Origin of the sequence: Variovorax sp. PBS-H4 (genome assembly GCF_901827205.1) — a bacterium.
Classification (GTDB): domain Bacteria; phylum Pseudomonadota; class Gammaproteobacteria; order Burkholderiales; family Burkholderiaceae_C; genus Variovorax.
In genome coordinates, this window is the sequence record NZ_LR594675.1 from 4,981,058 (window position 1) to 5,092,429 (window position 111,372).

At 65.7% G+C, this 111,372-nt stretch carries 108 protein-coding genes (2 of these 108 only partly in view); 53 read left to right on the top strand and 55 right to left on the bottom strand.

Annotated features, from left to right (window positions below; genetic code table 11):
• The 4 genes in view from E5CHR_RS23775 to E5CHR_RS23790 are tightly spaced (at most 17 nt apart) and all read left to right on the top strand, a layout consistent with a single transcriptional unit that may run on beyond the window.
• Positions 1-858, top strand: partial view of a M48 family metallopeptidase gene (locus tag E5CHR_RS23775; RefSeq protein WP_232062174.1) — the 3' portion only. 411 nt of this gene lie to the left of the window's left edge; only the last 858 of its 1,269 coding nucleotides appear in the window; its start codon lies beyond the left edge, outside the window; its stop codon occupies positions 856-858.
• A gap of 17 nt (positions 859-875) precedes the next feature.
• A complete protein-coding gene (locus tag E5CHR_RS23780) occupies positions 876-1,214 on the top strand; it encodes a 4a-hydroxytetrahydrobiopterin dehydratase (protein ID WP_162582126.1) in 339 nt (112 codons plus the stop codon).
• A 17-nt stretch (positions 1,215-1,231) separates the two neighbouring features.
• Positions 1,232-2,191 (top strand): ribosome small subunit-dependent GTPase A, encoded by a 960-nt coding sequence (gene rsgA, locus E5CHR_RS23785; protein WP_162582127.1) that lies wholly within the window; start codon positions 1,232-1,234, stop codon positions 2,189-2,191.
• Complete coding sequence (locus E5CHR_RS23790) at positions 2,188-3,309, top strand: glycosyltransferase family 4 protein (RefSeq protein WP_162582128.1); 1,122 nt, start codon at positions 2,188-2,190, stop codon at positions 3,307-3,309. Before rsgA ends, E5CHR_RS23790 begins: the two co-directional genes overlap by 4 nt.
• Before the next feature lie 15 nt (positions 3,310-3,324).
• Here the strand turns inward: E5CHR_RS23790 and hisC are convergent, their stop codons facing one another.
• The 7 genes from hisC to rpsP all read right to left on the bottom strand — a co-directional run bounded on the left by hisC (position 3,325) and on the right by rpsP (position 8,459).
• A complete protein-coding gene (hisC, locus tag E5CHR_RS23795) occupies positions 3,325-4,404 on the bottom strand; it encodes a histidinol-phosphate transaminase (RefSeq protein WP_443083091.1) in 1,080 nt (359 codons plus the stop codon).
• A gap of 19 nt (positions 4,405-4,423) precedes the next feature.
• Complete coding sequence (locus E5CHR_RS23800) at positions 4,424-5,425, bottom strand: CobD/CbiB family protein (RefSeq protein WP_162582129.1); 1,002 nt, start codon at positions 5,423-5,425, stop codon at positions 4,424-4,426.
• 55 nt (positions 5,426-5,480) lie between these two features.
• On the bottom strand, positions 5,481-6,200 hold the full coding sequence (locus E5CHR_RS23805) for a CoA pyrophosphatase (protein WP_162582130.1): 720 nt from the start codon (positions 6,198-6,200) through the stop codon (positions 5,481-5,483).
• Positions 6,201-6,365: 165 nt separating this feature from the next.
• Complete coding sequence (rplS, locus tag E5CHR_RS23810; RefSeq protein ID WP_162582131.1) at positions 6,366-6,749, bottom strand: 50S ribosomal protein L19; 384 nt, start codon at positions 6,747-6,749, stop codon at positions 6,366-6,368.
• Between the two features lie 99 nt (positions 6,750-6,848).
• On the bottom strand, positions 6,849-7,595 hold the full coding sequence (gene trmD, locus E5CHR_RS23815; RefSeq protein WP_162582132.1) for a tRNA (guanosine(37)-N1)-methyltransferase TrmD: 747 nt from the start codon (positions 7,593-7,595) through the stop codon (positions 6,849-6,851).
• Positions 7,596-7,625: 30 nt separating this feature from the next.
• Positions 7,626-8,180, bottom strand: a complete 555-nt coding sequence (gene rimM / locus E5CHR_RS23820) for a ribosome maturation factor RimM (protein ID WP_162582133.1) — start codon at positions 8,178-8,180, stop codon at positions 7,626-7,628.
• Between the two features lie 15 nt (positions 8,181-8,195).
• Positions 8,196-8,459, bottom strand: a complete 264-nt coding sequence (rpsP, locus tag E5CHR_RS23825) for a 30S ribosomal protein S16 (RefSeq protein ID WP_068676152.1) — start codon at positions 8,457-8,459, stop codon at positions 8,196-8,198.
• Between the two features lie 163 nt (positions 8,460-8,622).
• On the opposite strand from rpsP, the gene E5CHR_RS23830 reads away from it, so the two are divergent.
• The gene (locus E5CHR_RS23830; protein ID WP_162582134.1) at positions 8,623-9,144 is read left to right on the top strand and encodes a GNAT family N-acetyltransferase; all 522 of its coding nucleotides are present in this window, start codon (positions 8,623-8,625) and stop codon (positions 9,142-9,144) included.
• The gene (locus E5CHR_RS23835; protein ID WP_162582135.1) at positions 9,141-9,587 is read left to right on the top strand and encodes a hypothetical protein; all 447 of its coding nucleotides are present in this window, start codon (positions 9,141-9,143) and stop codon (positions 9,585-9,587) included. The genes E5CHR_RS23830 and E5CHR_RS23835 overlap by 4 nt, the downstream gene beginning before the upstream one ends.
• Positions 9,588-9,611: 24 nt before the next feature.
• On the opposite strand, the gene E5CHR_RS23840 is transcribed toward E5CHR_RS23835, so the two are convergent.
• The 5 genes from E5CHR_RS23840 to hda form a co-directional block, all read right to left on the bottom strand.
• Complete coding sequence (locus tag E5CHR_RS23840) at positions 9,612-10,622, bottom strand: inorganic phosphate transporter (RefSeq protein ID WP_162582136.1); 1,011 nt, start codon at positions 10,620-10,622, stop codon at positions 9,612-9,614.
• Between the two features lie 12 nt (positions 10,623-10,634).
• A complete protein-coding gene (locus E5CHR_RS23845; RefSeq protein ID WP_162576181.1) occupies positions 10,635-11,279 on the bottom strand; it encodes a DUF47 domain-containing protein in 645 nt (214 codons plus the stop codon).
• Between the two features lie 93 nt (positions 11,280-11,372).
• Positions 11,373-11,834 carry a 2-amino-4-hydroxy-6-hydroxymethyldihydropteridine diphosphokinase gene (gene folK / locus E5CHR_RS23850; RefSeq protein WP_269474065.1) on the bottom strand — a complete coding sequence of 154 codons (462 nt, stop codon included), beginning with the start codon at positions 11,832-11,834 and terminating at the stop codon, positions 11,373-11,375.
• 1 nt (position 11,835) lies between these two features.
• Positions 11,836-13,410 carry a polynucleotide adenylyltransferase PcnB gene (pcnB, locus tag E5CHR_RS23855; RefSeq protein WP_162582138.1) on the bottom strand — a complete coding sequence of 525 codons (1,575 nt, stop codon included), beginning with the start codon at positions 13,408-13,410 and terminating at the stop codon, positions 11,836-11,838.
• Between the two features lie 27 nt (positions 13,411-13,437).
• Positions 13,438-14,124 (bottom strand): DnaA regulatory inactivator Hda, encoded by a 687-nt coding sequence (gene hda, locus E5CHR_RS23860; RefSeq protein WP_162583868.1) that lies wholly within the window; start codon positions 14,122-14,124, stop codon positions 13,438-13,440.
• Between the two features lie 205 nt (positions 14,125-14,329).
• Between hda and purM the strand changes: the two genes are divergently transcribed.
• The 4 genes from purM to E5CHR_RS23880 all read left to right on the top strand — a co-directional run bounded on the left by purM (position 14,330) and on the right by E5CHR_RS23880 (position 19,786).
• A complete protein-coding gene (purM, locus tag E5CHR_RS23865; protein WP_162582139.1) occupies positions 14,330-15,370 on the top strand; it encodes a phosphoribosylformylglycinamidine cyclo-ligase in 1,041 nt (346 codons plus the stop codon).
• Between the two features lie 14 nt (positions 15,371-15,384).
• On the top strand, positions 15,385-16,443 hold the full coding sequence (locus E5CHR_RS23870) for an AI-2E family transporter (RefSeq protein WP_232062175.1): 1,059 nt from the start codon (positions 15,385-15,387) through the stop codon (positions 16,441-16,443).
• A gap of 113 nt (positions 16,444-16,556) precedes the next feature.
• Entirely contained in the window at positions 16,557-17,621 is a 1,065-nt protein-coding gene (locus E5CHR_RS23875) for a glycosyltransferase family 4 protein (protein WP_162582140.1), read from the top strand.
• A gap of 14 nt (positions 17,622-17,635) precedes the next feature.
• Positions 17,636-19,786 (top strand): amylo-alpha-1,6-glucosidase, encoded by a 2,151-nt coding sequence (locus E5CHR_RS23880; RefSeq protein WP_162582141.1) that lies wholly within the window; start codon positions 17,636-17,638, stop codon positions 19,784-19,786.
• Positions 19,787-19,823: 37 nt separating this feature from the next.
• Here E5CHR_RS23880 and E5CHR_RS23885 read toward each other — a convergent pair whose 3' ends face one another.
• From E5CHR_RS23885 to murJ, 3 genes are read right to left on the bottom strand one after another with little or no spacing between them, the layout of a single operon-like run.
• Positions 19,824-20,246, bottom strand: coding sequence for a bleomycin resistance protein (locus E5CHR_RS23885; protein WP_162582142.1), 423 nt, complete (start codon positions 20,244-20,246; stop codon positions 19,824-19,826).
• The gene (locus tag E5CHR_RS23890) at positions 20,246-21,097 is read right to left on the bottom strand and encodes a SirB1 family protein (RefSeq protein ID WP_162582143.1); all 852 of its coding nucleotides are present in this window, start codon (positions 21,095-21,097) and stop codon (positions 20,246-20,248) included. The genes E5CHR_RS23885 and E5CHR_RS23890 overlap by 1 nt, the downstream gene beginning before the upstream one ends.
• 55 nt (positions 21,098-21,152) lie before the next feature.
• Positions 21,153-22,718, bottom strand: a complete 1,566-nt coding sequence (murJ, locus tag E5CHR_RS23895; protein WP_162582144.1) for a murein biosynthesis integral membrane protein MurJ — start codon at positions 22,716-22,718, stop codon at positions 21,153-21,155.
• 118 nt (positions 22,719-22,836) lie between these two features.
• Between murJ and rpsT the strand changes: the two genes are divergently transcribed.
• A complete protein-coding gene (rpsT, locus tag E5CHR_RS23900) occupies positions 22,837-23,148 on the top strand; it encodes a 30S ribosomal protein S20 (protein WP_162582145.1) in 312 nt (103 codons plus the stop codon).
• A 116-nt stretch (positions 23,149-23,264) separates the two neighbouring features.
• On the opposite strand, the gene E5CHR_RS23905 is transcribed toward rpsT, so the two are convergent.
• Positions 23,265-23,597 (bottom strand): DUF3579 domain-containing protein, encoded by a 333-nt coding sequence (locus tag E5CHR_RS23905; RefSeq protein WP_162582146.1) that lies wholly within the window; start codon positions 23,595-23,597, stop codon positions 23,265-23,267.
• Positions 23,598-23,758: 161 nt separating this feature from the next.
• Here E5CHR_RS23905 and E5CHR_RS23910 point away from each other — a divergent pair, with 161 nt between their 5' ends.
• Positions 23,759-24,964, top strand: a complete 1,206-nt coding sequence (locus tag E5CHR_RS23910) for an aspartate aminotransferase family protein (protein ID WP_162582147.1) — start codon at positions 23,759-23,761, stop codon at positions 24,962-24,964.
• Positions 24,961-25,953 carry an ornithine carbamoyltransferase gene (gene argF, locus E5CHR_RS23915; RefSeq protein WP_443083092.1) on the top strand — a complete coding sequence of 331 codons (993 nt, stop codon included), beginning with the start codon at positions 24,961-24,963 and terminating at the stop codon, positions 25,951-25,953. Before E5CHR_RS23910 ends, argF begins: the two co-directional genes overlap by 4 nt.
• Before the next feature lie 43 nt (positions 25,954-25,996).
• Here argF and putA read toward each other — a convergent pair whose 3' ends face one another.
• Positions 25,997-29,773 (bottom strand): trifunctional transcriptional regulator/proline dehydrogenase/L-glutamate gamma-semialdehyde dehydrogenase, encoded by a 3,777-nt coding sequence (putA, locus tag E5CHR_RS23920; RefSeq protein ID WP_197893872.1) that lies wholly within the window; start codon positions 29,771-29,773, stop codon positions 25,997-25,999.
• Positions 29,774-30,057: 284 nt separating this feature from the next.
• On the opposite strand from putA, the gene kynB reads away from it, so the two are divergent.
• From kynB to kynA, 3 genes are read left to right on the top strand one after another with little or no spacing between them, the layout of a single operon-like run.
• Positions 30,058-30,696, top strand: coding sequence for an arylformamidase (gene kynB / locus E5CHR_RS23925; RefSeq protein ID WP_162582149.1), 639 nt, complete (start codon positions 30,058-30,060; stop codon positions 30,694-30,696).
• On the top strand, positions 30,693-31,979 hold the full coding sequence (kynU, locus tag E5CHR_RS23930) for a kynureninase (RefSeq protein WP_162582150.1): 1,287 nt from the start codon (positions 30,693-30,695) through the stop codon (positions 31,977-31,979). The genes kynB and kynU overlap by 4 nt, the downstream gene beginning before the upstream one ends.
• A 47-nt stretch (positions 31,980-32,026) precedes the next feature.
• Positions 32,027-32,863 carry a tryptophan 2,3-dioxygenase gene (kynA, locus tag E5CHR_RS23935; protein ID WP_162582151.1) on the top strand — a complete coding sequence of 279 codons (837 nt, stop codon included), beginning with the start codon at positions 32,027-32,029 and terminating at the stop codon, positions 32,861-32,863.
• On the opposite strand, the gene E5CHR_RS23940 is transcribed toward kynA, so the two are convergent.
• Entirely contained in the window at positions 32,860-33,072 is a 213-nt protein-coding gene (locus E5CHR_RS23940; RefSeq protein WP_162582152.1) for a hypothetical protein, read from the bottom strand. The two genes, kynA and E5CHR_RS23940, sit on opposite strands and share 4 nt — an antisense overlap.
• Positions 33,073-33,084: 12 nt before the next feature.
• On the opposite strand from E5CHR_RS23940, the gene E5CHR_RS23945 reads away from it, so the two are divergent.
• Positions 33,085-34,332 (top strand): SMI1/KNR4 family protein, encoded by a 1,248-nt coding sequence (locus E5CHR_RS23945; RefSeq protein WP_162582153.1) that lies wholly within the window; start codon positions 33,085-33,087, stop codon positions 34,330-34,332.
• A gap of 8 nt (positions 34,333-34,340) precedes the next feature.
• Here the strand turns inward: E5CHR_RS23945 and E5CHR_RS23950 are convergent, their stop codons facing one another.
• The 5 genes from E5CHR_RS23950 to E5CHR_RS23970 form a co-directional block, all read right to left on the bottom strand.
• Entirely contained in the window at positions 34,341-35,522 is a 1,182-nt protein-coding gene (locus tag E5CHR_RS23950; RefSeq protein ID WP_162582154.1) for an FAD-dependent monooxygenase, read from the bottom strand.
• A gap of 6 nt (positions 35,523-35,528) precedes the next feature.
• Complete coding sequence (locus E5CHR_RS23955; protein ID WP_162582155.1) at positions 35,529-35,798, bottom strand: DUF6587 family protein; 270 nt, start codon at positions 35,796-35,798, stop codon at positions 35,529-35,531.
• 1 nt (position 35,799) lies between these two features.
• On the bottom strand, positions 35,800-37,698 hold the full coding sequence (gene feoB, locus E5CHR_RS23960) for a ferrous iron transporter B (protein WP_162582156.1): 1,899 nt from the start codon (positions 37,696-37,698) through the stop codon (positions 35,800-35,802).
• Positions 37,691-37,972, bottom strand: a complete 282-nt coding sequence (locus E5CHR_RS23965; protein WP_162583871.1) for a FeoA family protein — start codon at positions 37,970-37,972, stop codon at positions 37,691-37,693. The genes feoB and E5CHR_RS23965 overlap by 8 nt, the downstream gene beginning before the upstream one ends.
• A gap of 118 nt (positions 37,973-38,090) precedes the next feature.
• The gene (locus E5CHR_RS23970) at positions 38,091-40,958 is read right to left on the bottom strand and encodes an aconitate hydratase (RefSeq protein ID WP_162582157.1); all 2,868 of its coding nucleotides are present in this window, start codon (positions 40,956-40,958) and stop codon (positions 38,091-38,093) included.
• Positions 40,959-41,084: 126 nt separating this feature from the next.
• Here E5CHR_RS23970 and E5CHR_RS23975 point away from each other — a divergent pair, with 126 nt between their 5' ends.
• Positions 41,085-41,912, top strand: a complete 828-nt coding sequence (locus E5CHR_RS23975) for a helix-turn-helix transcriptional regulator (protein ID WP_162582158.1) — start codon at positions 41,085-41,087, stop codon at positions 41,910-41,912.
• A gap of 102 nt (positions 41,913-42,014) precedes the next feature.
• Positions 42,015-42,515 carry a pyridoxamine 5'-phosphate oxidase family protein gene (locus tag E5CHR_RS23980; protein ID WP_174255739.1) on the top strand — a complete coding sequence of 167 codons (501 nt, stop codon included), beginning with the start codon at positions 42,015-42,017 and terminating at the stop codon, positions 42,513-42,515.
• 66 nt (positions 42,516-42,581) lie between these two features.
• On the opposite strand, the gene E5CHR_RS23985 is transcribed toward E5CHR_RS23980, so the two are convergent.
• The 5 genes from E5CHR_RS23985 to E5CHR_RS24005 all read right to left on the bottom strand — a co-directional run bounded on the left by E5CHR_RS23985 (position 42,582) and on the right by E5CHR_RS24005 (position 48,686).
• A complete protein-coding gene (locus E5CHR_RS23985; protein WP_162582160.1) occupies positions 42,582-45,173 on the bottom strand; it encodes a bifunctional aconitate hydratase 2/2-methylisocitrate dehydratase in 2,592 nt (863 codons plus the stop codon).
• A gap of 80 nt (positions 45,174-45,253) precedes the next feature.
• A complete protein-coding gene (locus tag E5CHR_RS23990; RefSeq protein WP_162582161.1) occupies positions 45,254-45,814 on the bottom strand; it encodes a hypothetical protein in 561 nt (186 codons plus the stop codon).
• Positions 45,815-45,845: 31 nt separating this feature from the next.
• Positions 45,846-46,844 carry an HpcH/HpaI aldolase/citrate lyase family protein gene (locus E5CHR_RS23995; RefSeq protein WP_162582162.1) on the bottom strand — a complete coding sequence of 333 codons (999 nt, stop codon included), beginning with the start codon at positions 46,842-46,844 and terminating at the stop codon, positions 45,846-45,848.
• 56 nt (positions 46,845-46,900) lie between these two features.
• On the bottom strand, positions 46,901-47,677 hold the full coding sequence (gene tam / locus E5CHR_RS24000; protein ID WP_162583872.1) for a trans-aconitate 2-methyltransferase: 777 nt from the start codon (positions 47,675-47,677) through the stop codon (positions 46,901-46,903).
• 22 nt (positions 47,678-47,699) lie between these two features.
• On the bottom strand, positions 47,700-48,686 hold the full coding sequence (locus tag E5CHR_RS24005) for a malate dehydrogenase (RefSeq protein WP_162582163.1): 987 nt from the start codon (positions 48,684-48,686) through the stop codon (positions 47,700-47,702).
• Positions 48,687-48,876: 190 nt separating this feature from the next.
• Between E5CHR_RS24005 and E5CHR_RS24010 the strand changes: the two genes are divergently transcribed.
• The 19 genes from E5CHR_RS24010 (at position 48,877) to accD (ending at position 68,226) form a co-directional block, all read left to right on the top strand.
• The gene (locus E5CHR_RS24010) at positions 48,877-49,638 is read left to right on the top strand and encodes a GntR family transcriptional regulator (RefSeq protein ID WP_162582164.1); all 762 of its coding nucleotides are present in this window, start codon (positions 48,877-48,879) and stop codon (positions 49,636-49,638) included.
• A 169-nt stretch (positions 49,639-49,807) separates the two neighbouring features.
• A complete protein-coding gene (gene sdhC / locus E5CHR_RS24015; protein ID WP_162583873.1) occupies positions 49,808-50,254 on the top strand; it encodes a succinate dehydrogenase, cytochrome b556 subunit in 447 nt (148 codons plus the stop codon).
• 52 nt (positions 50,255-50,306) lie between these two features.
• Positions 50,307-50,672: a succinate dehydrogenase, hydrophobic membrane anchor protein gene (gene sdhD / locus E5CHR_RS24020; protein WP_162582165.1), complete on the top strand. Its 366-nt coding sequence runs from the start codon at positions 50,307-50,309 to the stop codon at positions 50,670-50,672.
• Between the two features lie 5 nt (positions 50,673-50,677).
• On the top strand, positions 50,678-52,489 hold the full coding sequence (gene sdhA, locus E5CHR_RS24025; RefSeq protein ID WP_162582166.1) for a succinate dehydrogenase flavoprotein subunit: 1,812 nt from the start codon (positions 50,678-50,680) through the stop codon (positions 52,487-52,489).
• 23 nt (positions 52,490-52,512) lie between these two features.
• Positions 52,513-53,214: a succinate dehydrogenase iron-sulfur subunit gene (locus E5CHR_RS24030; RefSeq protein WP_106555149.1), complete on the top strand. Its 702-nt coding sequence runs from the start codon at positions 52,513-52,515 to the stop codon at positions 53,212-53,214.
• Positions 53,215-53,228: 14 nt separating this feature from the next.
• On the top strand, positions 53,229-53,531 hold the full coding sequence (locus E5CHR_RS24035) for an FAD assembly factor SdhE (RefSeq protein ID WP_162582167.1): 303 nt from the start codon (positions 53,229-53,231) through the stop codon (positions 53,529-53,531).
• 23 nt (positions 53,532-53,554) lie between these two features.
• Positions 53,555-54,865, top strand: coding sequence for a citrate synthase (gltA, locus tag E5CHR_RS24040; protein ID WP_162582168.1), 1,311 nt, complete (start codon positions 53,555-53,557; stop codon positions 54,863-54,865).
• A gap of 118 nt (positions 54,866-54,983) precedes the next feature.
• Positions 54,984-55,124 carry an entericidin A/B family lipoprotein gene (locus tag E5CHR_RS24045; protein ID WP_162582169.1) on the top strand — a complete coding sequence of 47 codons (141 nt, stop codon included), beginning with the start codon at positions 54,984-54,986 and terminating at the stop codon, positions 55,122-55,124.
• A gap of 117 nt (positions 55,125-55,241) precedes the next feature.
• Positions 55,242-56,186: a LysR substrate-binding domain-containing protein gene (locus E5CHR_RS24050; protein WP_162582170.1), complete on the top strand. Its 945-nt coding sequence runs from the start codon at positions 55,242-55,244 to the stop codon at positions 56,184-56,186.
• 47 nt (positions 56,187-56,233) lie between these two features.
• Positions 56,234-57,655: a 3-isopropylmalate dehydratase large subunit gene (gene leuC / locus E5CHR_RS24055; protein ID WP_162582171.1), complete on the top strand. Its 1,422-nt coding sequence runs from the start codon at positions 56,234-56,236 to the stop codon at positions 57,653-57,655.
• Between the two features lie 12 nt (positions 57,656-57,667).
• Positions 57,668-58,318: a 3-isopropylmalate dehydratase small subunit gene (gene leuD / locus E5CHR_RS24060; RefSeq protein ID WP_162582172.1), complete on the top strand. Its 651-nt coding sequence runs from the start codon at positions 57,668-57,670 to the stop codon at positions 58,316-58,318.
• A gap of 29 nt (positions 58,319-58,347) precedes the next feature.
• Positions 58,348-59,436 (top strand): 3-isopropylmalate dehydrogenase, encoded by a 1,089-nt coding sequence (leuB, locus tag E5CHR_RS24065; protein ID WP_162583874.1) that lies wholly within the window; start codon positions 58,348-58,350, stop codon positions 59,434-59,436.
• Positions 59,437-59,525: 89 nt separating this feature from the next.
• Positions 59,526-60,668, top strand: a complete 1,143-nt coding sequence (asd, locus tag E5CHR_RS24070) for an aspartate-semialdehyde dehydrogenase (RefSeq protein WP_162582173.1) — start codon at positions 59,526-59,528, stop codon at positions 60,666-60,668.
• Positions 60,669-60,947: 279 nt separating this feature from the next.
• Complete coding sequence (locus E5CHR_RS24075) at positions 60,948-63,503, top strand: FimV/HubP family polar landmark protein (RefSeq protein ID WP_332061325.1); 2,556 nt, start codon at positions 60,948-60,950, stop codon at positions 63,501-63,503.
• A gap of 25 nt (positions 63,504-63,528) precedes the next feature.
• Positions 63,529-64,341 (top strand): tRNA pseudouridine(38-40) synthase TruA, encoded by an 813-nt coding sequence (truA, locus tag E5CHR_RS24080; RefSeq protein WP_162582175.1) that lies wholly within the window; start codon positions 63,529-63,531, stop codon positions 64,339-64,341.
• A gap of 59 nt (positions 64,342-64,400) precedes the next feature.
• Positions 64,401-65,078 carry a phosphoribosylanthranilate isomerase gene (locus E5CHR_RS24085; protein ID WP_162582176.1) on the top strand — a complete coding sequence of 226 codons (678 nt, stop codon included), beginning with the start codon at positions 64,401-64,403 and terminating at the stop codon, positions 65,076-65,078.
• A gap of 47 nt (positions 65,079-65,125) precedes the next feature.
• Complete coding sequence (gene trpB / locus E5CHR_RS24090) at positions 65,126-66,403, top strand: tryptophan synthase subunit beta (RefSeq protein ID WP_162582177.1); 1,278 nt, start codon at positions 65,126-65,128, stop codon at positions 66,401-66,403.
• Positions 66,400-67,245: a tryptophan synthase subunit alpha gene (trpA, locus tag E5CHR_RS24095; protein WP_162582178.1), complete on the top strand. Its 846-nt coding sequence runs from the start codon at positions 66,400-66,402 to the stop codon at positions 67,243-67,245. Before trpB ends, trpA begins: the two co-directional genes overlap by 4 nt.
• Positions 67,246-67,353: 108 nt before the next feature.
• Positions 67,354-68,226: an acetyl-CoA carboxylase, carboxyltransferase subunit beta gene (gene accD, locus E5CHR_RS24100; RefSeq protein ID WP_162582179.1), complete on the top strand. Its 873-nt coding sequence runs from the start codon at positions 67,354-67,356 to the stop codon at positions 68,224-68,226.
• 27 nt (positions 68,227-68,253) lie between these two features.
• Here accD and E5CHR_RS24105 read toward each other — a convergent pair whose 3' ends face one another.
• Complete coding sequence (locus E5CHR_RS24105) at positions 68,254-68,814, bottom strand: YggT family protein (protein WP_162583875.1); 561 nt, start codon at positions 68,812-68,814, stop codon at positions 68,254-68,256.
• A 49-nt stretch (positions 68,815-68,863) separates the two neighbouring features.
• Between E5CHR_RS24105 and E5CHR_RS24110 the strand changes: the two genes are divergently transcribed.
• The 4 genes from E5CHR_RS24110 (at position 68,864) to E5CHR_RS24125 (ending at position 72,890) form a co-directional block, all read left to right on the top strand.
• Positions 68,864-69,511 (top strand): LON peptidase substrate-binding domain-containing protein, encoded by a 648-nt coding sequence (locus tag E5CHR_RS24110; protein ID WP_232062176.1) that lies wholly within the window; start codon positions 68,864-68,866, stop codon positions 69,509-69,511.
• A gap of 75 nt (positions 69,512-69,586) precedes the next feature.
• Complete coding sequence (lysS, locus tag E5CHR_RS24115; RefSeq protein WP_162582181.1) at positions 69,587-71,113, top strand: lysine--tRNA ligase; 1,527 nt, start codon at positions 69,587-69,589, stop codon at positions 71,111-71,113.
• Entirely contained in the window at positions 71,107-72,384 is a 1,278-nt protein-coding gene (locus E5CHR_RS24120) for an Hsp70 family protein (protein ID WP_162583876.1), read from the top strand. Before lysS ends, E5CHR_RS24120 begins: the two co-directional genes overlap by 7 nt.
• On the top strand, positions 72,381-72,890 hold the full coding sequence (locus tag E5CHR_RS24125; RefSeq protein WP_162582182.1) for a YgjP-like metallopeptidase domain-containing protein: 510 nt from the start codon (positions 72,381-72,383) through the stop codon (positions 72,888-72,890). The genes E5CHR_RS24120 and E5CHR_RS24125 overlap by 4 nt, the downstream gene beginning before the upstream one ends.
• A gap of 6 nt (positions 72,891-72,896) precedes the next feature.
• Here E5CHR_RS24125 and nagZ read toward each other — a convergent pair whose 3' ends face one another.
• The 21 genes from nagZ to E5CHR_RS24230 all read right to left on the bottom strand — a co-directional run bounded on the left by nagZ (position 72,897) and on the right by E5CHR_RS24230 (position 92,282).
• Positions 72,897-73,973: a beta-N-acetylhexosaminidase gene (gene nagZ, locus E5CHR_RS24130; RefSeq protein WP_162582183.1), complete on the bottom strand. Its 1,077-nt coding sequence runs from the start codon at positions 73,971-73,973 to the stop codon at positions 72,897-72,899.
• The gene (gene acpS, locus E5CHR_RS24135) at positions 73,970-74,365 is read right to left on the bottom strand and encodes a holo-ACP synthase (protein WP_162582184.1); all 396 of its coding nucleotides are present in this window, start codon (positions 74,363-74,365) and stop codon (positions 73,970-73,972) included. The genes nagZ and acpS overlap by 4 nt, the downstream gene beginning before the upstream one ends.
• On the bottom strand, positions 74,362-75,105 hold the full coding sequence (locus E5CHR_RS24140; RefSeq protein WP_162582185.1) for a pyridoxine 5'-phosphate synthase: 744 nt from the start codon (positions 75,103-75,105) through the stop codon (positions 74,362-74,364). The genes acpS and E5CHR_RS24140 overlap by 4 nt, the downstream gene beginning before the upstream one ends.
• Entirely contained in the window at positions 75,102-75,872 is a 771-nt protein-coding gene (gene recO / locus E5CHR_RS24145) for a DNA repair protein RecO (protein ID WP_162582186.1), read from the bottom strand. Before recO ends, E5CHR_RS24140 begins: the two co-directional genes overlap by 4 nt.
• 15 nt (positions 75,873-75,887) lie before the next feature.
• Entirely contained in the window at positions 75,888-76,853 is a 966-nt protein-coding gene (era, locus tag E5CHR_RS24150; protein WP_162582187.1) for a GTPase Era, read from the bottom strand.
• Positions 76,850-77,572, bottom strand: a complete 723-nt coding sequence (rnc, locus tag E5CHR_RS24155; RefSeq protein WP_162582188.1) for a ribonuclease III — start codon at positions 77,570-77,572, stop codon at positions 76,850-76,852. The genes era and rnc overlap by 4 nt, the downstream gene beginning before the upstream one ends.
• A gap of 71 nt (positions 77,573-77,643) precedes the next feature.
• Positions 77,644-78,000, bottom strand: coding sequence for a DUF4845 domain-containing protein (locus tag E5CHR_RS24160; RefSeq protein ID WP_162582189.1), 357 nt, complete (start codon positions 77,998-78,000; stop codon positions 77,644-77,646).
• A 25-nt stretch (positions 78,001-78,025) separates the two neighbouring features.
• A complete protein-coding gene (lepB, locus tag E5CHR_RS24165; RefSeq protein ID WP_162582190.1) occupies positions 78,026-78,997 on the bottom strand; it encodes a signal peptidase I in 972 nt (323 codons plus the stop codon).
• 12 nt (positions 78,998-79,009) lie between these two features.
• Positions 79,010-80,821: a translation elongation factor 4 gene (gene lepA / locus E5CHR_RS24170; protein ID WP_162582191.1), complete on the bottom strand. Its 1,812-nt coding sequence runs from the start codon at positions 80,819-80,821 to the stop codon at positions 79,010-79,012.
• Between the two features lie 520 nt (positions 80,822-81,341).
• Entirely contained in the window at positions 81,342-82,829 is a 1,488-nt protein-coding gene (locus E5CHR_RS24175; protein WP_162582192.1) for a DegQ family serine endoprotease, read from the bottom strand.
• Positions 82,830-82,873: 44 nt separating this feature from the next.
• Positions 82,874-83,941 (bottom strand): MucB/RseB C-terminal domain-containing protein, encoded by a 1,068-nt coding sequence (locus E5CHR_RS24180; RefSeq protein ID WP_162583877.1) that lies wholly within the window; start codon positions 83,939-83,941, stop codon positions 82,874-82,876.
• Positions 83,942-83,966: 25 nt separating this feature from the next.
• Positions 83,967-84,623: a sigma-E factor negative regulatory protein gene (locus tag E5CHR_RS24185; RefSeq protein ID WP_162582193.1), complete on the bottom strand. Its 657-nt coding sequence runs from the start codon at positions 84,621-84,623 to the stop codon at positions 83,967-83,969.
• A 13-nt stretch (positions 84,624-84,636) separates the two neighbouring features.
• Positions 84,637-85,311 (bottom strand): RNA polymerase sigma factor RpoE, encoded by a 675-nt coding sequence (gene rpoE, locus E5CHR_RS24190; protein ID WP_162582194.1) that lies wholly within the window; start codon positions 85,309-85,311, stop codon positions 84,637-84,639.
• 495 nt (positions 85,312-85,806) lie between these two features.
• Positions 85,807-87,051, bottom strand: a complete 1,245-nt coding sequence (fabF, locus tag E5CHR_RS24195; protein WP_162582195.1) for a beta-ketoacyl-ACP synthase II — start codon at positions 87,049-87,051, stop codon at positions 85,807-85,809.
• Between the two features lie 93 nt (positions 87,052-87,144).
• Complete coding sequence (gene acpP / locus E5CHR_RS24200) at positions 87,145-87,384, bottom strand: acyl carrier protein (RefSeq protein WP_007830471.1); 240 nt, start codon at positions 87,382-87,384, stop codon at positions 87,145-87,147.
• Positions 87,385-87,483: 99 nt separating this feature from the next.
• Positions 87,484-88,227 carry a 3-oxoacyl-ACP reductase FabG gene (fabG, locus tag E5CHR_RS24205; RefSeq protein ID WP_162582196.1) on the bottom strand — a complete coding sequence of 248 codons (744 nt, stop codon included), beginning with the start codon at positions 88,225-88,227 and terminating at the stop codon, positions 87,484-87,486.
• Positions 88,228-88,254: 27 nt separating this feature from the next.
• Positions 88,255-89,208 (bottom strand): ACP S-malonyltransferase, encoded by a 954-nt coding sequence (fabD, locus tag E5CHR_RS24210; RefSeq protein ID WP_162582197.1) that lies wholly within the window; start codon positions 89,206-89,208, stop codon positions 88,255-88,257.
• Positions 89,209-89,259: 51 nt separating this feature from the next.
• On the bottom strand, positions 89,260-90,237 hold the full coding sequence (locus E5CHR_RS24215; RefSeq protein WP_162582198.1) for a beta-ketoacyl-ACP synthase III: 978 nt from the start codon (positions 90,235-90,237) through the stop codon (positions 89,260-89,262).
• Entirely contained in the window at positions 90,237-91,328 is a 1,092-nt protein-coding gene (gene plsX, locus E5CHR_RS24220; RefSeq protein WP_162582199.1) for a phosphate acyltransferase PlsX, read from the bottom strand. The genes E5CHR_RS24215 and plsX overlap by 1 nt, the downstream gene beginning before the upstream one ends.
• Before the next feature lie 62 nt (positions 91,329-91,390).
• On the bottom strand, positions 91,391-91,573 hold the full coding sequence (rpmF, locus tag E5CHR_RS24225; protein WP_068678319.1) for a 50S ribosomal protein L32: 183 nt from the start codon (positions 91,571-91,573) through the stop codon (positions 91,391-91,393).
• 160 nt (positions 91,574-91,733) lie between these two features.
• Positions 91,734-92,282, bottom strand: a complete 549-nt coding sequence (locus E5CHR_RS24230) for a YceD family protein (protein ID WP_162582200.1) — start codon at positions 92,280-92,282, stop codon at positions 91,734-91,736.
• Between the two features lie 38 nt (positions 92,283-92,320).
• Between E5CHR_RS24230 and E5CHR_RS24235 the strand changes: the two genes are divergently transcribed.
• From E5CHR_RS24235 to E5CHR_RS24245, 3 genes are read left to right on the top strand one after another with little or no spacing between them, the layout of a single operon-like run.
• Positions 92,321-92,902 (top strand): Maf family protein, encoded by a 582-nt coding sequence (locus E5CHR_RS24235; RefSeq protein ID WP_162582201.1) that lies wholly within the window; start codon positions 92,321-92,323, stop codon positions 92,900-92,902.
• Positions 92,899-93,660 (top strand): SAM-dependent methyltransferase, encoded by a 762-nt coding sequence (locus E5CHR_RS24240; RefSeq protein ID WP_162582202.1) that lies wholly within the window; start codon positions 92,899-92,901, stop codon positions 93,658-93,660. Before E5CHR_RS24235 ends, E5CHR_RS24240 begins: the two co-directional genes overlap by 4 nt.
• Positions 93,661-93,677: 17 nt before the next feature.
• Positions 93,678-94,814, top strand: coding sequence for an MFS transporter (locus E5CHR_RS24245; protein WP_162582203.1), 1,137 nt, complete (start codon positions 93,678-93,680; stop codon positions 94,812-94,814).
• On the opposite strand, the gene E5CHR_RS24250 is transcribed toward E5CHR_RS24245, so the two are convergent.
• The 4 genes from E5CHR_RS24250 to E5CHR_RS24265 are packed head-to-tail and all read right to left on the bottom strand — an operon-like array spanning position 94,815 to position 97,931.
• Entirely contained in the window at positions 94,815-95,837 is a 1,023-nt protein-coding gene (locus E5CHR_RS24250; protein WP_162582204.1) for a S49 family peptidase, read from the bottom strand.
• A gap of 1 nt (position 95,838) precedes the next feature.
• Positions 95,839-96,204 carry a Rieske (2Fe-2S) protein gene (locus tag E5CHR_RS24255; RefSeq protein WP_068678315.1) on the bottom strand — a complete coding sequence of 122 codons (366 nt, stop codon included), beginning with the start codon at positions 96,202-96,204 and terminating at the stop codon, positions 95,839-95,841.
• Between the two features lie 10 nt (positions 96,205-96,214).
• On the bottom strand, positions 96,215-96,883 hold the full coding sequence (locus E5CHR_RS24260; RefSeq protein ID WP_162582205.1) for an HAD-IIIA family hydrolase: 669 nt from the start codon (positions 96,881-96,883) through the stop codon (positions 96,215-96,217).
• The gene (locus E5CHR_RS24265) at positions 96,876-97,931 is read right to left on the bottom strand and encodes an RluA family pseudouridine synthase (RefSeq protein WP_162582206.1); all 1,056 of its coding nucleotides are present in this window, start codon (positions 97,929-97,931) and stop codon (positions 96,876-96,878) included. The genes E5CHR_RS24260 and E5CHR_RS24265 overlap by 8 nt, the downstream gene beginning before the upstream one ends.
• Positions 97,932-98,469: 538 nt before the next feature.
• Here E5CHR_RS24265 and E5CHR_RS24270 point away from each other — a divergent pair.
• The 8 genes from E5CHR_RS24270 (at position 98,470) to E5CHR_RS24305 (ending at position 109,964) form a co-directional block, all read left to right on the top strand.
• On the top strand, positions 98,470-101,436 hold the full coding sequence (locus tag E5CHR_RS24270; RefSeq protein WP_162582207.1) for an Rne/Rng family ribonuclease: 2,967 nt from the start codon (positions 98,470-98,472) through the stop codon (positions 101,434-101,436).
• A 510-nt stretch (positions 101,437-101,946) separates the two neighbouring features.
• A complete protein-coding gene (locus E5CHR_RS24275; RefSeq protein WP_162582208.1) occupies positions 101,947-102,669 on the top strand; it encodes a sugar transferase in 723 nt (240 codons plus the stop codon).
• Positions 102,670-102,671: 2 nt separating this feature from the next.
• Complete coding sequence (locus E5CHR_RS24280) at positions 102,672-104,105, top strand: mannose-1-phosphate guanylyltransferase/mannose-6-phosphate isomerase (protein WP_162583878.1); 1,434 nt, start codon at positions 102,672-102,674, stop codon at positions 104,103-104,105.
• A 59-nt stretch (positions 104,106-104,164) separates the two neighbouring features.
• Positions 104,165-105,133: a GDP-L-fucose synthase gene (fcl, locus tag E5CHR_RS24285; protein WP_162582209.1), complete on the top strand. Its 969-nt coding sequence runs from the start codon at positions 104,165-104,167 to the stop codon at positions 105,131-105,133.
• 21 nt (positions 105,134-105,154) lie between these two features.
• The gene (locus E5CHR_RS24290) at positions 105,155-106,126 is read left to right on the top strand and encodes a hypothetical protein (RefSeq protein ID WP_162582210.1); all 972 of its coding nucleotides are present in this window, start codon (positions 105,155-105,157) and stop codon (positions 106,124-106,126) included.
• Positions 106,127-106,178: 52 nt separating this feature from the next.
• On the top strand, positions 106,179-107,537 hold the full coding sequence (locus tag E5CHR_RS24295) for a hypothetical protein (RefSeq protein WP_162582211.1): 1,359 nt from the start codon (positions 106,179-106,181) through the stop codon (positions 107,535-107,537).
• Complete coding sequence (locus E5CHR_RS24300) at positions 107,534-108,697, top strand: glycosyltransferase (RefSeq protein ID WP_162582212.1); 1,164 nt, start codon at positions 107,534-107,536, stop codon at positions 108,695-108,697. The genes E5CHR_RS24295 and E5CHR_RS24300 overlap by 4 nt, the downstream gene beginning before the upstream one ends.
• Before the next feature lie 40 nt (positions 108,698-108,737).
• Complete coding sequence (locus tag E5CHR_RS24305) at positions 108,738-109,964, top strand: glycosyltransferase WbuB (RefSeq protein ID WP_162582213.1); 1,227 nt, start codon at positions 108,738-108,740, stop codon at positions 109,962-109,964.
• Between the two features lie 46 nt (positions 109,965-110,010).
• Here the strand turns inward: E5CHR_RS24305 and E5CHR_RS24310 are convergent, their stop codons facing one another.
• A protein-coding gene (locus E5CHR_RS24310; RefSeq protein ID WP_162582214.1) for a polysaccharide biosynthesis tyrosine autokinase crosses the window boundary here: on the bottom strand, positions 110,011-111,372 show its 3' portion. Its footprint extends 888 nt past the window's final position; only the last 1,362 of its 2,250 coding nucleotides appear in the window; its start codon lies off the right edge, out of view; the stop codon is at positions 110,011-110,013.

Sequence of the window (111,372 nt, forward strand, 5' to 3'; positions counted from 1 at the left end):
CGCTTCGGTTTCAACAAGATGACTTGGCGACTCTGGCTGGCCGATGGGATCAAGGCACTGCTGCTTGGCGCGCTGATCGGCCTGCCGATTGCGGCATTGATCCTCTGGTTGATGGGGGCGGCCGGCCGCCTGTGGTGGCTGTGGGCGTGGGGCGCGTGGATGGGGTTCAACCTGCTGCTGATGCTGATTTACCCGACCTTCGTCGCACCGGTCTTCAACAAGTTCCAGCCGCTGAACGATGCCACTCTGAAAGCTCGCGTCACTGCGCTGATGCAGCGCTGCGGCTTCGCGGCCAAAGGCCTTTTTGTGATGGACGGCAGCACACGCAGCGCGCACGCCAACGCGTACTTCACCGGCTTCGGCGCCAGCAAGCGCGTGGTCTTCTACGACACGCTGCTGCGCCAACTCGACGCGGGCGAGGTCGAAGCCGTGCTCGCGCACGAACTGGGGCACTTCAAGCACCGGCATGTGCTCAAGCGCATGGCAGCGATGTTCGCGCTGAGCCTGGCCGGTTTCGCGTTGCTGGGCTGGCTGTCGGGCCATGCCTGGTTCTACTCCGGGCTGGGCGTGCAGCCCAACATGGCCGCACCCAACGATGCGCTCGCAATCCTGCTGTTCATGCTGGCTGCGCCGGTGTTCGGCTTCTTCATCGCGCCGCTGCCGGCTCTGATCTCGCGCCGGCACGAGTTCGAGGCAGATGCCTATGCGATGGCGCAGGCCAACCGGGCCGACCTGTCGCGGGCGCTGCTCAAGCTCTACCAGGACAACGCGTCGACGCTCACGCCCGACCCGGTGTTCGTCAAGTTCTACTACTCGCACCCGCCTGCATCCGAGCGCCTCGCGCGGATGGCGACCTGACTTCTGGAAAGACGATCATGAGCAGCATGTTGAAGCCCATCGACTGGAAGACGAAGGCGCGGCGCGCACTGAGTGCTACGGAGATCGTGTCCCACCTGGCGCGGGTAGACGCATGGAAGCTCACCGGCGACGGCGCCGATGTCGCGATCGAAAAGACTTTCAACTTCGCGAACTACTTCGAGACCATCGCCTTCGTGAACGCACTGGCGCTAGTGGCGCACAAACAGGACCATCATCCCGACCTCTCGGTGCACTACAACCGCTGCGTGGTGCGCTTCAACACGCACGATGTGGGCGGCCTGTCGGCCACGGACTTCGACTGCGCGGCGCAGGTGGATGCCCTGCTGGCCGCCTGAGCCGATGGACGGTGCCGTTGCCTAAGCCCGCGCGCCATCGGCCGCGCGGCGACGCCGACGGGCACGCGGCACGGCGCGATGGGCTTGTCGTCGCGGGCCACGGGCGCCATTGTGTGGTCGAGACGCCGGAGGGCGAGCGCGTCATCTGCCATCCGCGCGGAAAAAAGAGCCAGGCGGTGGTCGGCGACCGGGTGCGGTGGCTGGCCAGCGAGGACGAGGGCACCATCGAGGAGGTGCAGCCGCGGAGAAACCTCTTTTACCGGCAGGACGAGATCCGCACCAAGTCCTTCGCGGCCAACCTCGACCAGGTGCTGATCCTCATCGCAGCCGAGCCCGAGTTTTCCGAGACGCAGTTGGCGCGCTCGCTGATTGCCGCGGCGGCCGAACGCATCACCTCCATCATCGCGCTCAACAAAAGCGACGTGGTGGCGCCTTTCGAGCGGGCGTGGGAGCGGCTCGCGCCCTACCGCCGCATGCACCACGGCGTGTTGCCGCTGTCGCTCAAGGCCTCGCCCGACGTCGATCGCGCGACGCTGTTGAAGCTGCTGGCGGGCAAGACCACCCTGGTGCTCGGCCCTTCCGGCGTAGGCAAGAGCACCCTGACCAACCTGCTGGTGCCCAGCGCACGCGCTACGACAGCCGAAATTTCACAGGCGCTGAACTCCGGCAAGCACACGACCACCAGCACAAGCTGGTACTGGGTGGACGAGGCGCGCAGCACCGCGTTGATCGATTCGCCGGGCTTCCAGGAATTCGGGCTCAACCACATCGAGCCGATGCAGCTCGCGTCACTGATGCCCGACATCGCCGAGCACGCCGGCGAGTGCAAGTTCTACAACTGCACGCACCTGCACGAGCCGGGGTGCGGCGTGATCGCGCAAGTGACCTCGCCGGGCCATCCGGGCTCGATCAGCCCCTCCCGCTACCGCATCTATGGCGAGCTGTTCGCCGAACTGAGCCAGCCTCGCCACCGATGAAAGTACTGCTGTACTCCCACGTCTTCCATCCCTCGGTCGGCGGCGTCGAGACCGTGTCGCGTGCCTTGGTCGAAGGCTTTGTGGCCCGCGGCGTCGACTGCAAAGTGGTCACCCAAACGGCGAGCGGGGAAGCGGAGGCCTTCCCCTTCGACGTGATTCGCCAGCCCTCGAACCGGCGCGTGCGGGAGTTGCTGCGCTGGGCCGACGTGGTGCTGTTCAACGGAGCCACCATGGCGCTGCAGCCCTGGGTGCTGCTCTACCGCAAGCCCTTCGTCTGGGTGCACGTGGGCTATCAGGCCAGCTGCATCGATGGTGCGGGCTGGGTCGACGGCAAGCCGGCGCCGCTCTCGCCTTTCGCTTCCCTTGTTTTTCATGCACGGCGCAGCGGCTACGTACGGGCCGCAAAGGAGGGCCTGAAGTTGCTGCTGCGCCGTGCCGTCGCCAAGTTCGGCGTGACACGCAACGTCGCCATCACCGAATGGATGAACCAGGCGCTGCCGCTGCCGCGGCAGGTGCAGATCTACAACCCCTTTCCAATCGAGCGCTTCCGTGCAGCCGACCGGGACGGGGCCGAGTATGAGTTCTTCTACATGGGCAGGCTGGTGCAGGAAAAAGGCGTGGACGTCCTGGTCCGAGCCTTCGCAAAGCTGCACCAGCGCCACGCCGCGCGGCCGCGCCTGCTGCTGATCGGCGACGGCAGCGCGCGAGCACAGGTCGAGCGTCTGGTCGCAGAGCTGGGCATCGCATCCTCGGTGCGCTTCGTCGGCGCGCAATCCGGGGAGGGCCTGGTCGAGTGGGTCGCGAAAGGCATGATCGGCGTGATCCCATCGGTGTGGTACGAGCCCATGGGCGGCGTTGCCGTGGAACTGTTGGCGGCGGGCAAGAGCCTCATCGTGTCGGCCCAGGGCGGACTCGCCGAATGCGTGGGCGATGCCGGGCTGACCTTCCCTAACGGTGACGACGAAGCCCTGGCCGATCAGATGCAGCGCGTGCTGGACGATCCGGCCCTGCGCGCCACACAGGCAGCGAAGGCGCGCGAGCGCGCGAGGAGCTTCGTGCCCGGGCGTTTCGTCGGCCAGTACATCGAGATGCTTGAGGGAATTGCTCGCAAGGCCTGAACGCCGTGCCGGGCTTCAGCCCAGTATGTCCGAGAGCGCATCGACCAGCAGGCCGCACTGCTCGCGCGTGCCGATGCTGATGCGCAGGTATTGCGTGATGCGAGGCTCGTCAAAATGCCGCACAAGCACTGCACGCGCGCGCAGCGCCGACGCCAGTGCCATTGCATCGTGCGCCGGGTGACGCACAAACAGGAAATTGGACTGCGAGGGGAGGATCTCGAAGCCGAGGTCTTCCAATTGCAGGGCCAAGCCCTCGCGGATATCCATGACCTCGTGCCGCGTGTGGGCGAACCAGGCCTCGTCCGCCAGCGCTGCGATCGCCCCGGCACTGGCAAGGCGATCGATGGGATAGGAGTTGAAACTGTTCTTGACCCGCTGCAGCGCATCGATGAGGTGCGGCTGTGCGCAGGCAAAACCCACGCGCAACCCGGCCAGCGACCGTGACTTGGACAAGGTCTGCACTACCAGGAGGTTCGGATGCCGTTCGATCAGCGGCAGCGCGCTCTCGCCGCCGAAATCCACATAGGCCTCATCCACCAGCACCACGCGCCGTGTGCACGCTTCGAGCAATCGCTGGATGTCGCGCAGCGGCAGGCCCGTGCCCGTTGGCGCGTTGGGGTTCGCGATGACGATGCCGCCGCAATCGGTTGCCGCGCGGACAGCCATCGTGGGGACATCGATGCGCAGCCCGGCGTCGACGGGCTGCAGTTCGCAGGCAATGCCGTACAGCTGCGCATAGACGCGATAGAAACTGTAGGTGACGTCCGGGATGAGCAGCGGCTCGGCCTGCTGGAAGAAGGCGAAGAAGGCATGGGCCAGCACCTCGTCGGACCCGTTGCCCACGAACACCTGCGAGCTATCCAGCCCATAACGGGCGGCAATGGCTTCGCGCAGCGCCATCGAGTCCGGATCGGGGTATCGCTCGAGCCCGTCGGAAGCCGCCGCCATGATGGCTTCGAGCACGTGCGGCGCGGGCCCGAAGGGGTTCTCGTTGGTGTTGAGCTTGACGAGCTTCGCGATGCGAGGCTGCTCGCCCGGCACATACGGTTCAAGCACCGCGACGCGCGGGCTCCAGAAGCTATTCACGTTGCTCAAGGGGACCGGTCCGATCAGGTCAACCCAACAGTCGCGCCAGCGTAAGCAGCGCCAGCAGCACCATCCACATCACGACAGATCGCCAGACCAGGCCAACGACGCTGCGCAGATGCGCCGGCTCGGGCTCGCGCCCCGGGGTACTGCCGTTGTCGAGACCGAGGTTTCCAGCCAGCGGGTCGCCCGCCTGCGCTTGCGAAAGCGGGTCCGTCAACGGCACCGGGCTGAGCGCGCCTCCGCCGAGCCGCACATTGACTGCACCCGAGGTCGCTGCCAGGATGACGCCGTCGTTCTCGCTGGGAAAGCGCCGGGCGTCATTGCGCCAACAGTCAATCGCCTCCTCGAAGCTGCCGACCACGGCGAAACCGATGGCCGTGATGCGTGCAGGCAGCCAATCGATCAGCGCCCAAGCCTGATCGGCCGCCTTCTGGACCCAGATGCTGGAGGGCTGAACCGAGGCGTTGTTCTTGTGTGCCCAGTAGCGTGCGACGAACTCGCTCATGCGGTAGAACACCGCTCCGGCAGGCCCCAGCCCGAAGGCGGCAAGGATCGAGAACCAGGCCAGCACGCCGAACACATGGCGGTGCGCGGCAATCACAGAATGCTCGATCACGTGGCGCACGATCTCGCTGCGTGGCAGGTCCGCCGCGTCCACGCGCTGCCAATGAGCCAGCAGCGAGCGCGCCAGTGCCTCGTCACCTACGTCGAGGGCGTCACGAATGCCCGTGAAATGGTGGCTGAACTGCCTGAAGCCGAGTGTGACGTAGAGCACTGCCACGCTCCACAGCACCGCGAAAGGCAGGCCCAGCGCAAGCGCCAGGAACCAGTGCACTCCCAACGCGAGCACCGTCGGCACGAGGACGGCGAGCCCCCAGGCGACCCAGCCGTGGTGTGGTTTGCCGGCATCGAAGTTGCGGCTGGTCCAGCGCGTCCATGCCAGGACAACACCGTACACCGGGTTGTGGTAAGCGAGCGGCCGCACCTGCTCGATCAGCAAGGCGCACAGGATCGCGAAGAAGCTCATCCGTTGATGATAGCGAGTGCCCCCCGACGTCCCGCCGACGCTTCGCGCCGCGAAGTCAGGCCGCGAGGAACCGGTAGAGGTTGCGCAGCATGCCGGCTGTTGCACCCCAGACATAGCGCTCGTGCGCGCCGTCCTGGTAGGGCATCGACAACCATTCGCGCGATTGGAGCGCGTCGTCGACCAGGGCATGGCGGCGGTGGTTCGCCGGGTTCATCAGGTAGGCCAGCGGGACCTCGAACGCCTGCGCAACCTCGTAGGGGTTCAGCGTCAGTTCCAAATCCGGGTGCACCAGACCGACTACGGGCGTCACGATGAAGGAAGTGACCGTTGTGTAGGTCGGCAGTTGCCCCAATACCTCGATGTACTCGGCCGAGAGGCCAACCTCTTCCCATGCTTCGCGCAGCGCCGCGGCCGCGACGTTGGCGTCTTCCGGGTCGACCCTGCCGCCGGGGAACGCGACCTGGCCCGAGTGGGTCGACAGGTTGGCGGTCCGCTCGGTCAGCAGCACGGTGGGTTCCTCGCGCATCACGATCGGGACCAGCACCGCGGCTGCAGCCGGCACGCGGCTCGTCAGGCGCGGCTCATGCCGCAGTTCGGGCGTCCAGGTGGGCGGGGCGGCGAATCGTGCGCGCAGGGCCTGCGCATTGAGACGGGACGGCGGAACGGCAGGCAGCGCGGTGTCGACGCCGACCACCGGCACCTCGCGCGGATCGAAGGTCCGCAGCGCTGACGGCAAGACGGCATTGACGGTCTCTTCGGCGGGGGCGGAGCGCATGGCGGGTGGTGGAGCGGTCAAGTCGGGATCTGGAGAGTAAAACGCAAAATGGCACCGATGACGACGAGCGGCACAACGACAAAAGTCACGATCGCTTCGTTTCATCAAGGCACCAACGCAAAAAGCCGCCTTGATTGGCGGCTTTTGCAAGGCAGGAGACACTCTTTACTGAGCTGCTGCTGCGGTCGAAGACTTGCCGGGCAGCTTTTCCTTGATGCGCGCCGAACGGCCGCTGCGCTCGCGCAGGTAATACAACTTGGCACGGCGCACATCGCCACGACGCTTGACTTCGATGCCGGCAATCAGCGGACTGTACGTCTGGAAGGTACGCTCGACGCCTTCGCCGCTGGAGATCTTGCGCACCGTGAAGCCGCTGTTGAGGCCGCGATTGCGCTTGGCGATCACCACGCCTTCGTAGGCCTGCACGCGCTTGCGGCTGCCTTCGACGACGTTCACGCTGACGATGACCGTGTCACCCGGCATGAAATCGGGAATCTTCTTGCCGAGCCGGGCGATTTCTTCCTGCTCGAGGGTCTGGATGAGGTTCATGGCTTTCCTGAATTCGATCGTGCACGCGCTACACAAGGGGCGTCTTGCAGCCTGGACGGCTGCGCCGACGCGGCCGGCAGAGGATCGGGGAGCCAAAGATTATAGCTTTTTCGCAAGCGCTTTCTCGTCCGTTGCGCTCAGAAGGCCCGCCGCGCGCGCCGCATCGATCAACTCGGGCCGCTTCTGCAGCGTGATGGCGAGCCGCTGGTCGCGCCGCCAGCGCTCGATCTGCTCATGGTGACCTGAAAGCAGGACTGGCGGCACGCCCTGTCCCTTCCATTGCTCGGGGCGGGTGTAATGGGGACAGTCGAGCAGCCCATCCAGCGCCGGGTTGAAACTGTCCTGGATGTGGCTCGCCTCGTCGCCCAACACGCCGGGCTGCAGCCGGGCCACCGCGTCCAGGAGGGCCATCGCGGGAATCTCGCCGCCCGAGAGCACGAAGTCGCCCAGGCTGAGCTGGTGCGTCACGCGGGCGTCGATGAACCGCTGGTCGATGCCCTCATAGCGCCCGCATACCAGGACTGCGCCCTCGCCCGAAGCCCAGTGCTCGACCGCACCATGCCGCAGGGCCTCGCCCAGCGGCGAAAACATCACGACAGGCGCTGCGGCCCCGCGTGCAGCAAGCGCAGCATCCAGGCAAGCCGACAGCGGCTCGGCCATCATGACCATCCCTGGCCCGCCGCCGAATGGGCGGTCGTCGACTCGGCGGTAGTTGCCCTCGGAAAAATCGCGCGGGTTCCACAAATTGACCTGTACCTGCCCGGTCTCGAAGGCGCGTCGCGTCACACCGGTCACGAGGAAGGGCGTGAACAGTTCAGGGAACAGAGTAATGACGTCGAAGCGCATTGGGCGCCGGGGCCGGTGCGGCACCGCTGCTCAGTAGTCAGGCTGCCAGTCGACTGTGATCAGCCGGCCCGCCAGGTCCACCTTGTCGACGAACGCGGAGACGAAGGGGATCATCCGCTCGACCGGCTTGCCATCCTCCAGAGCCTCGAGCACCAACGTGGTCTGCGGGCCATTCGCAAGCATTTCGCGAACCGTGCCGAGTGCCACGCCTTCCCGATTTACGACCGGAAGCCCGATCAGGTCGACCCAGTAGTACTCGTCCGTTGCGGCCGTTGGAAAGCTCGAGCGCGGCACGAATACGCGCGCACCGCGCAGCGCCTCGGCGGCGTTGCGGTCCGGCACGTCCTCGGAGCAGGCGACGACGCAGTCGGAATGCTCCTTGGCCTCGCGGATGGCCAAACGGAACACGCCGGTGGCGTTGCCGCCGGGCGCCTGCAGGAACCAACGCTTGGAGGAGAAAAGCGCCTCGGGCTTGGCGCTGTGGGGCAGGACCTTGAACCAGCCCTTGATGCCCCATGCGTCGGCAATGCGCGCCACTTCGATCGCGTCCGCCGGCAGTTCGGCGGCTTCGAGCGTGGGCAGCATTGCCGAGCGGGCGGCTTAGGCGGCCGCCTTGGGGGCCGCGGCAGCGGCTTGCTTGATCAGGCGGGTGACCGTGGGCGAGGCCTGAGCGCCAACACCCTGCCAGTAGGCCAGGCGATCCTGCGCGATGCGGATGCCTTCCTCGTTGTCCTTGGCCGTCGGGTTGTAAAAGCCCAGGCGCTCGATGAATCGGCCATCGCGGCGTACGCGCTTGTCCGACACGACGATGTTGAAGAACGGACGACCTTTCGAGCCGCCGCGGGAGAGTCGGATCACGACCATGATTTATCCTTGGTGGTGCAGCGAACACTGAAATCGGTTCGCCCACGGAGTTCTTCCAGCGTCGAGACACGCGACATAGCCACCCGGCCAGCGCACGCTGAAAAGCCCGCGATTATAGCCCGAGCGATATTCCCACCATCCCGGCTTGCGCCGGGCCTTCCGAATGATCACCATACGCCCCAGCCGCGACGAAGACATTGCCGCGATCACAGCCATCTACGCCCACCACGTGCTGCACGGCACCGGCACGTTCGAGACCGAGCCGCCCACCGCCGCGGACATGGCGGCGCGGCGAGCCGATGTGCTGGCCAGGAAGCTTCCTTACCTGGTAGCCGAGCGCGACGGTGAACTGCTGGGCTTTGCGTACTGCAACTGGTTCAAGCCGCGCCCGGCCTATCGCTTCTCGGCCGAGGATTCCATCTACCTGGCTGAGGCCGCGCGCGGCCGGGGGCTCGGTGCCAAGCTACTCGCTGCATTGGTGGAGGCCGCCGAATCCGCAGGCGTGCGCAAGCTGATCGCCGTCATCGGCGATTCCGCCAACGCCGGTTCGATCGGCGTGCACCGCGCGCAGGGTTTCGAGCATGTGGGCGTGCTGAAGAACTGCGGCTGGAAGTTCGGCCAGTGGCGCGACGTGGTCCTGATGGACATGGTGCTGGGCCAAGGCAGCGCGACGAGTCCCGAATGAAGAACAAGACCGTAGCGGCCTGGCTCGCCTTCCTCGGCGGACCGCTGGGCCTGCACTGCTTCTACCTGCGCGGCTTCGGCAGCACGCTCGGCTGGCTGCTTCCCATCCCGACTGCCCTCGGCCTCTATGGCATCGAGCGCGTGCGCCTCTATGGGGTGGACGATGCGTGGAGCTGGCTGCTGCTCCCGCTGCTGGGCTTCACGATTGCGGGCTGCGCGCTGACCGCCATCGTTTACGGCTTGATGACGCCGGAGAAATGGAATGCGCGCCACAACGTCGGCGCCGCGTCCGACGCTCCGCCCGGACGCAGCAACTGGCTCACCATCGGCGCGGTCGTGCTGGCCTTGTTCTTCGGCAGCACCATCCTGATGGCCAGCATCGCCTTCAGCTTTCAGCGCTTCTTCGAGCACCAGATCGAAGAGGGGCGCCGGATCTCACAATAGCCCCGATAGCCCCGATAGCCCCGATCAGAAAATCTGCAGGCCGATCCAGTAGGCGACGGCCGCCACGAAGGCAGATGCCGGGATGGTGAAGACCCAGGCCCAGACGATGTTGCCGGCCACGCCCCAGCGCACCGCGCTGGCGCGCTGCGTCGAACCAACGCCGACGATCGCACCGGTGATGGTGTGCGTGGTCGACACCGGGATGCCCAGCGCAGTGGCGAGGAAGAGCGTCAGCGCCCCGCCCGTCTCTGCGCAGAAGCCGCCGACCGGCTTCAGCTTCGTGATTTTCTGGCCCATGGTCTTGACGATGCGCCAGCCGCCGAACATGGTGCCCAGCGCGATCGCGGCATAACAGGTCGCGATGGTCCACGCCGGCGGCGCGTCTGCGTCGGCAGCTGCATGGCCGGTTGCGATCAGCAGCATCCAGATGATGCCGATCGTCTTTTGCGCATCGTTGCCGCCGTGGCCCAGGCTGTACGCGCCGGCCGAGACCAGCTGCAGGGTGCGGAACCACCGGTCCACGCGCGAGGGCGTCGAACGGCGGAAGAGCCAGGCGACGAGCACCATCATCATCGAGCCGAGCAGGAATCCGAGCAACGGCGACACGAAGATGAAAGCCACCGTTTTCCAGATGCCCGCGGCGACGAGCGACCCCGCACCCGCCTTGGCCATCACCGCGCCGACGATGCCGCCGATCAGCGCATGCGAGGAACTGCTGGGAATGCCGTAGTACCAAGTCAGAAAGTTCCAGCTGATGGCGCCCACCAGCGCCCCGAAGACCACGTGCACGTCGACGACCCCGGGATGCACGATGCCCTTGCCGACCGTGGCCGCCACGCTGAGGTGGAACACGAAGACCGCAACCAGGTTGAAGAAGGCGGCGAACACGACCGCGTGCCCGGGCTTGAGCACGCCCGTGGACACGACCGTGGCAATGGAATTCGCCGCGTCGTGGAAGCCGTTCATGAAGTCGAATGCGATGGCCAGCGCGACCAGCACTACCACCACCCAGAGGGCGACCTGGACCGATTCCATTCGGCGCCGCGCTCAGGAATTCTCGAGGACGATGCCCTCGATCACATTGGCCACGTCCTCGCACTTGTCGGTGATCCGCTCGAGGAGCTCGTAGATCGCCTTCAGCTTGATGACCTCGCGCACGTCCGGCTCCTCGCGGAAGAGCTTGCTCATGGCGCTGCGCAAGACGCGGTCAGCGTCGGATTCGAGGCGGTCGATCTCCTCGCAAGTCTTGAGCGCGGCCTCGGCGGTCGCCGGCTCGCTCACCCTGCCGAGGAGCTTGACAGCGTCCTTCACGCGTTCGCAACATTTGGTGCTCAGGGCGGTGAGGCGAGTGATCTCATCCGTCATGTGGCGCACGTCGTACAGCGCCATGGTTTCGGCCGAGTCCTGGATCAGGTCAGCCACGTCGTCCATCGTGTTGATCAGCTTGTGGATCTGCTCGCGGTCGATGGGGGTGATGAAGGTCTTGTGAATGAGCCGATTGACGTCATGCGTCACTCGGTCGGCCGCGCGCTCGGCGTTGTCGACATCGCGGTTGTACTGCTCGCGCAAGTGCAAATCGTTGTAGTTGCCCACCAGCTGCTCGAAAGCACGCGCGGCTTCGACGATGCGATCGGCATGCTGATTGAACATCTCGAAGAAATTCCCCTCACGGGGAAGCAGCTTGCCAAACATTGGCGATCTCCTGGGTTCACGGCTATCACCCGCCCGTGACGCCATCATGAAAAAACCTGGCAAGTGTAATGGGCAAGCACCGCCGAGGCGGGCTCAGAGCCGCTCGATGCGCTGGCCGGCCACCCCCTCCAGCTGGGCCGCCGAGACCAGGGCCGGTGCGATCTCGGCGAGCGGCAGCAGCACGAAGGCGCGCTCGCCAAGGCGCGGATGCGGCAGGGTCAGAACGGCGCTTTGCATCGTGGTGTCGCCGTGATGCAGCAGATCGAGGTCGAGGGTACGCGGTGCGTTGCGGTAGGGCCGCACGCGCCCGGCCTCAGCCTCGAGCCGCTGCAGTTCGGCGAGCAGGGCCAACGGCGCCAGGCCGGTGCGCAGCTCCACGACGGCATTGATGAAATCGGGCCCCTGCGCTTCGATGGGTGCGCTGCGATACAGCGAGGAGCGCGCGACGAGCTGCGTGCCAGGCAAGGTTGCGAGGTCGTCCATTGCCCGCCTCACCATCGCCTGCGCGTCGCCGAGATTGGCGCCGATGGCGACGTAGGCCGGCGTTGCGGTCACGTCATTCGGCCGCCATGCTGCTGCCGGCCTCGCCGCCGGTGCGCGGCTTTCGCCGGCGGCGGCGCTTACGCGGCGCAGAGGCGGCCAGCTCGCCCTCGGGCGGCTGCGCCTGCTCGGCATCGCCATCGGCTGGCGCAGCTGCAGGTGCCGCGCTGCGGGCCGGGCCGCGCTGGCGGGTTCTCTTGTGCTGCTCGTCGCGCACCTGGTCCAGCAGGTCCTGGCGTCGCAGGTCGTCGGAAGTGCTGCTGAACTCTTGCCACCATTCGGCAATCGCCTCGCTCACCTCGCCGACGTCGGCGCGCAAGCGCATGAAGTCGAAGGCCGCACGAAAGCGCGCCTGCTCGACCAGGCTGTACGGCGTGGCGCCGCTGCGCTTGTCGAAGCGCGGCTGCATCATCCAGATCTCGCGCATGTCGGCTGCGAGCTTGCCTCGCCCCGAGACGTCACCGATGCGAGCATTGAACACGTCGTCGATGGCATCCTGCAGGGCCGGGAAGGACGCCTGGGGGCGCTGGCCGTGATGTCCTTCGACCCGCTGCGCCCAGCCGTCGCGCACATCGGCCCACAACACGCAAGCCAGCAGGAAGCTCGGCGCCACCGGCTTGCCCTCGCCGACACGGCGGTCGGTGTCCTGCAGCGCGGCCTTGACGAAGGGCTGCTCGGCACGCTCGACGATCACGTCGAGCAGCGGGTAGATTCCGGTCGCCAGCCCCAGCTTGCGCAGCTGCGCCACCGTCGCCATCGCGTGGCCGGTCTGCAGCAGCTTGAGCATCTCGTCGAACAGGCGGCTCTGGGGAACGTCGGCCAGCAGCTTGCTGCATTCGACCAGCGGCGTCCCGGTCTTGGGTTCCAGCGAAAAACCCAGCGCCGCCAACTTGGCCGAGAAGCGGATCGCACGGATGATGCGCACCGGGTCCTCGCGGTAACGCGTGGCCGGGTCTCCGATCATGCGCAGCGTGAGCTTCTTGGCGTCCTTGATGCCGTTGTGATAGTCGACCACGATCTGGCTGGCCGGGTCGTAGTACATCGCGTTGATGGTGAAGTCGCGCCGTGCGGCGTCTTCCTCCTGCGGGCCCCAGACGTTGTCGCGCAGCACGCGGCCGCTGGCGTCCACCGCATGCTTCATGCCGGCGAGTTCGCCCTTGCTGGTGCGCTCGTTGCCGGCCACCTGCTCGGCGCCCGCGCTGTCCATGTAGGCGCGAAAGGTCGAGACTTCGATCACCTCGTGCTCGCGCCCGCGGCCATACACCACGTGAACGATGCGAAAGCGCCGGCCGATGATGAAGGCGCGCCGGAACAGGCTCTTGACCTGCTCGGGCGTGGCGTTGGTGGCCACGTCGAAGTCCTTCGGGCGCAGGCCGAGCAGCAGGTCGCGCACGGCGCCCCCGACGACGTAGGCCTCGAAGCCGGCGTCCTGCAGCGTGGTGACGACGTTCCTGGCGCGCTCGTCCACCAGCTGCGGGTCGATGCCGTGCACGGAGGCTGGCACCTCCTGGCGCTTGCCAAAGCGGTTCTTGCCGCTGGAGCCGCCGGCGCCGGACTTGCCCAGGAGTTTGTCGATGAATTTCTTGATCATTGGAAAGCTTCGGCGCGGGACGCGCCCTCATTCATTTTCTAGCATCGCCCGAATCAGCGGGATCGTGATCGCGCGCTGGGTCTGCAAGGCATAGCCGTCGAGCTGCACCAGCAACTCCATCAGGTTGCCCAGATCTCGGCTGAAGCGGTGCAACATGTAGTCGAGCACTTCGTCCGTCAGCATCACGCCGCGGCTGTCGGCGGCCTGACGCAGCACAGCGCGCCGCTCCGGTTCGTTCAGCACCTGCAAGTGGAACACATGACCCCATCCCAGGCGGGTGCGCAGGTCCTCCCGCAACGGCAGGTCGGCGGGCGGTACCGCGCCTGCCGCCACCACGCCGCGCTGCAGGCTCTGCGCGTTGACGAACCAGTTGAAGGCGGCGTGCTGCTGCACCGCGGTGTAGAGATGCACGTCGTCGAGCAGCACCGCACTCCATTGCTCGTCAAAGTCGGGCGGTTCGGAAAGTCCCGGATGCAGCCACCCCACGCTCGCGCCCTGCTCGCGCAAGGCGCTTCGCACCGCTTCGAGCAGATGTGTCTTGCCGCTGCCGCTCTCGCCCCACAGGTAGGTCGGCACGGGCGAATGCAGCGTGCTTGTACGCGCATCGCCGATCCACAGCCGCAAGTGCCGCACCGCGGGTTCGTTCGGGCCGGCAAAGAAGCCTGCCAGCGTCGGGCCGGCAGCGAGGCCGATATCGAGCGCGAGCTGCTTCATGCCAAGGCCACGGCGGGCAGCTGGGATGACGCGGATGACGCAGTACGTGGATTCATGAGACAGGCAGAAGCGCTGCGCGACGGGCCGGGGGCGCGGGGCAAGGGGCCCTAAAATCGTGGGGAATTCTATCGGCCCGACCGCCCCGGTTGCCGGCGTCATTCTCCTCCTCCCTTCGACCGTCCCATCTTTTTCGTCCGGCCCGCCCATGAACTCCACCCCGCCCACCCCGCTCAGCTACAAGGATGCCGGCGTCGACATCGATGCAGGCGACGCGCTGGTCGACCGCATCAAGCCCTTGGCCCGAAAGACGATGCGCGAGGGCGTGCTGGCCGGAATTGGCGGCTTCGGCGCCCTGTTCGAGGTGCCCAAGCGCTACAAGGAACCGGTGCTGGTGAGCGGCACCGACGGCGTGGGCACGAAGCTCAAGCTGGCTTTCGAATGGAACATGCACGACACCGTGGGCATCGACCTGGTGGCCATGAGCGTCAACGATGTCCTGGTGCAAGGTGCCGAGCCGCTGTTCTTTCTGGACTACTTCGCCTGCGGCAAGCTGGATGTAGACACGGCCGCGGCGGTGGTCGGCGGCATCGCCCGCGGCTGTGAGCTGAGCGGCTGCGCGCTGATCGGCGGCGAGACCGCCGAGATGCCCGGCATGTACCCGGCCGGCGAATACGATCTGGCCGGCTTCGCGGTGGGCGCGGTCGAGAAGGCGAAGATCCTCACGGGCCGCGACGTCAAGGCAGGCGACGTGGTGCTGGGCCTGGCCTCGTCCGGCGTGCATTCCAACGGCTTCAGCCTGGTACGCAAGGTCATCGAGCGGGCGGGCTCCGACCTGCCCGCCATGCTGGACGGCCAGGCCTTCCGCCATGCCGTAATGGCGCCGACCCGGCTCTATGTCAAGCCAGTCCTCACGGCGTTGGCGAGGCACCCGATCAAGGCGTTGGCCCACATCACGGGCGGCGGGCTGCTGGAGAACATCCCGCGTGTGCTGCCCGAGGGTACGGCGGCGCACTTGAAGAAGGGCAGTTGGCCGCAAAGCGAGCTCTTCGCCTGGCTGCAGAAGGTGGCCGGCATCGACGACCTCGAAATGAACCGCACCTTCAACAACGGCATCGGCATGGTGGTGGTGATCGATGCGGCCGAGGCTGCAGCCTGCGCCGCCACGCTGCGTGCCGAGGGCGAGACGGTGCACGAGATCGGCGTCATCGCACCGCTCGGCGCCGGCGCGGCCGTGGTCGTGGCCTGAGAAGGCCTCGCCGCGTGAGCATCGTCGTTCCCCCTCCGTCGCGCAAGCTGGTCACGGCGAGCTACCTGCTCATCGCCGGCGCCTTGCTGCTGATCATGTGGCAGGGCCTGCTCCCAGGGCTGCTGTGCGTCTGCGTCGGTTTTCTCGGCACGCGCCGTCTCGCACACTTGCTCGACGCTGGACTGCGCCGGCTGCTGCCCCCGAAGTCGCCCGAGCAGGCGCCGGACTCGCCGGCGTCCTGGGCGCGCATCGTCGCCGCCACCCTGGTGTCGCTGGCGCCGATCGGACTCGGAATACTGGCGTTCTCGGAAGCTCGCGAGTTCGTGCTCAACGCGCCGGAGCAATACCAGGAATTGCTCGACTACATCGCCCGCACGGTGCTGGAGCTGCGGCTCAAGCTGCCGCCCGACATCGGCGCCTACCTGCCCGAAGGCACGGCTGAAGTGCAGCGGGTCATCGCCGGCTACCTGCGCGCCCAGGCAGGCGTGCTCGCGGTGACAGGTCGCGCCTGGTTGGGAGGCTTGCTGTTCGCCTACGTCGGCCTGATCGTCGGCGCATTGGCAGCCATCGCCCAGCACCCTTCTACCGGCCGCCCGCTCGCCGAACTGCTCAGGCAGCGCATCCTTCTGTTCGGCGAGGCCTTCGGCCAGATCGTGGCTGCGCAATTCTGGATTGCAGCCTTCAACACGCTGCTGACTGCGGTCTTCCTGCTGTTCCTGCTGCCTCGCTGGGACCTGCACTTGCCCTACGCAACGGCGCTGATCACCTTGACCTTCGTCGCCGGGCTGGTGCCGATCGTCGGCAACCTCCTGTGCAACACGGTGATCACGCTGGTCGGCCTTTCGGTGTCGCCGGTCGCCGCCCTGGCCTGCCTGGCCTTTCTGATCCTCATTCACAAGGCCGAGTACTTCATCAACGCCAAGGTTGTCGGCACCCGTACTCAGATGGGGGTCTGGGAGCTGCTGTCGGTGATGTTCGTGGCCGAGGCCGTGTTCGGACCGGCCGGGCTCGTCGCGGCCCCGTTGTTCTACGCCTACCTCAAGAAGGAACTGCAGGTGGCACAGCTGGTTTGAAGGCTGGGGTCCCGCGGCTTGTGCGACTGGTCCTATCCAAGAATCGCCTTCGTCTGGCCTTGCGCACCCGGCATCGGTGCTCTTCTACCGCTTTTGCCGACGGTGCCTTCGCCATGAAAATTGCCCAGATCTCACCCATGTACGAATCGGTGCCGCCCCGCTTGTATGGCGGGACCGAACGCGTCGTCGCCCATCTCTGCAATGCCCTGGTGAGCCAGGGGCATGACGTTACTTTGTTCGCTTCGGCGGATACCCGCACCCGGGCCCGGCTGGTGCCGATGCGAGAGCAGGCGTTGCGGCTCGATCCGGCGCCGCTGAAATCCGACCTCGCCAGCCATATGGTGCTGTTGCAGGAGGTGCGACGCCAGGCGGCCGACTTCGACGTGCTGCACTTCCATATCGACCTGCTGCATTTCCCCTTCTTTGCGGACATGGCCGATCGCACGCTCACGACCTTGCATGGCCGCCTGGACCTGAAGGACCTGCCCGAGGCCTACGCGGCGTGGAAGGATTTCCCTCTTGCATCCATTTCCAGGCACCAACGCACGCCGCTGCCTTCCGCTCGATGGCATGGCACTGTCCACCACGGCCTGGACCCGACGCTCTACCCTTTCCAGCCCCAGGCAACCGGCGGCTATCTCGCCTTCCTTGGCCGCATCTCGCCCGAGAAAAGACCCGACCGCGCCATCGCCATCGCGACTCGGGCAGGGCTGCCGCTGAAAATCGCCGCCAAGGTCGACGCGGCGGACAAGGAATACTTCCGCGAGCGGATCCGGCCGCTGCTCGACCATCCGTTGGTGGAATACATCGGGGAAATCGGCGATGCCGAAAAGCCCGCCTTCCTTGGTGGGGCACTCGCCCTGCTCTTCCCCATCGATTGGCCGGAGCCATTCGGGCTGGTGCTGATCGAAGCCATGGCCTGCGGGACGCCCGTGATCGCCTGGCGCTGCGGCTCTGTGCCCGAGGTGGTGGACCACGGCGTCAGTGGCCTGATCGTCGCCGACGAGAACGAAGCGATTGCAGCCGTTCATCAGGTCGGAGCACTCGACCGCAGCGAGGTTCGCGCCACCTTCGACCGGCGTTTTTCCGCCACGACCATGGCCAAGGCCTATGTGGAGCTGTATCGTCGGCTTCCGGCGCACGACAAAGACGGCACTTTCTACCCTCAGGCAGCTTGAGCATGAGCCAAGGCATGACAACCGAACCGCCCCTCGCGGCGCTTGATGTCGAGGCGGTCCTCGAGCGCAACCCGCAGCGGCTGTTCGTCCTGAAAGAAGGCGACACTTTCCTGGTGGCCGATGTCTACGGCGACATCACCGGAGAAGCCGACGGGCTGTTCCACAACGACACGCGCATGCTGTCCACTTTCCTCTTGCGGATGGCTGGCAGCAGGCCGTCGCTGCTCTCCGGCGCCGTGAGCCAGGACAACCTGTTCTTTACGGCCAACTTGACCAATCACCCCCTGCCGCTGCTTGGCAATCCGGCCACGCCGGAAGGGGTGATTCACCTGGAGCGCAAACGCTTTCTCTGGGACAACAGAATTTTCGAGCGCATCAGCGTGCTGAACTATGGAGATCAACGGGTGCAGGCACCGCTGACGCTGCACTTCGCCGCTGATTTCCACGACATGTTCGAGGTGCGCGGCCAGCATCGGCAGCAGCGTGGCGTCCGCGAGCCGTCGCTCCTGAAGGACCGCGGCGTCGAACTGCGCTACCAGGGCCTCGACGGATTGCGCCGCAGCATGTGCATCGAGTTTTCCGAACCCCCCCAGAGCCTGGACGAGCGGCACGCAGCATTCATCGTGCAACTCGAGCCGCATCAGCGCTGGACCCTCCACGCCGAGATCGGGCCCTGCCCCGCCGACGCCGGCTGTTCGCGCTATCGGGCGGCGGCTGCCGCTGCTCGCCGCAGCATGCGCACGCGCCAGCGGCGAGGCGCACGCGTGCTGGCCTCAGGCCGGCTGTTCCAGTCGTGGCTCGACAAGTCGCGTGCCGATCTGGCCCTGCTGACCACCGACCTGCCCACCGGTCCTTACCCCTATGCGGGCATCCCCTGGTTCTCGACGCCGTTCGGACGGGATGCGATCGTCACCGCATTGCAGACCTTGTGGCTCGATCCCGGCCTGGCACACGGCGTGCTGTCTTTTCTCGCGCACAACCAGGCACAGCAGACTTCGACCTTCCGCGACTCCGAGCCGGGCAAGATCATGCATGAGACTCGCAAGGGGGAAATGGCGGCGGTCAACGAGCTTCCCTTTGCCAAGTACTACGGCGGTGTCGACACCACACCGCTGTTCGTCATGCTCGCGGGCGCTTACGCCGAGCGGATGGGCAATGTCCGTGCGCTGGATGCCTTCTGGCCTGCGCTCGAGGCCGCGGCGCGCTGGATCGAGCGAAATGCGGCCGGGCATCCCACCGGCTTCCTGAGCTACGCGCGCGGCGAGTTGACGGGGCTGGCCAATCAGGGATGGAAGGACAGCAACGACTCGGTGTTCCACGCCGACGGAAGTACGCCGGAGGGGCCGATCGCCTTGATCGAAGTCCAGGGCTACGCTTACCGGGCCTACGCCGTCATGGCCGAACTGTCGCGACTGCGCGGCGACGCGGACGCAGCACGCCACTGGGAGCAGTGCGCCGTGGCGCTGCAAGCCGCGGTCGAACGGCACTTCTGGCAGGAAGACATGCAGTTCTACGCGCTGGCATTGGACGGCCGCGGCCAGCCCTGCCGCGTTCGGGCATCGAACGTCGGGCACCTGCTGTACACCGGCCTTCCGCGGGCCGAGCGGGGCCGCGCCGTCGCCACACAGCTGCTGTCGCGCGCGTTCAACTCCGGTTGGGGCATTCGCACGCTGCCCCCCGAGACGCTGCGCTTCAATCCAATGTCCTACCACAACGGGTCCGTCTGGCCCCATGACGTCGTCCTGTGCGGCGCTGGACTGGCGCGCTATGGCGAACGCGACGGACTGGTGAGGCTTCTCAATGGCTTGTTCGAAGCCGCTACCCATTTCGGCATGCGGCTGCCTGAGCTGTTTTGCGGGTTCGAGCGTGCGCCGGGCGAAGCGCCTATCGCGTATCCGGTCGCCTGCCTGCCGCAGGCGTGGGCGGCGGGCTCGGTCTTCATGCTGCTGCAGGCTTCCCTCGGCCTGCAGCTCGATGCGCACCGCAGCCTCATTCGTGTCGAGCAACCCCGACTGCCGGATGGCATCGACCATCTGCAGGTCCGGCATTTGCAGCTTGGCACCCAGAACCTGGACCTGAGCTTTCAGCGCCTGGGCGAGCGCGTGGTCGCATTCATCGACCGGCAGGAGGGGCCGTCGCCGGTCACGCTGTCGCTGAAACTGTGATGCCTGTAGGGCCTGAACGCAGGATGGCGAGAAGCCCTCAGAGATAGCCGCAGAAGCGCAGCACATGGCCGTCGGGCTCGCGAATCGCGAACTCGCGCAGGCCCCATGGCTGCGACATCGGCGGTTCGACTACCTGAACGCCGCGCTTGACATACGCGGCATGCAGGCCGTCGACGTCCTGGCCGACATGAATCACGATCTCGCCGCGCCAGGCCTGGGCATCGCTTCGGCGGCATTGCCACAGGCGGATGTAGACCGGATCGCCATAACTGCGGTCGCCCTTCTTCACCCGGGCGTAGCTGGGCGGCTCGCCGGCGATGAAGTCGAGTTCGAAGCCGAGTACATCGCAGAAGTAGCGCGCGGCGCGGGCCGCATCGGCAACCGGAAGCACCGGCTGCACGCCGTGGAATTCATGCAGCGTGCCGAGGTCGGCGGCCGCGGCCCTGCTGTCCTGCACCATCAATTCTCCGCCCGGCGCAGGGCGGCGACGCGCTCGGCGATGGCATCGATGTCGAGTGCATCCTCGGCATGCATCAGGTAGGTCTCGAGGTCACGCACCGCGCGCGCGGTGTTTCCCTGCTCTGCATGAGCCAGCCCGCGGTCGCGATGCTCGCCCCAGGCCTCGGGGAACAGCGTGACCAGGCGGTCCTGCACCGCGATCGCGCGCTGCCAGTCTTCCTGCGCCCGGTGGATTTCCTTCAGGTTGCGCAGCATGCGCCCGATGATCTCCCGCGGCGAAGCCGGCTGCAGGTACAAGCCCAGCGGCACGTCGAAGTCGCCGACCAGACCGCTGCTGCGCTTGTAGGGCTCGAGGCGTTCGCTGAGCTCCTCGCGCGAGAGCGATTTTCCGGTGAACGGGTCGATTACCACCTGGCCCTTGGGCAGCGTGATCTTGAGCATGAAGTGCCCCGGAAAACCCACGCCGCGCGCCTGCAGGCCCAGCCCCTGCGCCAGCTCCATCCACAGCACGGCCAGGGAAATCGGGATGCCGCGGCGCGTGCGCAGCACCGCGTTGAGATAGCTGTTGTCGGGGTCGTAGTAGTCGTTGACGTTGCCGCCAAAACTCAGGTCGTGGAAGAAAAACTGGTTGAGGGCGCGCAGCCGTTGCAGCGGCGCGGCATCGGCGGGCAACCTGCGCTTGAGGCGAGCGAGCAGCTGGTCGACATCGCCCAGCACCTGCTGGACATCGAGCTCGGGGTATTCGTCCTGGGCCAGGCTGGCAGCGGCTTCGAGCAGCGGGAAATGATCATCGCTCTTGACGAGCGACTCGAAATACTCGAGTGCGGTGGGCGCCTGGAAGCTGAACGTCATGTGTCTTTGTAGAGGAGCACGCGCCGAGCGTCAAGGCGGGGCTTGCGCCGGGGGATCAGCGGCGCACCAGGCTGCGCAGCTTGACGCCCGCAAGCGCCAGCACGCCAAAGTACAGCACGGCGCCGCCGATCACCAGGGCTGCCAGCAGGCCGATGCGTTGCAGGCGCTGCGCCTGCAGCCCGATCCAGTCGAAGTGCTGGTTGCCCCAGACCAGCAGGGCGGTGAGTGCGGCAGTGCCCGCCAGCACCTGCAGCAGGAAGCGGCCCCAGCCCGGCTCGGGACGGTAGCTGCCACGGCGAACCAGCCCGAGGAGCAGCCAGAGCGCATTGATCATCGCGCCGATGGCAATGGTGAGCGTCAGCGCCGCATGCTGGAGCAGCGGCACCAGGGCCACGTTGAGCAGTTGCGTCAGCACCAGCACCGCCACCGCGATCAACATCGGCGTGCGTGTGTCGTGCTTGGCGTAGTAGCCCGGCGCCAGCACTTTGACAGCCACCAGGCCGACCAGTCCGACGCCGTAGCCCATCAAGGCGAGGCTGGTGCGCTGCACATGGAATTCGTTGAAGGCGCCGTTGTGGAACAGCACGGCCACCAGCGGTCGGGAAAAGACCAGCAGAGCCAGGGCGCAGGGCACCGACAGCAGCACCACCAGGCGAAGGCCCCAGTCGAGCATCGCGGAATAGCGCGCGTCGTCCTGGGCCGCGCGCGCACCGGCGAGCTGGGGCATCAGCACCACGCCGAGCGCCACGCCCAGCAGCGCCGTCGGGAACTCCATTAGCCGGTCGGCATTGGTGATCCAGCTCACGCTGCCGGTCGCCAGGTGGGAGGCGATCTGCGTGTTGATCAGCAGCGAGATCTGCGCCACGCTGACCCCGATCAGCGCGGGCAGCATCAGGCGCGCGACGCGACGCGTGCCCGGGTCGGCCCAGGCAGTCCGAAGCGCGCCCACGCCAAGGCCGATGCGCGGCATCATCCCGAGCCTGCGCAGCGCCGGAATCTGCAGCGCCAGCTGGAGCAGCCCGCCGACCATAACGCCCGCACATTGCGCGTAGATCGGCTCGATGCCAAGGCGCCGAAACCAAGGCGCACCGACCACGATGGAAAGGATCAAGGCCAGGTTGAGCAGCACTGGCGCAGCTGCCGGCACGGCAAACTTGCGCCAGGTGTTGAGGATGCCGCCGGCCAGTGCCACCAGCGACATGAAGCCGATGTAGGGGAACATCCAGCGTGTCATGACCACCGCCGCCTCGAAGCTCTCCGGGTCCTTCTGAAGGCCGCTGGCCATGGCCCAGACCATCAGTGGCGCTCCGATCACGCCCGCAACGCACAACAGCACGAGCGTCCAGGTCAACAGCGTCCCCACGTGGTCCACCAGGGCCTTGGCGCCTGTGTCGCCCTGCTCGGTCCTGTTGGCCGCCAGCACCGGCACGAAGGCCTGGCTGAAGGCGCCCTCGCCGAATACGCGCCGGAACAGGTTGGGGATGCGGAAGGCGACGTAGAACGCGTCGGTCATCGCGCTGACGCCGAACACCGAAGTCATGAGCACGTCGCGGATGAGCCCCGTGATGCGGGAAGCGAGCGTCAACAGGGAGACGGTGGAGGCGGATTTGAAGAGCGACACGGCCGGAAGTGTATGTGGCTGCGCGTGTCTTCCCAGGCGCCCGCGACGGACGATTGCCCCTGCCCTATAATGGAGGGCTTTGCCGCATCATCCGCAGACACCGTAAGGAACATCCACCATGGCATCCACCAAGCCGAAGAAAAAGAACCCGCGCCTCGCGTCGGGCCGCAAGCGCGTCCGCCAGGACACCAAGCTCAACGCCGCAAACACCTCGCTGCGCTCCAAGTACCGCACCGCTGTGAAGAATGTCGAGAAGGCCGTCGTCGCTGGCGACAAGACCAAGGCGACAGAACTCTTCGCGAAGGCCCAGAGCATCGTCGACACCATCGCCGACAAGGGCATCTTCCACAAGAACAAGGCTGCTCGCGACAAGAGCCGCCTGGCGGCCAAGGTCAAGACCCTGGCCCTCGCCGAAAAGGCCGCCGCCTGACGTCTTCAGGCAAGCCCGGACAGGCCTCCCGCCAGTCCGCCGTTTGATCTGGGTGCGCTGCAGCAAAGTGAAAAACCGCCTTCGGGCGGTTTTTTCATGGGCTGGTTGTTCTTCCCCTACTTGCGATTGCCTGCCGGCCCCGGCGGGTCGGGCACCAGGCACGCCTCGGCCACCTGCAGGTTGTTGTCCTTGGCGAAGTTCATCACGAAGTCCCAGGCCATGACCTCGGCCTCGCGCAATTCGGCGCTCACCACCACGCACTTGACGCCGTTCACCACCGTCGGCACGCACCAGGGCGAATAGCTCAGGTGGCTGTCCGGCTGCGGGCCGCCCGGCCGGAACGAGCACATCACGCCCGCCAGCCGCTCGGCCCAATCGCTCGGGCGAAACGTCCGGCCATCATGGGTGATGCCCTGAATGAAAACTTGTTTGGGAATGGGGGGAGCCATGGGTTGCGCGAAGGACGCAGACAGGTGCTGCGCTGCACAATGGATTCTATCCGGGCGGGTCTCGCAAGCGACACCGGAGCACGGCATTGCTGTGATGCGCAATCCTCAACGACGCTGCCGAGACGCAACCCTAGAATCGCTTTTCCTTTTTCGGAGATCGTATGAGCGCCACTGCCGCCCCCTCCTCGCCCCATGTCATGAACACCTACGGCCGCCTGCCGATCGCACTGTCGCATGGCCAGGGCTGCCGAGTGTGGGACACCGAGGGCCGAGCCTATCTTGACGGCCTGGGCGGGATTGCAGTCAACACCCTGGGCCACAACCATCCCGAGCTGGTGCCCGCTCTCCAGGAGCAGCTCGCCAAGCTGATCCACAGCTCCAACTACTACCACGTGCCGGGCCAGGAGCAACTGGCCGCCAAGCTCACGGAGCTCTCGGGCCTGACCAACGTTTTCTTCTGCTGCACCGGCCTGGAAGCCAATGAGGCCGCGCTGAAACTCGCGCGCAAGTTCGGCCACGACAAGGGCATCGAGCGCCCCGAGATCGTGGTCTACGAGGCCGCGTTCCATGGCCGCAGCATCGCCACCCTGTCAGCCACCGGCAACCCCAAGGTGCAGCAGGGCTTCGGCCCGCTGGTCGAGGGCTTCATCCGGGTCCCGCTCAACGACATCGAGGCGCTGAAGAAGGCCACCGAAGGCAACCCGAACGTGGTGGCCGTGTTCTTCGAGACCATTCAGGGCGAAGGCGGCATCCATCCCATGCGCTGGGACTACCTGCGCGCGGTACGCCAGCTGTGCGACCAGCGCGACTGGCTGATGATGATCGACGAGGTGCAGTGCGGCATGGGCCGCACCGGCAAGTGGTTTGCGCACCAGTGGGCCGGCATCAAGCCGGACGTGATGCCGCTGGCCAAGGGCCTGGGCTCGGGCGTGCCGGTCGGCGCGGTCGTGGCCGGCCCGCGTGCTGCCAACATCTTCGCTCCCGGCAACCACGGCACCACCTTCGGCGGCAATCCGCTCGCGATGCGCGCCGGCATCGAGACCATCCGCATCATGGAAGAGCACAAGCTGCTCGACAACGCCGCCAACGTCGGCGCGCACCTGAAGGGCGCGCTGGAGCGCGAGCTCGGCGGCCTCGCCGGCGTCAAGGAAATCCGCGGCCAGGGCCTGATGCTGGGCATCGAGCTCGACCGTCCCTGCGGCGTGATCCTCAACCGCGCCTGCGAGGCCGGGCTGCTGCTGAGCGTGACTGCCGACAGCGTGATCCGCCTGGTGCCGCCGTTGATCCTCAGCGTGGCCGAAGCGGACGAGATCGTCGCCATCCTTGCGCCGATCGTGAAGACCTTCCTCGCGGAGGCCACGCCATGAGCGCCGCCCGGCCGCCCGAAGGCGCTCGCCCCGCAGCTGCAGGCGAAGGCTTTCCGAAGACAGCGGGCCCGGCCCTGCGCCACTACCTTCAGTTCTCGGACTTCACCGCCGAAGACTATGCCTATGTCTTCGCGCGTGCCGCGCTGATCAAGAAGAAGTTCAAGGCCTACGAGAAGCACCAGCCGCTCACCGACCGCACCCTGGCCATGATCTTCGAGAAGGCCTCGACGCGCACCCGCGTGAGCTTCGAGGCCGGCATGTACCAGCTCGGTGGCAGCGTGGTGCACCTGACCACCGGCGACAGCCAGCTCGGGCGCGCCGAGCCCATCGAGGACAGCGCCAAGGTCATCAGCCGCATGGTCGACCTGGTGATGATCCGTACCTTCGAGCAGACCAAGATCGAGGCCTTTGCCGCGCACTCGCGCGTGCCGGTGATCAACGGCCTCACCAACGAGTTCCACCCCTGCCAGATCCTGGCGGACATCTTCACCTACATCGAGCACCGCGGCTCCATCGCGGGCAAGACGGTGGCTTGGGTCGGAGACGGCAACAACATGGCCAACACCTGGCTGCAGGCCAGCGAGATCCTGGGCTTCAAGGTGCACGTGAGCACGCCGAGCGGCTACGAGGTCGACCAGTCGATCGCCGGCATCCGCTCGGCCGACAGCTACCAGGTCTTCAAGGACCCGATGGAAGCCTGCAGCGGCGCCGACCTGGTGACCACCGACGTGTGGACCAGCATGGGCTACGAGGCCGAGAACGAGGCTCGCCGCGCCGCTTTCGCCGAATGGTGCGTGGACGAGGACATGATGCGGGCGGCCCGGCCCGACGCCCTCTTCATGCACTGCCTGCCCGCGCATCGGGGCGAGGAGGTGCAGGCCGAGGTCATCGACGGCCCGCAATCCGTCGTCTGGGACGAGGCCGAGAACCGCCTGCACGCGCAGAAGGCGCTGATGGAATTTCTGCTGCTGGGTCCTCAATCCGCATGATCGGCCGACCCACGCACCTGCGTGCGGCCAATTGGACTTCGGCTCAACCGATCGTCATGAGTGTTGCATTGCCGCCCGCCGCCGCCGTGTTGACGCTTAGCGACCGCTCGATCACCAGGCTCTCCAGCGGCACGTCGGTGGCGCGCGGCGGCAGCGCGCGGATGCCGACGATGGGACCCGCGCGCAAGGCGAGGGCCTCCGTCACGCCTCGCAGCGCCGTAACGTCGCCCTGGTAGAGCGCGGCATCGAAATTCACCGTGGCCGCTCGCCAGTCCTGAGCAATGGCAATGCGTTGCCGAACATCGGGCGGCAGCGATGCGAACAATGCTTCGTTCGCCGGCACGGCCGGCCAGACGGCCCTGCTGCCCACCGCCAAAACGGCCGCCAGTTGCGTGAGTCGGTCAGTGACATCGTCGGCCAGGCACAACACGGCCTCGCGCGGCAGCAGCGTATAGACGTTGCGCTCGCCGGTCGGCCCGACCAGCGTGCGAGCATGGCCGCTGCGAGACAGGCTCGCGAAGCGATCGCACAGGTCCGCCAAGCCCGGGTTGCCGTTGGCAGTGGCCCAGTCGCGCAATGCTGCCAACGCGCCGGCGGGCCGAACGGAATCCACGTCTTTCGTCGCGTTATACGGATCGGCCGCCATCAACGCCCGCGCCATCACGTCATCGGGTCGTGTCGCAAGCATGCGGTACATGTAGAGCGGTCCACCGGCCTTGGGCCCGGTCCCCGACAGGCCTTCTCCTCCGAAGGGCTGCACCCCGACTACCGCGCCAACCATGTTGCGATTGACGTACACGTTGCCGGCGCGCGCGTGCTCGACCACCTGCGCGATCGTCTCGTCGATACGGGTGTGCACGCCCAGCGTGAGGCCGTAGCCGGTGCTGTTGATCTGGCCGATCAAGGCGTCGAGTTCCCGGCGCCGATAGCGCACCAGGTGCAGCACCGGCCCGAACACTTCGCGCTGCAGTTCCGACAAGCTGTCGAGTTCGATCAGGGTCGGCACGACGAAGGTGCCTGCCAAGGTCGCGCCGCCGACCTCTCGCGCCTGGCGGTAGACTTTGCGGCCACGCTGCCGCATGCCCGCGATGTGCGTCTCGATGCCGTCGCGCGCCTCGGCATCGATCACCGGCCCAACGTCGATGGCCAGGCTCGCCGGATTGCCAATGCGGCTTTCGGCCATGGCACCCTTGAGCATCTCTATCACGCGGTCGGCCACGTCGTCCTGCACGCACAGCACGCGCAGGGCCGAGCAGCGCTGGCCAGCGCTGTCGAAGGCCGATGCGACCACGTCCGTCACGACCTGCTCCACCAGCGCCGACGAGTCGACGATCATCGCGTTCTGGCCGCCGGTCTCTGCGACCAGCGGCACCGGACGGCCGTCGGCCCCGAGGCGTGAGGCCAAGGTCTTCTGCAGGATGTGCGCCACTTCGGTCGATCCGGTGAACATCACGCCCTGCACGCGTGCATCGCCGACGAGCGCGGCACCAACCGTCTCGCCGCGGCCGGGCAGCAACTGCACCGCCGCATGCGGTACGCCGGAGCGCCAGAGCAGACGCACGGCTTCGGCAGCGACCAGCGGCGTCTGCTCGGCGGGCTTGGCCAGCACGGGATTGCCTGCGGCCAATGCGGCGGCGACCTGGCCGACGAAGATCGCCAGCGGAAAGTTCCAAGGGCTGATGCACACCATCGGTCCCAGCGGACGATGGGCCTCGCCCGAAAACTCGCGGCGTGCCTGCGCGGCATAGAAGCGCAGGAAGTCGACCGCCTCGCGTACCTCCGCGATGCCATTGGCAAAGGTCTTGCCCGCTTCGCGCGCCAGCAGCCCCAGCAATCGCGGCATGCCTTCTTCGAGCAGGCTGGCCGTCTGCTCGAGCCGATCGGCGCGCTCTGCTGCCGGCGTGGCCGCCCAGGTCGGGGCGACCTGCAGCGCCGACGCGATTGCGACGTCGACGTCGCCAAGCGTCGCTTCGCAGACTTGACCGACCACATCGTTCAGGTCCGCGGGATTGCGCAGCAGCTCGGTGTGGGCGCCCGCCGCACGCCGTGCTTCGGCAAGCATCGGGCCTGCCGTCCACGCTTCGTCTGCGCTCTCGCGCAGCGCGGACTGCAATGCGCGCAGGCTGTCGTCACTGGCGAGATCGAGGCCCTTGGAGTTAGTTCGTGCTCGGCCGTAAATGTCGCCCGGCAGCGGGATCGACGGATGGGGCAGTCCGACGGCGCCCTCGCCGGCAGCCATCTGCTGGACCGTCGCTACCGGATCTTCCACCAGCTTCTCGATCGCGATCGTCGGATCCGCAATGCGGTTGACGAACGACGTGTTGGCGCCGTTCTCGAGCAGGCGGCGCACCAGATAGGCGAGCAGCGTTTCGTGCGTGCCGACCGGCGCATAGATCCTGCAAGGACGCCCGAGCTTGCCGGCCGCGGTCGTCCCGACAACCTGCTCGTACAGCGGCTCGCCCATTCCATGGAGGCACTGGAATTCGTACTGACCCGGCGCATAGGCGGCGGGCTCTGCCATCTCGTAGATGGCCGCCAGTGTGTGTGCATTGTGGGTTGCGAATTGCGGATAGATCGCCTCGGGCGCCGAGAGCAGCTTGCGAGCACATGCGAGGTACGACACATCGGTGTAGGCCTTGCGCGTGTACACCGGGTAGCCTTCGAGGCCGTCGACTTGCGCGCGCTTGATTTCGCTATCCCAATAGGCACCTTTGACCAGGCGAACCATGAGGCGATGGCCGCTGCGCAGTGCGAGGTCGACGACGAAGTCGATGACGAAGGGGCAGCGCTTCTGATAGGCCTGGATCACGAAGCCAATGCCGTTCCAGCCCGCGAGTGCCGGCTCGAAACAGAGCCGCTCGAGCAGGTCGAGCGAGAGCTCGAGTCGGTCGGCCTCCTCGGCGTCGATGTTGAGTCCGATGTCGTAGCGCCTGGCAAGCAAAGTGAGTTCGCGCAGCACAGGGTACAACTCGTCCATCACGCGGCCGCGCTGGGCACGCACGTAGCGCGGATGCAAGGCAGACAGCTTGATAGAGATGCCCGGCCCCTCGTAGACGCCCCGGCTGGCAGAGGCTTTCCCGATGGCATGAATCGCCTGCTCGTAGGCCGCGCGATACCGCTGCGCATCGTGTGCCGTCAGAGCGGCCTCCCCGAGCATGTCGTAGGAGTAACGGAAACCCTCGGCCTCGAGCTTTCGTGCGTGCTCCAGCGCCTGCTGGATCGTCTCACCGGTCACAAACTGCTCGCCCATCATCCGCATCGCCATGTCGACGCCCTTGCGGATCAGCGGCTCGCCGCCTTTCCCGATCAGGCGCGTGAGCGTGACGGAGAGGCCGGCCTCACTGTGCGTTGCGACCAGCTTGCCGGTGAGCAACAGCCCCCAGGTCGCTGCGTTGACGAACACGGAAGGACTGCGTCCTGCATGCGCCTGCCACTGGCCATCGGCGATCTTGTCGCGGATCAGAGCATCGCGTGTGCCCTTGTCCGGGATGCGCAGCAGCGCTTCGGCGAGGCACATCAGGGCGACGCCTTCCTGCGAGGAGAGCGCGTATTCCTGCAACAGGCCCTGGACCAGCCCCGCGCGACCGCCGGCGTTCTTGCGGCTACGCAGCTGGGAGGCGATGCGATGCGCCAATTCGTGCGCGGCGCCGGCCGCCGCCGGGGCAAGCCGGGCACCTTCCAGCAATGGCGGCAACGCCTCAGGTTCCGATCGCCGGCAGGCGGCAGTGATGCTCGAGCGGAGGTCGCCTTTGGCCTCCAGCCCATCGGCAAAAGCCGAGAAGGGAAGAGAAGACGCGGCGGGGGCAGGACTGTGTGTCATGACGGTACCGGTTGGTGGATACATCGATCATGCAGCCGCACCACCCGAATATCTGGTCAAAAATTCGGTTGCATGCAGAACAAATCACTATCGCAAATGGAGCGATTTCCTGTCCTCTCATGACTGCTGCGCGTGATCGAAGTATTGGCAGACAACCGCAAGCTCGATTCGGGCTCTCGCAATGAAGCAACAGATGGGCACCGGCCTGCGGGGCATGAGCAGTGTTTGCGTTCTGTTGGAAATAACCGACACCACGTCGCGGTTCACGGCGCTAACTTCGCGCCATGAACCAACGCATCTGGGACATCTCGCCGCCGGTGCACGAGGGCGCGCCGGTGTTCCCGGGCGACACGCCCTATCGGCAGCGCTGGGCGGCGACCATCGCGCCAGGCTGCCCCGTCAATGTCAGCGAGATCACGCTGTCACCGCACGTCGGCGCGCACGCCGACGCGCCGCTGCACTACGACCCTCAGGGCGCGAGCATCGGCGCGGTGGACCTCTCCCCCTACCTCGGCCCTTGCCGGGTGATCCACGCGATCGCGCGCGGGCCGCTGGTCGAATGGGCGCACATCGCCCATGCCGTCCATGACCTGCCGCCACGCGTGCTGGTGCGCACCTATGAACGCGCCCCCGTCGACCGCTGGGACGGTGCGCTCGCGGCCTACGCGCCCGCCACCATCGAGCGCCTCGCCGCACTGGGCGTGAAGCTCATCGGCATCGACACTGCCAGCATCGACCCGGCCGACAGCAAGACCCTCGACAGTCACCAGGTCATCCGCCGCCTGGGCCTGCGCGTGCTCGAGAACCTCGTGCTCGACGAGGTGCCGGAGGGCGACTACGAACTCATCGCGCTGCCGCTCAAGCTGGTGACGGCCGACGCATCCCCCGTTCGCGCCGTGCTGCGCGAACTCACCATCCCATGACCATGACTCTCGACGACTGCCGGCGCCTCGATGCCCAAGACCCCCTTGCCGCGCTGCGCGGCCACTTCATCCTGCCCGAGGGCGTGATCTACCTCGACGGCAATTCGCTCGGCGTGCTGCCCAGGGCCGCGCCTGCGCGCATCGCCGAAGTGGTCACGCAGGAGTGGGGCGAAGGCCTGATCCGCTCCTGGAACAGCGCGCGCTGGATCGACCTTCCGCAGCGCCTGGGCGACAAGCTCGCCCGCCTGATCGGCGCTGCGCCGGGCGAAGTGGTCTGCACCGACGGCACCTCGGTCAATCTCTACAAGGTGCTGTTCGCGGCCCTCTTGCAGATGGAGCCCAGCGGCCGCCGCGTCGTACTCAGCGAGCGCAGCAACTTCCCGACCGACCTCTACATCGCGGAATCGCTGTGCCGCGAGCGCGGCTTCACGCTGAAGCTCATCGAGGAAAGCGAGCTGCCCGCCGTGCTGGACGACCAGGTGGCGGTACTGATGTTGACGCACGTCAACTACCGCACCGGCGCGATGCACGACATGAAGGCGCTCACCGCAGCGGCCCACGCCGCCGGCGCGCTCACGGTGTGGGACCTGGCACACAGCGCGGGCGCCGTGCCGGTAGAGCTCAACGACTGCAGGGCCGATTTCGCGATCGGATGCGGCTACAAGTACCTCAACGGCGGCCCGGGCGCGCCGGCCTTCGTCTGGGTGCATGCGCGGCATGCCAGCCGTTTCGAGCAGCCTTTGTCGGGCTGGTTCGGCCACGCAGCGCCTTTCGAATTCACGCCGCATTACCGTCCTGCCCAGGGAGTCACGCGGTACCTCTGCGGCACCCAATCCATCCTGGCCCTGTCCGCGCTCGAATGCGGACTCGACAGCGTGCTCGCGGCCGAGCCTTTCAACGGCGGCCGAGGCGGCATGGCGGCCTTGCGCGCCAAGTCACTGGCACTGACCGATGCCTTCATCGCCCTGGTCGAGGAACGCTTGCCAAGACGCTTCGCGCTCGTCACGCCGCGCGAACATGCCCGGCGCGGTTCGCAGGTCTGCCTCGCACTCGCCGACAAGGGGCCGGGCGCCTACGCCATCGTGCAGGCCCTGATCGCCCGCGGCGTGATCGGCGACTTCCGTGCCGGCGATACACAAATGCCGGACATCCTGCGCTTCGGCTTCACCCCTCTGTACCTCGGCTTCGAGGATGTCTGGCATGCCGTCGAGCACCTGGTGCAGGTGGTGGAACTCGAGGAGTGGAAGCGCCCCGAGTTCAACCAGAAGCTTGCCGTGACCTGAGGAAAGCCCATCATGAACTGCACGGCCCGCAGGGCGGAGGTTTTTCAATGAGCACCGAAAAGATCGTCCACGAAGAAAAGGCGCAACTCGACTTCAGCGCCTCGATGAGCTACAGCGACTACCTCAGCCTGGATGCCATCCTGAACGCTCAGCACCCGCGTTCGCCGGCCCACGACGAGATGCTCTTCATCGTGCAGCACCAGACCAGCGAACTTTGGATGAAGCTGATGCTTCACGAGCTGCGCGCCGCGATTCGCTGCGTGGCCGAGGACGAGCTCGCCAGCGCCTTCAAGATGCTGGCGCGTGTCTCGCGAATCATGGAGCAGCTGGTGCATGCCTGGGACGTGCTGGCCACCATGACGCCGCCCGAGTACAGCGCGATGCGCCCTTACCTCGGCAGCTCCAGCGGCTTCCAGAGCTGGCAGTACCGGTGTGTCGAATTCGCGCTGGGCAACAAGAACGCCGCCATGCTCAAGCCCCACGCGCACCGGCCCGAACTGCTGGCCGAGGTCGAGGCGGCATGGCGCTCGCCCTCGCTCTACGACGAGGCGCTGCGCCTGCTGGCGCGCCGGGGCTTCGCCATACCGGCCGACCACGTCGAACGCGACTGGACCCGCCCCTACGAATCCAGCGACGGCGTGGAGCAGGTCTGGCTCAGCATCTACCGCGATCCGAAGCAGCACTGGGAGCTCTACCAGCTGGGCGAAGAGCTGACCGACCTGGAAGACGCATTCCGCCTCTGGCGCTTCCGCCACGTGACCACCGTGGAGCGCGTGATCGGCTTCAAGCGTGGCACCGGCGGAACGGGTGGCGTCAGCTATCTGCGCAAGATGCTCGACGTGGTGCTGTTTCCGGAAATCTGGAAGCTGCGCACCGATCTCTAGTTCTGGTTTGATCGGCCCGGCGGCACTGCGGGAAACTTCGCCGCCGTCAGCCGGTTCTGGACGGCTTGCGCCGCGGCCTTCAGATCGCCGAGATGGCGCTTCACGTTGCTCCCGCGGTTGCTTGGCCCGAAGAACTTGATACTCTCCTTCATCGCCCGGCGATCGATCGGCGCAGCTGGTTCGGCTGAGCCGCCGCGGGCCTGCGACAACAAGGAGACTCCATGAGCGACCACTTTGCCGAAGAAGAACTGGCCCTCCTGCGCGAGCACGGCATCGTGCTCTTCGCCGAGCGGGTGATCTTCGATGCGCAGCCCCCGATGGGTGTAGAGCAGATCGCGGCATTGCAGGATCTCTGCGCAGGGCCGATCCCGCCCGAGCTGGTCGCGCTCTGGCAACGCACCGCCGGCGGGCGCATCGACTACGACCTGCATCTGCGCATCAACGGCTACGAGGAGGCGGTCAGCTGGGCCGAATTGTTCTGGAACGGCGGCGGCTCGGGCCATGACCTCCACGACTGGATCGACCACGAACAGCAGAACGCGCGGGACGCAGCCGAGGCCAGCGGGCAGCGGTGGGACGGCAAGCTCACCGCCCTGCCCTTCGGTGGCTTCGAGTCCAGCGATCGGATCTACGCGGTGGTCGAGCAAGGCGCCGACTACGGCCACGTCCTGGCCTGGAAGCAGGGCCTGCCCGAGGCCTGGGCGCATGCGATGCACGAGGACGGCATGACCACGATTGCGCACGATCTGCCGGCGGCCTTCGCCATGCTGCACCTCGACGAGGACCCGCTCGAGCCCGCCGGCGACTACTACACCGGGCAGGCGCTGCTCGAATATCTCGACGAACGACACCAGACGCACGGCCTCGCGCTCGAGGTGGTGGACAAGCTCGTGGCCTTCTACCGCCGCGCGGTGGTGGACTGGCGCGCGCCGCTGGCCGCCGGCACGCTGGACCGCGATGCCGTGCTGTCGCGCATCGCGCTGCGGCACGCCGTCGCCACCGACGACGCTGCGCTGGTCGGCCAGCTCGCCGCCGCCAACGTGGCGCTCGACGGACCGCTGCAGGGCAGCGCCTTGGCCACCGACCTGGCCCTTGCCCACGGGGCGCACCATGCGGCTGAAGCACTCGCGCGCGCGGGGGCGCCGGTGTCGGCCGATGCGCTCGACGCCATCGACAGCGCAGTTTCGCCCGAGCTCGTGGCTCTGCTGCTGCACCGTGGCGCACAGCCCAGCGCCACGGCAATAGCCGAATGCGTGGCCTGCGGCGCGCCCGCGGCTGCACGCGCCATCGCGGACGCCTACCGCGAGCAGCACCAGGACCTGGCAACGGCGTTCGAGGCGGCGCGGCAGGACATGCTGGCCGACCTGGAGAGCTCGCTGGCCGAAGTGCGCACCGGCAAGCGCAGCCACTACCTCGGCGCCGAGGGCCTGGCCGAGCGTGTCGACCACTTGCAGAGCTTCAGTCTCTAGGCGTTGAATCAAGCCCCGTACAGCCAGGGCACGTCGAGCAGCCGTGCCCCGAGCAATCGCAGGGCTGCGTCGCGGCCTACGCGCACCAGGCCGGTCGCATGGAAGATCTCCCCATTGCGTTGCGCCCGTGCCTGCACCTGCGCATTGCGTTCCCAACGCTCTTGCGCGTAGCGTGCAAGACGCTGCGGCACCTCTTCGGCGCCGCAGCCATCGAGTGCCTCGGCCAGCGCAACGCTGTCCTCGATCGCCATACCGGCGCCCTGCGCAAGATAGGGCAGCATCGGGTGGGCGGCATCGCCGACGAGGGCCACGCGCTCGCCGGCCATCTGATCGGGACCGCTGAGCGGCGGGCGATCGCACAGCGTCCAGGCACGCCAGGCAGGCATCGCTTCCAGCAGCGCTTGCAGGCCAGTGTGCATGTGGCCGGTTGCGGCTTGCAGGGTGGCGAGGCTGCTGGCCTGGTCCCAGTCGCGCGCGTCCCCCGCCGGCACGGCCTCGGCCAGTACCACCACGTTCAGGGCTTCGCCGCGGCGTACCGGATAGGCCACCGCATGGAGGCGTGGGCCGAGCCAGACGCTGACCTGCATGCTTCGCAACGCTGTCGGCAGCGCGGACTGGGCAATCAGCGCGCGCCACGCCGTGTGGCCTGTCGCACGCGGCGGGACCGTGTCTTCCACGACCCGCGCGCGGACCGTACTCCAAAGACCATCGGCGCCGATCAAGGCGTCGCCTTCCCAGGCCCGGGTCGCGGTGCTCGCGACGCAGACCGCGCCGGAACGAGCCACGGCATCGGTGATGCGCGCGCCGGTATTGAGGGTGACGGCGCCGGTGCCGCGCACGGCCGCCAGCAGCAGCGCATGCAGGTCGGCGCGATGGGCGCAGAGATACGGAACGCCATAGCTGCGCAGCATTGCATTGCCGAGCGGCATGCGCGCGATCTCCCCGCCCCGCACTGCGCTGCGCACGACGAGGGCCTCAGGTTTGGCGGCAATCCGCATCAGCGGCTCCCACACCCCCAGCATTTGCAGGCGACGCACGACGTTGGGGCCGAGCTGGACGCCGGCGCCGACTTCGGCGAAGGCCACGGCTTGTTCGAACAGGTCGATGCGATGGCGGCGACGAGCCAGCGCGAGCGCGCTGGCCAGGCCCGCGATGCCGCCGCCCGCGACCAGGATATGAGCGGCACGCATGCCCGCTCAGCGCGCGGTGGTGCTGCGCCTGGCTTGCGCCGAGGAATCGGCCGGGGTGCCGCAGCTGCCGCAGGTCTCGCAGGAACCGCACCCCGAAGTCTTCGCAAGCGAATCGGCCAGCCGGCGCGCACGCTGCGGATCGAGCAGGCCCGCGCGCTGCGAGCCCGAAGCGAGCCGCGCCGCAGCGGTGCGGCGCCAGCCGGCGGGCATCCAGCGCCAGACCGCGTAGAACGCCGCCAGGGCGACGATCAGTCCGACGATGATCTGTTGCGTCATCTCATCCTCCTGTGAGTGCCAGGGCCGCACGATAGGTGATCCAGCACGCGATGTAGGCGAGGGCAAACAGGTACGCGGCCATGATCCACACGTAGCGCCACGAACCGGTCTCGCGCTTCACCGCCGCCAGCGTCGAGATGCATTGCGGCGCGAATACGTACCAGACCAGCAGCGACAGGGCCGTGGCGAGCGACCAGCTGCCGGCGATCAGCGGCTCCAGCTGGCCCGCGACGTCGTCGCCGGTGGCAGACAGCGCGTACACCGTGCCGAGCGCGCCCACCGCCACCTCCCGCGCCGCCATGCCGGGCACCAGCGCGATCGAGATCTGCCAGTTGAAGCCGATCGGCGCGAAGATGTGCTCCAGGCCGCGGCCGATGATGCCGGCCAGGCTGTACTGGATGGCCGGGCCGGTCGCACCTTCGGGTGGTGAGGGGAAGGTGGAAAGGAACCACAGCAGGATCGTCAGCGTCAGGATGATGGTGCCCACCCGCTGGATGAAGATCCAGGCACGCTCGTACAGGCCCAGCGCCAGGTTGCGCAGGCTCGGCCAGCGGTAGGCCGGCAGCTCCATCATCAGCGGCGAGCGCTGCTGGTTGTTGCGAAAGCGCTGCATGACCCAGGCCACGGCCATGGCCGAGACGATGCCGAACAGGTAGAGGGCGAACAGCACGACGCCCTGCAGGTTGAACACCCCGCCCACGGTGCGCGCCGGGATGAAGGCCGCGATCAGCAGCGCATAGACCGGCAGCCGCGCCGAGCAGGTCATCAGCGGCGCGATCATGATGGTGGTGAGCCGGTCGCGCCAGTTGCTGATGGTGCGCGTGGCCATCACGCCGGGGATGGCGCAGGCGAAGCTCGACAGCAGTGGAATGAAGGAGCGGCCCGACAGCCCCACCGTGCCCATGACGCGGTCGAGCAGGAAGGCGGCGCGCGGCAGGTAGCCCGAGTCTTCGAGCGCCAGGATGAACAGGAACAGGATCAGGATCTGCGGGAGGAACACGATCACGCCGCCCGCGCCGGCGATGATGCCGTCCACCAGCAGGCTTTGCAGCATGCCCTCGGGCACCCACCGCTTCACCAGTTCGCCGATGGCGCCGGTGGCGTCCTTGATGGCATCCATCGGCACGTTGGCCCAGCTGAACACCGCCTGGAACATCAGGAACAGCGTCACGGCCAGCACCAGCATGCCCCATAGCGGGTGCATCACCACGCGGTCGATGCGGTCGCTGGCGGCCAGGCTGCCCGCGGGTTCTCGCACCGCCACGGCCAGGATGCGGCGGACCTCCCGCTGCGTGGCGAGCACGTCGTCGAGGCCCGGCGCTTGCCAGGGCAACGCCCGGGCCACCGCGACCGGCGCGTCGAGTTGCGCCAGCAGGCCCTGTGCACCGCCCGCGTGCACGCCGACCGTCTCGATCACCGGCACGCCGAGCTCGGCCGCCAGCAGCGGCACGTCGATCCGGAGGCCTTGCTTCTTCGCCATGTCGGTCATGTTGAGCGCCACCACCATCGGCAGCCCCAGGCGCCTGGCCTCGAGCACCAGGCGCAGGTTGAGCCGCAGGTTGGTGGCGTCGGTCACGCACACCAGCAGGTCGGGCAAGGCCTCTTCGCTCTTGCCGGTCACCACGTCGCGCGTGACGGCCTCGTCGGCCGACAGCGCATTGAGGCTGTAGGCCCCGGGCAGGTCGAGCACGGCGACGCGCCGGCCCGACGGCGTGCGCAGCAACCCCTCCTTGCGTTCGACCGTCACGCCGGCGTAGTTGGCCACCTTCTGGCGGCTGCCGGTGAGCAGGTTGAAGAGCGCGGTCTTGCCGCAGTTGGGATTGCCCAGCAGTGCGATTCGCGCAGGCGGCGCCGACGAGACCGCGGCGCCCGGCTGGAATTGAAGGATCGCCTCAGACATGGTGAGCGGCTCCCGGCAGCACGCGCACCAGCGCTGCCTCGTGGCGCCGCAGCGCGAAGGTGGTGTGGCCGAGGCGCACGGCCAGCGGCTCGCGGTTGGGCACGCCACTGGCGACGATGCGCACCATCTCGCCCGGCACGAAGCCGATCTCGGTCAGCCGAAGCACCAGGTCGCGCACCTCCGTTGCTTCAGCCCGCGAGACTTCGAGCACGGTGGCCCACTGGTGGCTGGGAAGCTGGTCAAGGCTGATGGCGGCCGTCGCCGCCGGATTCATGGTGGTCACCCGCAGATCCAAAATCGACAAAATGAGAATTATTCTCGAAAACGACGATCTTGGGCGAATCGGCAGCGAAGAATCCCTGCCGGACGGGCATCATCGCGGCCATGGCCAGTCAGGCGGCCAGGAGCTGCCTCAGCACGAACGGGAGAATGCCCCCGTGCTTGTAGTAGTCGACTTCGATCGGCGTGTCGATGCGCAGGCGCACGGTCACCTCCTGGTGCGTGCCGTCGGCGCGGTGGACCACGATCTTCACGTCCATCTGCGGCTTGAGCTCGCCGCCGATGACCACATCGATCTTCTCTTCGCCGGTCAGGCCCAGGCTTTCCCAGGAATCGGCGCCGCGGAACTGCAGCGGCAGCACGCCCATGCCGACCAGGTTGGCGCGGTGGATGCGCTCGAAGCTGCGCGCCACCACCGCCTTGATGCCCAGCAGCTGCGTGCCCTTGGCCGCCCAGTCGCGAGAGGAGCCGGTGCCGTACTCTTCGCCGCCGAAGATCACGGTGGGCACGCCCTGCTCGATGTACTTCATGGCGGCGTCGTAGATGAACATCTTCTCGCCACCGGGCTGGAACAAGGTCATGCCGCCCTCTTCGCGCGAGCCGTCAGGACCTGGGGGGATCATCAGGTTCTTGATGCGCACGTTGGCGAAAGTGCCACGCATCATCACCTCGTGGTTGCCGCGGCGCGAGCCGTAGCTGTTGAAGTCGGCCTTTTGCACGCCGTGGGCCTTGAGCCAGATGCCGGCCGGCGAGCTTTCCTTGATGGCGCCAGCGGGCGAGATGTGGTCGGTGGTGATCGAATCGCCGAACAGGGCCATGATGCGGGCGCCGGTGAAGCCCGCGTCCGGCGCGTGCGGCTGCATCTTGAAGCCGTCGAAGAAAGGCGGCTTGGCAATATAGGTCGACGTCGGCCAGTCATAGACCTGGCCTGCGGTGCCCTTGATGCTGCTCCACAGCTTGCCGGGGTGTTCCTGGATCTGCTCGTAGTTCCTGCGAAATGCCCTGGCGTTCATCGCATAGCGCAGGTTCTCGTCGATCTCTCTCGAACTGGGCCAGATGTCGCCCAGGTACACGTCCCTGCCCTTCTTGCCCTTGCCAACCGGCTGGGTCATCAGGTCGACCATCACGTTGCCGGCAATCGCATAGGCCACCACCAGGGGCGGCGAGGCCAGGAAGTTGGCCTTGAGGTTCGGATGGATGCGCGCCTCGAAGTTGCGGTTGCCCGAGAGCACGGCTGCAGCCACCAGGTTGTTCTTCGTGATCACGTCGTTGATCTCGGGCGCCAGGTCGCCTGCATTGCCGATGCACGTGGTGCACCCGTAGCCTGCCAGGTAAAAGCCCAGTTTCTCGAGGTAGGGGAGAAGGCCCGCCTTCTCGAGGTACTCGGTCACGATGCGCGAACCCGGCGCCAGCGAGGTCTTCACGTGCGGCTTGACCCTGAGGCCCGCCTCCACCGCTTTCTTGGCCAGCAGGCCCGCCGCGAGCAGCACGCTGGGATTGGAAGTGTTGGTACAGGAAGTGATGGCAGCGATCAGCACATCGCCGTTCCCGATGGTCACCGAGCCGTTGGTCGCATGGGCCGTCGTGGCGCCGACATGCGCGGCCTCGGCGGTCGGCTTGTTGGCCACCATCTCGACCACCGGCGCCGGCGCGCCAGGCCGGGGCTCGCTGGGCGCCTCCTCGGCAGTCTCGCCGCGCAGCGACAGCGAATGGCGTGCCTTGAGCTTTTCGGCAGGCTGGTTGAAGCCGTTGGCCTCGTTCGGCCTGCTGTAGAGCTCGGCGAACTTCGTCGCGAGATGGCCGAGGTCGATGCGGTCCTGCGGACGCTTGGGGCCGGCCAGGCTGGGCGTGACGGTGCCGAGGTCGAGCTTGACGACCTTGGTGTAGTTGAGCTCGCCGGGCGCGGGCATGCCGAACAGGCCCTGGGCCTTGTAGTAGGCCTCGAAGCGCTCGATTTCCTTGTCGGTCCGTCCCGTGCCCCGAAAGTACTCCACGGTCCTCTCGTCGACGGGGAAGAAGCCCATGGTCGCGCCGTACTCGGGCGCCATGTTGCCGATGGTCGCGCGATCTGGAACGGGGATGGAAGCGGCGCCGGGCCCGAAGAACTCGACGAACTTGCCCACCACCTTCTCGCTGCGCAGGATGTTGGTGACGTAGAGCACCAGGTCGGTGGCGGTCACGCCCTCGCGCAGCTTGCCGCCGAGCTCGAATCCCACCACGTCGGGCGTGAGCATGTAGACCGGCTGCCCCAGCATGGCGGCCTCGGCCTCGATGCCGCCCACGCCCCAACCCACGACGCCGATGCCATTGATCATGGTGGTGTGGCTGTCGGTGCCCACCAGCGAATCCGGGTAGTAGACCGGCGGGTCGCTCGTATCCTGCGCGCTCTTGTAGACGCCGCGCGCGAAGTACTCGAGGTTGACCTGGTGCACGATGCCGAAGCCAGGCGGCACCACGCCGAAGGTGTCGAACGCCTGCATGCCCCACTTCATGAACTGGTAGCGCTCGTTGTTGCGCTGGAATTCCAGCTTCATGTTGAGGTCGAGCGCCTTGGGCGTGCCGTAATAATCCACCATGACCGAGTGGTCGACCACGAGGTCGACAGGCACCAGCGGCTCGATGGTCTTGGGCGACTTGCCAAGGGACTGCGCCACGCTGCGCATCGCGGCCAGGTCGGCCAGCAGCGGCACGCCGGTGAAATCCTGCAGCACCACGCGGGTCACGACGAACGGAATCTCGTCGGTGCGGTCCGCGTTGGGCGCCCAATTGGCGAGCTGCTCGACGTGCTCGGGCGCAACCTTCTTGCCGTCGCAATTGCGCAGCACCGACTCGAGCACGATGCGGATCGAGACCGGCAGCCTGTCGACGTTGGGATATTGCTTGGCGAGTTCCTTGAGCGACCAGTATTTGCCGGCTTTGCCCGATGCAGTCTTGAAGGTCTTGAGCATGGGGGCGAAAGCGTGCGCCGGTTCTCTGGCCATGAGGAAACTCCTTGGATTCGTGGAAGGCACCTCAAAGATAGCAGGGTTCGATGACAAGGTCAGGCCCGACGAACGATGACCTCGCAGGTTATGGCTGGCACGCAGAGCATGACTACGATGGCGGGAATGAGCCTGCATTCCGCGCCGCCCACCGCTGCCGATTCCTTCGGCACCCACTTGCGCCACTGGCGCCGGCATCGCCGCCTGAGCCAGCTCGACCTGGCGCACGAGGCGCAGGTGTCGACCCGGCACTTGAGTTATGTCGAGACCGGCCGCGCCGAGCCCAGCCGTGAGATGGTGCTGCGCCTTGCCGAGCGGCTCGAAGTCCCGCTGCGCGAGCGCAACGCCTTGCTGGTGGCGGCCGGCTATGCGCCGATGTACCGGCAGCGTTCGCTGGATGACCCGGCCCTGGCACCCGCCCGGCAAGCTGTCGACCTGGTGCTCAAGGGGCACGAGCCTTTCCCGGCGCTGGCAGTCGACCGGCACTGGAACCTGGTGGCGCACAACGCGCTGGTGCCCCTGCTGATGGAAGGCGCGGCACCGGAGCTGCTGGCCGCGCCCGTCAACGTCTTGCGGCTCAGCCTGCACCCCGAAGGGTTGGCACCGCGCATCGCCAACCTGGCCCAATGGCGCGCCCACTTGCTGGAGCGGCTGCAGCAGCAGATCGCGGCGACGGGAGATACCGCGCTGGTCGCGCTGCACGACGAGCTTGCGGCCTACCCCACGCCGCGGGTGAGCCACGACGTGCCGACCAACAACAGCGAACTCGCCGGCGTGGCCGTCCCCTTCCAGTATGTGACAGCCCAGGGGCTGCTGAGCTTCATCAGCACGACCACCATCTTCGGGACGCCAGTGGATGTCACGCTTCAGGAGCTCGCGGTGGAGTCTTTCTTTCCGGCGGACGCCTCGACCGCCGCCGCCTTGGCCGCGATGGCGCAGCAGGCTGCAGGCTGACGAGGGTCGGCGACGGACGACAAGCGAACGCGGCCTTTCGTGTCGAGGTGCGCACGCGGCCGCGGTCTACGGTCACGATCTTTCACATCATCGGAGATGCCCATGCCCACCACCGACCAGCACGCCAAGCTCTGGGACCTGATCAAGGACACGCGCTACGGCATGCTGACCCACCGCCACGGCGACGGCCAGCTGCACAGCCACCCGCTCACCACGCAAAGCAAGAACCTGGAAGAAGGAGGGACGCTCTACTTCTTCATCCCGCGGGATGGCGAGATCGCCCGCCACGTCGCGAGCGACCCGATGGTCAATGTGTCATACGCCAACACGGACAAGGACAGCTACGTGTCGGTGGCCGGGCAGGCCGCGCTTGTCGAGGACCAGGCCAGGAAGGAAGCGCTCTTCAACACCATGTCCAAGGCCTGGTTCCCCCAAGGCCCCACCGACCCCAATCTCGGCCTGCTCGCGGTGCGCATCGTCGAGGCCGAATACTGGGACGTGACGGACAGCAAGATGGTCCAGCTGATGAAGATGGCCGCTTCGGCCGTCACCGGCAACCCGCCGAAGCAAATGGCGGAGCACGAAAAGGTCCGAGGCGGCTGACGACCGCGCAAGGACGCCCAAAAAAAAGCCCGCCGGACAGGCGGGCTCGTCTGAAAGGGTTGCGGGTCAGGCAGCGACCTTGTCCGCGACGTCCTTGTACTCCTCGATCTTGTCGAAGTTCAGGTACTGGTAGATCTGGTCACTCGACGCGTCGAGCACGCCTGTGCTGGCCATGTATTCCTCCTTCGTCGGGATGCGGCCCAGGCGCGAGCAGATGGCAGCCAGTTCGGCGCTGCCCAGATACACGTTGGTGTTCTTGCCCAGACGATTGGGAAAGTTGCGCGTGCTGGTCGACATGACCGTCGCGCCCTCGCGCACCTGCGCCTGGTTGCCCATGCACAACGAGCAGCCCGGCATCTCGGTACGCGCGCCCGCGTTGCCGAACACGCCGTAGTGGCCTTCCTCCGTCAGCTGCTGCGCGTCCATCTTGGTCGGCGGCGCAATCCACAGCTTGACCGGAATGTCGCGCTTGCCTTCGAGCAGCTTCGACGCGGCGCGGAAATGGCCGATGTTGGTCATGCAGGAGCCGATGAACACTTCATCGATCTGGGCGCCTGCAACGTCCGACAGCGTCTTCACGTCGTCCGGATCGTTGGGGCAGGCCACGATCGGCTCGTGGATGTCGGCAAGGTCGATGTCGATCACGGCGGCGTATTCGGCGTCGTCGTCGCCCTGGAGCAGTTGTGGGTCCTTCAACCAGGCCTCTTGCGCCGCAATGCGGCGGGCCAGGGTCCGGGCGTCGGCATAACCCTCGGCGATCATCCAGCGCATCAGCGTGATGTTGCTGTTGATGTACTCGATGATCGGCTCCTTGTTCAGGTGCACCGTGCAACCGGCGGCCGAGCGCTCGGCCGAGGCGTCGCTGAGTTCGAAGGCCTGCTCCACCTTCAGATCGGGCAAGCCCTCGATCTCGAGGATGCGGCCCGAGAAGACGTTCTTCTTGCCCTTCTTCTCGACGGTCAGCAGGCCCTGCTTGATGGCGTAGAGCGGGATCGCGTTGACCAGATCGCGCAGCGTCACGCCAGGCTGCATCTTGCCCTTGAAGCGCACCAGCACGGATTCGGGCATGTCCAGCGGCATCACGCCGGTGGCAGCTGCGAAGGCCACCAGGCCCGAACCCGCCGGGAAGCTGATGCCGATTGGGAAGCGGGTGTGGCTGTCGCCGCCGGTGCCGACCGTGTCGGGCATCAGCAGGCGGTTGAGCCAGCTGTGGATCACGCCATCACCCGGACGCAGCGAGACGCCGCCGCGCGTGGAAATGAAGTCGGGCAGCTCGTGGTGCATCTTCACGTCGACCTTTTTCGGGTAAGCCGCCGTGTGGCAGAAGGACTGCATGACCAGGTCGGCGCTGAAGCCGAGGCAGGCCAGGTCCTTGAGCTCGTCGCGCGTCATCGGGCCGGTGGTGTCCTGGCTGCCTACCGAAGTCATCTTGGGCTCGCAGTAGGTGCCGGGGCGAACGCCCTGGCCTTCCGGCAGGCCGCAGGCGCGGCCCACCATTTTCTGGGCCAGCGAGAAGCCCTTCTTGGTGTCTGCCGGGCTGACCGGCAGGCGGAACAGCGTCGAGGCGGGCAGTCCCAGCGCCTCGCGCGCTTTCGCCGTGAGGCCGCGGCCGATGATGAGCGGAATGCGGCCACCGGCGCGCACCTCGTCGAACAGCACTTCGCTCTTGACCTTGAATTCGGCGACGACCTTGCCGTCCTTCAGCGCCTTCCCCTCGTAGGGGCGCAGCTCGACCACGTCGCCCATGTCCATCTGGCTCACGTCGAGCTCGATGGGGAGCGCCCCGGCGTCTTCCATCGTGTTGTAGAAGATCGGCGCGATCTTGGCGCCCAGGCAGACACCGCCGAAGCGCTTGTTGGGAATGAACGGGATGTCCTGGCCGGTAAACCAGAGCACCGAATTGGTGGCGCTCTTGCGCGAGGAACCGGTGCCGACCACGTCGCCCACGTAGGCAACCTGGTGCCCCTTCTCCTTCAGCGACTCGATGAACTTGATCGGGCCGCGCTTGCCGTCTTCCTCGGGCACGAAGGGCGCGCCTTCGCGCTTGTTCTTGAGCATGGCCAGCGCATGCATCGGGATGTCGGGGCGCGTGGTGGCGTCCGGTGCGGGAGAGAGGTCGTCGGTATTGGTTTCGCCGGGCACCTTGAAGACCGTGACCTTCAGGCTTTGCGGCACTTCGGGCCGGCTGGTGAACCACTCGGCATCAGCCCAGCTCTGCAGCACCGATTTCGCGTTGGCGTTGCCCTTGTCGGCCTTTTCCTTGACGTCGTGAAACTGGTCGAACATCAGCAGGGTCTTCTTGAGCCCCTCGGCGGCGACTCCGCCCACCTCAGCGTCGTCGAGCAGATCGACCAAGGGCCCGATGTTGTAGCCGCCCAGCATGGTGCCCAGCAACTCGGTCGCGTGCGCACGCGAAAGGAGCAGGCTCTTCTCGGTGCCATGCGCCACCGCCGCCAGGAAGCTTGCCTTGACCTTGGCCGCGTCGTCCACGCCGGCCGGCACGCGGTGCGCGAGCAGGTTCAGCAGGAACTCGCCGTCCTTGGCAGTGGCGTTCTTCATCAGTTCGATGACTTCGCTGGTCTGCTTGGCCGACAAGGGCAGCGGCGGGATGCCGAGCGCGGCGCGCTCGGCGACATGGTCAACGTAGGCTTGCAACATTTCTTCTCTTCTCCGAGATCGGGAACCGGTGTGGCGGCCGAAGCAAAAGGCGGGCCGCCGCCGCCTTGTTTGGTCCTGGCTTACTTCTTGGGCGCATCAGCGCCGTCGAACAGGCTCTTGGGCGGGTTCTTCTTCATGTCTTCAGCGACGGCCGTCTGCTCATTGGCCTGGCATTCATCGGCCAGCCGCAGGCCCTGCTTCTGGCTCATCAGCATCGACTTGTTGCCAAGTTGAAGCCACATGGCCTCGGCCTTCGGATCCTCGAGGCGAATCGCTCCGGTGCGGCTGTTGACGGGGTGCATGAAGTACTTCGTGCTGCCGTGCGTGAGAACGAAGAAGCCGGGCTTCTTCTGGCTGCTCTCGATCGCCACGCTGGCACCGAGTTCGCACTTGATGGTGCCGGTGAGCACGCGCTTGGAGACCTCCAGGTCTTCGGGCGAGAGGACGACATCGGACTCTTCGCTGATGGGCTTTGCTTCCTCGAGCTTCTTGATGACGCGCTTGGGCACCACCTTCTGCGTCACTTTCTTGGCCGATTTCGCGGCCCGCTCCTTGAGCGGCGGCTTGGCCGCGGAGTCCTGGGCCAATGCCGACAGCGGCAGTGCGAGCGCGACAACGGCGATCAGGGCAATCTTCTTCATGGGTGTCTGTTCCTTTGTGGAGGTGTGGTTTTCAGGAGGTCGCCGCCGCAAACCATGCTTGCGCCTCCGGCGGCAGCGCACGGCCAGTGGCGTGCGCTCGCGAAAGTACCTGCCAGAAATGACGGTAGCTTGCGCGGTCGTGCAATGTGCCATCAAAACTGACCGGCGCCCAATCGGCAGCAGCCGCGGACGCTATGATTTTTGTAGCCATTTGAATCTGCCTCTCGTCGGGCGCGAAGGCCTCGAGGATGGGGCGGATCTGGTTCGGATGAATGCTCCACATGCGCGTGTAGCCGAACTCGCCGGACGCTCTTTTGGCTGCGGCGCGCATCGCATCCACGTCGTTGAACTCGGTTACCACGCAGTGCGAAGGCACTTTGCCGTGTGCATGCGCGGCCGAGGCGATCTCGAGCTTGGCGCGCACCACCAGCGGGTGGGTGAACTGGCCCGTTGCACCCATCCCCTCGGCGGGAATTGCGCCGCCATGGGCCGAGACGAAATCCATCAGGCCGAAACTGAGCGATTGCACGCGCGGATGGGCGGCGATCTCGAAGGCCTGGTGCACGGCAAAAGGCGACTCGATCAGAACGTGCAGCGGCAAGGCCTCCGCGCCAGCGGCGTTGAGCGCCTGCACGGCCTCGCGCACATCCGCGGCCGACTCGACCTTGGGCACCATCAGGTGGCTCAATCTGTGACCGGCGCGCCCCGCGATGGTGACGATGTCGCCGGCAAAGGCCGGATGGTCGACCGGGTGCACGCGCACCCCGACGCGCATGCCCGGGGCAGCGGCCAGGGCGAGCTCGGTGACCAGCGCCGCGTGCTCGGCTTCGCCACCCACAGGGGCGCCGTCCTCGCAATCGAGGGTGACATCGAACACGCAGGCGCCGAACTCCTGCGCCATCTCGGCCTGCAGGGCCAGGCTCTTGCGCATGCGCGCCTCGACGCCGCTGTAGTGGTCGCAAACCGGCAGCACCACGGCACCGGCCTGCGCGCCGAGCAGCACTTCCTGCGGATGGACGGAAGGGGTCATTGGCATACCTTCGCCTTCGGCTGCGGCGCTATTCGCCTTCGGAACGGCCGGGCGGCTCATGGCTTTCGCCGGGCAACGATGAACATGCGCGGGAAGGCCAGCAGCCGTTTGCCATCAGCGCGCGGTGGATAAGCGGCATCCACGCGGCGCTCGTACGTGGCCAGATAGCTCGCCTGCAGATCGGCGGGCAGCCGGTCGATGAAGGGCTTGAGGCCGGTGCCGCGCACCCATTCGACGATGGCTGCCGCGGAGCCCATGGGATGCTGGTATGCAGTGCGCCAGACATCGACCTGCGCCGCCTCGGCAGCCAGCAGGTCGTAATAGCCGACCAGCGGCAGCAGCAGCGTGCGCAGCCGGTCGGCATCGCCGATGGGCTCGGCCCACGGCGCCTCGGCTGCGACCTCGCGCATCAGCCGGTGCGTCGGTTCCTCGCGGTTGTCGGGCATCTGGATGGCGAGCACCCCGCCGGGCGCCAGGGCGGCGAACAGGCGCGGAATCAGCGTCTCGTGATCGGCGACCCATTGCAGCGAGGCATTGGCGTAGATCAGATCGGGCGGCGACTCGGGCTGCCAGCTCGCGATGTCGCTGAGCTCGAAGCGCGCCGCCGGCAAGCGCTCGCGCGCACTCTTCAGCATTGCTTCGGAGTTGTCGGTACCGATCACCTCGGCACCGGGGAATCGCTGCACCAGCAGCTCGGTGGAATTGCCGGGACCGCACCCCAGGTCGACCGCGCGGGTCGCCGAGGGCAACGGAACCCGCGCCAGCAGTTCCTGCGCGGGGCGCGTGCGCTCGTCCTCGTAGCGACGGTAGAGCGCAGGATTCCAGTCGAGCATGCCGGTGGCTGACGGGTGGAACTCAGAGCAGGTGGGCAACGCCGGCCTGCTCGTCCTGCAGTTCCTTCAAAGTCTTGTCGATGCGTTCCTGGCTGAACTTGTCGATCTCCAGGCCTTCGACCAGCTTGTACTCGCCGTTTTCCGTTGTGACAGGAAAGCCGAAGATGACGTCCTTCGGAATGCCGTATTGGCCGTCGGAGGGGATTCCCATCGTGACCCACTTGCCGTTGGAGCCCAGCGCCCAGTCGCGCATGTGGTCGATGGCGGCGTTGGCTGCCGAGGCGGCCGACGAAAGGCCACGCGCCTCGATGATGGCCGCGCCGCGCTTGCCGACAGTGGGCAGGAACACATCGGCGTTCCAGACCTGGTCGTTGATGAGGTCCTTGACGCTCTTGCCATTCACCGATGCGAAACGGTAGTCGGCATACATCGTCGGCGAGTGGTTGCCCCAGACGGTGAGCTTTTCGATGTCGCCCACGGCCGTGCCGGTCTTGGCGGCGATCTGGCTGGCGGCGCGGTTGTGGTCCAGGCGCAGCATGGCCGTGAAGTTCTTGCGCGGCAGGCTGGGCGCGCTCTTCATCGCGATGTAGGCGTTGGTGTTGGCCGGGTTGCCGACCACCAGCACCTTGACGTTGCGGCTCGCGACCTGGTCCAGGGCCTTGCCTTGCGCGGTGAAGATCTGGGCATTGGCGGCCAGCAGGTCGGCGCGCTCCATGCCGGGGCCGCGCGGGCGGGCGCCGACGAGCAACGCGTAGTCGGCGTCCTTAAAGGCCACCAGGGGATCGCCGGTCGGGATCACGCCCGCCAGCAGCGGGAAGGCGCAGTCCTCGAGCTCCATGATCACGCCCTTGAGCGCCTTCTGCGCTTTTTCGTCCGGGATCTCGAGCAGTTGCAGGATGACCGGCTGGTCCTTGCCGAGCATCTCGCCGGAGGCGATGCGGAACAGCAGGGCGTAACCGATTTGGCCGGCGGCGCCGGTGACGGCAACGCGAACAGGCTTTTTGCTCATGGGAAAACTCCAGGAAAGGTGAAAACGGTGCGCGGTCGCGGTTGCGGCCGCGGAGGTCGGGGCCGGGCAAGGCGCCCGGTCGCATAGGCCGGCTCGGATTTTATGCCGATTTGCGCTTTCGATGGCGCCAGTCTTGTGTCTTATATAAGATGTCGCCGACCACGCCGCCGCGGCGCACCCCGCCCTGTCAATGACCACCTCCCCCATCGCGCTTGCCGACCCGGCGACGCCCTCGTTCAGCCCGCTCTACCAGCAGATCAAGTCCTTGATCCTGCAGAGTCTGCACGACGGCGAATGGAAACCGGGTGAACCGATCCCTAGCGAGATCGACCTGGCCGCGCGCTTCCGGGTGAGCCAGGGCACGGTACGCAAGGCCATCGACGAACTGGCGGCCGAGAACCTGCTGGTGCGCCGCCAGGGCAAGGGCACCTTCGTGGCCACCCATGCCGAGCAGCATGTGCAGTACCGCTTCCTGAAGCTGGTCCCCGATAGCGGCGATGTCGACAGCGAAGGCCCGGCCGAGCGCGAGATCGTCGACTGCAGGCGGCTGCGCGCCAGCGCCGATGTTGCACGCCTGCTCGCGCTGCGCACCGGCGACGCCGTGCTGCAGGTACGGCGCGTGCTCGCCTATCGTGGCACGCCCACGATTCTGGAGGACCTGTGGCTGCCGGGCGGGCCGTTCAAGGGGCTCACAGCCGAACGTCTGGCCGCCTGGCGCGGCCCCATGTACGCCATGTTCGAGACCGAGTTCGGGGTGCGGATGGTGCGCGCCGAGGAAAAGATCCGGGCCGTGCTGCCCGACGAGGCGCAGGCCGCCCTGCTCCACGTCAGCACCGCCACGCCGCTCCTGAGCGTGGAACGCCTTGCCCATACGTACCACGACATGCCAATGGAGCTGCGCCGCGGCCTCTACCGCACCGACACGCACCACTACCGCAATGAGCTCGGCTGAGCGCGTCGGCGCAGCAGTCCGCGAAGGCCGCGACTCTTCAACATCCGAGCGCCACGGTGCGGTGACAGTTCAGCGTCAGCTGCCCGATGGTGCATTGCAATAGAATTTTGCGTTGTTTGCATTTCCGTCAAAGAACAAGCCGCCCCCTCTAAAAATTCTGAAAGCCCACATGACAGAGCTGGCCAAACCTTCCCGATCCCAGCGGCGCGAGTTCCGCAACATCAACGCCTTCACCGATCTCACCACCTACCGGCTGCCACCGGCCGGCCTCGTATCGATCCTGCACCGCGTGAGCGGCGCGCTGATGTTTCTGTTGCTTCCCTTCGTGATCTGGATGTTCGACACGTCGGTGTCTTCCGAATACTCCTATGCCCGCTTCAAGGCCGCCTTCAACAGCGGCCTTGGTTTCGTTCCCGGCTGGTTCCTGAAGCTCGTGGCGCTGGCGCTGATCTGGGCCTACCTGCATCACTTCATCGCGGGCCTGCGTCACCTGTGGATGGACGTGAGCCACGCCGCCGTAAGCAGGGAATTCGGTCAAAGCTCGGCCATCGCCACGCTGGCGATCAGCATCCTCCTGACCGCCGTGCTCGGCGCGAAGCTGTTCGGTCTTTATTGATTTGCCGGGTCAGGCAGTCAACTCTGGCCCCAACTGATTAGGAAACTGATTCATGTCTGTGAACTACGGCTCCAAGCGCATCGTCGTCGGCGCGCACTACGGACTGCGCGACTGGCTCAGCCAGCGCATCACCGGCGCCCTGATGGCGCTCTTCACCGTCATTCTGCTGGCGCAGGTGCTCTTCAAGCGCGGCCCGGTCGGCTACGACGCCTGGGCCGGCATCTTTGCCTCGCAATGGATGAAGGTGCTCACCTTCGTGGTGATCGCCTCGGTGCTTTATCACGTGTGGGTCGGCATGCGCGACATCTGGATGGACTACGTCCAGCCCGTCGGCATCCGTCTCGTCTTGCAGGTTTTCACGATCGTCTGGCTTGTGGCGTGCGCGGGTTGGGCCATTCAAGTGCTCTGGAGAGTCTAAGCGCCATGTCTTCCTACACCAAAGAACAGATCACCAAGCGCAAGTTCGACGTCGTCATCGTCGGCGCCGGCGGCTCCGGCATGCGCGCCTCGCTTCAGCTGGCGCGTGCGGGCCTCAACGTGGCCGTGCTCTCGAAGGTCTTCCCGACCCGCTCGCACACCGTCGCCGCCCAGGGCGGGGTGGGCGCCTCCCTCGGCAACATGAGCGAGGACAACTGGCACTATCACTTCTACGACACGATCAAGGGCTCCGACTGGCTCGGCGACCAGGACGCGATCGAATTCATGTGCCGCGAGGCCCCGAAGGTGGTCTACGAGCTCGAGCACTTCGGCATGCCTTTCGACCGCAACCCGGACGGCACCATCTACCAGCGACCGTTCGGCGGCCACACGGCCAACTATGGCGAGAAGCCGGTGCAGCGTGCCTGCGCCGCGGCCGACCGCACCGGTCACGCAATGCTGCACACGCTCTACCAGAAGAACGTGGAAGCCCGCACCCAGTTCTTCGTCGAATGGATGGCGCTCGACCTGATTCGCGACGCCGAGGGCGACGTGGTGGGCGTGACCGCACTCGAAATGGAAACCGGCGACCTGCACATCCTGCAGGCCAAAACCGTGCTGCTGGCGACCGGCGGCGCGGGCCGCATCTTCGGGGCCTCGACCAATGCCTTCATCAATACCGGTGACGGTCTGGGAATGGCAGCGCGCTCGGGCATTCCGCTGCAGGACATGGAGTTCTGGCAATTCCATCCCACCGGCGTGGCGGGCGCCGGCGTGCTGCTGACCGAGGGCTGCCGAGGTGAAGGCGCGATCCTCATCAATAGCAACGGCGAGCGCTTCATGGAACGCTACGCGCCAACCCTGAAGGACCTGGCGCCGCGCGATTTCGTCTCCCGGTCGATGGACCAGGAGATCAAGGAAGGCCGCGGCTGCGGCCCGAACAAGGATTACGTGCTGCTCAAGATGGACCACCTGGGGGCGGAGACCATCCACAAGCGTCTGCCGTCGGTGTACGAGATCGGCGTCAACTTCGCCAACGTCGACATCACCAAGGAGCCGATCCCGGTGGTACCAACCATCCACTACCAGATGGGCGGCATTCCCACCAACATCAACGGCCAGGTCGTGGTGCAGAAGGGTGAGGACAACAGTGCCGTGATCAACGGCCTGTACGCGGTGGGTGAATGCTCCTGCGTGAGCGTCCACGGCGCCAACCGCCTGGGCACCAACTCGCTGCTCGACCTGCTGGTGTTCGGCCGCGCCGCCGGCAACCACATCGTCGAATTCAACGACAAGCAGCGCGAACACAAGCCCCTGCCTGCCGACGCCGCCGATCGCACCCTGGAGCGCCTGAACCAACTCGAGGCGTCGACCTCGGGCGAATACGCGCAGGACGTGGCGGGCGAGATCCGCGCGGTCATGCAGAAGCACGCCGCCGTGTTCCGCACGCAGGCCTCGATGGACGAAGGCGTCCAGAAGATCGCGGCCGTGCGCGCGCGCGTCGGCAACGTCACGCTCAAGGACAAGTCGCGCATCTTCAACACGGCGCGCATCGAGGCGCTGGAAGTCGACAACCTGATCGAGGTCGCACAGGCCACGATGGTCTCGGCCGCTGCTCGCAAGGAATGCCGCGGCGCCCACACCGTTGAAGACTACGAGCGCCCCGCCGACGATCCGGTCGCGCCGCTGGGCCGCGACGACGCGAACTGGATGAAGCACACGCTGTGGTACAGCGAGAACAACCGCCTTTCGTACAAGCCCGTCCAGCTGAAACCTCTGACGGTCGACTCCGTACCGCCCAAGGTCCGCACGTTTTAAGAACACATCAAGAGGTTTTCACGATGAAGCGCACATTCCAGATCTACCGCTACGACCCGGACAAGGACGCCAAGCCTTACATGCAGACGGTGGAAGTCGAGCTCGACGGTCACGAGCGCATGCTGCTCGATGCCCTCATGAAGCTCAAGGCGCAGGATCCGTCGCTGTCCTTCCGCCGCTCCTGCCGCGAGGGCGTCTGCGGCTCGGACGCGATGAACATCAACGGCAAGAACGGCCTGGCCTGCCTGACCAACATGAACACGCTCAAGGGCACGGTGGTGTTGAAGCCGCTGCCCGGCCTGCCGGTGATCCGCGACCTCATCGTGGACATGACGCAGTTCTTCAAGCAGTACAACTCGATCAAGCCCTACCTCCAGAACGACACGGTGCCCCCCGAAAAGGAGCGCCTCCAGTCGCCCGAGGAGCGCGACGAGCTCAACGGCCTGTACGAGTGCATCCTTTGCGCGAGCTGCTCGACCAGCTGCCCCAGCTTCTGGTGGAACCCCGACAAGTTCGTGGGCCCCGCCGGCCTGTTGCAGGCCTACCGCTTCATCGCCGACAGCCGCGACGAAGCGACCGCAGAGCGCCTCGACAACCTGGAAGATCCGTACCGCCTGTTCCGCTGCCACACGATCATGAACTGCGTGGACGTGTGCCCGAAGAGCCTGAATCCCACCAAGGCCATCGGCAAGATCAAGGAACTCATGGTCCGACGCGCCATCTAGATGAAGCGAACCCCATGCAATCCGCCGCCGACCTCGACCAGCCGATCAGCGAACGGGCGCTGAGCAAGCTCAAGTGGCGTTGCCGGCGCGGCTTGCTCGAAAACGACCTGTTCATTGCGCGCTTCTTCGAGCTGCATGAGCAAGGTCTGACCTGCGGGCAGGCGCAGGCCATGGAGACATTGATGGACCTGTCGGACAACGATCTGCTCGACCTCTTGCTTCGAAGAAAGGAGCCCGAGCCCGGATGGGCCGGCGCCGAAGTGATCGAACTGTTGCAGCTGATGCGTACCGAGGGCGCGCACCCCCTCTCATCTTGATCATTTTTTGAAAGACACTCGCAATGAAAGCATCCGACACCAAAGCCACCCTGTCGTTCAGCAACGGCGGACAGAGCGTCGAGCTGCCGATCTACAAGGGCACGATGGGTCCCGAAGTGATCGACATTCGCAAGCTCTATGCGCAGACCGGCATGTTCACGTACGACCCGGGCTTCATGTCGACGGCCTCGTGCGAATCGGCCATCACGTACATCGACGGCGACAAGGGTGAACTGCTCTACCGCGGCTACCCGATCGAGCAGCTCGCGACCAATTGCGACTTCCTCGAGACCTGCCATCTGCTGCTGTACGGCGAGCTGCCGAATGCAGGCGAGAAGAGCGCGTTCACCAAGCTCGTGACGAACCACACGATGGTTAACGAGCAGATGCAGTTCTTCCTGCGCGGCTTTCGCCGCGACGCCCACCCGATGGCCATCATGACCGGCCTGGTGGGTGCGCTGTCGGCTTTCTATCACGACAGCACCGACATCAACAACCCGAAGCACCGCGAGATTGCCGCGATCCGGCTGATCGCGAAGATGCCGACGTTGGTGGCGATGGCCTACAAGTACACCATCGGCCAGCCATACATGTACCCGAAGAACGATCTCAGCTATGCGGGCAACTTCCTGCACATGATGTTCGCGACGCCGTGCGAGGAGTACAAGGTCAGCCCGGTGCTCGAGCGCGCACTCGACCGCATCTTCATCCTGCATGCGGACCACGAGCAGAACGCCTCGACCTCCACCGTGCGCCTGTGCGGATCGTCGGGCACCAATCCGTTCGCGGCGATCGCGGCCGGCGTGGCCTGCCTCTGGGGCCCGGCCCACGGCGGCGCCAATGAGGCGGCGCTCAACATGCTCTACGACATCCAGAAGGCGGGCGGCGTCGACAAGATCGGCGAGTTCATCAAGCAGGTCAAGGACAAGAGCTCGAACGTGAAGCTGATGGGGTTCGGGCACCGCGTCTACAAGAACTACGATCCGCGCGCCAAGCTGATGCAGGAAACCTGCCGCGAGGTGCTGGGCGAACTGGGCCTGGAAAACGATCCGCTGTTCAAGCTGGCCATGGCGCTCGAAAAGATCGCCCTGGAGGACGAATACTTCGTCTCGCGCAAGCTCTACCCGAACGTGGACTTCTACTCGGGCATCGTGCAACGCGCAATCGGTATCCCGGTACCGCTGTTCACCGCCATTTTCGCGCTCGCGCGTACGGTCGGCTGGATCGCGCAGCTCAACGAAATGATCGGTGACCCCGAGTACAAGATCGGCCGTCCGCGCCAGCTCTTCGAAGGCTCGCCCAAGCGCGACGTGCAGCCCCTCGCCAAGCGCTGATCGTTCGCGGCGCTCAATCTGAAAAGCTGCCCTCGGGCAGCTTTTCTGCGTTTTGGCTGACACGCGCGTGCAGGCGGCAAGCGCACGCTGCGAAGCACTTAAACGAAGGAGTACTTAGATGAAGAAGCTTGCCGCATTGATCGCCGTCGCGTTTACTCTCGCCGTTCCGCTGCACGGCTGCAACACCTGGAAGGGGGCCGGCCAGGACGTGCAGAAGGCGGGTGAGAAGATGGAAGACTCCGCCAAGAAGCGCCAATAAGCCTGCTGAACAGCATCGCAGGTCGGCAATCATGTCATCGCACTTGGCGATGACTCAACACTAAAAACAGAAGGACAATAGGGGCTTCCATCTCCGTCGGAGATGTCAGCGCCCCTTATGTCCTCATCCGAACGAAGCTTCGCCCGCCGCATCGACCTCACGTCGCTGCAGTTGTTCGTTGCCGTTTGCGAACTCGGCAGTATCGGGCGCGCGGCGGAACGCGAATTCATCGCCGCTTCTGCGATCAGCAAGCGACTGTCGGATCTGGAGGCCACTCTCGGCACGCCTCTGCTCTATCGCCATGCGCGTGGCGTCGACCTGACGCCTGCCGGCGAGAGCCTGTTGCATCATGCGCGCTCCGTGCTTTACAGCCTGGAGAAGATGCAGGGCGAGCTCAGCGAATACGCCGACGGCGTGCGCGGCCATGTTCGCGTGCACGCCAACATCTCCGCCATCGTGCAATTCCTGCCCGAAGACCTGGGCGCCTTCACGCGCGAGCACGACGCGATCAAGATCGACCTCGAAGAGCATCTCAGCAGCGAGGTGGTGCGCGCGGTGCAGGAAGGCGCGGCCGACCTCGGCATCTGCCACATGCCCGAGGGCGCGAATGAGCTGCAAAGCCTGCTCTATAGACATGACACGTTGGTACTGATCGCGCCTTTGGGCCATCCACTGGCGAGCCGCGGGGTGATCGACTTTGCCGATTCGTTGGCCTGCGACCACGTGGGCCTGCACACCAACAGCTCGATCTACGTCGCCATGCACCAGGCGGCACTGGCTGCCGGCCGCACCATCAAGCTTCGCATCCATGTCACGGGCCTGGACGCCATGTGCCGCATGATCGAGAACGGCCTGGGCATCGGCGTCATGCCGCAACGCGCCTTCGAATTGATGCAAGGCGGCATCGGTCGTGGGCTGCGCAGCATCGCGCTCGCTGACGCCTGGGCAGCCCGAGAGATCCGGCTTGTGGCTCGTGACTTTTCGACACTGCCCGTCGCGGCGCGTACGCTGGTCAAGCACCTGCAGGCGCCGGACGCGGCGGCCGCTCCGCTGGCGGCCTGACGCCGGCCCGCAGACTATTTTCCCTTCCCACGAAAGAGACCCTCACCATGGCACGCACGCTCTACGACAAGCTTTGGGACGAACACGTCGTCCACACCGAAGAAGACGGCACCTCGATCCTGTACATCGATCGCCACTTGGTCCACGAGGTGACCAGCCCCCAGGCCTTCGAGGGGTTGCGTGAAGCCGGCCGCAAGCTGTGGCGCATCAGCTCGGTGGTCGCGACTGCCGACCACAACACGCCCACCACGCACTGGGAGCGCGGCTATGACGGCATTGCCGACCCGATCAGCAAGGAGCAGATCACGACCCTGGACAGCAACATCCGGGAGTTCGGCGCCGCTGCCTTCTTCCCCTTCCTGAGCAAGCGCCAGGGCATCGTGCACGTGATCGGACCCGAGTCTGGCGCCACGCTGCCGGGCATGACGGTCGTGTGCGGCGATTCGCACACTTCGACGCACGGCGCATTCGGCGCGTTGGCGCACGGCATCGGCACTAGCGAGGTCGAGCACGTGATGGCCACGCAGACGCTGCTCGCGAAGAAAGCCAAGAACATGCTGGTGAAGGTCGAGGGCAAGCTCGCTCCTGGCTGCACCGCGAAGGACATCGTGCTGGCCATCATCGGCCGCATCGGTACTGCCGGTGGCACGGGCTACACCATCGAGTTCGCCGGCTCGGCCATCCGCGATCTCAGCATGGAAGGCCGCATGACGGTTTGCAACATGGCGATCGAGGCCGGTGCGCGGGCCGGACTGGTAGGGGTGGACGAGAAAACCATCGCCTACATCAAGGGCCGGCCCCTCGCGCCCACCGGCGTCGAATGGGACCAGGCGGTTGAATACTGGAAAACGCTGCAGTCCGATCCGGGCGCGCACTTCGACACGGCGGTCGAGCTCGACGCGACCCAGATCAGGCCCCAGGTCACCTGGGGAACGTCGCCCGAAATGGTGGTGCCGGTGGATGGCCGCGTGCCGGATCCGGACAAGGAGAAAGACGCCAACAAGCGCGGCGCCATCGAGCGGGCCCTGAACTACATGGGCCTGGAGCCGAACAAGGCAATGAACGACATCTTCATCGACAAGGTCTTCATCGGCTCTTGCACCAACAGCCGCATCGAGGACATGCGCGAGGCCGCCGCCATGGTCAAGAAGCTGGGCCAGAAGGTCGCGAAGAACGTCAAGCTCGCGATGGTGGTGCCGGGCTCCGGCATGGTGAAGGAACAGGCCGAGCGCGAGGGCCTCGATCAGATCTTCAAGGCCGCGGGCTTCGAATGGCGCGAGCCCGGCTGTTCGATGTGCCTGGCGATGAACGCCGACCGGCTTGAGCCCGGCGAGCGCTGCGCCTCGACCAGCAATCGCAACTTCGAAGGCCGCCAGGGTGCCGGTGGCCGAACCCATCTCGTGAGCCCGGCCATGGCTGCTGCGGCCGCAGTCCATGGCCATTTCGTCGACGTCCGCCAATTCGCCTGAGGAGCCAGAGTCATGCAGAAATTCACCATCCACAAGGGTCTCGTGGCGCCGATGGACCGCGAGAACGTCGACACCGACGCCATCATTCCCAAGCAGTTCCTGAAATCGATCAGGAAGACCGGCTTCGGGCCCAACCTGTTCGACGCCTGGCGCTACCTCGATCCGGGCGAGCCGGGCCAGGATCCGACCTCGCGCAAGCCCAACCCCGACTTCGTGCTCAACCAGCCACGCTATGCAGGCGCATCCATTCTGCTGGCACGCCAGAACTTCGGCTGCGGCTCCTCGCGCGAGCACGCGCCCTGGGCGCTTGACCAGTATGGTTTCCGAGCCATCATCGCGCCGAGCTATGCGGACATTTTCTTCAACAACAGCTTTAAAAACGGGCTGTTGCCGATCGTCCTGTCCGAGGCGCATGTGGCGCAGCTCTTCGACGAGACCTTCGCCTTCCCGGGCTACAGCCTGACCATCGACCTCGAGCGCCAGGTCGTGGTCAAGCCCGATGGCAGCGAGATCGCCTTCGATGTGCAGGCCTTCCGCAAGTACTGCCTGATCAACGGACTTGACGACATCGGACTGACCCTGCGCCACAAGGACAAGATCCAGGCCTTCGAGGCCGAGCGCCTGGCCCGCAAGCCGTGGCTGGCGCACCAACTGATCGCCTGACGTCTTTTTACTTCTTCAGAATATCTTCCATGAAAATTGCAGTTCTTCCCGGTGACGGCATCGGCACCGAAATCGTGGCCGAGGCCATCCGCGTGCTCGACACGCTGGACCTGTCGATCGAGATGGAGACAGCCCTGGTTGGCGGCGCGGCCTACGAAGCCCACGGGCATCCGCTGCCGGAATCCACGCTCAAGCTGGCCAAGGAGGCTGACGCGGTGCTGTTCGGCGCTGTCGGCGACTGGAAATACGACAAACTGGAGCGCTCGCTGCGCCCCGAGCAGGCGATCCTTGGCCTGCGCAAGAACCTGGGTCTGTTCGCCAACTTCCGTCCCGCGATCTGCTACGAGCAACTGGTCGACGCCTCCAGCCTCAAGCCCGAGTTGATCGCGGGCCTGGATATTTTGATCATCCGCGAGCTCACCGGCGACATCTACTTCGGCCAGCCGCGTGGCCGCCGCACCGCCTCAGACGGCCATTTTCCCGGCGCCGAGGAAGCTTTCGACACGATGCGCTACTCACGACCGGAGATCGAGCGCATCGCCCATGTCGCCTTCCAGGCCGCGCGCAAACGCAGCAAGCGGGTGACCAGCGTCGACAAGGCCAACGTGCTCGAGACCTTCCAGCTCTGGAAGGACGTGGTGAGCGAGGTGGCCAAGGAATATCCAGACGTCGCGCTCGACCACATGTACGTGGACAACGCCGCGATGCAGCTGGTCAAGGCCCCCAAGAAGTTCGACGTGGTAGTCACGGGCAACATGTTCGGTGACATCCTCTCCGACGAAGCGGCCATGCTGACCGGCTCGATCGGAATGCTGCCGTCGGCCTCGCTCAATGCCAGCAATCAGGGCCTCTACGAGCCCAGCCACGGCAGCGCTCCCGACATTGCGGGCAAAGGGGTTGCCAATCCTTTGGCTACAATCCTGTCCGCTGCCATGATGCTCCGATTTTCCCTGAACCAAGCCGAGGCTGCCGACCGGATCGAGTCGGCGGTCAAGCACGTACTGGCGCAGGGCCTGCGGACGGCGGACATCTGGTCGGAGGGCACGACCAAAGTCGGCACGCGCGAGATGGGCGACGCCGTCGTGGCAGCCATCACCAAAAAGACGATTACCGGCTAACCGCAGCCCGCTTCGTCATGCCCTTCCCGGCTCCGACGAGCCGGGCGCCAAAAAAGACAACTTTCTTTTTTCAAAAGGGCACACTGAAAATGGCGAACGCAACTCAACCTCTGGTCGGTCTGGTCGGCTGGCGCGGGATGGTCGGCTCGGTCCTGATGGACCGCATGCAGGCTGAAGGCGACTTCCAACTGATCGAGCCTCTGTTCTTCTCAACCTCGAATGCCGGCGGCAAGGCCCCGGCGATGGCGAAGAACGAGGCCGTGCTGAAGGACGCGCACGACATCGAGGCGCTCAAGAAGTGCGACATCGTCATCACGGCTCAGGGCGGCGACTACACCAGCGCAGTCTTCCCCAAGCTGCGCGCGTCAGGCTGGAACGGCCACTGGATCGACGCCGCCTCCACGTTGCGTATGAACGATGACGCCGTCATCGTCCTCGACCCGGTCAACCTGCCGGTCATCCAGAAAGCGCTCGCCAAGGGCGGCAAGAACTGGATCGGCGGCAACTGCACGGTCAGTTGCATGCTGATGGGCGTGGGCGCCCTTTACAAGGCGGGCCTGGTCGAGTGGATGACCAGCATGACCTATCAGGCTGCCTCGGGCGGCGGTGCCCAGCACATGCGGGAACTGCTGGCACAGTTCGGCAGCCTCCACGCCGAGGTGCACGCGCTGCTGGACGACCCGAAGTCGGCCATCCTCGAGATTGATCGCAAGGTACTGGCCCGCCAGCAGTCGCTGAGCGCCGGAGAGACCGCCAACTTCGGCGTGCCTCTGGGCGGCAGCCTCATCCCCTGGATCGACAAGGACCTGGGAGACGGCACCAGCAAGGAAGAATGGAAGGCCGGCGCCGAGACCAACAAGATTCTTGGTCAAGGCGCCGCCTTCGGAACCGCCGCCACGCCGGTTGACGGGTTCTGCGTGCGCGTCGGCGCCATGCGTTGCCACAGCCAGGCGTTGACCTTCAAGCTCAAGAAGGACGTGCCCTTGGCGGATATCGAGGCGCTGATCGCCAACGACAACGCCTGGGCCAGGGTTGTGCCCAACACTCGCGAAGCCACGATCCAGCACCTGACGCCAGTCGCTGTAACCGGCACGATGGACATCCCCGTCGGCCGCTTGCGAAAGCTTGCAATGGGGCCAGAATACCTGGGCGCCTTCACCATCGGCGACCAGTTGCTATGGGGAGCCGCAGAGCCGCTGCGGCGCATGCTGCGGATCCTGCTCGACGCCTAGGGGGTGCGGGGCGCATCCAGACGCCCGACGTTGCGACATCGCAACGGAGAAACGCCTGCGAAGTTGGCACGCACTGGGTAGAGAAGGCCTGTCACCTTGTCAGTGCAGGGTGATGATGTTAACGTCCTCTTACACTTTTGGGCGAAGCTCGCCCCTACCAGCATGACACGTCATCAGTTGCCTGCGGCCCGACTCCCGGCAAGTCGCCCGACCTCGCGCATTCCTGCCCGCGGCAAACTCTCGCTTCTCAGTGCGGCGGTGGCTTGCGGGCTGGGGTTGGTGAGCGTCGATGCTACTGCGCTGGCACTCGGTCGCCTCAATGTGCAGTCAGCGCTGGGCGAGCCGCTGCGGGCCGAGATCGAGGTCACCGAGATCGTGCCGGCCGAAGCCGACGGGCTCAAGGTCAATATCGCCTCCGCCGAGGCCTTCAATGCCGCCGGCGTCCCGTATAACCCGGCGCTGGCCGATGTGAGGGCCAGCCTGCAACGCCGGGCCGACGGGCGGTACGTAGTGCGTCTCTCCAGCAATCGCATGCTGAGCGAGCCCTTCATCGATCTGCTGATCGAGGTCAACTGGAATTCTGGCCGCGTCGTGCGCGATTACACCGTGCTGCTGGATCCACCAAGGGGACGCACCGCCACCGCAGCGGCCCCTATCGTTCCCATCGCCCCGCAAATCAGCGCGGCGCCCGTACCTCGGAGCGCCCCGGCGGTCACGCAGGCGCCTTCGCGCCGCGCGCCCGCCGCTGCTGTAACCGCTCCTGCCGCCCCCTCCGAGAGCGAGCGCAGCGTGCGCACCGGTGCTGGCGAGCAACAGGTCACGGTGCGGCCTGGCGATACCGCGAGCAAGATCGCGGGTGCCTACAAGCCGGCCGACGTATCCCTGGACCAGATGCTGGTCGCCCTGCTGCGGGCCAACCCCGGTGCCTTCATCGGCGGCAACGTCAATCGCATGAAGGCCGGCGCCGTGCTCGACGTGCCGGGTGCGGCGCAGGCGGCCGCTGTTTCCGGCGACGAGGCCAAACGCACCGTGACGGCGCAAAGCCGCGACTTCGGGGACTACCGCCGCCGCCTGGCCGAAAATGCCCCGGCGTCGCAGGTCGCCCAGGCCGAGCGGCAAGTCAAAGGCCAGCTGCAGGCGAACGTCGAGGACCGCAACGCCGCGAACGCCGCCGCCGACAAGCTGCGCGTCACGCAGGGCGGCGCGGGCCGTCAAACCGAGGAGCAACTGGCCCGGACCCGCCAAGCCCAGGAAAGCAGCACTCGCGTCGCCGAGCTGTCGAAGAACATCGATGAACTGAACAAGCTGCAAGCTGCGAGCGGCAGTCAACCGGCAGCCGCCGGAAGCACGGCGCCCGCAGTGGCACCCGCTGGCGCGGCGCCCTCAGCCGTTGCGCCCGCAGCGGGGGCGCCAGGCGCCGCGCCGGCATCCGGTGCTGCAGCCGGGAGTCCGGCGGCGCCCGCCCTGCCAACAGCACTCGCACCTGCCGCGAGTGCGCCCACGACGGCAACCACCGTCGCACCCGCACCCGCGGCAGCCGCTTCCGCCGCGGCAACGGCACCTGCCCCCGCGCCAGTCGTGGCGGCCGCTGCCGGCAAAACCCCGACAGCGGCCCCTGCTCCCGCCCCTGGCTTCTTTGACGAACTGCTCGCGAACCCGCTGATCCTCGGTGTTGCCGCGCTGATCGCCCTGCTGGTCGGCTTCCTGCTGTACCGGGTCCTGGGGCGCAAGCGCCGCGAGGCAGGCGAGAGCGTGTTCCTCGAGAGCCGTATTCCCAAGGATTCCTTCTTCGGCGCCAGCGGCGGCGAGTCGGTGGACACGAAGAACCGGGGCAATTCAGTTGTTTCCTCGCTGTCTTACTCGCCGAGCCAGCTCGACGCCGGCGACGTCGATCCGGTGGCTGAAGCCGACGTCTACCTGGCCTATGGCCGCGACCTGCAGGCGGAGGAAATCCTGCGCGAAGCCCTGCGCGTCACGCCCGAGCGCACCGCCATCCACCTCAAGCTCCTCGAGATTCACGCCAAGCGGCGCGACCTGCGCGCCTACGAGGCTCTCGCGTCGGACGTACACAAGCTGACCGGCGGCACCGGGAGCGATTGGAACCGTGTCGCGGAAATGGGCAAAGAGCTGGATCCGGGCAACCCGTTGTACGAGGCAGGCGGCCGGAACGTCACCGCCGCGGAAGCCGCTGCCTTCGCCGGCACCCTGGCTGCCGCAACGGCAACGCCAGCGGCGCCGGCCGCTGCGCCGGCACCAGCCCCGGCGGTTGCCGCCCCGCCCCCCGCCTTCGTTCCTTCGGTCGCGCCGCTGGATTTCGATCTGGACCTGAGCAAACCTCCGGCGCCCACTCCCGTCAGCGCCAGCTTGCCGCAATCACAGGTTCAGGTGCCCTCGCAGGCGCCGCGTACGACGGTGACGAATGGAAGCCATTCGGGCCCCACCGTCCCGAACAGCAAGCCCGACCTGCACAACGATTTCGACACGGCTCCCGGCTTTCTTGAGCCGACGACGGTACGCGCCCCGCTGATATCCAACGATGACATGAGCCAGCCGGCGACGCTGCGCGCCGGCCTGCCGGGCGACTCCGGGTTCATCGAGTTCGACATGAGCTCCATGGCCGGCTTGCGTGCCCCCGCCGACACCGAGCGCGGCCGCCTGGAGCCCATGGCCGAGGAAAGCGGCGAAAGCCCGCATGCCATCAAGTTGTCGCTGGCACGCGAACTGAAGGCGCTCGGCGATGTCGAAGGTGCCCGCTCGCTGGTCGAGGAAGTGGCCGCGGACGGCTCGGGCGATGTGAAGGCCGAAGCCAAGCAACTGCTCGGCCAACTGCGCTGAGCGACGTGCTGGCGCCGATGACCCGGTGAGGCTGGCCCTCGGCGTCCGCTACCAGGGCCAAGCCTACGAGGGCTGGCAGAGCCAGCTTTCGGGCCGTACCGTCCAGGACAAGCTGGAGGCTGCGCTGGGCCGCTTCGCCAGGCAGCCTATCTCCACCTTGTGTGCCGGGCGGACCGACGCCGGCGTCCACGCGCTGATGCAGGTGGTGCACTTCGACACTTCGATCGAGCGCGCGCCGGTCTCCTGGGTCCGCGGCACCAATCGGTTTTTGCCGGACGACATCGCGGTGCAATGGGCGCAGCCCGTGCCGCGCCAGTTCCATTGCCGCGCCAGCGCTCTGACGCGGCGCTACCTTTACGTGCTGTCACAGTCACCCGTGCGCCCGAGCCTGGATGCGGGCCGCGTCGGCTGGTCGATCTACGCGCTCGACGGCGACGCGATGCGCGCTGCCGCGGCCATGCTGCTGGGCCCGCACGACTTCAGCTCCTTCCGGGCCTCGGCCTGCCAGGCGCTGTCGCCCATCAAGGACCTGCGGCGCATCGAGATCACGCGCAGGGGCGAGAACGACCGCTGCCGCTGGCACTTCGAGTTCGAGGCAGATGCCTTCCTGCACCACATGATCCGCAACATCATGGGCTGTCTGGTCCGCATCGGCCATGGCAAGGCCCGGCCGGAATGGATGCGCGAAGTGCTGGAGGCGCGCAGCCGCCTGGTTGCCGCGCCGACCTTCTCGCCCAACGGGCTCTACTTCCTCGGACCGCTCTATGACGCTGGCTGGGGTCTTCCGGCCGAGGCGACGCTGCAAGCAGGCCGCGCTACGTATGATGGTCCGCCATGAGCCGCACGGCCGTTCCGAAGGCTCATGGCACCGCAGCCCGCAGGGCGGAGGTAATTTCAATGAACACAGCCGTCCGCACACGCATCAAGATCTGCGGACTGACCCGCGAGCAGGACGTCGACGCCGCCGTTGAAGCGGGTGCCGATGCGGTGGGCTTCGTGCTCTACCCGGCCAGCCCGCGGGCGGTGACCGCAGCGCGAGCGCGTCAGCTGGCTGCGCGGTTGCCGCCCTTCGTCATGCCGGTCCTGTTGTTCGTCAACGAGCCCGCGCCTGCGGCACTGGCGGCCCTGCAAAGCGTGCCTGGCGCCATGGCCCAGTTCCACGGGGATGAATCGCCGGAACAATGTTGGGATGCGAGCGGCCGCGGTGCCCACCGATTCATGCGTGCAGCCCGCATTCCACTCGGGCCTGCAGGCGCCAGCTTCGACCTCGTAAAATACGCCTCCGATTACTCCCACGCGCTGGCCATCCTGCTCGACGCCCATGTCGAAGCGTTTGGCGGGGGCGGCAAGGCATTCGATTGGTCACTTCTTCCACCCGCCGTCGACGCTCACCTCGTCTTGAGTGGTGGGCTCGCACCTGCAAACGTGGGCGATGGCATTCGCCGCTTGCGCACGGCCGCGAAGTCGCTGGCCGTTGACGTGAGTTCCGGCGTCGAGGCCGCCAAGGGCATCAAGGACGCCGCGAAGATCCGCGAATTCGTGGCCGCCGTACGGGCGGCCGATGCATTGACCTAGCGCGTCGCCCGGCTCGATCTCCGGCGGCGCGCCCATCGATCGAGACCATGAACAGCTACGACCAACCCGATCCCAGCGGCCATTTCGGCATCTACGGCGGCACCTTCGCCAGCGAGACGCTGACCCACGCGATCAACGAATTGCGCGAGGCCTACGCGAAATACAAGGACGACCCCGAGTTCCAGGCCGAATTCCGCTACGAGCTCGCGCATTTCGTGGGCCGTCCCTCGCCGATCTACCACGCGGCACGAACCAGCCGTGAAATGGGCGGCGCACAGATTTACCTGAAGCGCGAGGACCTGAACCATACTGGCGCACACAAGATCAACAACACCATCGGCCAGGCGATGCTCGCACGGCGCATGGGCAAGCCACGCGTGATCGCCGAGACCGGCGCTGGCCAGCACGGCGTCGCCACGGCCACCATTTGCGCCCGTTACGGGCTCGAATGCGTGGTCTACATGGGCAGCCAGGACGTCAAGCGCCAGAGCCCGAACGTCTATCGCATGAATTTGCTGGGCGCGACGGTGGTCCCGGTCGAATCAGGCAGCAAAACCCTGAAGGACGCGCTGAACGAGGCAATGCGCGACTGGGTCACCAACGTCGAGAACACCTTCTACATCATCGGCACCGTGGCCGGCCCGCATCCTTACCCGATGATGGTGCGCGACTTCCAGCGCGTGATCGGCGACGAGTGCATTGCGCAGATGCCGGCGATGCTGGCGGCACAAGGCATCACCGGCGAGGCGGAGGGCCGGCAGCCCGACGTGGTGGTGGCTTGCGTGGGCGGCGGCAGCAACGCGATGGGCATCTTCCATCCCTACATCCCCTTCGCGAGCACGCGCCTCATCGGCGTCGAAGCGGCCGGCGAAGGCCTGGACAGCGGCAAGCACGCGGCCTCGATCCTGCGCGGCAGCCCCGGCGTGCTGCACGGCAATCGCACGTACCTGCTGCAGAACGAGGACGGGCAGGTGACCGAGACCCACAGCATCAGCGCAGGCCTCGACTACCCCGGCGTCGGGCCCGAGCATGCCCACCTGGCCGATATCGGCCGTGCCGAGTACGTGGGGGTCACCGATGCCGAGGCGCTCGAGGCTTTCCACTACCTGTGCCGTACGGAGGGCATCATCCCGGCGCTCGAATCCAGCCATGCGGTGGCCTATGCCATGAAGCTGGCAAAGACCATGCGCTCCGACCAGTCGATCCTGGTCAACCTTTCAGGCCGCGGGGACAAGGACATCGGCACGGTCGCTGACCTCTCGGGCGTGGACTTCTATGACCGACCGTCGATGCGCGGCCTTGGGGTGAAGGGAGGCAAGGCATGAGCCGGATCGCCGCCACCTTCGAGCGCCTGCACGGTCAGGCCCGCAGGGCACTGATTCCTTACGTCACGGCCGGCTTCCCCTATGCCGACATCACGCCCGAGCTGATGCACGGCATGGTGGAAGCAGGCGCCGATGTGATCGAGCTCGGCGTGCCCTTTTCCGACCCGATGGCTGACGGCCCCGTAATCCAGGCTGCCGGCGAAGCCGCACTGGCGCTGGGCGTCGGCATGAAGCAAGTGCTGGCCATGGTGAGCACCTTTCGCGGCGCCGACGATGTAACGCCCGTCGTATTGATGGGCTACGCCAATCCGATCGAACGCTACGATGGCGTGCACGGCAAGGGCAGCTTCATCCGCGATGCCGCGGCCGCCGGTGTCGACGGCCTGCTGGTGGTCGACTACCCGCCCGAAGAATGCGAGGACTTCGCCGCAGGCCTGCAGGCGCATGGCATCGACCTGATCTTCCTGCTGGCTCCCACCAGCACACCCGAGCGGATGGCGCAGGTCGGCCGCATCGCCACAGGGTATGTCTACTACGTTTCGCTGAAGGGCGTGACAGGCGCCGGGCACCTCGACACCGAGGCGGTGGGCCGGATGATCCCGCGCATTCGCGAGCACGTGAAGCTGCCGGTGGGCGTCGGCTTTGGCATCCGCGATGCACGCAGTGCGCAGGCGGTGGGCTCGGCGGCGGACGCGGTGGTGATCGGCACCCGCATCATCCAGCTGATGGACGGGCAGCCGCGCGAGCAGGTGGTGCCGCTGGTGCGCGAATTCCTGTCCGAGATCCGGGAAGCGCTGGATGCGCTGCCGGCTGCAACGGCCAAGAATGCAGCTGGCCGATAATTGCGCGGTTTCTGCGTCACCCCCACCTCTTTCCCAGTCGCGGCAAGGGGGAGAGGGAGCTATTCGTCGCGAAGGCCACCTTCGCGAATACTTCGAACTGGAGCCCCCATGAGCTGGCTTGAAAAACTGCTTCCGCCCAAGATTGCGCCGACCGACCCGAGCGAGCGGCGCCAGATGCCCGAAGGCCTCTGGATCAAGTGCCCGAGCTGCGACACCGTGCTCTACAAGACCGACCTCGAGCACAACCAGAACGTGTGCCCGAGTTGCGGCCACCACCACCGCATCGGCGCGCGAGCACGCATCGACGCCTTCCTGGACTCGGAAGGCCGCTACGAAGTGGGTCAGGAAGTCCTGCCGGTCGACGCCCTCAAGTTCAAGGACAGCCGCAAGTACCCCGAGCGGCTCAAGGAAGCACTCGAAAACACCGGCGAGACCGATGCGCTGGTCGTCCTTGGCGGCTCGGTCCACAGCATCAACGTGGTGGTGGCCTGCTTCGAGTTCGATTTCATGGGCGGCAGCATGGGCAGCGTGGTCGGCGAGCGCTTCGTGCGCGGCGTAGAGACCGCCATCGAGCAGAAGGTGCCCTTCATCTGCTTCACCGCCACCGGCGGCGCACGCATGCAGGAAGGCTTGCTGTCGCTGATGCAGATGGCCAAGACCAATGCGGCGCTCACGCGGCTGGCCAAGAAGGGCTTGCCTTACATCAGCGTGCTGACCGACCCCACCATGGGCGGCGTGAGCGCCGGCTTTGCCTTCGTGGGCGATGTGGTGATCGCCGAGCCCAAGGCACTGATCGGCTTTGCCGGCCCGCGCGTGATCGAATCGACGGTGCGGGTGACGCTGCCCGAAGGCTTTCAGCGGGCCGAATTCCTTCAAACCAAGGGTGCGATCGACTTCATCTGCGACCGGCGCGAACTGCGCAAGACAGTCGCCAACACACTGGCGATGCTGCTACGTCAGCCGGCCGATGCAGTGGTCTGACCCACGACTTACCGCCCTTCGCGGCCCTTAGCGGCCCATCCCGAAGACCGCCGCCATCAGGCTTCCGAGCACGATGGCGCCGACCTGGAGGAGCACGATCGCAGCAAGCGGCGAGAGATCCACGCCGCCCACCAGCGGAATGAATCGCCTTAGCGGCCGCACCAGCGGTTCGGCCAGCCGCCCGATCAGGTCCTGAAGCATCGATGACGCATTGGGAACCCACGAGAGAACAGCGTAGACGATCAGCAGCGCAGTCAGGCCCGACACTGCCAGTTGCATCAGCCCGATCAGCGACACCAGCGGCAGTATTGCCCAGCGTTCCAGCGCGCCCATCAAGGCCCACAGCAGCAGGAACTTGAGCAACACCAGTAACCATGCGGCCACGGCGCTCGCCAGGTCCCAGCGCTTGACCGGGGGTATGACGCGTCGCAGCGGCAGCACGATCCAGTCCGTGATCGCAAACACGAAGCGTCCCAGCGGGTTGCCGAAAGGCACGCGGTGGTACTGCATGTAGAGGCGCAGCAGGCACGCCCCGCCGAGAAGGCCGACGATCACGTCGAGAAGGAACGAAGGGATCTGGTAGAACATGGCGCGCGGTCGTGGACGGAATGCGATGATAGCCACGCAAGGTTCCTCGATGACCACTCAACCCTTCCCGCAGCCCCTGCCCTTGTTCCCGCTGGGCACCGTGCTCTTTCCCGGCGGCTTCCTGCCCCTGCGCATCTTCGAGGTGCGCTACCTGGACATGATCGGCAAATGCCACAAGGCCGGCGCGCCCTTCGGAGTGGTCAGCCTGACGCAAGGCGCCGAAGTCCGTCGCGCGGGTGCGGAGGCCGAGCGCTTTGCGGCCGTCGGCACGCTCGCGGAGATTCGCGAGTTCGATGTGCCGCAGCCCGGGCTGATGCAGATCGCCTGCGTGGGCACGCAGCGCTTCCGCGTGCGCACCAGCGCATTGCAAAAGCATGGGCTCTGGACCGCGGACGTCGAGACCGTGGCCGATGACGTGGCGCTCGCCGTCCCCGACGATCTTCGAGCCGTCTCGGACGCGCTGCGCCGCGTGGTGGACACGCTGCAGGAGCGGCGGCGAAGCGAGGGCAACGAGCAAGTCCGCTTGCCGATTCAGCCGCCCCTGCGCTTCGACGATTGCGGCTGGGTCGCCAACCGCTGGTGCGAACTGCTGCCCGTACCGGCTGAACTCAAGCAGCGGCTGATGGAACTCGACAGCCCCTTGATGCGACTCGAGCTGGTGGGCGATCTGCTCGTGCGCACCGGCATCACGAAGTAGTCCCCGCCGAGCCGCAGGACACCGCCGGCTAAAATCGGCGGTTGCGCGCGACTACCGCGCCTCTACTTTCCCTTCATGTCCGACGCCCTCCCCTCTCCTCCCCTCGACGACAACCAGCTCATCGCCGAACGGCGCGAGAAGCTCAAGGCGCTGCGCGCCGCACAGACCGAGGGCAGGGGCGTCGCCTTTCCCAATGACTTCAAGCCCGCCGATCGCGCGGCAGCACTGATCGCGGCCCACGGCGAAGCCGAGCCCGAGGCGCTGGAAGCCACGCCGGTCACCGTCAGCGTCGCCGGCCGCATGATGCTCAAGCGGGTGATGGGCAAGGCCAGCTTCGCCACGGTGCAGGATGCCACCGGCCGCATCCAGCTCTACGTCACGCGCGATGCCGTCGGCGACGAGTCCTATGCCGAATTCAAGCGCTGGGACCTCGGCGACATCATCGGCGCCGAAGGCACCGCTTTCAAGACAAGGACCGGCGAGCTCTCGGTCAAGGTCACCCGGCTTCGCTTGCTGACCAAGAGCCTGCGCCCCCTGCCGGACAAGTTCCACGGCATGGCCGACCAGGAGCAGAAGTACCGCCAGCGCTACGTCGACCTGATCACCGACGAGTCCGCGCGCGAGCGCTTCGTGGCACGCAGCCGCGCAGTGAGCGCGCTGCGCGAATTCATGGTGGCCAACGGCTTTCTCGAGGTCGAGACGCCGATGCTGCACCCGATTCCGGGGGGCGCCAACGCCAAGCCCTTCAAGACGCACCACAACGCGCTGGACCAGGAGATGTTCCTGCGCATCGCGCCCGAGCTCTACTTGAAGCGGCTGATCGTCGGCGGCTTCGAGCGCGTCTTCGAGATCAACCGGAGCTACCGCAACGAGGGCATCTCGGTGCGGCACAACCCCGAGTTCACGATGATGGAGTTCTACGCGGCCTACTGGAACTACCGCGACTTGATGGACTTCACCGAGGCGCTGATCCGCACCATTGCGCAGAAAAGCGTCGGAAGTCTCCAACTCGACTACCAGGGCAAGCCGGTGGACCTGAGCCAGCCCTTCGAGCGACTCACCATCCGCGAAGCGATCGCCAGGCACACCGAGGCTGGCGCGAACGCCGACGATGCCGCCTGGCTGCGCGATGCGCTCCGCAAGCTCGGATTGAGCGAGGAGAAGGACAAGCTCTCCCAGCGCAGCCTGGCGAGCCTGCAAGTGATGTACTTCGAGGAGACGGTGGAAGAGAAGCTCTGGCAGCCGACCTTCATCATGGAGCACCCGACAGAGATCTCGCCCCTGGCGCGTGCCAACGACGAGCGTCCCGAGGTCACCGAGCGCTTCGAGCTCTACATCACTGGCCGCGAGTTCGGCAACGGTTTCAGCGAACTCAACGATGCCGAGGATCAGGCCGCGCGCTTCAATGCGCAGGTCTCGGCAAAGGACAGCGGCGACGACGAGGCGATGTTCTTCGACCACGACTTCGTGCGCGCTCTGGAATACGGCATGCCGCCCACCGGCGGCTGCGGTATTGGCATCGACCGGCTGATGATGCTGCTGACCGATTCGCCCAGCATCCGCGACGTGATCCTCTTTCCTGCACTGCGTCGGGAATCTTGAGCACACAGGCGCCCGTCCTCGGCATCGACTTCGGCACGTCCAACTCCGCGGTCGCGTGCGTGGCAGGCAGCGAGCTTGCCCGCCTGCTGCCGCTGGAGGGTTCGGCGACAACAATCCCGACCGCAGTCTTCTTCAACACCGAGGACCGCAGCACGCATTTCGGCCGCGAGGCGATTGCGCTGTACCTGACGGGCATTGAAGGCCGGCTGATGCGATCGCTCAAGAGCCTGCTCGGCAGCGCGCTGATGCAGGACCAGACCGAGATCGGCCACCAGCGCATCAGCTTCGAGGACATCATTGCCCTCTTCCTGTCGGAGCTTGCCGCACGCGCCCACCGGCAGCTTGGCGTCCGGCCCGCGCGGGTCGTCGTCGGCAGGCCGGTGCATTTCGTGGACGATGATCCTGCGCGCGACCGCGAGGCCGAAGCCACGCTGCGGCGCGCCGCTCACAACGCCGGCCTCGGCGATGTCGATTTCCAGTACGAGCCGATCGCCGCCGCCTTCGACTACGAGCGGCGCGTCACCCGCGAGTCGCTGGTGCTGATCGTCGACATCGGCGGCGGGACCTCCGACTTCACGGTCGTGCGCCTGGGACCAGGGCGGCTTGCCAAGGCAGATCGCTCCGACGACGTGCTAGCTACTACGGGTGTGCACATCGGCGGTACCGACTTCGACCAGCGGCTCAGCGTCGAATGCGTCATGCCGCATTTCGGCTTCCGCCACATCGGCCCGCAGGGCCGCGAGGTGCCGAGCAGGACCTTTTTCGACCTGTCGTCGTGGCACTTGATCAATTGGCTCTATGCGCCGAAGGCAATTCGGCAGGCGCAGGAGCTGCGCGTCAACTATCTCGATGTGCGGCTGCACGACCGGCTCATGAACGTGCTCTCCGACCGGCAGGGACATCGCATTGCGAGCGAGGTGGAAGAGGCCAAGATCCGAAGTTCGATGACGCGCGACGACGTGACGATCGACCTGTCGTTCGCCGAGCCGGCACTGAGCGCCAGGCTCTCGGCCGGCGACATGGACCGCCAGCTCGCGGCGCAACTCGACAACGTCATCGCGTGTGCCCACGATTGCGTCGCGCGGGCAGGCCTGCGCGGCAGCCAGCTCGACGCGCTGTACCTGACCGGCGGCTCCTCGGCGTTGCGCCCCTTTCAAGCTGCGCTGCGCCAGGCCTTTCCCGGCATCCAGGTGACCGAAGGCGATTTGTTCGGCGGCGTGGCCGCAGGCCTGGCCTATGCGGCCGCCTCCGGAACGCGGCGATCGGCATGAAGTATCTGGCCGCCTACCCCGCGGCCCTGCGCGCCCAGGTCGGACAGCTCATGATGCAGGGCCGATTGGGCGACTGGCTGCTGAAACGGTACGGCGGCGTGCACGGCATCCGGACCGACGGCGCTTTGTATGAGTATGTGAGCGCCATCAAGAGCGAGTTCCTGCGCAAGGCCGAGCCGCTGGCCAAGGTCGCCTTCGACAGCAAGCTGCACGTGATCCGCAACGCACTCGGCACCCACACGACCATCTCGCGCGTGCAGGGCGGCAAGCTCAAGGCGAAGCGCGAGGTCCGCGTGGCGAGCCTGTTCAAGGAAGTGCCGATCGAATGGCTGCGCATGATCGTCGTGCACGAACTGGCGCACACGAAGGAGCGCGAGCATGACAAGGCTTTCTACCAGCTCTGCCTTCACATGGAGCCGAACTACCACCAGCTCGAGTTCGACCTGCGCCTTTATTTGACGCACCTGGAGACTGGCGGCTCCGCGCTCTGGTCGGCGACAGCCTGACTGAAGTCAGAGCCTGGCCAGCGTTGCGGCCGCTTGCCGATAACCGGGCGAGAGCATGAGGTCGTCCCAGGCGAGTGCATCGCCCCGCGGCAGCAGACCGCGCCGACGCGCCTCGCTGGTGGACTCCGGCTTCCATCGGCCTTTGCGGCGCGCTGCCGCAAAGCCGTCGAGCACTTCGTCGAGCACCGTGCTGTCGCCGATGCTCTGGTTGCACAACAGCGCGAGGTCGCAGCCGGCGCCAAGAGCGGCGAGCGCTGCATCGGTGTAGCTCAGCAGTTCACCCTGAACGCTGCGCGCGGCCTCCATGCTGAGGTCGTCGCTGAACACCGCGCCGTCGAAGCCCAGCTGGCGGCGCAAGATCTGCTGCAGCCACTTCGATGAGAAGCCTGCAGGACAGGCATCGACCTTGGGATAGATCACATGCGCGGGCATGACTGCCGCCAGCGTGCCGCCTAGCCAGTCGTAGGGCTTGGCATCGTCGGCCATGATCGATTTGAGGCTGCGGCGGTCCACCGGGATCGCGACGTGCGAGTCCGCACGCACGAAGCCATGCCCCGGAAAATGCTTGCCGCAGTTGGCCATGCCCGCCTGCAGCAGACCGTGCGCGAGGCTCCGGGCCAGCAGCGCGACGACACGCGGGTCGCGATGGAAGCTGCGGTCGCCGATCACGCTGCTCTCGCCGTAATCCAGGTCCAGCACGGGCGTGAAGCTGAAATCGAGGCCGCAGGCGCGCAGCTCGGCGCCGAGCACATGTCCGCAGGCGACGGCCGCCTGGGTGGCACGCATCGGATCGCGCATCCAGAGCTCGCCCAGCGTGCGCATGGAAGGCAGGCGGGTGAAGCCGTCGGAGCGGAAGCGCTGCACCCGTCCGCCTTCATGGTCGACGCAGATCAGGACGTCTGGCCGCAGCGATTTGATTTCGGCGTTGAGGGCGCTCATCTGCGCTCGGTCCTGCCAGTTGCGCGCGAAGTGAATCACGCCGCCTACCAGTGGATCGGCAAGTCGGCGGCGGTCGGCGGCATTCAACGCGGTACCCGCGACGTCGACGATCAGCGGAGCGTGCACCGGGTTCGAGTCGGTCATGGCCTGCGTTCGACCACGACAAAGCTGGCCGCGTAGTCGGTCTCGTCGGTCACCGTCACGTGAGCTGCCAGGCCCTCGGCCTCGAACCAGTCCTTCAACACACCGTAAAGCACGATCACGGGCTTGCCACTGCGCTGGTTCGCGATCTCGCACAGGCGCCAGCTCATCGGCATGCGCATGCCCAGGCCGATGGCTTTGCTGAAGGCCTCCTTGGCGGAAAAGCGGGTGGCCAGGTAGCGCAAACCGCGCTTCGGCCAGCGGGCGCTGCGCGCGCGCCAGACCTCGAGTTCGGCGTCGCTCAGCACGCGCTGGGCAAAGCGCTCACCCTGGCGCTCGAAAGTGGCGGCAATGCGGCGGATGTCGCAAATGTCGGTACCGATGCCGTAGATCACGCAGCCTCTCGAATGCAGCGCAGGTAGTCACGCGTGGCCGCGGCGTAGCCGAGTTCCAGCGCATCGGAGACGAAGGCGTGGCCGATCGAAACCTCGCGCAAACCGGGTACCGCTCGCACGAATTCCGTGAGGTTGTCGCGGCTCAGGTCATGGCCGGCGTTGACTTCGAGGCCCGCTGCCTGCGCCGCGCGGGCCGCTTCCGCATAAAGCCCCAGCACCGCATCCCCCCTGGAAGTGCCGTGCGAGGCGGCGTAGCCCTCGGTGTAGAGCTCGATGCGGTCGGCCCCGACTGCCTTGGCGGCGGCCATCATGTCCGGCTCCGGGTCCATGAAGAGGCTCACGCGCACGCCCAGGGTCTTTGCTTCGGCTATCAGCGGGCGCAGCCGATCGGCATCGTCTGGGAAGGTCCAGCCGTGGTCGCTGGTGGACTGGGCTACTTCGTCGGGAACGAAGGTGGCCTGGTGCGGGCGCAGCTCACGCACGAAGTCCATCAGGTTGTGGAACGGGTTGCCTTCGATGTTGAACTCGGCCTGAGGCCAGTCCTTGCGCAGCAGCTCCGACAGGTCCTGCACGTCCTGCGGGCGGATGTGGCGCTGGTCGGGCCGGGGGTGCACCGTGATCCCGTGCGCGCCGGCATCCAGGCACAGCGCGGCGGCGAAGAGCACGCTGGGGATACCCAGCGAACGCGTGTTGCGCACCAGCGCCACCTTGTTGAGGTTGATCGACAGGGAAGTGCTCATAATGCTTGCAAGTCTCTCATCATCTGGCGCGTGCGAAGTGTGCTCACACCGCAATGGTAGTTGAGCAGCACACGCAGCTGGTTGCGCAAGGCGCTGTTGGCGCCTGGGTTCATGGTGGCGACCTGGCGCAGCGTGGCGGCTAGGGGCGCGCGCTCCTCGAGCATGCGCTGCAGGGCCTGCCAGTCGGCGCCATCGAGCGCAGCTTCATCCTCAGCAGCGAGGCGCAGGCCGGCCTCGGGCACGAGGGCGTAGCGCGCCTGCGCTTCGATGGGCGCCAGCGTCATGGTTTCAATATCGAGCACCGGCAGCAGCCCGACTTCGCGCAGCAGCAGCAGCTCGAAGGCCCGCAGCGCGGCGGCCTGGGTCGCGGCCTGGGCGCCTCCATGGTCGCCGGCCAGCACCTGCACCATGACGGCGTAGCCGTCGAACAGCGCTTCGTGCGCGTCATCCCGCGCCAGCAGACGCAGCAGCAGTTCGTTCAGGTAGTAGCCCGACAGCAGCGCTTCGCCGGTGGGCATCACATGGCCGCCCATCCACTCGGCCCCCTTGAGCGTGCGGATCTCGGCGTCACCGCCGTAGCTGACCTGCAGCGGCTGCAGAGGCAGCAACACCGGCCGGAAATTGGAGCTGGGTCTCTTGGCACCCTTGGCCACGAGCGCGATGCGTCCGTGGTGGCGGGTGAAGACCTCCAGGATCAGGCTCGACTCGCTCCAGTCATAGTGGTGCAGCACATAGGCCGGTTCATGCGAAACGCGGTGGGTTGCCATTACCCTCGAACACGCTCATTCATATCCGAATGAACGCACCCGTGCCTCGTCGTCGGCCCAGCCCGAACGCACCTTGACCCACAGCTCGATGAAGACCTTGGCGTCAGCGAGTTTTTCGAGTTCCTGCCGGGTTTCCATGCCGATGCGCTTGATGCGCTCACCCTTGTCGCCGATCACCATCGCCTTGTGGCTGTCGCGCTCCACGACGATGGTGGCAGCGATGCGCAGCAGGCGCTTCTGGCCCTTGCGGGCAGGCGGCTCCTCCTCGAACTTGTCGATCACCACGGTCGATGTGTAGGGAAGCTCGTCGCCGGTCAGCCGAAACAGCTTTTCCCGCACCAGTTCGCTGGCCAGAAACTGCTCGCTGCGATCGGTGAGCTCGTCCTCGGAATACCACCAGGGTTGCTCCGGCAGGTACTTTTCGCAAATGGCGAACAGGCGTTCGATGTCCTTCGGGTTCTTGGCGGACATCGGGATGAACTCGGCGAAGGCGTACCTGCCTTGCATGTCCTGCAGCCACGGCGCCAGCTCGCTGCGGCGATGCACGTTGTCGAGCTTGTTGGCGACCAGCACTGTCGGAATACCGCTGCCGAGCAGCTTGAGCACCCGCTCGTCCGCAGGGGTAAAGCTTCCGGCCTCGACCACGAAGAGAATCAGGTCCACGTCGGAGACCGCGCCCACCACCGTCTTGTTGAGCGAACGGTTGAGGGCGTTGCCGTGCAGCGTCTGGAAACCCGGCGTATCGACGAAAACGAATTGCGTCAGCCCCCGCGTGCGCATGCCGGTGATGCGGTGCCGCGTCGTCTGCGCCTTGCGCGAGGTAATGCTGATCTTCTGGCCGACCAGCGCATTGAGCAGCGTCGACTTGCCCACGTTGGGCTTGCCGACGATGGCGACCAGACCGCAGCGCTGGCCGGGGGATGGGACCGGGCCCGCGCTTTCTGCAGAAGAGAGTGGATCGGATTCGATGGGATGGTTCATGGGGATGCCTTTGCGGCGCCTCCGCGCGCCTTGAGCCGGATCAACATGGCGGCGGCGGCGGCCTGCTCGCCGGCGCGGCGCGAGCCGCCGATGCCGCGTTCGCGCAAGTCCAGCTCGGGCACCTCGCATTCGACATCGAAAGTCTGCTTGTGCGCCGCGCCCAGCGTGCCGATCACGCGGTAGACCGGCAGCTTCATTTTGTGGCCCTGAAGCCATTCCTGCAATTCGGTCTTGGGATCCTTGGCCGCGGCCTCCATGCGCGGCGTGATGGCAACGGACTCGTATAGCCGCCGCACCAGCGCCTGCGCCGGCCCATAGCCTGCGTCGAGGTAGACGGCACCAATGAGCGCTTCCAGTGCATCTGCCAGGATCGACGGGCGGTTGGGCCCGCCCGAGCGCGCTTCGCCTTCGCCCAGCCGCAGCAGCGGAGGCAGCGCCAACTTGAGCGCCAGTTGATGCAAAGTGTCTTGCTTGACCAGATTGGCCCTCACCCGGGACAGGTCGCCCTCGGGCAATTGCGACAGCTGCTCGTACAGCAGGTGAGCGACCGCGAGGCCGAGCACCGAATCGCCCAGGAATTCGAGGCGCTCGTTGTGGTCAGCCGAAAAGCTGCGGTGCGTCAACGCACGCTGCAGCAGCCGGGGATCGGAAAAGGAATACTGGATACGCGCTTGCAGCGCGTCGAGGTCACCGCCCGTCACGGCCGGTCCGTCGAGCATTGCGCCAAGGCATGCGCAGCCCCTCGACACGGAGGCGCAAGGGCTCGGCCGCGACCCCGTGGGCGTCCATTTCAGTGCGATTGGCCAGCGTACTTGAGCGTCAGGTAGGCCGGCCCGAACAGGTGGATCTCGCGCTCATAGGCGAAGGACACAACGACCTTGTCGCCGACCTTCTTGACGTCGAGGTCCTTGCCCGCGACGGACTGGAAGTCGTCGATGGCCTGGGCCCGATCGAAGATCGCCCGAACCTCGGGGACGGTCGTGCCCTCTTTGGCCTTGTTCGCGGCCTTCGTGATCGCCTGGTATTCGATCAGCGTCGGAATCACCTGAGCCACCACCACGCCAGCACAGGCCACCACGATAGCGACGAACAGTAACCCGATAAAGGATATGCCGCGCTCGCGCCGCCTGGATTGACTTGATCTCATGCCCTCTTTCCCTCCAAAACCTCGATTATTGGAACCCGCCGATGCGCTTGAGGTCGCCGAAATTCATCCAGACGAAGAAGGCCCTGCCCACGATGTTCTTGTCAGGCACAAAGCCCCAGTAGCGCGAATCGAGCGAGTTGTCGCGGTTGTCGCCCATCATGAAATAGTGGCCCGGCGGCACCTTGCACACGACGCCCTCGACACTGTAGCGGCAATTTTCCTGATTCGGGAACGCCATGATTTCGGCTTCCGAGAGGCCGGCGCGGCGACCATCGTCGTTGAGCAGCATGTGCCTCTTGCCGCCCAGGTCCTCGGAATACTGCTTGAGATAGCGCATCGCCTCTTCATCGAAATAGTCGGGCTCCGCCTGCTTGCTGATCGGCTGGCCGTTGATGGTGAGCTTCTTGTTGAGGTAGGCCACTTCGTCGCCAGGTATGCCGACCACGCGCTTGATGTAGTCCATGCTCGGCTTGGGCGGATAGCGGAACACCATGACGTCGCCGCGGGCAGGAGGGGTGCCTTCGGTCATCTTGGTGTTGATGACCGGCAAGCGCAGGCCATAGGTGAACTTGTTGACCAGGATCAGGTCGCCCGTCAGCAGCGTGGGCATCATTGAGCCGGAGGGGATCTTGAACGGTTCGACCAGGAAGGAGCGCAGCAGGAACACTGCAAGGATCACCGGGAAAAGGCCCGCGGTCCAGTCCAGCCACCACGGCTGCATGAGCAGGCGCTCACGCGCCTTCGGGTCCGCGGTGTCGACTTGGGTGATGCCTTGGCGGGATAGCTCTTGGCGCCGCGCTGCCAGGGAGACTTCCAGCGCCTCGGCTGCTCTTCGGCGCCGCGGAAGGAAATAGAGGCGCTCTGCCAACCAATACAGGCCCGTGACCACGGTGGCAAGGAACAGCAGCAGCGCAAAATTGCCTTCGACGGCACCGAAGTACCAGGCACCGATATAACCAATGAAAGCCGCAAGGATCAGGGAGGTGAGAAATGCCATCGATGCCGTGTTCTAGTCTTCGACCTGCAGGATGGCGAGAAAGGCCTCTTGCGGGACCTCGACCGAGCCGATCTGCTTCATTCTTTTCTTGCCCGCTTTCTGCTTCTCGAGCAGCTTGCGCTTGCGGGTGATGTCGCCGCCGTAGCACTTGGCGAGCACGTTCTTGCGCAGGGCCTTGATTGTCTCACGCGCGATGATGTTGGCACCGATGGCAGCCTGGATCGCCACGTCGTACATCTGGCGGCTGATGATCTCGCGCATCTTGGAAACGACAGCCCGGCCGCGGTACTGGCTTTGGCTTCGATGCACGATGATCGACAGCGCGTCGACCTTTTCGCCGTTGAGCAGGATGTCGACCTTGACGACATCGGACGCCCGGTACTCCTTGAATTCGTAGTCCATTGAGGCGTAACCTCGGCTGACCGACTTCAGCTTGTCGAAGAAGTCCAGGACGATCTCTCCCAGCGGCATCTCGTAGGTCAGCATCACCTGGCGACCGTGGTAGGCCATGTTCATCTGCACGCCGCGCTTCTGGTTGGCGAGCGTCATCACCGGGCCGACGTACTCCTGGGGCATGTAGAGATGGACCCTGACGATCGGCTCTCGGATCTCTGCCATGCGACCAACGTCGGGCATCTTCGACGGGTTCTCGACCATGATCACCTCGCCGTCGTTCTTCACGACCTGGTAGACCACGCTCGGGGCCGTGGTGATCAGGTCCTGGTCGAACTCGCGTTCCAGTCGCTCCTGCACGATCTCCATGTGCAGCAGCCCCAGGAAACCGCAGCGGAAGCCGAAGCCGAGTGCCTGGGACACCTCCGGCTCGTAGTGCAGGGAGGAGTCGTTGAGCTTGAGCTTCTCCAGCGCATCGCGCAGCGAGTCGTACTCGCTCGCCTCCGTCGGGTAGAGGCCGGCGAACACCTGCGGCTGGATTTCCTTGAAGCCCGGCAAAGCTTCGGTGGCGGTGGCAGCAGCCCCGCCGCTGCCGGTCTTGATCTGCGTGACGGTGTCGCCCACCTTCGCTGCCTGCAACTCCTTGATGCCGGCGATGATGAAGCCCACCTCGCCCGCTTCGAGCGACTGGCGCGGCTCGGTTGCCGGGGTGAAGACGCCGAGGCTATCGGCGTTGTAGCTCGCGCCCGAGGCCATCATCTTGATGCGGTCGCCCTTCGCCAAGCGGCCATCAACCACGCGAACCAGCATCACCACGCCTACGTAGGCATCGAACCAGCTGTCGACGATCATCGCGCGCAAGGCCGCGTCTGGGTTTCCGCGCGGCGCCGGCACCTTGGCCACGATGGCCTCGAGAATCTCGTCGATGCCCATTCCTGTCTTTGCCGAACACGGAATCGCATCGCCGGCGTCGATGCCGATCACGTCCTCGATCTCCGCTTTTGCGTTGTCGGGGTCGGCCTGCGGCAGGTCCATCTTGTTGAGCACCGGCACCACCTCGACACCGAGATCGAGTGCGGTGTAGCAGTTGGCCACCGTCTGCGCCTCAACACCCTGGCTCGCATCGACGACGAGCAGCGCACCTTCGCACGCAGACAGCGAGCGACTCACTTCATAAGAGAAGTCGACGTGACCCGGTGTGTCGATCAAATTGAGGTTGTAGACCTGGCCGTCGCGTGCCTTGTAGTGCAGTGCCGCGGTCTGCGCCTTGATGGTTATCCCACGCTCTTTCTCGATGTCCATCGAGTCGAGGACCTGCGCTTCCATCTCGCGTTCGGCGAGCCCTCCGCAGCGCTGGATCAAACGGTCTGCGAGTGTCGACTTGCCATGGTCGATGTGCGCAATGATCGAAAAATTTCTGATGTGATTCATCAAGGGGAACGCTTAAGTACTTGAATTGGCTCGTGCGCGGCAGGCTGCAGGCAAGAAAAAAGGGCGCGTCCCCAAGAGACGCGCCCTGAACCAACAAGCAATGGCAACTGCAGTAGTTGGAACTTCATTGTAGGCAAAAAGGGGGGCGCGTACAGCCGAGCCTGGGCCTCGAAATCGTCGTTGCAGACCAGCAACATGGAACTTATAAACAGCTTATCAACAGAATCGGTGGATCATTCCCTTAACAACTTGTGGGCGATCTGTGGAGCAACCGTGGGCTACATGCAGGAATCCCGCATGGTGGAGCTCGCGGATTTGCTTATGCGCGATATGGATCGCGGCAGCCACGTATTCTACTGAAAATCATCGTAAGGCCGCCGCTAAGTTAGCGTGTACCAACTAATTTAACGGCAAAGCGCGCCTAAAAAATTTTTGATTGAGGTTGCAGGAACACCGAAACCGAACCCGAAAAAGCCCCAAAACCCGACTGCGGGATGGGGCCACTTGACGGCGGCCGCCCTTACCTTGACGGACGGATGAGGGCGTACTGCGCCCACTCCCCGCGCCGGAAAAGCACGCTCACGGGCTTGCTTTTGTCAGCTTTCACCAACGCGGATTCGAACTCCTTGGCGTTGGCAACCTCGACGTTGTTGACGGCCAAGATGATGTCCCCCTCGCGCAGGCCCGCACGGGTTGCCGCCTCGGTAGCAGAATCGACCTTCACGCCGCCCTTCAGCTTGAGCTCCTTCTTTTGCCCCTCGGTAAGGTCACTCACAGCAAGGCCGAGGGACTTGGCAGCCGCCGACGCAGATGGCTTGCTGGACGGCTGCTCGTCGCGCTCCGCCGTCTGCGCCGGCTTGTCTGGCTCGATCTCGGCGATGGTCACGCTCAGGTCGCGCGAATTGCCGCGGCGGAATACGGTGACCGTGCTCTTGCTGCCGGGCTTGGTATTGCCCACAAGGCGCGGTAGATCACTGGGCTTCTCGATGGACTTGCCGTCAAAGCGGGTGATGATGTCCCCGGGCTCGATGCCTGCCTTCTCTCCCGGCGAGCCTGACTCGACCCCGCGCACCAGGGCGCCTTGCGCCTTGCCCAGGCCGATGGATTCGGCCACATCCTTCGTGACTTGGTCGATCTGGACACCGATGCGCCCGCGCGAAACCCGACCGTTCGTGCGCAGCTGGTCGCTCACGCGAATCGCCTCGTCAATGGGAATCGAAAAGGAGATGCCCATGAAGCCGCCGGAGCGCGAATAGATCTGGCTGTTGATCCCAACCACCTCGCCGCGCATATTGATCAGAGGACCGCCCGAATTGCCCGGGTTGATTGCGACGTCGGTCTGGATGAAGGGCAGGTAGTCGCCGGTGTCACGCTGCTTCGCGCTTACGATACCGGCGGTCACGGTGTTCTCGAGGCCAAAAGGTGAGCCGATAGCCATCACCCATTCGCCAACGCGCAACTTGGAGATATCGCCAACCTTGACGGCCGGAAGCCCGGTGGCATCGATCTTCACGACCGCGACATCGGTGCGCTTGTCGGCCCCAACGATTTTGGCCTTGAATTCACGCTTGTCGACCAGCGTCACCATGACCTCGGACGCACCCTCGACCACGTGGGCGTTGGTCATCACGAAGCCGTCGGAAGTCAGGATGAAACCGGAACCCACGCCCCGTGGCCGCTCCTCTTCCTGCGGCGCCTGCGGTCGATTCGGGCGCGGCCCTTGGCGCGGAATGTTGGGCATGGGCTGGCCGAAGAAACGGCGGAAGAACTCCTGCATCTCCTCGTCCATCTCGCCGCTGCCGCCGCGCTGCGTCACCTTCTCGACAGTCCGAATATTCACAACCGCCGGGCCGACTTGGTCGACCAGATCGGTAAAGTCGGGCAGCACCCGCGCCTGTGCTTGCGCATTGGCGGGCGTGACCGGCAGCAACGCAGCACTGGTCGCAAGCATGAATGCGCCTGCCAGGAAGAATAAGCGGATCCTGTTCCTCTCGGTTCTGAACATCATCGGCTTCCTTGATTGAAAAAACTTGAAAACATCGATATGGCGGCTCAACGCGCGCGCACAAGGCTCTGTGCGAACGCATCGAGCGTTTGAGGCGGAACTTCTCCGACCACGGTCAGCCACCAATCGCCATCCTTGTTCGTCAGCTTGCGCGTCAGTGTGTTGGTTGCGCCGAGTGCGAGCAAGACCTCTCGAGGCTGGTGTTTAACGTCGTAGGGCTCCACGAAGAGCGAGACCGTTGCCAAGCCATCGGAGAATATCCACTGCATCGTGTGCCCTTGCTCGCCGCCGGCCGCTGCGCCCATCGCGCGCTTATAGCAACTCACTGGCTTAAAACCCGCAATTGGGGCTCGCAGACCCCAACCCTCCTGGGCAGGCGTGCTGCGCTCGAGCTCGGATTTTTCCACCTTGTATCCGGCGGTGCTGGCCATCATTTGGGCCAGTGCCTGCGCTTTCACCGGTGCATCGAGCTGAAGTTCGGAAAAGGCAGACTGTTCGATGACTCGGTTCTCACCATCGAGGGTCTGCAACTTCACGACCAAGCCGGAGCGCCGCTCGCTCCAGATGCGATAGCCGAAGCGCAGGCTGTCGCGAGGTTCCAGTTGCACAACGTCGGCATCGAAGCCCGCAACGCGATCCTTGCCCGCAATGCGCGCACTATAGTAGTTGTCGATTGCGGAGTCAGGCGCACCGAGCAGGTTCGGGAAGAGTTCGAGGTTCTCGCGCTTCTCGCTCTTGACGATCTTTGCCTCGGGCAGGAAGGTCATCACATGGTCGTTGCGCCTGAAGGTGGAGCGCGGCGGCCCGGACAGCACCTCGACGCGCTCGAACTGGAAGTTGCCTTCGCAGACGTGCCAGATTCGGGCACTCGACAGATTTCCGCCTGCGGCAGAAACGACAAAGGTCCCGGCATAGGAACGTTGGCGGGAAGCCGTGTGCATGCGCTGCAGCCATTCGACAACACTCAGCGCCGGCATCTCGCCGCCGGGCGCGCCGATCAGCCCTTTCGCCGCTGGCGAGGCCACCTTGCTCTGTGCGGCGACCATCGGCGCAACGCACAGCGCCGCAACCAGAACGACAGCGCCACGCGCGGACAACGGCACTGAAACAGTCATTGCGGCAGCTGCAGGGGCACGATCATCAACGCGACGGTCCATCGAAGGTTGCATTGCGCAGGAAGCCCGAAGGCATCTGGGAAGCACCGCCTGCTTGCTGGTGCGCTTCAAGCAATTGGTCCAGGCGCGGATCGCGCAGCATGACTTGCGGATTTCCACTTCCTACCACGACCCGCATCGGCGTCAGCACGGATGATCCGCCCTGCGGCGCAGACCCGCTGGCGGCGAGCACCGATCCCGAGCCCTGCTGTTGCTGTTGCTGCTGCTGCTGGGCCAACTGCGCCGCCGGGCGAGGACCGACCACCCCAACCCAGTTCCACCCAATGGCCGCCGCAGCCGCCAGCGATGCTGCACCGGCCACGAGTTTCCATCGGAACACCGGCTCATTGGCGGCTTCGGCTCGGCGCAGAACCGGCATTGCGGCGGCATCGGGCGCGAGTGCCGGCACGGACGGCTCAGTCGCCAGCCGTTTCTGGAGTCGCGAGAGAAACAGCGAACTGTCGCTGCATGCAGTGTGGACGCCTGAGCGCAGCACATCCCCCACGACATGGTAGGCATGCCAAGTTGCACGCAGTTCGTCACTCCCGCAGACCTCGTCGATCACCTGGGCGAACTCGTCATCCCGTAGGTGCCCATCGGCCAGTGCGGAAACCTGCTCATTGACAGTGGTTGTGTGCTTCATCTTTTTCACCTGCTTACCAACGCTTGCCGGATTGGTTGTCCAGCAATGGCTTGACTCTGGCCGAAATGGCTTCACGCGCCCGGAAAATTCGCGATCGCACCGTACCGATCGGGCAATTCATGACCTCGGCGATTTCTTCGTAGCTCATGCCTTCGATCTCGCGCAGTGTGACCGCCTGCCTCAGCTCTGCGGGCAGTGCCTCCATCGCTGCTTCGACGGCGGCCGCGATCTCGTTGGCGGCAAGAACGGATTCGGGCGTTTCGTCGGTGGTTGGTTCGTTTCCGGGCCGGTAAGTTTCATCATCCTCTTCAGAAGACGAACGCAGCGTGCTCTCGGTTACCGTCGGATCGCGCTTCATGTCCACCAGGGCCTTCTTGGCGGTGTTGACCGCTATGCGGTAGAGCCATGTGTAGAACTGGGCCTCGCCCCTGAACTGATGAAGGGCGCGGTAGGCGCGGATGAAGGTCTCCTGCGCGATGTCTTCGACCAGATTGACGTCCCGCACCATGCGGCCGATCAGCCGCTCGATCCGGCGCTGGTATTTCAGGACAAGCAATTCGAACGCCTTCTGATCGCCCGCAACCGTGCGCTGGACGAGCTGGAAGTCGACTTCTCCTGCTCTCGGCGCGGCAGTCGACGCATCGTTCAAGACGGCGTCGGGCGGCATGGGCGGCGGGGCTGCGGTCATGAAAGAGGATGTTGCGCGTCAACCGGCGCCGACCGGGCGCCGGCCCGGGCCAGGCTGGCCACAACGGGGCGCGAATATAAAGCTCGGCGCAAAGTCTGCCAGCGCTCCGGCATGGTGCGTCGCTCAAGCCACAGCCACCTGCGGGCGGCCCCCGGTTCGCTCATGCATACGAGCAGCCAAGACTGGCCATCCAGGGCAACTTGCACTCGGCCCGCCTGCGGGCTGGTCACACCGCGGACCGACCAGCGTGTGCCGTCGAACTCCAGCACATGGGCTAAAGCGCTGCGTGGCGACGCTCTCCATGCAGCAAAGCCCGCTCCAAGGACGCAGAGCACCAGCAGCCCGGGGCGCCAGTCCATGCTACCCGACCGGGCGCATGCCGCAACCGCGCAACACGCGCCGCTGATCCAAAGAAGGAGCAAGAGGCGGTCCGCCATGCGCGAACGCCCCACCGGGTAGCTCACGGACGGGGCGCCGTGCATGGGTTCAGGGAATTCAAGCGCGCTTGAACACCAGCGTGCCGTTGGTGCCGCCAAACCCGAAGTTGTTCTTTACGGCAACATCAATCTTGAGATCACGCGCTTCATTGGCGCAGTAGTCGAGATCGCACTCCGGATCCTGATTGAAGATGTTGATGGTCGGTGGACTCTTCTGATGATGGATCGCGAGTACGGTGAACACCGACTCAATGCCACCGGCGCCGCCCAGCAGGTGGCCGGTCATGGACTTGGTCGAATTCACTACCATCTTCCGGGCTTGATCGCCGAAGGCCTTCTTGATTGCGTTGGTCTCGTTGAGGTCCCCGAGCGGCGTCGAGGTGCCGTGCGCGTTGAGATATTGGACTTGGTCAGCGTTGACTCCGGCGTTGCTCAGCGCCGCCACCATCGAGCGACGCGGTCCATCGACATCCGGAGCAGTCATGTGGAAGGCGTCGGCGCTCATGCCGAAGCCGGCGACTTCGGCGTAGATCTTGGCGCCGCGTGCCTTGGCCCTCTCGTATTCTTCGAGCACAACGACCCCCGCGCCTTCGCCGAGCACGAACCCGTCGCGGTCGCGATCCCAGGGGCGGGAAGCCGTGGCCGGGTCGTCGTTGCGCGTGGACAGCGCACGCGCCGCGGCAAACCCGCCGATGCCGAGCGGCGAGACCGTGGACTCGGCGCCGCCGGCGATCATCACATCGGCGTCGCCATACTCGATCATCCGAGCGGACGTGCCGATGGCATGCAAGCCGGTCGTACAGGCCGTCACGATCGCGATGTTCGGCCCCTTGAACCCGTAGTGGATCGATACATGACCGGAGATCATGTTGATGATCGAAGCGGGTACGAAGAAGGGCGACACGCGGCGCGGCCCGCGATTGGTCAGTTCGGCATGCGTCGCCTCGATCATGGGGAGCCCACCGATGCCGGAGCCGATGTTGCAGCCGATGCGCACGGCCTCGTCGTGGGATAGCGCATCACCGGTCGGAAGACCGCTGTCCTGCACGGCTTGCATGGCAGCGGCCAAGCCTAGGTGAATGAAGCGATCCATGTGGCGCGCTTCTTTCTCGGCAATGTACTGTGTGATGTCGAAGCCCCTCACCTCGCCCGCGAACTTGCACGCGAACGCGCCCGCATCAAAGCTGGCAATGGTGTCGATGCCCGACTTTCCGGCGAGCAGATTGCCCCAGGACTCGGCAACGGTATTTCCGACAGGGGCAATGCAACCGAGTCCGGTCACAACGACGCGGCGTTTGGTCATGCCGGCAAACCTTTCTGGAGGCACTGAGACCATCGGGCGGCCTGCACGATCATGGCAGCCGCGAACCGATTCGGAAACCCAGCGTGGCCGATATCAAGCCTTTTGATTCTTGGTGGCGTAGTCGACGGCGTTCTGGACGGTCGTGATCTTCTCGGCGTCTTCGTCCGGGATCTCGATGCCAAATTCGTCTTCGAGTGCCATCACCAGTTCGACCGTGTCGAGCGAGTCCGCACCGAGGTCTGCGACGAAAGCCTTCTCGTTGGTGACCTGGGACTCTTCAACGCCGAGTTGCTCGGCAATGATTTTCTTGACACGTGCTTCGATATCGCTCATTTGGTTCCCTCTGAGGGTTGTAGGTAATCGATGATTTTAGCCGGCCGGATCATGGCATTCAGCCCTGGCCCAAGGCGGCAAAGGAATTGCTTCTTGCGTTCACATATGCATGCCGCCATTGACATGGAGCTCCTGCCCCGTCACGTACCCGGCCTGAGGTGAAGCCAGGTAGGCGACGGCGTGGGCGATATCTGCCGGCTTGCCAAGGTGGCCGAGAGGGATCTGCGCCAGCAACGCCTGCTGTTGGGCTTGCGGCAAGTTGGCCGTCATGTCGGTCTCGATGAAACCGGGAGCGACACAATTGACGGTGACGTTGCGGCTGCCAAGCTCCCGAGCCAATGCGCGAGTCATTCCTGCAACACCGGCTTTGGCGGCGGCATAGTTGGCCTGACCAGCATTGCCAGACGCCCCAACCACGCTGGTGATGTTGATGATGCGACCGTAGCGCTGCTTCATCATGGGACGAATCGCGGCGCGCGAAAGGCGGAAGACGGCCTTGAGATTGGTGTCGAGCACTGCATCCCAGTCATCGTCCTTCAGGCGCATGGCCAGCATGTCGCGCGTGATGCCGGCATTGTTGACCAGCACGTGGATAGCCCCATAGGCCTTGACGATCTGGTCGATCGACGCCTCCACCGCCGGGCCGTCGTTCACGTCAAGCGCCAGGCCGCGCCCGCCATGAGCGCCAAGCGCAGCGGTGATCCTGTTGGCTCCCTCTTCGGTAGTGCCGGTGCCGATTACCTGCAGGCCACGATGCGCCAACTCGAGCGCGATCGCCGCCCCGATGCCGCGCGACGCGCCGGTGACCAGAGCCACCTGGCCTTCGAATTTGGGAATGCTCATTGGGGATCGATGTTGAAGCTCGGGAGCTCAGGCGCCGAGCAGTTGCTGGGTTTCCGCCCGGGTCGCCGGGTCGTAGACGGAGGCCGCGACGAGTTCAGGCGAAATCCGCTTGGCCATTCCGGCAAGCACCTTGCCAGGCCCGCATTCGATGATGACTTCAACGCCGCGGGCCTTCAAAGCCAACACGCTTTCGACCCACCGAACGGGACCCGCTGCCTGGCGCACGAGAGCGTCGCGTATCCGGTCAGCGCTTGTTTCGACCGCCACGTCGATATTGTTGAGGACCGGTATCTGTGGCGCCGCCAGGCTCACCGATGCCAGCCGCTGACGCAACGCCTCGGCGGCAGGCCGCATCAGGCTGGAGTGGAAGGGCGCCGATACAGGCAACGGGAGCGCGCGCTTGGCACCCTGAGCCTTGAGCACCTCGCAGGCCTTGTCGACTGCGGCCTTGCTGCCGGCGATCACCGTCTGCATCGGGTCGTTGAAGTTCACGGCCTCGACGACCTCATTGCTGCCGAGTTCGAAGCCGGAGGTCACCTGCGCGCAACCGGCTTTCACCTTTTCCGCATCCATCCCGAGGATGGCTGCCATCGCGCCCGCGCCCACCGGCACGGCTTGCTGCATCGCCTGGGCACGAAAACGCACAAGCGGCGCCGCCTGCGCCAGCGTGAGCACGCCGGCAGCGACAAGCGCGGAATACTCACCAAGCGAATGGCCTGCGACCAGCGCCGGCTTGGCACCGCCTTCGGCCAGCCAGGCCCGCCAGGCGGCAACGCCGGCGACCAGCATCACCGGCTGGGTGTTGGTGGTGAGGCCCAGCGCCTCCTTCGGACCTTCACGGATGAGGCGCGCGATGTCTTCATCCAGCGCATCGGAAGCTTCGCGCAGCGTCTCGGCCACGGCCGGGTGATCACCCCAGGCGTCGAGCATGCCGACAGCCTGCGAGCCCTGGCCCGGAAAAACGAAAGCGAAGGATTTCATTGTTGCGTCTCCGTTGCGCGTCCCTGGCATGCCCGGGGATCGCGCGTCGCACTACATGGTCAAAAGCACCGCGCCCCAGGTGAAGCCACCGCCAACACCTTCGAGCATGAGTGTGTCGCCCTTCTTCACCTTGCCCCCCCGAACCGCCTCGTCCAATGCCAGGGGAATGGAGGCTGCGGAGGTGTTGCCATGCTCATCGACGGTCACGACCAGCTTTTCGAGCGGCAACTTGAGCTTTCGCGCGGTGCCTTCCATGATGCGGATGTTGGCCTGATGGGGGATCAGCCAGTCGATTTGCGTGGCGTCCTTGCCGGCTTTCTGCAGGCACGCGCGTGCGGCCTCCTCCAGCACGCGGACGGCCAGCTTGAACACCGCCTGCCCGTCCATATGGAGCAGCGGGGTGCCGAGCACGTTGCCGCCCGAGACATGGCCGGGCACACAAAGAATGCCAACGTGCTTGCCGTCGGCATGCAAATCGCTGGCAAGAATGCCGGGCTCGGTGCTGGCTTCGAGCACCACCGCGCCGGCGCCATCGCCGAAAAGCACGCAGGTAGTGCGGTCGTTGAAGTCGAGGATGCGCGAGAACACTTCCGCACCAATGACCAGGGCGCATTTGGCGCTCCCCGTGCGGATCATCGCGTCCGCCACCGTCAGAGCGTAGACGAAACCGCTGCACACGGCCTGTACGTCGAAGGCAGCGCAACCGGCGATGCCCAGCTTGTTCTGAAGAATGGATGCCGACGACGGAAACACCATGTCTGGCGTCGACGTTGCAACAATGATCAGGTCGACATCCGCAGCGCTGCGGCCCGCAGCTTCGAGCGCCTGCTTTGCAGCCTGAACTCCCAAGTCGCTACTGGCCACCTCGGGCGCAGCGAAGTGGCGGGCACGAATGCCGGTCCGCTCGACGATCCATTGATCTGAGGTTTCGATGCCGCGCCCTGCCAATTCGCGGGCGAGTTCGTCATTTGTCACTCGACGAGGCGGCAGGTAACTGCCGGTGCCGGTGATGCGGGAAAAAGGAGTCATCAAACGTGGAGCGCCGCCGTGTCGACCGGCGTCGCCGGCTCTTGCCGCGCGAGCAGAGGCGCGGCGTGGGCGATGCGGGCCCGCACGCGATCGAGCAGGTTGTTGCGAGCGGCATCATAAGCGCGATCGAGCGCATGGCCGAAGGCAACTTCATCCGCAGAGCCATGGCTCTTGAATACCAAGCCGCGTAAACCCAGAAGGGCGGCGCCGTTGTAGCGCCTGTGATCCAGGCGTCGCTTGAGCGCTTTTAGCACCGGATACGAGACGATCGCCGCAAACTTGCTGAAGATGCTGCTGGAATATTCGATCCGAAGAAAATCGACGATCATCGATGCGACGCCTTCAGTGGCCTTCAAGGTGACGTTTCCAACAAAGCCGTCACAGACGACGATATCCGTCGTGCCCTTGAAGATGTCGTTGCCTTCCACGTTGCCGTAGAAATTGAGATCGTCGGAGTTCGCAGCCTTGCGAAGCAGCTGGCTGGCTCTTTTGATTGTCTCGCTGCCCTTGATCGCCTCTTCGCCCACATTGAGCAGCCCGACCGAGGGCGACTCATTGCCCGTCAGCGCGGAGACCAACGCGGAGCCCAGCACGGCAAATTGGAGAAGGTCCTCGGCATCGCAATCGACATTGGCGCCGAGATCAAGCACCGTGGTTGCGCCACCCTTGCTGTTCGGCAACTGGGGCGCAATGGCCGGGCGATCGATTCCTTCGAGCGTCTTGAGCAGGTAGCGCGCAATCGCCATCAACGCACCGGTGTTGCCGGCCGAGACGGCCGCCTGCGCCGCGCCGTCTTTCACTTGCTGAATCGCGACCCGCATGGACGAGTCTTTTTTCTTTCGCAGCGCGATCTCGATCGGGTCGTCCATCCCCACAACTTCGCTGGCCGGAATCAGCCGCGCGCGCAGGTGCGAAAAACCAGCGAGCGCAGCGGGCGCGCCGACCAGCAGCAGCGAGGCCTCGGCGTGACGCTCGAGAAAAGCCCGACAGGCCGCGAGCGTGACACGCGGGCCGTGATCTCCCCCCATGCAATCGACGGCCAGCGTGATCGCGCGGGGTGGGGACGTGACAGAATCGGAGGACGCAACCATCAAAACAAAGGCCCGACGCTACGCTAGAAGTAGCTTCGGGCCTTCAGCCTTGAAACAGCAGGTCAGGCTTCTGACTTGGTCTTGAGCACCTTGCGCCCGCGATAGAAGCCGTTGGGGCTGATATGGTGGCGCAGGTGGGTCTCGCCCGTGGTCGGCTCGACAGCCAAGCCCGGCACGCCCAGTGCGTTGTGGGAACGATGCATGCCGCGCTTGGACGGCGACTTCTTGTTTTGCTGGACAGCCATGCTGGCTCCTGAAAATGGTCGGGTGAGTGGGTGGGCACGCGCTTGACCGTGGGCTCTGGCGGCCCCTGCCGTCCATCCGCCACATCCGAAGGGCGGCGCGCGCGAAGCCCATGATTATAGCCCCATCGAAGGAGTAGATGCCAGCCCATCGGCTTCGAGCCTATTTCCGCTTATCCGACCGCAGCGTGCCAAGCACTGCGAACGGGTTGGGGCGGGCAGCCTCTGCGCCGTCGAACTCGGGATCCACTGCGGAGAGCTTCACGGGCTCAGGGCACTGCTCGTGACGAGGAGTCAGGGGAATTTCCATCAACAATTCATCCTCGATCAACGCCCGTAGATCGAAGTCTCGGCTGGCGACGAGCACGTCCTCCTCGGATTCCTCATCCTCGACGGCAGCTGTGTCTTCGTCTGCGACGAACCGAAACCAGCGATCAACCTTCAATTCAAGGTCCACCAACGCCAGACAACGTTGGCAGACGAGGGGCACCGTTGTGGAAGCGCTCAGATGAAGCCAGGGAACAGGGGCTTCCGCATGCCCTTCGCGCTCAGTGCCAACGGCCTCCCAGCGCACGCGCGAACCGGCCGTCGGGCTGCCCAGCTCCGCGGCCAGGCGCGGATAGGCGCTAACGGGCTCCTCGGCCGAAAGCGTCGCGGCAGTCTCGGCGAAGCGGTTCACGTCGAGCTTGTCCGGGGTGAATTCTCTGCTCATCGTCGCCAGTCTAAACCGCTCACGCACAATCATGCGCCATGCAACGCCCCGTGATTCTTGCCTCGACCTCGCGATATCGCCGCGAGTTGCTCGCCCGTTTCCTTCTACCCTTCGACGTCCACGCCCCCGGGGTTGACGAAACACCCTTGCCAAATGAGGCGCCAAGCGTTCTTGCCGAGCGGCTCGCTCTCGAAAAGGCGGTGGCGGTGGCGCGCCGCTTTCCGGATGCAGTGGTCATCGGCTCCGACCAAGTGGCCGACCTGGCCGGCGAGCCGCTGGGCAAACCCGGAAACCACGCCCGTGCGACAGACCAATTGCGCCGCATGCGTGGTAAGACCCTGGTCTTCCAAACAGCTGTGGCCGTTGTCTGCCAAGCTGCCGGCTTCAGCCAGCGCGACCTGGCGCCCGTGCGGGTCGTATTCCGAAATCTCAGCGACGCGGCGATCGAGCGCTACTTGCTGGCAGAGCAGCCGTACGACTGCGCCGGCAGCGCCAAAAGCGAAGGCCTTGGCATCGCGCTGCTGGAGGCCATCGACAGCGACGATCCGACGGCGCTGGTCGGCCTGCCCCTGATCCGCACCGCCAACATGCTGCGCGCCGCAGGGATCGATCTGCTGTGAGTCGAGGCAAACTCTACCTCGTTCCGGCGCCGCTCGATTTCGGTTGCGACACGCCCACCGCGCTTCACGACGTGCTGCCGTCAGGCACCCTGCAAGTCGCTGCCAGCATCACCCACTGGATCTGCGAAAACGCGAAATCGGCACGCGCCTATCTCAAGCGCATCGATGGCATCACGCGCCTGGCCGCACCACTGCAGGCGCAGCAGATCCAGGAGTTGCCGCGCGAAGTCCACAAAAAGGGCGATCACCAGGCGGGCCAGTTCGATGCGCGCCCCCTGCTGACCGCAGCGCTGGCCGGCAGCCCTGTCGGATTGCTCAGCGAGGCCGGCATGCCGGCCGTTGCAGACCCGGGGTCGTCCGTGGTGCGCGCAGCACATGAGCTGGGCATAGCGGTGGTGCCCCTCACCGGACCGGTGTCGCTCCTGCTCGCGCTCGCGGCAAGCGGGCTCAATGGCCAGAATTTCGCCTTCGTCGGCTACCTGCCGCAGGAAGCCGAGGCCCGCGTCCAGCGCATCCGCGAGCTCGAATCGCTTGCGTTGCGCACCGGCCAGACCCAACTCTTCATCGAAACGCCCTACCGAAATACTGCCCTGCTGCAAGCCTTGCTGCAGACTCTCCAGCAAAACACACGCCTCGCGGTTGCCCGCGGCCTGACGTTGGCGAGCGCCGACATCCGCAGCGAGACGGTGAAAGCCTGGCGCGCCAAGCCCGCCGGCACCGACGAACGCACACCCGCTGTGTTCGCGATCGGACGCTGAGCGTGTCTGCCACTGTCATGCAGCTGTCAACCCGCACGCGATGGGCATCGCGCGGGCAGTTCTTCGCGTCGGGCTTCATCTTCGCCACGTGGGGAGTGCATATCCCCACGGTAAAAACCCAATACAGCGCCAATGAGGCTGAACTCGGTCTGGCCATGCTGGCCGCCGGTGTGGGCGCCCTGCTTGGCTTGACGCAGGCGAGCCGGTGGATCGGCCGCTACGGCGCGCGAGCGACAGCTGGTTCCTGCGGGACCATTTATGCCCTGCTGCTCGCTGGCCTGCTCGTCATGCCCGGCTATGCCGCATTGCTGGGCCTGCTGGCAGCCTTCGGCATCGTTACCAGCGTATTCGACGTGGCCATCAACACCGAAGCCGCAGAACTCGAGCTGCGCAACGGGCGTCCGCTCATGAGCGGGATGCATGGCATGTTCAGCCTGGGAGGCATGGCCGGGGCAGTGACCGGCAGCGCTGCGCTCGCTGCGGGCCTTGCGCCGCAATTGCATCTGACGCTGGTCGCGAGCGCCATGGCGGTGGCGATCGTATTTGCCGCCCAACGGATGCTGCCCCGCGAAGCCACTTCTTTCGCCGCCAACAACGAAGGCTTCCGCCTGCCTCGCGGCGCCCTCGTCATTCTCGGCGTACTGGCCGCGCTGGGGTTGATTGCCGAAGGCGCAATCTACGATTGGAGCGTGCTCTATCTCAAGCAGGAACTGGGCAGTCCGCAACAGCAGGCCGCCCTGGCGTACGCCAGCTTCTCGGCCGCCATGGCCACGACACGCTTCTTTGGCGACGCGATGCGGGCGCGCTTCGCGCCGGCGGTGCTGCTGCGTGGCAGCGCACTGCTTGCCGCAGCCTCCATGACGCTGGTCTTGCTGACCGAGGCGCCCTGGCTGGCGCTGGTCGGATTCGCAGGGGTGGGGGTCGGCTTCGCCAACGTGGTGCCGATACTGTTCGCGGCATCGGCACGCGTGCCGGGCATCGAGCCGGCGCGCGGCATCGCGGCGGTTTCCGCGGCGGCCTATCTGGGCTTCATGGCGGGGCCGCCCGTGATCGGCTTTCTGGCCGAGGTCAGTTCGCTGACTGCTGCGCTGTATGTCGTCGTGGCATTCGCCATGGGGCTCGCAGCGTCCGCGCGCTGGGCAGACCCTGCCTGATCAACGCAGCGCCGGTGCGCTGCGCATCGCGCGCACTGATGCATCGCCGAGCGCCGCGCCGAACTTCTTGGCCAGCTTCTCGGCCACGTTGTCGCGGCGCGTGTAGTCGATGACTTCCTCGGCCTTGACGACCTCACGCGCGACGAAATCGACATTGCCTAGCTGATCGGCCAGCCCGAGATCCACTGCCTGCTGCCCGCTCCAGAAGAGGCCGCTGAACAGGCCCGGCGTGCCAGTCTTCAGCCGATCGCCACGCCCCTTCTTGACCACATCGATGAACTGCGCGTGAATCTGCTCGAGCATTTGCTGGGCATGCGCGCGCTGGGCATCGCTCATCGGGCTGAAGGGATCGAGAAACCCCTTGTTCTCGCCGGCGGTCAGCAGCCTGCGCTCGACCCCGACCTTTTCCATCAGCCCCGTGAAACCGAAGCCGTCCATCAGTACGCCGATGCTTCCGACAATGCTGGCCTTGTCGACGAAGACCTTGTCTGTTGCCGCGGCGATGTAGTAGGCCGCCGAAGCGCAGGTCTCCTCCACCACCGCGTACACCGGCTTGTTGTGCTTGGCCCGCAGGCGGCGAATCTCATCGTTGATGATGCCGGCCTGCACCGGACTTCCGCCCGGGGAATTGATCAAGAGAACGACTGCTTTGGCGCCCTCGTCCTCGAAGGCGGTCTTCATCGCCGCCACGACGAATTCCGCGCTTGCATCGGCGCCGTTGGCGATCTCGCCCTTGATCTCGACGACCGCGGTGTGTGCCGTGGTCTTGGCGGTGGCCGGCGTGCCGCGCGAGATGGCAAGCCAGACCAGAAAGATGAAGAAGGCCAGCCAGCTCAGCCGGACGAAAGTTTTCCAGCGGCGTGTGGCCCGCTGTTCGCGCAGGCTGGCAAAGGCGAGCTTCTCGAGCGTAGCGCGCTCCCAACCGGGTTGCTGCGTCGGATCGTTCCTGGCGCTGCTGTGCGCCGGCGTGGCGCGTTCGAAAGGCTCGAAACCCTCGGGTTCCGTGCGGTGGGGATCGGTCATGTCAGAAAGCCAGGGGTTGGAGGTTCCAGGCAGTATGCCAGTGCACCACGCCGTCGCGTTCGCTCAATGCGATCTTCACCAGACCGCCGCGGCAGGGCCCACCAGCGCATTCACCTGTGTCCGGCTTGTAGACGGCGCCGTGGGTCGCGCACAGAAGCCACCGGCCGCTGTCGTCGAAGAAGCGGTCGGGCTGGAAGTCCAGCTCCATTGCCACGTGGCTGCAGCGGTTCAGGTACGCATGTACCTGCCCTTCGTAACGGACTGCGAAGGCCCGGCAGGTCTGGCCGCCGTGAACCACGTCAAAGGGCACGGCACGGCCGCCCTCCACCAGATCGGCGGCATTGCACAGGGGAATGCTCTCGCTCATTTCCTGATTTTCAAGCGTTCTCGAGTAGCCATTGCGTCAGACCGGCTACAGAGTGCGCGACATAGAGCGGCTGCAGCGAGTCGAAAGCATCGGGCTCGTGCGCGCCGTAGCTCACGCCCACGCTTGCACAACCGGCATTGACAGCGAGCTGCAGATCATGAGTGGTGTCGCCGACCATCAAGGTGCGCTCGGCCGGCACCCCCAGTTCATCCATGAGCTCCAGGAGCATGCGCGGGTGCGGCTTGCCGAATGTCTCATCGGCCGTGCGCGAGGCGTCGAAGCGGTCGCGCAGCGCGACGGTGGCCAAGGCCTCGTTCAGTCCGCGCCGCGACTTGCCGGTGGCCACTGCGAGCTTGTGTCCCCGATCTTGGAGTGCGTCGAGCATCGGCAGGACGTCATCGAACAGCACGAGGTCGTCCTGGTGCTTGAGATAGTGGTAGCGATAGCGCCCCCCGAGCTCGGCGTATTTCTCGCGGGGCACATCGGGCGCAGCACGGGCGAGCGCCTCGGCGAGGCCGAGGCCGATCACCCATGCGGCGTCGTTCTCGCTCGGCTTGGCGCCGCCGACGTCAACCACCGCGGCCTGGATGCAGCGCACGATGAGGCGGGTGGAGTCGTAGAGGGTGCCGTCCCAATCGAAGGCGATCAGGTCGAAGCGACGCGGGCGGATGTCAGTCATGGGTAACGGGCGGAACGGAAACGGCGAGCGCGTCGAGGGCAAGTTGAGGCATCAGCGTGCGCAACTCGAGCGGCAGCTCAGCCTGCAACGCCATGCGCGCGCCGCTTACGGGGTGGGTGAACTGGAGGCGCCAAGCGTGCAGGAACATGCGTTTCAGGCCAAGCTTCTGCAGCGCGCGGTTGCGCTCGAAGTCGCCGTACTTGTCGTCCCCGGCGATCGCATGACCACCGGAGGCGAGGTGGACGCGAATCTGATGCGTGCGGCCCGTCTTGATGGTGACGGCGAGCAGGGAAAATGAGGCCGGCTCGATCGGCAGCGAAACTTGGGCCAGCACCTTGACGAGTGTCACTGCACGCATGGCATCGGGGTGGTCCTTGGCAACAACGCGGACGCGCCGCTCGCCTGGATCCGAGGATCCAGGTCGGCTCGGCAGCAGATATCGTGCGAGTGGTGCGTCGAGCACCTTCTGGTTCACGGGCCAGCAGCCCTCGACCAGTGCCAGGTAAGTCTTGCCGGTCTCGCGCTCGCGAAACTGGTGCTGCAAGCCTGTCAACGCACTGCGTTTCTTGGCCACCAGCAGAATGCCCGAGGTCTCGCGATCCAGCCGATGCACGAGTTCCAGGAAACGGCTTGCAGGTCGCGCAGTGCGCAGCTGCTCGATGACGCCGGAGCTTACGCCGCTGCCGCCGTGCACCGCCACGCCCGCCGGCTTGTCGATCGCAAGGATCGCATCGTCTTCGTACAGCAACGGGAACTCGCGCCCAGGGGCGCGCGGCAAACTACCCTCGCGCTCGCCGCCCGCGGCCATCCGCAGCGGGGGCAGCCGCAGCACGTCGCCCGCTTCCAGCCGGGTCTCGGCCTGCGCCCGCCCCTTGTTGATACGCACCTCGCCGGACCGGATGATCCGGTACACATGCGTCTTGGGGACCCCCTTGAGCTCCCTGAACAGGAAGTTGTCGAGCCTCTGACCCGCAAATTCGCCATCGACTGTCAGAAAGCGAACTTCTGCTGCCGCAGGGCTTGGCTTCGCACCTATAATGTTTTTCACCAGCGCGGTCTTGTAAGTGCTTGATTAAACAGAAGTTTAGAGCACGGCCGGCAGCGCTGCGAGGTCGATGCCGCTTGGGCGTTGAAACTGCAGGCCACGCGCAAACGTGCAAGGCGGCAGCCGCTTCGTCCAAGCCAAGCCGACGCCCACGAAACACCGATACGGAATACCAGCCGGCAGGCAACAAGCTGCCGGCGGATCGAAGCGAGTCTCTTTGTGTTGATGCTGCTGATTCAACTGTGCCTACGCTGGCTGCTGCCGGCGCCTACAGGCATTGAGTCATCGGTTGCGCCTATTTCCATCGCGCCAGTTGCCATCGAAAACATGGCAAGTCAACATCACATCGGGCTCGCGCCCATCCACGCGCCCCCACCCTTGCTGCGATTGAGCTGAAGCTCAATTCAGGTGGCGTGCGCTCGCACGTTGCCGGCATCCGGGGTCAAGCGGCAATTCCTCCTTCGTTTCGTGAAGCGTCGTCCGTGCATCGTGGGTCCGTCATGGACCGGTGAGAACGACAAACGACAAAAGGAAACGCATCATGAAGCGGATGCTGATCAACGCCACGCAGGCAGAAGAACGCCGCCTGGCCATCGTCGACGGGCAGAAGCTCCTCGACTACGAAATCGAGATCGAAGGGCGCGAGCAGCGCAAGGGAAACATCTACAAGGCGGTCGTGACGCGCGTCGAGCCGTCACTCGAAGCTTGCTTTGTGGACTACGGCGAGGACCGGCACGGCTTTCTCCCGTTCAAGGAGATTTCCAAGCAATACTTCGCCGAAGGCGTATCTGCCAGCCAGGCGCGCATCCAGGATGCCATCAGGGAGGGCCAGGAACTGGTGGTCCAGGTCGAGAAGGAAGAACGGGGCAACAAGGGCGCCGCCCTGACCACCTTCATCTCGCTGGCAGGCCGCTACGTGGTGCTGATGCCGAACAACCCGCGCGGTGGCGGCGTCAGCCGGCGCATCGAGGGCGATGACCGCGCCGAACTGAAGGAGGCGATGGACCAGCTCGAGTACCCCAAGGGCATGAGCATCATCGCGCGCACCGCGGGCATCGGCCGCGCCGCCCCCGAACTGCAGTGGGACCTGAACTACCTGCTGAAGCTGTGGGCCGCGATCGACGGCGCCGCCAAAGGCGGCAAAGGCGCCTTCCTGATCTACCAGGAGTCGTCGCTGGTGATCCGGGCGATCCGCGACTACTTCAACCATGACATCGGCGACATCCTGATCGACACCGACGACATCTACGACCAGGCGCAGCAGTTCATGGCGCACGTGATGCCTGAGCATGCGCAGCGCGTCAAGCGCTATCGAGACGACGCCGCCCTGTTCAGCCGCTTCCAGATCGAGCACCAGATCGAGTCCGCATACGCCCGCACGGTGCAACTGCCCAGCGGCGGCGCGATCGTGATCGATCACACCGAGGCGCTGGTCTCGGTGGACGTCAACTCGGCACGGGCCATCAAAGGCGGCGACATCGAGGAGACCGCCACCCGTACCAATCTCGAGGCCGCCGATGAAGTGGCGCGCCAGATGCGCCTTCGCGACCTCGGCGGCCTGATCGTCATCGACTTCATCGACATGGACGAGTCGAAGAACCGGCGCGAAGTCGAGAGCCGGCTGCGCGACGCGCTGCGCCAGGACCGCGCCCGCGTCCAATTCGGCTCGATCAGCAAATTTGGCCTGATGGAGATGAGCCGTCAACGCCTCAAGCCCGCCCTTTCCGAAGGCTCCTCGATCCCGTGCCCCCGCTGCGGCGGCTCGGGCCACATCCGCGACACCGAATCGAGCGCGCTGCAGATCCTGCGCATCATTCAAGAAGAGTCGATGAAGGACAACACTGCCGCCGTGCATGTGCAGGTACCGGTGGAAGTCGCCTCCTTCCTGCTCAACGAGAAGCGTCCCGAGATCGCGAAGATCGAGCTCAAGCAACGCGTCACCGTGCTGATGGTGCCCAACAAGACGCTGGAGACACCCAACTACAGGCTCGAGCGGCTGAAGCACGACGACCCGCGTCTCGATCACATCGAGGCCAGCTACAAGATGGCCGACGAGATCGAAGATCCGACCTCGGTGACACGGCGCTCGCAAGAGCCGACAAACCGTCAAACCCCGCTGATCAAGGGCGTGCTGCCCGACGCGCCAGCGCCGGTCGTGGCGCCCAAGCCCGAAGCGGTGCAACCGCCCGCGGCAGCGCCCGCGCCTGTAACGGCCCAGCCAACGGCCACCCCGGAACCGGCGGAACCCGGCTTCTTTGGCTGGATCAAGCGATTGTTCGGTGCACCTCCTGCGCCGGCGCCGGTCCCGGCGGTCATTCCTGTCGAGGCGCCCAAGCCGCGTCGAGAAGGTCGCGGCGGGCGCGACGGCGAACAGCGCACTGCGCGAGAAGGCGAACAGCGCCGCGGCGGACGCGGCGAAGGCCGAGGCGGTGAACGTCGCGGCGGGCGCACCGGTGAGCGCCGCGAAGGACGCGAAGCGCGCGGCGAGGCGCGCAACGACGCGCCCATGCGCGAGCCGCGCGAGCCGCGCGAGCCACGCGAGGCACGCGAGGCACGCGAGGCACGGGCACCACGTGACGGCGAGCGGCGAGGCCGCGGCGAGCGACGCGACAACGAGCCGCGACAGATCCCGGCCGACGCCGAGATCCAGTTCGACACCCAGGCGCTTGCGCCCAATGGCCCGGCGAGCGATGAGGGCGCGGCCCCGGCAGAGCGAGCGCCACGCGGACGCGGCGAGCGCCGTGAACGCGGAGAACGCGGGGAGCGCGGGGAGCGCACCAGCGATGCCGTGCGAGAGCCTGGCAACGATGCCGCCCAGCCGGACGGCGAGCGCACCGCCCGGAGCGGCCGCGAGGAACGCGCGCCTCGGGGCGAGCGCGGCGAAGGCAGGCGCGAACGCCGCGGCGAGGCGGCTCCGCGCATGACGGAAGCTTCTCCCACAGCGGAGGCCTCCCCTGCCGCCGACAGCGCACCTGAATCGGTGATCGAAGATGGTGCGCCGCGCAGAGAGGGTGACGAACGCCGCAGCCGCTCGCGTGACCGCTATGGCCGCGATCGCCGCGAACGCGCGCCGCGCGAAGAAGCCGAGGCGGGTCCGGCTGCGCTGCCGGTAGAAGCACCCGAGGCGAATGCCGCCACCGAGTTCGACCGCCTGCCCAAGGCGCCCGCCGAAGCACCGGCGGCACCTCCCGCTCGGGCCGTTTCCCATGCGCCGGCAGTGCACACGCGCGCTTTGCCGAAGGTCCAGTCCTACGAGCTGCCGACGGACGAGCTTGCGCAGATCGCCGAGGGCGCCGGCCTGCAGTGGGTGAATTCAAACGCCGACCGCGTGGCGCAGGTTCGCGCTGCAATGGCGGCGGAGCCACGGCCGGCCCAGGTGCCGCGCGAACGGCCGCCGGCCATCGTGCTCGACGAGGGGCCGCTGATCCTGGTTGAAACGCGTCGCGACCTGGGAGACATGGTGCTGCCGTTCGAGGAGCCTGTCCACGAAGCCAGGGCGCCCCAGTGAGGCCTGCGCGATAGGCCTTCCCGGCAACACCGAGGACCTCGAGGCCACGCTAGAAATGGCGTGGCTTTTTTTTGCGCGCGGCGGCTAGCTCAGTGCCGGCGCAGCCATTTGCAGGCGTTGTCCTACGCGCGCCGGTGTAATTCCTTCTTGTTCAGAACGGCATACTCTATGCATGCTGCAGCGCAACAGCACAAACCCCACGGGCCACCAGTTAACTACGTCACAAAAATCGAATCGGCGTTTGCAAACAACAAACAAACGTCAATGCGCGTTAACATCTTGTCATACAAAAGAACTACACTTCGTACCTGATGTTGCAACGCGTCAAGTCTTCGGTGAAGCCTCTCGGCAGAGAGTAAAGCTTACTCCGTCTGACAAGCGATGTACGTCTTTTGTTCACAAGACAAACGACTCATCTTGTGTTCAAATTCTTGCGAATAGTAGTAAAGCGTTACAGCTGCCGCGCTCTCAGCCTGAGGCAGCACACACCCGTCACCGGGGGAATATTTAATGTTTCGATCCGACTCAACCGCACATGGCAACGTGGTTCGACGCTATACCCCCGGGGGTGGGGGCTCATCGGCGTCTCCCATCTACGTGCAGCCGCGCAGGATTGGCCTGCTGCAGCGCGCTGCAAAGCGCACCATCGACATCGTGGGCGCGCTCACCTTCTTTATTCTCTTTGGCCCCCTCTACTTGTTGGTCGCGCTCTGCGTGGGCATCAGCATGGGACGCCCTGTGCACTTCTGGCAGCACCGCCTCGGCGAGAACGGCCAGCGCTTCCGCTTTTACAAGTTTCGTTCGATGGTGCGCGATTCCGAACACGTGCTCGACGAGTTCCTGAGTCGCAACGACATGGCGCGCACCGAATGGGACACGTTTCAGAAGCTGGAGAAGGATCCGCGGATTACGCCGATCGGCCAGTTCATCCGCAAGTTGAGCCTTGACGAGTTGCCGCAGTTCTGGAATGTGCTCAAGGGAGACATGAGCCTCGTCGGCCCGCGCCCCTGCATGGAGCGTCAACGCAGCCTTTACGGCAAAGGCTGGGAGCACTACTGCGCGATGCGCCCCGGAATCACCGGCCTGTGGCAGGTCAGCGGGCGCAACCGTCTTTCGTATGCCCGGCGCGTCGAGCTCGACGTGGAGTACGTGAGCAATTGGTCTCTCTGGCTGGATATCAAGATCCTGCTGAAGACGGTTCGCACCGTGATCACCGGCGACGGTTCGAGGTAAACATGATTCGACCCATCGTTCTCTGCGGCGGCAGTGGTACGCGGCTATGGCCGCTATCGCGCAAGACGCTGCCCAAGCAGTTCGTGCCTCTGATCGACAACAAGAACCTGCTGGTGCTTACGCTGGAACGCCTGCGCCTGCTGAGCCCCGAGGTGACCTGCGTGGCGGCAGAGGAGCACCGCTTCCTGGTGCAGGAAAGCATCGAGGCCGCGGACGTGAGCGGCCAGCAACTCCTTGAACCGGTGGCACGCAACACGGCGGCGGCCATGGCCGCAGTCGCGCTTCTTTCCGAACCCGACCAGTTATTGTTGTTCGCACCGGCCGACCATCACATTCCCGATGCCGAGCGCTTCGTAGCGACGATCCGCAAGGGCATGCCCGCTGCCCTTGCCGGCCATCTCGTGACCTTTGGGGTCGAGCCCAGCTTTCCGAGCACGGCTTACGGTTATATCCGCCAGGGCGAGCCTCTCGAAGCCTCGTTGGGCGATGAGGCAGGCCACGCGGTGGCTGCCTTCGTCGAAAAGCCCGCCGCCGCACACGCCGAGCAGTTGCTGCTCGCCGGCGGCCACCTCTGGAATGCGGGAATCCTGCTGGTCCAGGCACGGGTGCTGATCGCGGCGCTGCAACAGCATGCGCCCGACATCCTCCAGAGCTGTCGCGAGGCCACGACGACTGTCGAAGTCGACGGCGACTTCCTTCGAATGGATGCCGCCGCCTTTGGCCGCTGCCGCAGCCAGAGCATCGACTATGCCGTGCTCGAGAAATGCGAGAAGGTCGCCGTCGTTCCATTCCAGGGCCGCTGGAGTGATGTCGGTAGCTGGAATGCAGTGGCCGAGCTGCACGAAGCGGATGAGAACGGCAACCGTATCAGCGGCCAGGGCTTTGCCATGGGCGCCCACAACACCTTTATCTACGCACCGAATCGTCCCGTGGTTGCCCTGGGCACCAAGGACCTGCTGGTGGTGGACACACCGGATGCATTGCTGGTCGCGCATGCGGAATATGCCGAACAGGTCAAGGACGCGGTCGCATTGCTGACGACGCACGGTCACAGCCAAGCCACCCGCCACCGCCGCATACCTCGCCCCTGGGGCGCTTATGACAGCGTGGACAACGGCGATCGTTTTGCCGTCAAGCGGCTCACGGTCAAGCCCGGCGCGCGTCTCGCGCTGCGCATGCACCACCATCGCGCTGAGCACTGGGTGGTCGTGAAGGGCACGGCCCGGGTGCTGTGCAACGGCGAGGTCTGCCTGGTCAAGGAAGACGAATCGATCTATATCCCTGTCGGGGCCAAATACCGGCTCGAGAATGCGGGCAAGACGATGCTCGAAGTGATCGAAGTCCAGACCGGCGGCTACCTTGGCGAGGACGACATCGTCCGCTTCGACGAAGCACCCACTGCCGCCCCCCTCAACAAGAACCAGAAGCTGGCCTGAGCGCCCCTCTTCGAAGCGTTCCGGTCCTCTCTCCATCCTGCGCGGAAGGTCGACATTTCATGAGCCAGTTCCAGAAGCGAATTTTCGTGGCGGGCCATCGCGGCATGGTCGGCAGCGCCATCGTGCGCTGCCTTTCCGAGCAGGGCTACACCAACATCATCAGCCGTAGCCGTGCCGAGCTGGATCTGACCGACCAGGCCCAGGTGCGCGCATTCTTTGCCGAGGAAAAGCCGCAGGAGGTGTACGTTGCCGCAGCCAAGGTGGGTGGCATCCATGCCAACAACAGCTATCCGGCCGAGTTCATCTACTCGAACCTGATGGTCGAGGCGAATGTGATCCACGAGGCGTGGCGCACCGGCGTGAGCAAGCTGCTCTTCCTCGGCTCGAGCTGCATCTACCCACGGCTGGCGCCGCAGCCGATGGCCGAGGACGCGTTGCTGACCGGCAAGCTGGAGCCGACCAACGAACCCTATGCGATCGCCAAGATCGCGGGCATCAAGCTGTGCGAGAGCTACAACCGCCAGTACGGTTGCGACTTCCGCAGCGTGATGCCGACCAACCTCTACGGCCCGGGAGACAACTACCACCCCGAGAACAGCCACGTGCTGCCGGCGATGATCAGACGTTTCCATGAAGCCAAGCTCGCCGACGCACCCGCGGTGGTCATCTGGGGCACGGGCTCTCCGAAGCGGGAGTTTCTCTATGTCGACGACATGGCGCGCGCCTGCGTGCACGTGATGGACTTGCCGCGAGAAACGTACGCGGCCAACACCCAGGTCACGACAAGCCATATCAACGTCGGCACCGGCGAAGATCTGTCGATCGCGGAACTCGCTACCCTGGTGAGCGAAGTGGTGGGCTACCAGGGCGATATCCGCTACGACACCAGCAAGCCCGACGGCGCGCCGCGCAAGCTGCTCGACATCTCGCGCATTCGCGAGCTTGGCTGGACGCCCGAGGTATCCTTGCGCGACGGCGTGACACGCGCCTACGAAGACTTCTGCAGCGAAGAGCTCGTTCCTTCCTGAGGAGTCCCTTTCCTGTCCTGCATGAACGCTTCCTCGCTCTCCCTCATTCCGCCTGGCACGGGCGGCGTGCGAGACTACGCGTCCGTGGTCGGACATCCGCTCCACGCACCACTGATGGAGTTGGAACACGACACCGACACCGCCTCGCTCTCAGGCGATTTCGTGCTGCTGCACTTCAGCGGCTATGGCTTCGAGAAGCGCGGCATTCCCCTGTGGCTGGTTCGTCGGATCCGCAGCTTGCGTGCACAGTTCAAGGCCGTCGGCGTGGTCTTCCATGAGCTCTTCGCGACCGGACCACCGTGGGGTTCGGCCTTCTGGCTCAGCGGCATCCAGCGGCGCATCGCGCGCGAACTGTTGCTCGAGTCCGACTTCTGGTTGACGAATCGAGAGGATGCGGCACGCTGGCTGCTCGCCCAATCGAAAGCCGTGCCTCACCGGGTGCTTCCCGTGTTCTCGAACGTCGGCGAACTCGACGCCATCGACACCGAGCGGCAGCGCAGGATGGTCGTGTTCGGCAGCGCCGGCATCCGCGCCCAGGTGTACGAATGGGCGGACGGCGAAATTTTCCGCACTGCGAAGCGCAACGGCCTGGAAATACACGACATCGGCCCGGCCATGCCGGAGGGACCGCTGGCGCAGCGCATGGCCCACGAAGGCGTTGTGGCGCACGGCAAGCTGCCGGCCGAGCAGGTGAGCGCGGCCTTGGCCGGCGCGGAATACGGCGCACTGGCCTATCCACCGGACTACGTGTCGAAGAGCGGCATCTTCGCGGCCTATTGCGCGCATGCGGTATGCCCCATCCTGCTGTCGAAGGACTACGGCGAGCATGACGGCCTGACAGCGAACGTGCATTACCTGCGCGGCTTCGGCGGGCTCGACGGCGCCGTCGATGCACGCAGCGTGGGCGCGGAGGCGCACGGGTGGTACAAGCCGCACCGGGTTGACGCCCACGTGGCGGCACTGCGCACGCTCTCCAGCGAGGTAAGACGATGAGAGCCCCTTTCAAGTGGACCAACGCTGCAGCGCGTGGCCCGGAGCTTGGCTTATGAGCGCCATCGCCCCCGGCACCGCCGCCACCACCACGCAGGCACCGAGCCGCGCGGCCTCGCTCAGCAGGGCGGGCAAGCTCTTTCTCGCCGTCTTTTTCATCATCGTATTCGAGGGCTCCGTCCGCAAATGGGTGTCGTCCGCGTCGACCCTGCCCCTGATCCTGCTGCGCGACATGCTGGCGCTGATGCTGGTGGTCTACGCCTGGCGGCACGGGCACCTGAGGCGGCACAGGAAGATCACCGCCGCCATGCTCGCCTGGACCTGCGTGGTGGTGGGCTGGGGGCTGCTGCAGTTGGTCGCAGGCCAGAGCACGCCGGTCGTGTTCATGATCGGATTGCGATTCTGGCTTCTGTACATCTGGTTTGCGGTGGCCGCGGCTGCATCGATGAACGAAGCCGACTATCGGGTCGCCATCAAAACGGCGGCCTACGTCATGCTGCTGCTGGCCCCGCTTGCGGTGCTGCAGCACTATTCGCCGCCCGGCGCGCGCATCAACACCCAGATCGACGGCGACGAGGAGAGTGTGTTCGTCGCGGTGGTCGGGGTGGTCCGCACGACCGGCACCTTCAGCTTCACCTCGGGTTACGCCACCTACCTGACCATGGTGGCGCCGCTGGTGTTCGGCATCCTGGCTGCACGCAAGCGCAACCAGTTCCAGTTCCTGTTCGCACTGGCCGTGTTCGGCGCCTTCGCCACGGGCGCGCTGGTAAGCGGATCCAGAACGGCAGCGATCACCTCGGCCGGGATGCTGGGAGCCTTTCTGGTCGGGCGACTGCTCTTCTCCAAGGCGCGCAACAAGGTAGGTGCGGCGGCCGCGGTCGTGGTGCTCGGCCTGCTCACCGCCATCTTCGCCTATGTATTCCGCGAAGCCATCGAGGTCACGCAGACGCGTTTCGAGCAGGCATCAGCCGTGGAGAACTTCACTGAACGGGTGCTCACGGTGCTGTTCGGCGAGCCCTGGGTGCTCGATCTTGTCACCTGGCTCGGCTACGGCGTGGGCTTCGGCTCCAATCTCGCCACCTATGTGCGCACCGGCTCTGCCGATGTCTTCGCCCTCGCGGAGGCCGAAGGCGGCCGCATCCTGATGGAAGGCGGGCTGCTGGGTTTTGCGTATATCGGGCTCAAGTACCTGGTACTGGTGCTCGGCGTGATTCGCAGCCTCAAGATCTCGATCAGCACCAATTCTCCCTATCCGCTTCTCGTGTGGCTGACGACCGCGTTGGCTGTGGTCAGCTGGCCGGCCCTCGGGCAGCTGACCGCCAATGCCCTGCTCGGGCTGATGTTCACCTACGCTCTCCTGCTGTTCCGGTATCCGAGGCTCGAGATCTTCCCGCCGCGCGCCTCGCGATCGTGAGACTGCTGCATCTGGTCCCCTCCGTCGATCCCCAGGGCGGAGGTGTCATCGAGGGAGTTCGGCGCCTGCACGACGCGCTGACCGAACTGGGCCACAGCGGCGACGTGGTGAGCCTGGACAGTCCCGATGCCGCCTGCGTGCGCGCCTATCCCGGCAAGGTGGTCGCGACCGGCCCCTCGGTCTCCAGCTACGGTTACAACGAGCGCCTCCTGCCGTGGCTGAAGGAACATGCCGGCGGCTATGACGCCGTCATCGTCAACGGACTCTGGCAGTACGTAGGCCTCGCGGCCCGCCGGGCGCTGCACGCTTCGGGCACTCCCTACTTCGTGTACAGCCACGGCATGCTGGACCCCTGGTTCAAACGCACTTACCCGCTCAAGCACCTGAAGAAGTGGCTCTACTGGCCCTGGGGCGAGTACCGCGTGCTTCGCGATGCATCCGCCGTCGTCTTCACCTGCGAGGAGGAACGCCTGCTGGCACGGCAGTCGTTCTGGCTCTATCGCTGCCGCGAGGTGGTGGGCTCCTACGGGACCAGCACGCCGCCGCAGGATGCAGAGCGGCTGTCGGACGTCTTCCTTTCCTCCTTCCCCGAGCTGCGGAACAAGCGCCTTCTGCTCTTCCTCGGGCGCATTCACGAGAAGAAGGGCTGCGATCTGTTGATCGAGGCCTTCGCGCAGGTGGCTTCGAAGGCGCCCGATGTCCATCTCGTGATGGCGGGGCCCGGCGACGACGCGCTCGTGCGGCAGCTGCAAGCCCGTGCGCGAAGCCTGGGCCTGGCCTCGCGCATCAGTTGGCCCGGCATGCTGTCAGGCGATCTCAAATGGGGCGCCTTTCATGCGTGCGAAGTGTTCTGCCTCCCCTCTCACCAGGAAAACTTCGGCATCGCGGTGGCGGAGGCCATGGCCTGCAGCCGGCCGGTGCTGATCAGCGACAAGGTCAACATATGGCGAGAAATCGACGCGGACCATGCCGGTTTCGTCGAGTCCGACACGCTGGAAGGCACGGCCGCCCTGCTGCGGCGCTGGCTCGCGGCGACGCCGGCGGAGCTGGACGCGATGCGCGCGGCCGCATTGCGCTCCTTCGAACAGCGCTTCCGCATGGAGCAGGTGGCTTCGACGCTGGTGGACATCATCTGCACGCACGCTCCGCATATCCGCTGAGAGCCCGAAGCGCCCTCTTGCACCGCGTCCACAGGCCCTCATGAAGCTGCTCGTCTACGGCATCAATTTCGCACCGGAGCTGACCGGCATCGGCAAGTACACCGGTGAAATGGTCGCCTGGCTCGCCGCTCGCGGTCACGAAGTGCGCGTGGTAACAGCCCCACCCTACTACCCCGACTGGCAGGTACGGCCGGGCTACCATGCGGCGCGCTACACCCGGCACGAATGGCAGGGTGCCCAGGTCTTTCGCACGCCGCTGTGGGTGCCCCGCAAAGTGACCGGCGCGAAGCGGCTGCTGCACCTGGCGAGCTTTGCCGCCAGCAGCGTGCCCGCCCTGCTCGCCCAATGGCACTGGAAGCCGGACGTGGTGTGGGTCACGGAGCCTCCGATGTTCTGTACACCGGCGGCCCTGGCTTTTGCACGCCTGCGCTCGGCCAAGTCCTGGCTGCACATCCAGGACTACGAGATGGACGCAGCCTTCGAACTCGGCTTGCTCAAAGGCGCACGCACGCGCGCCTTCGTGGCATCGGCAGAGCGCTGGCTGATGCGCCGCTTCGATCGCATCTCGACCATCTCGCTGCGCATGCTCGATCGCGCGCGGAGCAAGGGCACCGAAGACGCACGATTGGTCTCGCTGCCCAACTGGGCCGACGTTTCGGCAATACAGCCGCTGCAAGGCGTCAGCCCCTACCGCGCCGAGCTCGGCATCAGCCCGGACGCGGTGGTCGCGCTCTACTCGGGCAACATGGGCGCCAAGCAGGGCCTGGAGCTGCTGGCCGAAATGGCCTTGATGCTCAAGGACCAGCCCGGCCTGGAGTTCGTGTTCTGCGGCAATGGTGCCGGTCGCGCCGCGTTGATGAAGCGCTGCGAGTCGCTCGCCAATGTGCGCTTCCTCGACCTGCAGCCGGTCGAAAGGCTCGGCGACTTTCTCGGTTTGGCCGACATCCACCTGCTGCCCCAACGTGCCGATGCGGCAGACCTGGTGATGCCCTCCAAGCTGACCGGAATGCTCAGCAGCGGCAGGCCGGTGGTCGCCGGTGCGCACCCGCAGACCGAGCTTGGCCAGGTCACCGCCGAGTGCGGTATCGCAGTGCCGCCGGACGACGCCAGGTCCTTCGCAGACGCTGTCCTGGCGCTCGCGTCCCAGCCTGAACGCCGGCGCGAGCTGGGGCTCAAGGCGCGCGCGGTCGCAGAAGCGCGCTTCGACCGCGATGCCGTGCTGGCGCAGTTCGAGCGCGACCTGCTGGCCTGCGTTGCGAAACGCTGAGCCGACCGCCTAAAAAAAAAACCGGGCCTGGCCCGGTTTTTTTGCTTCACTGCTCTTCGGGCAGGATGCTCTCGTAGTTGTAGCTGGTGTAGCGATAGCGCCCGTACTTGTAAGGTGCGAAGGTACGCCGGCCCAGGTCCATCGCGTTGAGCAGCACGCCCGTGGCGGCTTTGCCACTCATGGAGAGCCGTCGCGTGCTTTCCTTCAGCTCGCCCATGGTCGACTGGTCGGCGCGCGCCACGAGGAGCACCGTGCCCGCGTGGGCCGCCACCGTGGACGTGTCAGCCGCTACCAGCACCGGCGGCGTGTCGATGACGACCAGGTCGTACTGCTCGGACAAGCGCTCCAGCATGGTCTTGAACGAGTCCGACACGAGCAGTTCCGCCGGGTTGGGCGGCAGTTGCCCGGTGGCAAGGAAATCGAGGTTGGGCACGACCTGGCGGTGCACGGTCTGCTGCACCGTCAGGCTGCCTGCGATCAGCTCGGACAGCCCCCCGTGACGCTGCAGGCCGAAGTACTGGTGCGTGTGGCCGCGGCGCAGGTCGGCATCGATCAGCAGCGTGCGCTTGCCGGCAGCGGCCATGAGGGCAGCGAAGTTCGCCGTCACGAAGCTCTTGCCGACGCCCGGCGTCGGACCGCTGATCAGCACCCGGTTGTTGGGCGACTCCAGCATCGCGAACTGCATCGCGGTGCGCAGGCTGCGCAAGCTCTCGACCGCGGGGTCATCGGGGCTTTCGATCGCCAGCAGGCGCACGCCGGTGGCGCCGCTGAGACGACGCTTGGCAATGGCCGCCTGCGAAGGACTCAACGGAATGGTCGAGAACACGGGCAGCCCGGTGTCGGCTTCGACTTCGTGCGGATCACGGAGCCGCTGCTCGACAAAGGAGCTTCGGATGAAGGCCGCAACGATGCCGAGGAACAACCCGAGCGCAAGCGCGGCGGCCATGATCACCTTGCGGTTCGGCTTGACTGGCTGCGTGGGCACCACCGCCTCATCCAGCACGCGCACGTTGCCGACCTTGCCTTCCTTCACCAGGCGCAGCTGCAACGCATTGTTGAGCAGCGACTGGTAGAGCTCGGTGTTCACCTTGACGTCGCGCTCCATGCGCACCGCTTCCTGCTGGATCGCCGGCAGGCCCTTGATGCGTTCCTGGATGCTGCCCATATCGGACTTCAGCGCAGCGATCTGGTTGTCCAGGGTCTGCACCGCGGGATGCGCGGAAGTGAAGCGCGACTCCAGCTCGCGCCGGCGCTGCTGGGCGTCCAGCAGCTTGGTCTGCCGGTCGACCGACTGGCCCAGGATCAGCGCGGCTTCCTCGCTGAAGGCCACCGTGCCCTTCTGGTTGCGGTAGCGGTTGTAGACCTCCTCCGATGCCTCCAGCTGCTTCTTGAACAGGGGCAACTGGAC

What these genes read in the sequence shown, in the direction of transcription:
- E5CHR_RS24125 (WP_162582182.1), top strand. Translation starts at nt 72,381, where the DNA reads ATGAAGTATCTGGCCGCCTACCCCGCGGCCCTGCGCGCCCAGGTCGGA.
- lysS (WP_162582181.1), top strand. Translation starts at nt 69,587, where the DNA reads ATGTCCGACGCCCTCCCCTCTCCTCCCCTCGACGACAACCAGCTCATC.
- nagZ (WP_162582183.1), bottom strand. Translation starts at nt 73,973, where the DNA reads ATGACCGACTCGAACCCGGTGCACGCTCCGCTGATCGTCGACGTCGCG.
- E5CHR_RS24215 (WP_162582198.1), bottom strand. Translation starts at nt 90,237, where the DNA reads ATGACTCCTTTTTCCCGCATCACCGGCACCGGCAGTTACCTGCCGCCT.
- E5CHR_RS23955 (WP_162582155.1), bottom strand. Translation starts at nt 35,798, where the DNA reads ATGACGCAACAGATCATCGTCGGACTGATCGTCGCCCTGGCGGCGTTC.
- E5CHR_RS24270 (WP_162582207.1), top strand. Translation starts at nt 98,470, where the DNA reads ATGAAGCGGATGCTGATCAACGCCACGCAGGCAGAAGAACGCCGCCTG.
- E5CHR_RS24030 (WP_106555149.1), top strand. Translation starts at nt 52,513, where the DNA reads ATGAAGCGCACATTCCAGATCTACCGCTACGACCCGGACAAGGACGCC.
- rpsP (WP_068676152.1), bottom strand. Translation starts at nt 8,459, where the DNA reads ATGGTCGTGATCCGACTCTCCCGCGGCGGCTCGAAAGGTCGTCCGTTC.
- E5CHR_RS23945 (WP_162582153.1), top strand. Translation starts at nt 33,085, where the DNA reads ATGAGCGACCACTTTGCCGAAGAAGAACTGGCCCTCCTGCGCGAGCAC.
- E5CHR_RS24035 (WP_162582167.1), top strand. Translation starts at nt 53,229, where the DNA reads ATGCAATCCGCCGCCGACCTCGACCAGCCGATCAGCGAACGGGCGCTG.
- E5CHR_RS23990 (WP_162582161.1), bottom strand. Translation starts at nt 45,814, where the DNA reads ATGAAGAAGATTGCCCTGATCGCCGTTGTCGCGCTCGCACTGCCGCTG.
- trmD (WP_162582132.1), bottom strand. Translation starts at nt 7,595, where the DNA reads ATGCGCTTCGACGTCATTACTCTGTTCCCTGAACTGTTCACGCCCTTC.
- rplS (WP_162582131.1), bottom strand. Translation starts at nt 6,749, where the DNA reads ATGAACCTCATCCAGACCCTCGAGCAGGAAGAAATCGCCCGGCTCGGC.
- E5CHR_RS24235 (WP_162582201.1), top strand. Translation starts at nt 92,321, where the DNA reads ATGCAACGCCCCGTGATTCTTGCCTCGACCTCGCGATATCGCCGCGAG.
- feoB (WP_162582156.1), bottom strand. Translation starts at nt 37,698, where the DNA reads ATGTCTGAGGCGATCCTTCAATTCCAGCCGGGCGCCGCGGTCTCGTCG.
- E5CHR_RS24140 (WP_162582185.1), bottom strand. Translation starts at nt 75,105, where the DNA reads ATGAGCACTTCCCTGTCGATCAACCTCAACAAGGTGGCGCTGGTGCGC.
- E5CHR_RS24105 (WP_162583875.1), bottom strand. Translation starts at nt 68,814, where the DNA reads ATGTTCTACCAGATCCCTTCGTTCCTTCTCGACGTGATCGTCGGCCTT.
- plsX (WP_162582199.1), bottom strand. Translation starts at nt 91,328, where the DNA reads ATGGTTGCGTCCTCCGATTCTGTCACGTCCCCACCCCGCGCGATCACG.
- E5CHR_RS23980 (WP_174255739.1), top strand. Translation starts at nt 42,015, where the DNA reads ATGCCCACCACCGACCAGCACGCCAAGCTCTGGGACCTGATCAAGGAC.
- E5CHR_RS24175 (WP_162582192.1), bottom strand. Translation starts at nt 82,829, where the DNA reads ATGATGTTCAGAACCGAGAGGAACAGGATCCGCTTATTCTTCCTGGCA.
- E5CHR_RS24295 (WP_162582211.1), top strand. Translation starts at nt 106,179, where the DNA reads ATGAGCGCCATCGCCCCCGGCACCGCCGCCACCACCACGCAGGCACCG.
- trpA (WP_162582178.1), top strand. Translation starts at nt 66,400, where the DNA reads ATGAGCCGGATCGCCGCCACCTTCGAGCGCCTGCACGGTCAGGCCCGC.
- accD (WP_162582179.1), top strand. Translation starts at nt 67,354, where the DNA reads ATGAGCTGGCTTGAAAAACTGCTTCCGCCCAAGATTGCGCCGACCGAC.
- E5CHR_RS23780 (WP_162582126.1), top strand. Translation starts at nt 876, where the DNA reads ATGAGCAGCATGTTGAAGCCCATCGACTGGAAGACGAAGGCGCGGCGC.
- E5CHR_RS23790 (WP_162582128.1), top strand. Translation starts at nt 2,188, where the DNA reads ATGAAAGTACTGCTGTACTCCCACGTCTTCCATCCCTCGGTCGGCGGC.
- E5CHR_RS23845 (WP_162576181.1), bottom strand. Translation starts at nt 11,279, where the DNA reads ATGTTTGGCAAGCTGCTTCCCCGTGAGGGGAATTTCTTCGAGATGTTC.
- E5CHR_RS24230 (WP_162582200.1), bottom strand. Translation starts at nt 92,282, where the DNA reads ATGAGCAGAGAATTCACCCCGGACAAGCTCGACGTGAACCGCTTCGCC.
- putA (WP_197893872.1), bottom strand. Translation starts at nt 29,773, where the DNA reads ATGACACACAGTCCTGCCCCCGCCGCGTCTTCTCTTCCCTTCTCGGCT.
- rpsT (WP_162582145.1), top strand. Translation starts at nt 22,837, where the DNA reads ATGGCATCCACCAAGCCGAAGAAAAAGAACCCGCGCCTCGCGTCGGGC.
- E5CHR_RS23875 (WP_162582140.1), top strand. Translation starts at nt 16,557, where the DNA reads ATGAAAATTGCCCAGATCTCACCCATGTACGAATCGGTGCCGCCCCGC.
- fabG (WP_162582196.1), bottom strand. Translation starts at nt 88,227, where the DNA reads ATGAGCATTCCCAAATTCGAAGGCCAGGTGGCTCTGGTCACCGGCGCG.
- era (WP_162582187.1), bottom strand. Translation starts at nt 76,853, where the DNA reads ATGAACCATCCCATCGAATCCGATCCACTCTCTTCTGCAGAAAGCGCG.
- E5CHR_RS23840 (WP_162582136.1), bottom strand. Translation starts at nt 10,622, where the DNA reads ATGGAATCGGTCCAGGTCGCCCTCTGGGTGGTGGTAGTGCTGGTCGCG.
- leuC (WP_162582171.1), top strand. Translation starts at nt 56,234, where the DNA reads ATGGCACGCACGCTCTACGACAAGCTTTGGGACGAACACGTCGTCCAC.
- E5CHR_RS23985 (WP_162582160.1), bottom strand. Translation starts at nt 45,173, where the DNA reads ATGTTGCAAGCCTACGTTGACCATGTCGCCGAGCGCGCCGCGCTCGGC.
- pcnB (WP_162582138.1), bottom strand. Translation starts at nt 13,410, where the DNA reads ATGATCAAGAAATTCATCGACAAACTCCTGGGCAAGTCCGGCGCCGGC.
- E5CHR_RS24305 (WP_162582213.1), top strand. Translation starts at nt 108,738, where the DNA reads ATGAAGCTGCTCGTCTACGGCATCAATTTCGCACCGGAGCTGACCGGC.
- leuD (WP_162582172.1), top strand. Translation starts at nt 57,668, where the DNA reads ATGCAGAAATTCACCATCCACAAGGGTCTCGTGGCGCCGATGGACCGC.
- E5CHR_RS24180 (WP_162583877.1), bottom strand. Translation starts at nt 83,941, where the DNA reads ATGACTGTTTCAGTGCCGTTGTCCGCGCGTGGCGCTGTCGTTCTGGTT.
- recO (WP_162582186.1), bottom strand. Translation starts at nt 75,872, where the DNA reads ATGGCAACCCACCGCGTTTCGCATGAACCGGCCTATGTGCTGCACCAC.
- purM (WP_162582139.1), top strand. Translation starts at nt 14,330, where the DNA reads ATGAACTCCACCCCGCCCACCCCGCTCAGCTACAAGGATGCCGGCGTC.
- acpP (WP_007830471.1), bottom strand. Translation starts at nt 87,384, where the DNA reads ATGAGCGATATCGAAGCACGTGTCAAGAAAATCATTGCCGAGCAACTC.
- E5CHR_RS23830 (WP_162582134.1), top strand. Translation starts at nt 8,623, where the DNA reads ATGATCACCATACGCCCCAGCCGCGACGAAGACATTGCCGCGATCACA.
- E5CHR_RS23800 (WP_162582129.1), bottom strand. Translation starts at nt 5,425, where the DNA reads ATGAGCTTCTTCGCGATCCTGTGCGCCTTGCTGATCGAGCAGGTGCGG.
- leuB (WP_162583874.1), top strand. Translation starts at nt 58,348, where the DNA reads ATGAAAATTGCAGTTCTTCCCGGTGACGGCATCGGCACCGAAATCGTG.
- fabF (WP_162582195.1), bottom strand. Translation starts at nt 87,051, where the DNA reads ATGACCAAACGCCGCGTCGTTGTGACCGGACTCGGTTGCATTGCCCCT.
- E5CHR_RS23970 (WP_162582157.1), bottom strand. Translation starts at nt 40,958, where the DNA reads ATGGCCAGAGAACCGGCGCACGCTTTCGCCCCCATGCTCAAGACCTTC.
- E5CHR_RS23835 (WP_162582135.1), top strand. Translation starts at nt 9,141, where the DNA reads ATGAAGAACAAGACCGTAGCGGCCTGGCTCGCCTTCCTCGGCGGACCG.
- fabD (WP_162582197.1), bottom strand. Translation starts at nt 89,208, where the DNA reads ATGAAATCCTTCGCTTTCGTTTTTCCGGGCCAGGGCTCGCAGGCTGTC.
- E5CHR_RS24185 (WP_162582193.1), bottom strand. Translation starts at nt 84,623, where the DNA reads ATGAAGCACACAACCACTGTCAATGAGCAGGTTTCCGCACTGGCCGAT.
- E5CHR_RS24110 (WP_232062176.1), top strand. Translation starts at nt 68,864, where the DNA reads ATGACCACTCAACCCTTCCCGCAGCCCCTGCCCTTGTTCCCGCTGGGC.
- E5CHR_RS23885 (WP_162582142.1), bottom strand. Translation starts at nt 20,246, where the DNA reads ATGGTGCAGGACAGCAGGGCCGCGGCCGCCGACCTCGGCACGCTGCAT.
- E5CHR_RS23890 (WP_162582143.1), bottom strand. Translation starts at nt 21,097, where the DNA reads ATGACGTTCAGCTTCCAGGCGCCCACCGCACTCGAGTATTTCGAGTCG.
- E5CHR_RS24085 (WP_162582176.1), top strand. Translation starts at nt 64,401, where the DNA reads ATGAACACAGCCGTCCGCACACGCATCAAGATCTGCGGACTGACCCGC.
- E5CHR_RS23880 (WP_162582141.1), top strand. Translation starts at nt 17,636, where the DNA reads ATGACAACCGAACCGCCCCTCGCGGCGCTTGATGTCGAGGCGGTCCTC.
- E5CHR_RS24255 (WP_068678315.1), bottom strand. Translation starts at nt 96,204, where the DNA reads ATGAGCGAGAGCATTCCCCTGTGCAATGCCGCCGATCTGGTGGAGGGC.
- E5CHR_RS24245 (WP_162582203.1), top strand. Translation starts at nt 93,678, where the DNA reads ATGCAGCTGTCAACCCGCACGCGATGGGCATCGCGCGGGCAGTTCTTC.
- argF (WP_443083092.1), top strand. Translation starts at nt 24,961, where the DNA reads ATGAGCGCCGCCCGGCCGCCCGAAGGCGCTCGCCCCGCAGCTGCAGGC.
- E5CHR_RS23805 (WP_162582130.1), bottom strand. Translation starts at nt 6,200, where the DNA reads ATGCGCTCCGCCCCCGCCGAAGAGACCGTCAATGCCGTCTTGCCGTCA.
- E5CHR_RS24260 (WP_162582205.1), bottom strand. Translation starts at nt 96,883, where the DNA reads ATGACTGACATCCGCCCGCGTCGCTTCGACCTGATCGCCTTCGATTGG.
- gltA (WP_162582168.1), top strand. Translation starts at nt 53,555, where the DNA reads ATGAAAGCATCCGACACCAAAGCCACCCTGTCGTTCAGCAACGGCGGA.
- lepB (WP_162582190.1), bottom strand. Translation starts at nt 78,997, where the DNA reads ATGGCATTTCTCACCTCCCTGATCCTTGCGGCTTTCATTGGTTATATC.
- lepA (WP_162582191.1), bottom strand. Translation starts at nt 80,821, where the DNA reads ATGAATCACATCAGAAATTTTTCGATCATTGCGCACATCGACCATGGC.
- E5CHR_RS23975 (WP_162582158.1), top strand. Translation starts at nt 41,085, where the DNA reads ATGAGCCTGCATTCCGCGCCGCCCACCGCTGCCGATTCCTTCGGCACC.
- rpmF (WP_068678319.1), bottom strand. Translation starts at nt 91,573, where the DNA reads ATGGCTGTCCAGCAAAACAAGAAGTCGCCGTCCAAGCGCGGCATGCAT.
- trpB (WP_162582177.1), top strand. Translation starts at nt 65,126, where the DNA reads ATGAACAGCTACGACCAACCCGATCCCAGCGGCCATTTCGGCATCTAC.
- E5CHR_RS24160 (WP_162582189.1), bottom strand. Translation starts at nt 78,000, where the DNA reads ATGAGATCAAGTCAATCCAGGCGGCGCGAGCGCGGCATATCCTTTATC.
- fcl (WP_162582209.1), top strand. Translation starts at nt 104,165, where the DNA reads ATGAGCCAGTTCCAGAAGCGAATTTTCGTGGCGGGCCATCGCGGCATG.
- E5CHR_RS24275 (WP_162582208.1), top strand. Translation starts at nt 101,947, where the DNA reads ATGTTTCGATCCGACTCAACCGCACATGGCAACGTGGTTCGACGCTAT.
- sdhC (WP_162583873.1), top strand. Translation starts at nt 49,808, where the DNA reads ATGACAGAGCTGGCCAAACCTTCCCGATCCCAGCGGCGCGAGTTCCGC.
- hda (WP_162583868.1), bottom strand. Translation starts at nt 14,124, where the DNA reads ATGAAGCAGCTCGCGCTCGATATCGGCCTCGCTGCCGGCCCGACGCTG.
- E5CHR_RS23950 (WP_162582154.1), bottom strand. Translation starts at nt 35,522, where the DNA reads ATGCGTGCCGCTCATATCCTGGTCGCGGGCGGCGGCATCGCGGGCCTG.
- E5CHR_RS24050 (WP_162582170.1), top strand. Translation starts at nt 55,242, where the DNA reads ATGTCCTCATCCGAACGAAGCTTCGCCCGCCGCATCGACCTCACGTCG.
- asd (WP_162582173.1), top strand. Translation starts at nt 59,526, where the DNA reads ATGGCGAACGCAACTCAACCTCTGGTCGGTCTGGTCGGCTGGCGCGGG.
- E5CHR_RS24045 (WP_162582169.1), top strand. Translation starts at nt 54,984, where the DNA reads ATGAAGAAGCTTGCCGCATTGATCGCCGTCGCGTTTACTCTCGCCGTT.
- E5CHR_RS24250 (WP_162582204.1), bottom strand. Translation starts at nt 95,837, where the DNA reads ATGACCGATCCCCACCGCACGGAACCCGAGGGTTTCGAGCCTTTCGAA.
- E5CHR_RS23965 (WP_162583871.1), bottom strand. Translation starts at nt 37,972, where the DNA reads ATGAATCCGGCGGCGACGGCCGCCATCAGCCTTGACCAGCTTCCCAGC.
- E5CHR_RS24280 (WP_162583878.1), top strand. Translation starts at nt 102,672, where the DNA reads ATGATTCGACCCATCGTTCTCTGCGGCGGCAGTGGTACGCGGCTATGG.
- E5CHR_RS23995 (WP_162582162.1), bottom strand. Translation starts at nt 46,844, where the DNA reads ATGACCCCTTCCGTCCATCCGCAGGAAGTGCTGCTCGGCGCGCAGGCC.
- kynA (WP_162582151.1), top strand. Translation starts at nt 32,027, where the DNA reads ATGAGCACCGAAAAGATCGTCCACGAAGAAAAGGCGCAACTCGACTTC.
- tam (WP_162583872.1), bottom strand. Translation starts at nt 47,677, where the DNA reads ATGCTCGACTGGAATCCTGCGCTCTACCGTCGCTACGAGGACGAGCGC.
- kynU (WP_162582150.1), top strand. Translation starts at nt 30,693, where the DNA reads ATGACCATGACTCTCGACGACTGCCGGCGCCTCGATGCCCAAGACCCC.
- kynB (WP_162582149.1), top strand. Translation starts at nt 30,058, where the DNA reads ATGAACCAACGCATCTGGGACATCTCGCCGCCGGTGCACGAGGGCGCG.
- rimM (WP_162582133.1), bottom strand. Translation starts at nt 8,180, where the DNA reads ATGCTGCCCACGCTCGAAGCCGCCGAACTGCCGGCGGACGCGATCGAA.
- sdhA (WP_162582166.1), top strand. Translation starts at nt 50,678, where the DNA reads ATGTCTTCCTACACCAAAGAACAGATCACCAAGCGCAAGTTCGACGTC.
- E5CHR_RS23905 (WP_162582146.1), bottom strand. Translation starts at nt 23,597, where the DNA reads ATGGCTCCCCCCATTCCCAAACAAGTTTTCATTCAGGGCATCACCCAT.
- E5CHR_RS23910 (WP_162582147.1), top strand. Translation starts at nt 23,759, where the DNA reads ATGAGCGCCACTGCCGCCCCCTCCTCGCCCCATGTCATGAACACCTAC.
- sdhD (WP_162582165.1), top strand. Translation starts at nt 50,307, where the DNA reads ATGTCTGTGAACTACGGCTCCAAGCGCATCGTCGTCGGCGCGCACTAC.
- rnc (WP_162582188.1), bottom strand. Translation starts at nt 77,572, where the DNA reads ATGCTCGACGGACCGGCCGTGACGGGCGGTGACCTCGACGCGCTGCAA.
- E5CHR_RS24005 (WP_162582163.1), bottom strand. Translation starts at nt 48,686, where the DNA reads ATGAGCAAAAAGCCTGTTCGCGTTGCCGTCACCGGCGCCGCCGGCCAA.
- E5CHR_RS24290 (WP_162582210.1), top strand. Translation starts at nt 105,155, where the DNA reads ATGAACGCTTCCTCGCTCTCCCTCATTCCGCCTGGCACGGGCGGCGTG.
- rpoE (WP_162582194.1), bottom strand. Translation starts at nt 85,311, where the DNA reads ATGACCGCAGCCCCGCCGCCCATGCCGCCCGACGCCGTCTTGAACGAT.
- E5CHR_RS24010 (WP_162582164.1), top strand. Translation starts at nt 48,877, where the DNA reads ATGACCACCTCCCCCATCGCGCTTGCCGACCCGGCGACGCCCTCGTTC.